The following is a 106,636-nucleotide window of genomic DNA, read 5'->3' on the forward strand; positions in this document are numbered from 1 at the left end:
GGCTTCTCGCGCAGTTCCCCGCGCCCCTGAAAAGCAGGGGCTGCGCCCCACGCTTTTCGCTTCCAGGGGCGCGGGGAACTGCGCGGCCAGCCCCCACTCACCCGCACCCGCCGACGAAACCCGTACCCCCGAACTCATGGGTGCCCGGCCAGCCGGCGGAGCCAAGTCGCTCGTATGCTCGAACAATGACGACTTCCGCGACCCCTGGATCCGGCGCCCACGGCCACACCGGCCCGACCGAGAACTCCATGCGGCGTGCGCTGAAACGTGCCAGGGACGGCGTGGCGCTCGATGTGACCGAGGCGGCGGTGCTGCTGCAGGCGCGCGGCGCGGCGCTGGAGGATCTGGCCGCGTCGGCCGCGCGGGTGCGGGACGTGGGCCTGCGGGAGGCCGGGCGGCCCGGTGTCATCACGTACTCGAAGAGCGTCTTCATCCCGCTGACCCGGCTGTGCCGGGACAAGTGCCACTACTGCACCTTCGTCACCGTGCCGGGCAAGCTGCGCCGGGCCGGGCACGGGATGTTCATGTCGCCGGACGAGGTGCTGGACGTGGCCCGCAAGGGCGCCGCGCTCGGCTGCAAGGAAGCGCTGATCACCCTCGGCGACAAGCCGGAGGACCGCTGGCCGGAGGCGCGCGAGTGGCTCGACGCGCACGGCTACGACGACACGATCGCGTACGTCCGGGCCATCTCCATCCGCATCCTGGAGGAGACGGGCCTGCTCCCGCACCTCAACCCGGGCGTGATGTCGTGGACGGACTTCCAGCGACTCAAGCCGGTGGCGCCCTCGATGGGCATGATGCTGGAGACGACCGCGACCCGGCTGTGGTCGGAGCCGGGCGGGCCCCACTACGGCTCCCCGGACAAGGAACCGGCCGTGCGCCTGCGCGTCCTGGAGGACGCGGGCCGCTCCTCCGTCCCCTTCACCTCCGGCGTCCTCATCGGGATCGGCGAGACGTACGAGGAGCGGGCCGACTCCCTCTTCGCCCTCCGCAAGGTCTCCCGCGCCTACCACGGCGTCCAGGAACTGATCATCCAGAACTTCCGCGCCAAGCCGGACACCGCGATGCGCGGCATGCCGGACGCGGAGCTGGACGAACTGGTCGCCACGGTGGCCGTCGCCCGGCTCCTCATGGGCCCGTCGGGCTGTATCCAGGCCCCGCCGAACCTCGTCGACAGCGAGTACGAGCGGCTGATCGGCGCCGGGATCGACGACTGGGGCGGGGTCTCCCCGCTCACCATCGACCATGTGAACCCCGAGCGCCCCTGGCCGCAGATCGAGGAGCTCACCGAGCGGTCCCGCGCCGCCGGTTTCGAGCTCCGCGAACGCCTCTGCGTCTACCCGGAGTTCGTCTCGCGCGGCGAGCCCTGGCTCGACCCCCGACTCCTGCCGCACGTACGGGCGCTGGCCGACCCGGAGACCGGGCTCGCGCGCCCGGACGCCGTCGTCGAGGGCCACCCGTGGCAGGAACCCGAGGAGGTGTTCGTGGCGACCGGCCGTACGGATCTCCACACCTCGATCGACTCCGAGGGGCGTACGTCCGACCGCCGCGACGACTTCGACTCCGTCTACGGCGACTGGGGCGCCCTGCGGGAGGCGGCGGCGCCCGGAATGGTCCCCGAGCGCATCGACACGGACGTACGCGCGGCGCTGGCGACGGCGGCCGACGACCCGACGAAGCTGTCGGACGCCGAGGCGCTGGCCCTGCTGCACGCGGACGGGCCGGCGCTGGACGCCCTCACCGGGATCGCGGACGACGTCCGGAAGTCGGCCGTCGGTGACGACGTCACGTACATCGTCACCCGGAACATCAACTTCACGAACGTCTGCTACACCGGCTGCCGCTTCTGCGCCTTCGCGCAGCGCCGCACGGACGCCGACGCGTACACGCTCTCCCTCGACCAGGTCGCCGACCGCGCCCAGCAGGCGTGGGACCTCGGCGCGGTCGAGGTCTGCATGCAGGGCGGCATCCACCCGGACCTGCCGGGGACGGCGTACTTCGACATCGCGAAGGCCGTGAAGACCCGCGTCCCCGGCATGCATGTCCACGCCTTCTCCCCGATGGAGGTGGTGAACGGCGCGACCCGGACCGGCATGTCCATCCGCGAGTGGCTGACGGCCGCGAAGGAGGCGGGCCTCGACTCCGTTCCCGGCACGGCGGCGGAGATCCTCGACGACGAGGTGAGGTGGGTCCTCACCAAGGGCAAACTCCCCACCGCCACCTGGATCGAGGTCATCTCCACCGCCCACGAACTGGGCATCCGCTCCTCCTCGACGATGATGTACGGCCACGTCGACCAGCCCCGCCACTGGCTGGGCCACCTCCGCACCCTGGCCGGCATCCAGCAACGCACCGGCGGCTTCACGGAGTTCGTGACGCTCCCCTTCATCCACACCAACGCGCCGGTGTACCTGGCCGGCATCTCCCGCCCCGGCCCCACCATGCGCGACAACCGCGCCGTCACCGCCATGGCCCGCCTCCTCCTCCACCCCTGGATCCCCAACATCCAGACCAGCTGGGTCAAACTCGGCACCGAGGGCGCCGCCGAAATGCTCCGCTCCGGCGCGAACGACCTGGGCGGCACCCTGATGGAGGAGACCATCTCCCGCATGGCGGGCTCCTCCTACGGCTCCTACAAGTCGGTCAAGGACCTCATCGCGGTCGCCGACGCGGCAGGCCGCCCCGCCAAGCCCCGCACCACCCTCTACGCCGACGTCCCGGAGGAACGGCAACGGGCGGCGGCGGTGTCGGACGGCCACCTGCCGGAGCTGCTGCCGGTGCTGGACTGACGTCGGCGGCGGACAGGCCGGAAAACCCTTTCAGCGGTGTCCGTGCCCCCTGTTAGCCTCCTCCGGCCCGTGCGACCCACGGGCACGAGGAAGCTCACAGGGGGAGGGACAGTTGGAGAGGTCGAAGAGATCCGGCGGCCGGGTACTGCTGGCGTTGGGGTGCTGCGTGGCAGCCATGGCGGCGACCACGTCCGCAGTGGCGCACGCGGCGGAGAACCTGCCGCCGAAACAGCCGCTCGTGCGGGATCTGAAGATCGGCGGCAAGGCCTGCGGAGCGGGCGACAACAAGGCGTTCCTCGCCGAGTCGCGGCCTGTCGTCAACGCCGTTCTGCACGACACCGACGGCGGGCGCGTCAGCGGTGAGTTCGAGGCCTGGTGGAAGGACACCGAGGGCGTCGAGCAGCGCAGGACCCTCACGACCACCGCGAAGGCGTCGGGCAGCCCGTTCACCTTCGCACTGCCATGGGACGACCTCCCCGCGAACACCGTCGTCTCCTGGCACGTCCGGGCCGACGACGGTACGGCGAAGTCGCCCTGGAGCTCCGAAAGCGCGGGCTCGGCCTGCGAGTTCGTGTACGACGACGTCAATCCGGAGAAGGCGGCGGTCACCTCCCCCGAGTACCCCGAGGACGTGCTGTGGGTGGATGGAGTGGGCGTCTACGGCCACTTCACCATGGACTCGCCCTCCGAGGACGTCGTGGCCTACCGCTACGGCTTCCTCCGCGGCCCGAACGGGACCGCCCGGCCGGACGAACCCGGTGGCTCCGTGAGCCTCCCCTTCCTGCCGCTCACCTCGGGCCCCGACACTCTGACGGTGCGCGCCGTCGACCGTGCCGGGCGCAGCAGCGGCGAGACCTCGTACCGCTTCTTCGTGAAGTCCGGCCGCGGACCCGTCGCGCACTGGAAGCTCGGCGATCCCGCCGGCTCCACGACAGCGGCGGCCGAGACCGGTGCCCCGGCCGACGCCGGCGACGGTGTGACCTTCGGCGGACCGGCCCCCACGGGCACGGGCCTCGCCTCCACGGCCACCCTGGACGGCAGCGGTGACGGCTACCTGACGCCGGACGCCCCGGTCGTCGCCGATCCCCGGAAGACGTTCGCGGTGAGTACCTGGGCACGGCCCGCGCGGACCGACCGGACCATGACCGTCCTGAGCCAGGACGCGGGCGGGTCCGCGGGCTTCGCTCTCGGGCTGACCGCCCGGGACGAGGCGCCCGTCTGGTCGTTCACCCTCGGCGGGGCCCGCGTGTCGGGCGGCGCACCCGAGACCGGGGAATGGGCCCACCTGCTGGGCGTGTACGACGCGGAGACGGGCGAGGCCCAGCTGTATGTCAACGGCGACCCGGTCGATACGACGGCCGAGGCCGCACCCGGCGAAGCCGTCGGCGCCTTCCAGATCGGCCGCGCCCGTGACGGCCACTCCTTCCGCGACCACTGGCACGGCGAAGTCGGCGGTATCAGGGTCCACGACCGGGTCGTCGTACCCGACGAGGCGGCCGACCTGGCGCACCGCAAGCCGCGGGCACTCGGCCACTGGTCGCTGGAGAACGCGTCGGACGGCGCCAGTGCCGAGCAGGGCGGCGGTACGCCGCTGAAGCTGGGCCCAGGCGCGACGATCCACCGCGGCCCGGACGGCTCCTGCCTCCCGGACCTCGACCCCGATTGCCCCGTGGTGCCGTACGCGCTGGTCGGTGACGGCCATCTCGCGCTCGACGGCGAGACGGGGCACGCGGCCACGGACGGGCCCGTCGTCGACACGTCCGACAGTTTCTCCATCGGCGTCGTCGTACGCCTCGCCGACGCCGAGCCCACCCGCCCGATGACCGTGCTGTCCCAGGGTGGTGAGCACACCGACGCGTTCAGGGTGCGCTACGAGCCCTCCACGTACGCCTGGCAGCTGCTCATGCCGAACGCGGACGAACCGGGTGCCCCGGAGACCGTCGTGGCCCAACTGGCGATGGCGGACGGCGGAGAGGGCGACGGGCACCGGATCGCGGTCGTCTACGACGACGCCACCGACAAGATCAAGCTCTTCCTGGACGGCGCCCTCGACACCGGCTCCACCGCCGACTTCGCGGGCGGCGTGCTCAGTTCCGGCCCGCTGCAGGTCGGCAGGGCCCAGGTCGGCGACGGCTGGGGCGAGCACCTCCACGGCGACGTCGACGAGGTGCACGCGTTCGCCGGCGCCCTGGCCGACAACGAGATCAACCAACTGGGCTGGGGCACCGAGCCCTGCCTCTGCTGAGAACCGTTCGACCGCTGTTTCCCATGGGCTGTGGCCCCCGCCGGTGTTCTGGACGGCGGGGGCCACAGCCCTTCGCCCGAGGTGACGGCGGCCCCCTCCCCGAAGTGCCGGCGGTCGCTTGTGGCCATGCCCAGCTGATCGACGAGCGCCTGTCCGGGTACCGTCAGGGAGACCGGGCACGGGGGTGAGACCGATGAGGGCGACGCGGCCTTCGATGCAGGAGTTGATCGGGCGCCGGAAGCGGGCCGGGTTCGTGGGGCGGCGTAGTGAACTGGAGCTGTTCCGGGGGAACTTCGATACGGCGCCGGAGGACGAGCGGCACACGTTCGTGTTCCATGTGCACGGCACGGCGGGGGTCGGCAAGTCCTCGCTCGTGCGGGAGCTGGAGGCCGTGGCGACGCAGCGGAAGGCGCTCACCGCCTGCACCGACGAGACGGTGAACAGCGTGCCGGAGGCCATGGCGGCGATCAGCGCGCGGTTCGCCCGGCAGGGCGCCGAGTTGAAGGCGCTGGACAAGCTGCTGGCCGCCTACCGCCAGCGCCGGCACGAGGCGGACACGGCGTCGGCCGCGCTGGAGGCGGGGCCGGACGCGGGCGCGCCCGCGCCGCCCTCGGCGGGCGGGCTGGCGGTGTCGCAGGCCGGGCTGATCGGGCTGGGCATGGTCCCGTTCGTGGGTGCCTTCGCGGGGGCGGTCGACCCCGCTCAAGTCGCCCAGGGGACGGACAGGTTGAGGGCCGCGCTGAGCGCGCGGTTCCGCAACCACGACGACGTGCAGCTGGTCCTGGAGCCGCTGAAGGTCCTGACCCCGGTGTTCGTCGCGGAACTGGACCGCGTGGCGGCCGACGTCCCCTGGATCACGCTCTTCTTCGACACCTACGAGCGGACCGCGCCCTTCCTCGACGCCTGGCTCCTCGACCTCGTCACCACGGACCGGCACGGCGCCCTCCCCGCCAACGTGATCCTCACCCTGGCCGGCCAGCACGGCCCCGACCCGGTCCGCTGGGGCGACTACGCCGGCATCGTCACCGAGCTGGCCCTGGAGCCGTTCACGGAGTCCGAGGCACGGCAACTGCTCGCCGCGAAGCGGGTGGTGGACGAGGACGTCGTACGCGAGGTGCTGCGGCTCTCCGGCGGGCTGCCGGTGCTCGTGTCGACGCTGGCCAAGGACGCGGGCGGCGCGCCGGGCACGGTGGACGACCCCGCCGCCACCGCCGTGGAGCGCTTCCTGAAGTGGGAACGGGATCCGGCCCGGCGGGCGACCGCGCTCGCCTGCGCGCTGCCGCGCTGGCTGGACGAGGACGTGCTCAGGGCGGCCGTGGACCACGAGGAGACCGCGGGGCTGTACGAGTGGCTGCGCGGACTGCCGTTCGTGAGCGAGCGGGAGGGCCCGGCCCGCTACCACGACGTGGTCCGCACGGCCATGCTCAGGCTCCAGCGCGTCCGGGGGCCACGGCAGTGGGCCGAACGGCACACCCGGCTCGCGGAGGCGTTCGGCGGCTGGCGGGCGGACGCGGAGGAGGGGCTGGAACCGGACGCGCTGTGGCTCGACGAGCCCTGGCGGGAGCTGCGGTTCGAGGAGTCGTACCACCAGCTCTGCGCGCGCCCCCAGGCCGCCCTGGGCCCGGTGCTCGCCGATGTCGTCCGGGCCTGCCTCGCGGGCCAGGTGGCGGTCCGCGGCTATGCCCAGGTGCTCTCCGACGCGGGAGAACAGGCGGACGCGGCGGTGCTGCGAACGTGGGGCCGCGACCTTCTCGAAGCGCTGTCGGCCGAGTCGGACGAGTCGGCGGGACCGCTGCCCGTTCTGGGGCTGCTGCTGGACCGGGCGGCCCTCGACGCGTCCGGGCAGGCCATGGCGCACTTCCTGCGGGGCCAGGAACTCCGGCGGGGCAGGGAGTACGAGCGGGCGCTCGCCGAGTACGACAGGGCCGTCGCGCTGGACCCGGCGTCGGCGGTCGCGTACCACGGCCGTGGTCTCACCCACCGCGGGCTGCGTGACGACGACGCGGCCCTGGCCGACCTGCGACGCGCGGACGAACTGTCCCCCGGTACCGCCCACATCCTCTTCGACCTCGGTGAGGTCCTACGGCTCACGGGCCGCCACCAGGACGCCGTCGACACCTTCGACCGCGTCCTCGCCCTCGACCCCTCGGACGAGGCGGCGCTGGCCAGCCGCGCCCACAGCAGGGTCGCCCTGGGCGACCCGGACGGCGCCCTCGCCGACTTCGACCGGGCGCTGCGGATCGACGAGGAGTACCTGTGGGCCCTGGTCCACCGGGCCCGGCTGTACCGCGACCTGGACCGCCCCGACGAGGCGTTCACGGACCTCGACCGGGCGGTGGAACTCGCCCCCGACAACGCGTGGATGGCCTCCGAACGGGGGGACGCCTACCGTCTGGAGGGCCGGTACGCGGAAGCCGTCGAGGAGCTCGGGCGGGCCTGCGCGCTCGACCCCGACTACGCGTCCGCCCACGCCTCACGGGGATACGCGCTCGCACGGCTGCACCGCGACGAGGAGGCACGCGCGGCCTTCGACCGGGCGATCGAGCTGAGCCCCGCCTACGTCTGGGCCCTGGTGCACCGTGGCCGGCTGCGGCGCGACACGGGGGACGGGGCGGGCGCGCTCGCCGACCTCGACCGGGCCGTCGCGGCCGACCCGTCCGGTGCCTGGCCGCTCGCCGAGCGGGCCGCGACGCACACGCACGCGGGCCGCCACGAGGAGGCGCTGGCCGACTACGACCTCGCGCTGGAGCGGGAGCCGGAGTTCGCCGCGGCCGTCGAGCTGAGGACCGGCGTCCTGCTCGCGCTCCGCCGGCACGAGGAGGCGATCATCGAACTCGACCGGGTGCTGCGCGCGGACCCGGACGACGCGTTCACCCTGGAGGTCAGGGGCTGGGTGCAGCTGGCACGGCGGCGGTACCTCGAAGCCGTAGGGGACATGGACCGGGTCCTCTCCCTCCGACCGGACAGAGCCGGCCCGTACGTGGCTCGCGCGAGGGCGTACATCGCCATCGGGCGGCTCGACCGGGCGCTCGCCGACCTCGATCAGTGCGTCCGACGGGACGAGGACGCCGAGTGGGCACGCGGCAGAACCATCGACGTCCTCCTCTGGCAGGGGCGGTACGACGAGGCGCTGGAGAGGCTGGACGACGCGCGCGCGGCGGCGGAGGAGCGGCGCGAGACCACGACCATGTACCGGTGCTGGTACGCCGACGTCATGACCGGGCGGTGGGAACGGGCTCGGCACACCGCCGAGTGGCTGCGCGCGAACGACGCCGACGAAGGCCCCGTCGCGGCGGCCCTGACGGTGGGCCTGCGGGAGGGCTCACGCACCGCCGAGCCCCTGTGGGGCGAGATCGCGGGGGACGCGGAGTCGACGGCCCACCACCAGGCCCTCGCCGACTGCGGGTTGGGGCACTGGGCGCAGGCCGACGCGAAGTTCGCCGAGGCGCTGGCCCTGGACCCCGACTGGGAGGACCTGGCCGACCTGGCCCACCTCCTCTCCCTGCTGTCCCGCACCCCCGACGCCGACCCGGCACTCTTCGGCCCCCGCATCGCCCGGCTCACCGCGGCCCGCGACGCGTTCCGGGACCGGTACGCGGTGGAGACGGCAGGGGCGGCGGAGGCGGCGGAGTAGCGGAGCCGGTGAGCCGACGAGTGCCGCCCGGGTCGGCGGTGCGGCTCAGTCGGTCACCGTCCGTCGTTCCGTCGTTCCGTCGTTCCGTCGTTCCGTCGTTCCGTCGTTCCGTCGGTCAGTCGGCCAGTCGGCCAGTCGGCCAGTCGGTCAGTCGGTCAGTCGTTCGCGGTCGCCCGGTCGCCCGTCGGCAGGTACGTCACCATCAGCACCACCCCGCTCAGCAGGAACACGCGCAGCGCGGCGTCGAGGCCGTTCCAGTCGCCGGACTGCCACATGACGAAGTACTCGCCGCCGATGGCGATGAAGCCGGCGCCGAAGAGGAGCAGCACCATCAGCAGACCGAGGGTGCTGTAGCGGCGGGCGGTGTGGAAGGCGCGGTGGCCGAGGGCCCGGGCCCAGAAGTAGGTGGCCGCGATGAGGAGCAGGGCCGAGACGGTCTCCCAGATGATGATGAGGACGTAGGCCGCGTCCTGGACGCCCTTGGACTCGATGGCCCGCCACATGAGGTCCTCGTCCTTGAACGTGGTGTCCATGGCGAAGACATGGCGGACGAACTGCTGGTTCGTGCCGAAGTCGGTGATGTTGCTGAACGCGACGAGCGCCATGTAGAGGGCGACCGTGCCGACGAGCAGCGTCGAGGCGAGGGGAAGGAGTGAGCCGCGGGGGGTCTGGGTTTCAGCCATGGTCCAACTATGTGCGGGGGGCGTGGACCAACCCCAGGGGTTTTTCGGCGCATTGGATCACCGTGGGACCCGCCGATGGCGAAAAACCGTGGAGTGACGCTGCCGGAGCAGGCCCCAGCCCTGGGCGAGGATCGACCGGTTCAGCCCGGACTTCTGCGCCACGTTCTGGCCGGGCCGCTCCACGGTTCCCTTCGCGGAGCGGGTCATCGTCTTGATGTTCAGCTTCTCGAACCGGACAAGGTCATAGCAGCGGGCGAGCATGGTGCTGGTCTTCTCGCACCAGTCCTTGCGCCGGTTCGCCTCCCGTGCCTTGAGCCTGGCGGCCTTCGCGTACTCGGCCGCCTTGGCCTTGCCGCCCTTGGGGGCGCGAGCAGCCCGCCGCTGGTGCTTGCGGATCTGCGGGCGCCCGCTCGCGGGTGGTGAGCTGGGGGCAGTTCAGCTTCCGGCCGTCGGAGAGGGTGGCGGTGACGGTGACACCCCGGTCGATGCCGATCACCGCACCCGTGCCGGGTACCGGGGTCGGCTCGGGGATGACCGCGAACGCGATGTGCCACTGCCCGTTGCGGAAGGTGACCCGGAACGTTTTCGCGTCGGGCAGCTGCGCACCCTTGCCCTTTGCGCTGAGGCGAAAGCGGACCCACCCGCAGCCGGGCACCTTCACCTGCGCCCCCCGCCGGTTCAGCTTCTGCACGACCACCGACCGGCCCACGGCTCCATGCCGGCCTCACCACCGTCTCCCCGGAGACGCCGAATCGCTCTGGCGGCGATTCGGCTTTCCCCTGCCCCGCTACGCGGGAACGGACATTCACCCCGGCCCCGAAGGACCGGGCACCCCGCCCGGCGAGCAAGGTGGGCGACCGGCTGATCCGGTGTGTCTCAAATGACGTTTGGCGCTCTCCAAGAGCCCTGAACGGACCGTTCTCATTCCATTACAGTGCTGGACTGTCGAACCGTACGGGCGTACGGATGTACAGACGTACTGACGTGCGGGTCGGGCAAGGGCCGTGAGGAGGCCGGGGTGGGTGCGACAGCCGGTGCCGTCTGGGGGCGGGTCGAGCAGCAGGACTTCCGCAGCCGGGTGCGCGGGACGCTGCTGGGCGCGGCCGTCGGCGACGCGCTGGGCGCGCCGGTCGACCAGCTCACCCTGGCGCAGATCGGTGAGGCGTACGGCCCGGAGTGGCTGACCGATCTGGCCTCCGCGTACGGCAGGCGCGGCGCGATCACCGACCTCACCCAGCTGACCCTGTTCACCGTCGACGGCCTGATACGCGCCCAGGTCCGCCGCGACACCGGTGTCTGGCATCCGCCGACCGATCTGCACCGGGCGTATCTGCGCTGGGCCGCGACCCAGCGGGACTGGGGTCCCGACGAACGCCGCAAGGACGACGGCTGGCTCGCCCGCGAGGAGTGGCTCTACGCCCGCCGTGACCCCTCCCTCATCTGCCTCCTGGGCTTCGCCGACGGGACCATGGGCACGCTCGACGCCCCCAAGAACCCCGGCGCGTGTGGCGCCGAGGCCGCCGCCCGCTCCGCCCCCTTCGGCCTCCTCGTCGGCTGGGAACCCCAACTCGTCTTCCAACTGGCCGTGGAGTGCGCGGCCCAGACCCACGGTGCTCCCACCGCCTATCTGGCCGCCGGCTCGTACGCCGTCATCGTCCACGCCCTCGCGCGCGGGGAGAGCCTCGACGCCGCCGTCCAGAAGACCCTGGTGCTGCTGGCCGCGCGCCCAGGCCACCAGCCCGTCTCCGACGCCCTGCAACAGGCCGTCGCCGCCGTACGCCAGACCCCGCCGACCCCCGCCGTCGTCGAGCAGCTGGCCGGGGACGGCGCGGCGGCGGGCCTGCTGGCCGTCGCCGTGTACTGCACCCTGGTCGGCGAGGACGTACGCCACGGCCTGTGCCTCGCCGTCAACCACGGGGGCCCTTCGGGAGCCGCCGGTGCCCTGACGGGCGGCCTCCTCGGGGCCCTCCACGGCGAGACCGCCCTGCCCCCCGCCTGGCTCGCGGAACTGGAGGGCCGCCCCACGATCCTCGTCCTCGCCGACGACTTCGCCCTCGAAATGACCCAGGGCCCGTCCCTGCACGCCCCGGGCGGGGCGGTACCGGGCTGGCTCACACGGTATCCGCGGGCCTGAGGCGGGAGCGTGGCGGAAGCCAAGGTCGCGTCCTGGCCCGCGTCCTGGGCCGGGGGCCAGGGCGGATAGCGTGCCGACCATGGCTGACTGGAACATACGCCCGGCGCTGGCGACGGACATCGAGCCCGTGGCCGAGCTGCGTGCCACGGTCATGCGCCCCGACCTCGAACGCCTCGGCCGCTACGACCCCCACCGCGTCCGCCAACGCCTCCGCGACGCCTTCGACCCGTTCCACACCTGGATCATCGAGGTCGACGGCACCTTCGCCGGCTGCGTGGCCCTCCGCCCGGCCCCCGACGCCCTCTGGCTGGAGCACTTCTATCTGGCCCCCAACCTCCAGGGCACCGGCATCGGCACCGCCGTACTCCACGACCTCCTCACCCGCCGCGCCCCCACCGGCCTCCCGGTCCGTCTGAACGTCCTGCGGGGCAGCCCGGCCAGGCGCCTCTACGAACGCCACGGCTTCCGTCTGGAGACCGAGGACGCGGTGGATGTGTTCATGGTGCGCGAATCGGTGCGGGGCGAATCGGCGTAACGCCGACCGGTGTCGGGCGCCCCGCCGTCCCGTCAGGCGTCGCCGCGAAGGGCGTCGAGGACGTGGGGCCAGGCGGTCGCGCCGAGGAGGGCGTCGGCCTCGGGGGTGCCGCCGTGGCGGAACCGGGGGGACGCCGGGGCGGGGCTCTCGCCGGGAAGGCGCGGGCGGTGACCGGCGTCGGGGTGGGCGATCAGGCGTACGGGCGCTCCGGCCGCGCGTCGGCGTTCGGCCAGCCGCTCGGCGGAGGGCAGGGACGGCCACATCGCGTCGTCACCGCCCGCCATCAGCAGAAGATCGGCCCGGGCCCTGTCCACGGGGATCTCGGCCGCCGGGAGCAACTCGGCGAACGTCCGCTCGCTGCACTCGTACCACCCACGCACGGCGACCGGCCCGCTGTCACCCGACTTCGCGGAAGTCGCGGAAGTCGCGGAACTCGCCGAATTCGTGGGAGTCGCGGGCGTCCAGGAATCGTCCAGCGGTACGAACGGCAGCGGACGGCCCCGCCAGGTCCACGAGGACCGGTAGGGACGGTGCTCTCCGTCCAGGCCCGGCCCGATGTTGCACCAGACCAGGGACGTGGGCGACAGCGCGACGACGACGTCCACCCGCGGATCGCGCACCGCCGTGAGCAGCGCCGCCTCGGCCCCCTTGGAGACGCCCAGGATCCCGACGCGTGCCGCCCCGTGCGCCCGGAGGAGGCCGACGGCGGCGGTGAAGGTCTCCAGGGGAACCTCACAGATCCCCGGCGGCTGCCCCGGCCCGCCGAACCAGCGGATCGCCAGCGCCGTCATGCCCTGCCGGGCGAGGAGACGCGCCCTCTCCCGCTCGACGCGCCCACTGGAACCCGCCAGGACCAGAACACCGACGTCACCGCCACGCGCGGGAGCGACCAGGACACCTTCCCAGGGCTCGGCCACCTCGCGCTCGACGACCTCGACATGCATGCGCCCCCCTGCCACCTGCTCTGCTCGCCAAAATGCGTTTCGTGCCGTGCACCGAGGCGCCCTACCGTAGCCCGGTGACCACTCAGATGATCATCCTCAACGGCGGTTCCAGCTCGGGGAAGTCCGGGATCGTACGGTGTCTGCAGGCCGAACTGCCGGACCAGTGGCTGGCGTTCGGCGCCGATTCCCTCATCGACGCGATGCCCGCGAGGATGCAGACGGCGGAGGGCGGTATCGAGTTCGCCGCGGACGGCGGGGTCAGCATCGGGGAGGACTTCCGCGCGCTGGAGCAGGCCTGGGCCCAGGGTGTCGTGACGATGGCCCGTGCGGGCGCCCGCATCCTCATCGACGACATCTTCCTCGGCGGAGCCGCGTCCCAGCGGCGCTGGGAGAAGCTCCTCGACGGCGTGGACGTGCTCTGGGTCGGGGTCCGCTGCGACAGCGCCGTGGCCGCCGGCCGCGAGATCGCCCGGGGGGACCGGATCCGGGGCATGGCCGAGGCCCAGGCGGACCTCGTCCACGAGGGCGTGCGCTACGACCTGGAGGTGGACACCACCCACACCGAGTCCCTGACCTGCGCCCGCACGATCGCGGCCCACATCGACTGAGCGACGGTCCGCGTGAGGGCCGCCCCGGGAAACCTCCCGGCACGACCCTCACAGCCTCACTCACGAACCCCCGTACTTCCGTGAGCCCCCTCAGACCCCACTCGGACTGGACGCGTCCTTGCCCTGGGCCGGTACCGCCGCTGCCCCCGCCCCGCCCCTGCCGTACCCGTCCCCGTCGCCGTCCGTGTTGATGACCTCGATGAGGGCGAGCCGCTCGGGTGTGTCCTCCGGCTTGATGAAGCCGATGACGATGTACAGGACCAGCGACACGGCCAGCGGGACGGACACCTGGTACTGCAGCGGCACCCCGCCCTCGACGTTCCAGTGGATCGGGTAGTTCACCAGCCAGAAGGCGAACAGACCGCACGCCCAGCTGGTGAGCGCCGCCGTCGGTCCGGACCGGCGGAACGGCCGCAGCAGACCCAGCATCATCGGGATGGCCATCGGGCCCATGAGCCCGGCGACCCACTTGATGACGACGGTGATGATGTCCTTGAAGGCGGGCGAGTTGACCTGCGTGGCCGCCGCCATCGACAGGCCGAGGAACACGACGGTCGCGATCCGGGCGACCCGCAGCCCCTGCCCCTCGCTCCACGTCCGTGCCCGGCGCCAGATCACCGGCGCGCAGTCCCGGGTGAAGACGGCGGCGATGGCGTTCGCGTCGGACGAGCACATGGCCATCGTGTGGGAGAAGAAGCCGACGATGACGAGGCCCAACAGCCCGTGCGGCAGCAGCTGTTCGGTCATCAGGGCGTACGAGTCCGAACCGTCGCCCTTCACCGACGTCACCAGCAGCGGCGACATCCACATCGGGAAGAACAGCACCAGCGGCCAGACCAGCCACAGGATCGCCGACAGCCGGGCGGAGCGCTCGGCCTCGTACGGGGTCGCCGTGGCCATGTAGCGCTGGGCCTGGTTGAGCATGCCGCCGTTGTACTCGAAGAGCTTGATGAACAGGAACGCGAGCAGGAAGACCGTGCCGTAGGGGCCCACCAGCGGTTCGGCGTGGCCCTTCAGCTCCGGGCGATCCCACACGCCGAAGAAGCCGCCGTAGTCGCCCAGTTTGCCCACCACGGCGACGAACATCGCGATGCCCGCCAGCAGTTGGATCACGAACTGGCCCAACTCCGTGAGCGCGTCCGCCCAGAGACCGCCGATGGTGCAGTAGACGGCCGTGATCGAACCGGTGATCAGGATGCCCTGGTTCAGGGAGATACCCGTGAAGACCGACAGCAGGGTCGCGATCGCGGCCCACTTCGCGCCGACGTCCACGATCTTCAGCAGCATGCCGGACCAGGCCAACGCCTGCTGGGTGCCCAGGTTGTAACGGTTCTTCAGATATTCGAGCGGGGAGGAGACATGCAGCCGTGAGCGCAGCCGGTTGATGCGCGGCGCGAACAGCTTGGAGCCGATGGCGATGCCGAGGGCGATGGGGAACGACCAGGTCACGAAGGATGTGACGCCATAGGTGTAGGCGATGCCGGCGTACCCGGTGAACATCACCGCGCTGTAGCCCGACATGTGGTGCGAGATACCGGAGAGCCACCAGGGCATTTTGCCGCCGGCGGTGAAGAAGTCACTGACGTTGTCCACGCGCTTGTGTGACCAGACGCCGATCGCGACCATCACACCGAAATAGCCGATGAGCACGGCCCAGTCGAGACTATTCATGGGCCCCCTTCCAGGGTCCGCCGCCAGGGTCAGCCATATGCCGGTCAGGCATGTGAACTCTGGGTTCGGTGGCATGCCCACGGCAAGCAAGCGGAAGGTCAAGAGGGGGTAAAATAGTTCCGAGCGATGACCTCGGTTCATGCATATGAATTGCGAGTGGCCGAAAAAGATCACCCTCGCCCTTGGGTGGGGTGTCGGTGAGGGCAGGTCAGCGCATCAGTTCCCCGGCGTTGACGAGCAGCGACTGGCCGGTGATCGCCCGTGCGCGGTCGGAGGCCAGGAAGACCGCCGCGTCCGCGACATCCCCGTCCGTGGCCAGCTCCGGCAGCGCCATCCGCTCGGTGAGCCGCGCCAGCACCTCCGCCTCGGGTACGCCCTCACCGTGCGCCGCGAACCGTACGTACGCCTCCACGGGCGGCCCCCACATCCAGCCCGGCAGCACGGTGTTGACCCGGATCCGGTGCGGCCCCAGCTCCCGGGCCAGCGAGTACATCGCGCTCGTCAGCGCGCCCTTGGACGCCGCGTACGCCGCCTGCCGCACCTGCGAGGGCGCGGCCACCGCCGACTGGGTGCCGATGATGACGACCGACCCGCCGCCCGCCGCCTTCAGCGCGGGCAGACAGGCCCGGGTCATCCGCAGGGTGCCCAGCAGATTCACGTCCAGGACCGCCTGCCAGGTGGTGAAGTCGGCGTCCTCAAGGCCCCCGAAGTAGCTGTCCCAGGCCGCCACATGCACCACCGCGTGCACACCCCCGAACCGCTCCCGCGCGAGCGCCGCGAGCGCCGTGCACTGCGCCTCGTCGGTGATGTCGGTCGCCCGGTACGCCGTGTGCGCGCCGTCCGGGTCCACGTCCGCCGCGGCCTTGGCGAGATTCGCCTCCGTGCGCGCCCCCAGCACGGCGTTCCCGCCGTCCCGTACGACCGCCGCGGCGACCCGCTGACCCAGCCCGGCCCCGACTCCCGAGACGACGACGGTCTTTCCCGCGAGCAGTGACATCGGAGACCTCCCGGGCTCTGGCCAATTATCTGACGGAGCGTCAGAGTATGGGCGACCGCAGGAGGACGGAAGGGGAAGCACATGAGCGAGGGCGAGCGCACGGGCGAGGGCCGGCGCGCGGGTGCGGGCGGGCTTCCACGCGACGGTGGCCTCCCGCGCGAGGACACCCGCAGCGCCACGTACGCCGAACTGGCCGCCGTCGGCCCGTACGGCGTCCACCCCGGCCACGCCCTGATCACGATGGTCGAGCCGCACCCGGGCCACGAGTACGCGTACAACCGCTGGTACGAGGACGACCACTACTACGCGGGCGCGATGGCCATGCCCTGGATGTTCGCGGGCCGCCGCTGGGTGGCCACCCGGGACCTCCAACTCCTGCGCACACCCGAGAAGTCGGCGGTCGCCCAGCCGGTCACCGCCGGCTGCTACCTCTCCACGTACTGGATCACCGACGGCCGCTACGACGACCACATGCGGTGGACCGTCGCCATCAACAAACGCCTGAACCGCGACGCACGCGTCCACCAGGACCGTACGCATGTCTTCACTGCCTTCCAGGACCACGAGGCGACCGTCTACCGGGACGGCGACACCGGCCCCCGTGACTTCCACGCGCTGGACCACCCCTATCAGGGGCTCGTGCTGGAGGTCGTGGACGCCGAGGACGAGACCCGGCGCGCCGAACTGCTGCGGTGGCTGGTTTCCGAGCATCTGCCCGGCCGGCTGACCGGTTCCCCCGCGGCGATGGTGACCGTCTTCCGGCCGACCCCGCTGCCCACCGACCGTATGACGTACGTGAAGCAGGTCGAGGGCGTCGACACCCGTCTCACCCTGCTGTGGTTCCTGGAGGCCGACCCGAGGGAGAACTGGGCGGAGCACTTCGCCGACTTGGGGGAGGCGGTCACCGAAGGCGGGCTGGGGAGGCTGGAGTTGCTGGCGCCGTTCGTGCCCACGGTGCCGGGGACGGACAGGTACGTGGACCGGCTGCGGTGATGCCGCCGTCACCCCGTGACGAGGATGCGGGCTGGGGGTGAGGGCAAGGCCGAGCCCCCTCGGCCAGGACGGCGGGCCGGTCGAGAGGGCTCTTTCGGTGGTGCCTTGTGAAGTTGTCGTGCCGGTGGATCTGTCGTGCGAGTGAAGCTGTCGTGCCGGTGAAGCTGTCGCTCAGGCGCTCGGACGAGGGCCGGAACGGTGTCTCAGGCCTTGACGGAGGAGACGAAGGTGTTCCACGCGTCGGCGGGGAACGCCAGGGTGGGGCCGTCGGTGACCTTGGAGTCCCGGACTGCCATGGCCGACAGGACGGGGGACTTGATCTCGACGCACGCGCCGTTTCCCTGGGAGTAAGAGGACTTGACCCACCCGTCCGTGGCGCCTTGCTGAATTGCCATTTCTGCTCCGGTGCTGGTTCGTCGCTGAATTGCTGTCGCCGCGCCGCGAGTTCCTTCCGGAGCCCGCGGTTCGGTTTACGCCAAGACTGCTGACCTCTTGGCGTGATCGACGCTACTCGTCAGCATCGGCAGACGAAGCGACTATTCACTCGTGCGGGTGGCATATTCCATTATGGTCTTCCATTGACGCGTGTGGAGGGTGTATCGTCCGGCGCTTCCTCGTTCAGGAGTGCGCAAGGGCGTCTGGAATCGCTCGGAGGGACGAGCGCCCGAAAGCCCGTTCCTCACCTGCTCACCCCCTTGCTCGCTCGCCCGCCCACGCTCTCAACGCGCGTACTCCTTCGCGACGTTCTCGATGAACTGCCGCGACTGTTCCACGTTCAGAGCCTGCGCCCGAAGGTGCTCGTACATGACGGTGTACTTCTGGACGTCGTGCGGCTTCTCCAGATAGAGATCACTCGTCACGCCCTCGATGTACACCACACTCGAATCGGCCGCGTCGACGAATTCCAGAATGGCGTACTGGCCGTTGATGCCCGGATGGGCTCCCACCTCGAACGGCAGTACCTGCACCGTGACATGGGGCACCTGGGACAACTCGGCGAGATGCTCCAGCTGTTCGCGCATCACCGACCGGGAGCCCACCACTCGGCGCAGGGCCGCCTCGTCCAACACCGTCCACAGCCGCAGGGGGTTGTTGTCGGTGGTGACGCGATCCTGGCGCCGTATGCGGACCTCGACGCGCTTGTCGATCTCCGTCGCGGAGGTCTCGGGCAGCGCCCCTCTGATGATGGCCTCGGCGTACGCCCGGCTCTGCAGCAGCCCCGGTACGACCTGGGGGTCGTAGACGCGCAGCGACTCCGCGTCCGTCTCCAGGCCGATGTAGACGCTGTACGGGACATCGCCGAACGCGTGCCACCAGCCCTGCTGGCGAGAGTCCTTGGCCATCTGCATCAGGGAGTCGACGAGGCGCTGGTCCTCGACCTCGTAGACCCCGCAGAGGTCGCGGACGTCGCGCTGGCTGATGCTGCGGCGGCCGTTCTCCAGGCGGCTGATCTTCGACTGGGAGACCAGCAGCCGCTCGGCGACCTCCTCGGCGGTCATACCCTTGAGCTCGCGGAGCCGACGCAGCTCCTGGCCCAACCGGCGTCGCCTGACAGTGGGATTGACATTGGACGCCACGGGACGTGCACCTCCGGCTGCGTGCCTCTACTTTGCGTATCTGCTGTTGAGCAGATTGCCACCAAGGTGCTGAGTACCGCTGGAAAACAGCGGATATGCGCTGCGCACGCGCCGTTTGCGCCGGTGTTTTTCCGCCGGAGAGGGATCTCCGCCGGACGGCCGCGCGACATCCGCGACCGCTTGTTCGCGTGCCATGGACGCGCCTGCCTCGGATGCGCCTGCCTTGGAAGTGTGTGCCTTGGATGCGCCTGCCATGGGCGCGACCATCGCGGACGCCGCGACACACACCACCGCGGCATCGCGAACATGCGGTCGCGCGGGGCGTGTACGGCCGCGTCTACGGCCGCACACGCCCCGCGCGAACCGGCGGCTCCCGAACCGGGTCCTGGGGGTCCCTACGGCGGTTCGGTGCCGGCGGTGCAGGCAGCGTGAGTGCTGCGGGGTGGTGCGAGTGGTACCGGTGCTGCGCGTGATGCATGTGGTGCGGTGGGCGGGACCCGCGGCTCTGGGGTCCGGCGCCCACGCGTACCTCGGTGCCTCGGCGCTAGCCTCGGCGGGTGCTTCTCAGTGCGCCACCACGCGGGCCATCGAGCCGCGTCGTGGCTGCATCGGAACGCCGCGCGCGGGTTCCGGTGCGGGTGGCCTGGCGCCGGGGGCGGCCTGACGGCCGGTCGGTGCCGGGCTGCGGCGTGGCTGTGCGGCCACGCCGTTCTGCACGTCCATGACGGCGTGGGCCACCAGGCCACCCATGGGGTCGTGCCGGATCAGGTCCCGTAGCCGGGAGCGGGACGAGCGTCCCTCGTTCCCCGGATACAGGTGCTTGCCGAGGCCGACCGCGTGCGCCAGGGCGGCGAGCGCCGCGGTCCGCGGGTCCGGCGGTACGCCGGTGCGGATCGCGGAGTCCAGCCGGGCACGTATCTCCCGGCTGATCTCGGTCTGACTCGACTGGTAGCGAGTCGTCGGCAGCACTCCACACATCTGGCCCGCCACGGCATGCACCATGCCGCACCGCTCCAGATGCGAGAGATAGGTCTGGCGGAGCCCGAGACGCGGCCCGCCAATCCAGTTGACCGCCCGTACGGGAGCGCCACGCCTTCGCAGCAACTCCAACGCGCAGTCCAGTGTCGGATCTCCAGTCGGCCGTGGGGACACCACGGCGATACGATCCCCGTCAGGGGCTATCCGCCCGGCCAGCGCCAGCTCCACTAGCTGTGCTCCGGCCAGACCAAGGTCGAGCGACTGCGGCTGTGCGGTGGTACCCGTGGTCGGGTCCAACGCCAGCAGAAGAAGCTCTTCCGGAATCGTTCTGCGGCTCCTGCCCATCCATGCCTCCCCGCGTGGATGAATGACAGGGTGACCCCTCTCACATTGGTCTGTCGAGAGTGCGTGACCGGAATGTAGTGGAACCGGTAGCTATGTCGTTCTCGTCTACCGGAGGGGTTAAGCCCGCACACAGGACACTGGTACATGCTTCGGACAGCGACGCGGCGCGGTGGCGCGGCGGTGACTAGTGTCCGGGCGGCGGGATTTCACGGATTCTGGATCCACGGTTCGGTTGGGCGCGCGCTCCGAGGACGGGCAGCGCGCGGGAGGAGGCATCGGTGGCGGGCACGTCCCCCGACAGGTCGAAGCGGTACGAGTCGTCGACGGAGTCGACACCGGGGAACGAGCCACCGATCCGGGACACCCCGGACCCGCGCCTCTCGCTGTCCCAGGACTCCACCCCGAAGCCCGACCAGGCAACGGCGGTCTTCTCCCGCCGAGCCCTCCTGGAGGCGGCGGAGGCGGCGGGCTTGAGCCTGGAGGAGACGGTGAGGAGTTCGGGCGGGGGCTCGGGCTCGGCTGCGGCCGTGGACCCGGACGCGGGCTCGGACGCGGCCAAGGGGCAGCGCTCGGGCGACAGCTCGGGTTCGGGTTCGGGTTCGGTCAGCGGCGTGGCCACGGGCTCGGACGCGGGCTCTGATACGGCTACGGGTACGGCGAAGCCTGCGGGGCGCGAGACCGCCGGGGCGGAGCCGGACACCGGCCGGGCTGACGCGGCGGACGCCGAGGACGCCGAGGACTCGGACGAGGCTGGGGCGGACGCGGGCTTGAACGGTGCCGGGGCGCAAGCGGGAGGCTCGGGAACCGGCGCCGGTGACGCTGAGGCCCTGGACGCCGTCTCGGGCGACGCTGGGGCGGATGCCGACTCCGGTGCCGCCGATGGCCCCGAGGGCGCCGCGAAGGGCCCTGGCGGCTCCGTGGAGGCACCGGCCGAGGCCGAGCCGGGCACGGACGACGACGCCGGCCCGGACGAACGGGGTGCCGCCGCGCCCACCCGTGCCGTCCCAGCGGCACGACTGCCCGCAGCTCGGGCGGGCGAGGCAACCCCCGAGACCGACGCCGAAGCCCAGGCCGACGCGACCTCCGAAGCCACCGCCGAGCCGAAGACCACCACAGCTCCGCCTTCCGCCGCCGACACGCGACCGGAGCCGGAAGCCGGGCAGCCCGCCGACCCCGCTGCTGACACGCGACCGGAGCCGGAGGACGAGAAGCCTCACGGGTCCGCGGCTGACGCCGGGTCGGTGGTGGACGGCGGGAAGGCCGCCGACTCCGCCGCTGACACTGAGCCGGAGCCGGAAGACGAGAACTCCCCCCGTGCCGCCGCCGCAGGCGTGGCGGATCCGCGGGCCGGTGTCGGTGCGCGGCCCGGTGTCGCGGGTGCGGCGGCGGACCGTTCCGCCAGGGGTGCGCGGGGTGGTTCGGGGGCGGAAGGTGACGAGCCGGATGCCGCCGACGGTGGGCGTGCCCCACAGGGGCCACCCGCGGGTGACGACGAAAGCCGCACGGGTGGTGCGGGTGGGAAGTCGGACGGCGATGGCGGAGCCGAGGCGTGGCCGGCGGTGGATCAGCCCACCGCGATCTTCCGGGCCCCCCGCCCACCCGCCGTGGACCAGCCCACCACCATGCTCAAGCTGGGCGACGCCGCCACCAGGCCCGCCAAGCCCACCGAGCCCGCCAAGCCCACCGAGTCCGCCAAGCCCACCGAGTCCGCCGAACCCGCCGAGGCCACCAAGCCCGCCCCGCCCGCCAAGCCCGCCGAGGCCACCAGCCCCTCCGCACCCGCGAACGTCGGCGCCGGCGCCGCCAAGGGGGACAGCGACGAACACGACCCCGCGCCCCCAGCCGAACGCACCAGCAAATTCGTCGCCCTGAAGCCGCTGGACGAGACCGCCCCGCCCAAGCCCCCGGCCACCGCGCCCGACGACCCCGCCGTCAGCCCGGCCGAGGCGACGCGGGCCATCCCGCAGGTCGGTCCGGAGCTGACGACGCAGCAGCCGTTGCCGCCCAGGCCCCCGCTGGACCTGCTCGCGGAGCTGACGAACACACCGCCACCGCGCCAGACCCCGGTACGGACACTCGTTCGCCGGGTCAAGATCTGGACGCCCCTGGTGATCCTCCTGGCGATCGTGTTCGCGGTCGCACAGGCCGTACGCCCGCTCCCGGCCCCCACCCTCACCCTGACCGCCGACGCGTCGTACGCCTTCGAGGGCGAGAAGGTCTCCCTGCCGTGGCCCGACGAGGGCCAGGGCTGGATGGACGTGAACGGCATCGGCACGATGGACAGCTTCGGCGACCAGAAGCCCGTGGCCATCGGCTCCGTCGCCAAGGCGATGACCGCGTACGTCATCCTCAAGGAACATCCGATGAAGCCCGGCGCGAAGGGCGCGACGATCCCGGTCGACGAGAAGGCCGAGATCGAGGGCGGCTACGACAAGGACGGCAAGGGCGAGTCCACGCTCAACACCGTCAAGGAGGGCGACCAGCTCTCCCAGTACGACGCGATCGCGGCCATCATGATTCCGTCCGCGAACAACATCGCGCGGCTGCTCGCCCGTTGGGACAGCAACGGTTCGGAGGCGGAGTTCGTCAAGAAGATGAACGCCGCCGCCAAGGACCTCGGCATGACCAACACCAAGTACACCGACCCCTCCGGGCTGAAGGAGACGACCGTCTCCACCGCCGAGGACCAGGTCAAGCTCGGCAACGCGCTGGTGAAGATCAAGGCCCTGACCGACATCACCAGGCTGCCCAGCTGGAAGGACCCCTCGGGCCAGCCCTGGCGCAACTACAACAATCTCGTCCCGTTCGACAACGCCATCGGCATCAAGACCGGCTCCACCTCGGCCGCCGGCGGCAACCTCCTCTTCGCGGCCACGAAGGAGGTCGGCGGTGAGACGGTGATCGTCGTCGGCGCGATCCTCGGCCAGCACACTCCGCCGATCATCGACACGGTCAACGCGGTCAGCAAGACCGCGATGCTCGCCGCCCAGGACGCGGTGATCTCCGACACGATCCTGAAGAAGGGCGATGTCGTCGGGTACGTCGACGACGGGCTCGGCGGCCAGACCCCGGTCGTCGTCACGAAGAACGTCTCGGCGGTCGGCTGGAGCGCCAAGACCGTCAAGCTCGAACTCGACGCGAGCAAGACCATCGCGCACGAGGCGAAGTCCGGCACCGAGGTCGGCTCACTGATCGTCGGCGACGGCTCCGGCGACGGCGTAGAGGTCCCGGTCGCCCTCCAGAAGGACCTCACCGAGCCCGGCTTCCTCACCAAGCTGACCCGAGTGAGCTGATCCGGTGAAGTGACCGTCCTCCGGCCATCGGACCGGACAACAACGACGAAGGCGCCCCTCCCGTCCACCCGGACGGAAGGGGCGCCTTCTCGCGTTACCGCTACTCGCTACTCGCTACTCGCCCTCCCCGCCGTCCCCCTGCTCCGCCTTCTCGTCCGCTTCCTTCTCGCACTCCAGAGCCGTCGTCCGCGACGGCCCCCCGTACTGGGAGCTGATCCGCACATCCCCCGGCTCGGTCACCGTGAGGCGGGTGAACTCGGTGAGGTCGCCGTCGGACTCGCGGTCGGCGGTGAGGCAGCCGTTGTCGGCCCAGAGCCAGGGGGAGTAGGCGACCCGGACGGTGATCTCGCCGGCCTCCGGCATATGGACGACGAGGTTGGCGCCGTCGGCGCTGACGACGGAGGCCGGCTTGTCGACCAGCGGGGTCGCGTTCTTCACCCGGTAGATCTTCCAGTTGGCGTCCTGCCAGACCGGCTGCAGATAGTCCGGCCCGCTGCTCACCAGCGCGTGTTCGAGCTCGGCGGGCCCGTCCGGCTCGCCGTTGACGAGGACGACGAAACCGACGGCCCACTGCGACAGCCACGCCTTGTACGCGGCCGGGGTGAAGGCGCCCTCGGGTACCTCGGTCCCGTTGTGGCCCTCGTAGAAGAGCCGGCCGCGCTCGACGTCGGCCTGCCGGTTCCAGCCGCGCGCCATGTTGATGTACGGGGCGAGGATGGCGGCCTCGCGGTGGTCGCGGGCCGGCACCACCTCGACGCGGGTCTTCCAGGCGCCGAGCCGCTTCAGCTCGTTCACCACACCGTCGGTCTTCACGGCCCACTCGGGCACCTTGGTGTTGGTGACGATGTCGGCGGTCGTCTTGCCGGTCAGCCAGGTCACGGACAGCACCAGGGCCACCGCTCCGGCCACCATCCGCCGCCGGGGCGTGAACCAGGCCAGGGGGAGACGGGGGCGCCGGGAGTCGTCCGTACGGGCCTCGCCCCGGTGGAGGCAGATCGCCAGGGCCGCCGCAGGGCCCGCGAGCTCCAGGAGGCGTTCGACGTTGGTGCCGATGGGGGTGGGGATCAGATAGCAGAGGACCACGCCGAGCGCGTAGATCGCGGCGCTCAGGCGGAGCACCCGCCAGGCGCTCGGCGCGACCAGCACGACCACCGCGCACAGCACGACCGGCGGCCATATCCGGCTGAACGCCATGGGCTGCTCGCCCTCGAAGGGGAACAGCAGCGTGGTCACGGCGACGACGGTCACCGGCGGCGCGATCAGTGCCGCCGCCCGGCCCCAGTCGCGGCACAGCAGATACGCGGCGCCGACCACGAGGAGGAACAGCCCGGAGACGGGGCTCCCCAACGTGGACAGCGTCGCGCACACCGCCGCCACCGCGAGCTGCCGCCCGCCGCGCCCGCTCAGCACCGCCAGCAGGGCCCCCATCGCGAAGGCCGTGCCCAGCATGAACGTGGAGCGCCCCGACACCACCTGGCACCACAGCGAGAACGTCGCCGCCAGCGCGACCGGCACCGGTGCGCGTACACCCGTACGAGTGACGACCGCACCGGCCAGCCAGGACGCCGAGAGCCCCGACGCCAGTGTCACGGGGACGACGCCGCACGCCGCCATCAGATACGGCGAGAGCACGCTGTAGTTCGCCGCGTGCAGCCCCCCGTACCAGAACAGGTTGACCGCGGAGTCCGGGTACGTCTTCGCGAACTCCGCCCACGCCACCTGGGCCGCCAGATCGCCGCCGCCGGTGGCGAAGACCGCCCACCACACGAAATACAGCGGCAGGGCGCACAGCGTGGCCGCGAGGGGCACCCGGTGGCGCTGCCGCCACGGCTCGCGCGACGGCGACGGTTTGTCCGCGCGCGAGACCGGTCGTCGTGGGGTCAGCTCGGCAAAGGCCACTGCGGCTAGTCCGTTCCGTTTCGACTCGTGCGGGCGGGTGTTCCTCGTTTGTTGGTGTAGACGCTAATCACCCGCTGACAGTTGGCCGACAGGAGCGGTGCGATCCGCCACGGCGGTAGGGAAACCCCTACGGCCGCCGTACGTGTACCGGCCGTACGTGTACCGGCTGTACGTGTACCAGCCGTACGCGTACCAGCCGTATCCCTGCTACACGGCTCGGGAACGTCACGGCAGGTACTGCACAGCTCAGGTACCACACGGTCAGGATGCGACCGGGAACGCCACGTCGCACACCGGGTCCTCGGGGCCCGCCGCGTCCCAGTCCGCGAAGTAGATCTCGCGGCACGGGCCGGTGACCTCCAGTCCGTGCCGGGCGATCCACCGCTCGACCGCCTCGAAGGCCGCGACGATCTGCGGATGCGCCACCTGAGCCTTGCTGATCCGGGTGTACACGAGCCGTCCCGCCGGCTCCACGCGCACCTTCGTCTCCCAGGCCCGCCCGTGCTCGGCCGCCCACACCCGCGCGGCACTCTCGTCCACCACCGGCACACACGACTCCGCGGGCCCGTCGCTCTCCATGGACACCTCGGAGTGGTACACCACGAACGGCGCCCCGGTGGTGCCGCCGCAGACCGCCGCGCCCTCCTCCAGCCGCCCCAGCGACGCCCCGATCCACGCCGGCAACTCGTCCGCGAGCGTGTGCCTCGACTGCGTCAACAGCACCTGTGGGGGCGTATCGACCGTTTCGACGACGAACTTCCCGTACGTCTGTTCTGTGTCTTCCATGCCTGGCTCCGTTCCCGACAACCGTCCACGGAGGTAGGCGACAAGGGTCCGCTGGGACGCGAACCGTTCCTCGGCCCCGGCCCAGTACGCGGTCAGCCGCTCGACGGCCCGCGGGTCGTCGAGCCCGACCATGTCCACGATCTCGGCGATCCGCGCGAGAGGCATGTCGAGCCGGCGCAGCAGGGCCACCAGGCGGGCACGTTCGGCCTGGCCGGCCCGGTAGTACCGGTAGCCGTTCACCCCGTCGACGTACGCCGGTGTGAGCAGCCCCAGCCGGTCGTACAGCCGCAGTGCCTTCGCCGACAGCCGTGTGCGGGCGGCGAAGGCACCGATGGTGAGCAGGTCGTCCATGGCCCCCGGGTCCCCTGGGTTCTCTGGGTTCTCTGGGTCCACTGGGTCCACTGGGTCATCCTCCGTCGCCGGGCGCCCTCCGCCCGGCGAGAGGGACGGTGCCCCTTGCCCCAGGGGCAAGGTCAACGGCGGCCCCCGTGGGCGTCAGCCGATGGCCTTCTCCACGGCGGCGACCAGCTCCGCCGACTCGGGCTCGGTCTGCGGCGAGAAGCGGGCGACGACCGAGCCGTCGCGGCCGATCAGGAACTTCTCGAAGTTCCAGCGGATGTCGCCGGTGTGGCCCTCGGAGTCCGCGTGGTCCACCAGGCGCTCGTACAGCGCGTGCCGGCCCTCTCCGTTGACCTCGACCTTCTCGGTCAGCGGGAACGTCACGCCGTACGTCGCCGAGCAGAACTCGGCGATCTCCTCGGCCGAGCCCGGCTCCTGGCCGAGGAACTGGTTGCACGGGACGCCGAGGACGGTGAAGCCCTGGGCGGCGTAGCGGGCCTGCAGTGCCTCCAGGCCCGTGTACTGGGGGGTGAGGCCGCACTTGGAGGCCACGTTCACGACGAGGACGGCCTGTCCGGCGTACTGCGCGAGGTCGGCGGGGCCGCCCTTCAGGGCGTCGATCTCCACGTCCAGGACAGAGGGGGTGACGTTGTCTGTAGTCATAAACGGATGCTATCTCCGGAAGGATTTTCGCCCCCGCCGCCCCTACCCGTCCCATCCCAGGGGCCGCGGCCCCTTCGCCCCCGCTCCTGGGGGCCGCGCCCCCAGACCCCCGCTTTCGGCCTGGACGGCCTCGTCCTCAAACGCCGGACGGGCTGAAGGGGTGGGCCGGAGCCGCGCGGGGTGAAGGCGCGCGGGCCGGAGCCGCACAGGGGGAAGGAGTGCTGGGCGAAGGCGTGCTGGGTGAAGGCGTGGTGGCGGCGCGTACCAGGACCTCTCCCTCCGGTGTTCGTGCGTACAGCACCGACCGGCCCGCCCGGCCGCGTCGGATCAGGCCGGCGTCCAGGAGCACTCTCAGGTGGCGGCCGACGGAGCCGAGGGTCTGACCGGTCACCGCGCAGAGCTGGGTCGTGCTCATGGGGGAGTCGAGGAGGACGAGGATCCGGGCGCGGGCGTCGCCGAGCAGCGGCCCGAGGGCGGCGGGCCCGGCCGTCGGGCGGTCGCCGTCGGCGAGGACGCCCGAGCACGGGTAGACGACGGCGTACCGCTCCCGTTCCTCCCAGGCCACCCACCCCGTGCGCTGCGGGGTGATGGGGACGAAGACGAGCCGTGCCCCGGAGATCTCGCGCGGCGGGTACTCGTGCGCGTTGACCTGGAGCCGGTTCTCGCCGAGCCACCGCATCCCCGGCCGCAGCGCGTCCAGCACCGCCGCCCAGCCGCTCTGGCCCAACAGCGCGGTACGGGCGAGCACATCGGCCTCCAGCACCCGCCGACGCCGCTCCCAGTACGGCCGTACGGTCTCCTCCCACACGTACGTCAGGAGGTCGGCCGCCCGGCCCGGCAGGTCGTCCCGGTGCAGGGCGGCGGGCAGCGGGCCGCGCAGGGAGAGGGTGAGGTGGGCGCGGGCGGCGGCGGGGTCGGCGCCCCGGACGCGGGCGATCTCGGCGGCGAAGGTCTCGCCCTCGCGTGGTGCGGGGGTCAGGAAGTCGGCGATCCACTCCTCGCCGAGCCCGGCGCGGACCAGCAGGGCGGTGACGGGATCCCGCGCCAACTCGGCCCGGTACGCGGGCAGATGGGCCGCCAGCCAGGACCGCTCGCCGGGGTGCGTGCCCGTCCCGCCGTGCAGCATCTTCAGACTCGCGAACGTCTCCGCGAGCGGCGAGACCACGAACCGGCTCCCGGCGAGGGTGTCGGCGTTGACCTGCCACCAGCCCATGTGAACACCTCCGGAAACGGAAACGGAAACGGAAACGGATACGGATACGGATACGGATACGGATACGGATACGGATACGGATACGGATACGGATACGGATACGGATACGGAATTCGGCGAGAGCGGGCCCGGCGGCCGTGTCCCAGCCCCCAGTCCTCAGCCCCCTGCCGACCTTTCGCCTGTGCGCGAAACATTACGGCGGGCGGACGGCGGACCCAAAGGTCATATCCCATGCCCACGCCCATGCCTACGCCTACGCCCACGCCCACGCCCATGCGCAGCTATCAATCCCTCTTCCGCACAAGGGAGTTCACCCCTCTCTTCCTCTCCTCCGCCCTCCAGGTCGCCGCCTCCACGATCGGCGGCCTCGCCCTCGCCACCTCCGTCTACGAGGAGACCGGCTCCCCGCTCCTGTCCGCCCTCAGCATGTTCGGCCCGTCCCTCGCCCAGGTGATCGGCGCGACGACCCTGCTCTCGGCGGCGGACCGGCTGCCGCCGAGGGCGACGACGACAGGCCTGGCGGTGGTCTTCGCGGCGAGCACGGCGTGCCTCGCCCTGCCCGGCCTGCCGCTGTGGACGGTCTTCGCGGTGATCGCGGCCCAGGGCCTGGTCGCGTCCCTCGGCGGCGGAGTCCGCTGGGGCCTGTTGAACGAGATCCTCCCGAAGGACGGCTATCTCCTGGGCCGCTCGGTGTTCAACATGCTGCACGGGGTCACACAGATCGCCGGTTACGCGACCGGCGGCGCCCTCGTGGCCCTGCTGTCCCCGGCGGTCACGCTGCTGGTGGCGGCTGCCCTGTACACGGCGGCGGCCCTCTGCACCGCCCTGGGCCTGACCCGCCGCGCCCCGCGCGCCTCCGGCCGCCCGTCCGTCGCCGAGACCTGGCGCACGAACGCCCGCCTGTGGTCGTCGCCGCCGCGCCGCCGCCTCTACCTCGGCCTGTGGATCCCCAACGGCCTCGTCGTCGGCTGCGAGTCCCTGTTCGTCGCGTACGCCCCCGACCGCGCGGGTCTCCTCTTCGCCTGCGCGGCGCTCGGCATGCTGATCGGCGACGTGACGGTGGGCCGCCTCCTCCCACCCCGCCTACGCGACCGCCTGGCCACCCCTCTCCTCCTGCTCCTCGCCGCCCCGTACCTCCTCTTCGCCCTCCACCCCCCGACCCCCGTCGCGACGGCCTGCGCGACCCTCGCCTCCATCGGCTTCGGCGCGAGCCTGATCCAACAACACCACCTCCTCACCCTGACCCCACCCGAACTCACGGGCCACGCCCTGGGGTTGCACTCGGCGGGCATGCTCACACTCCAGGGCGTGAGCGCGGCCCTGGCAGGCGCAGCGGCCCAACTGACCTCACCGGCCACGGCGATGACGCTGATGGCGGGGGCCTCGGTGGCGGTGACGCTGGGGTTGTGGGCGGCGGGGCGGCACGAGGGGGCGGGACTCACGTCACCGGCACCCACACCTTGACGACCTGTCCGCCCGCCCCGTCACGGCCAAGTGCGCTCGATACGGGCATGCCGCACCGCGTACGCCGCCGGGCCGCCCTTTTCGACGGCCCGGTGGATCGCGTCCCGGTGCAGGACGAGACGCCCGACCATCTCGGCACTGCGAAGCTGCTGGTTGTCCAGGTAGAAGAGCACCGCCTCACGCTCCAGCACAGGCCGGATCTCAAGATCCCGGGTCTTGATCCGCCCGTCCTTCGACAGCGGAACCCAGGACCGGTCGAGACCGTGAGTGATCCACTCCTCATCGGGAACGTCCTGCCCGTCGTCCGGGAACACGTCCCCGATCCGGTGAACCGTCCACCCGCTGGCTTTCAGCCCCTCGGCGACACGACGACCGAGATTCCGGTCGAGGAAGAACTCAGGCGACAAGGTGCACCACTGCCCGGCAGAGCGCGTCCACCTGCTCAGGCGTCATGTCGAAGTCGTACGCGATGTCCTCGACCGTCTCCCCGGCCTCCCACAGGTCGGTGATGGCCTGGACCGTGACGCGGTTGGCCGCCACCACGGGGAGGCCGTGCCCGAATCTCGGGTCGATCACGACGGGGACGGAGTCCGGGTACTGCCTCAGGCGCAGGCTGGAGGGGAAGTCGTCGCCCGGCTCCCAGGTGAGGTAGCGAAGATAGTCGGAGACCACCTCCTGGATGGGGGCCTGGCCGTCGCGGGCTCTGCGGAGGTCCCCCCAACCGTGCTCCACGAAGATGTCCACGCCGTCCGTGGCGATCCGCTTGGACACGAGGCCGTAAGGGGTGTCGAAGGCGTCCCGTACGGCGGCGGCCGCCTCCCTGATCTCGCTCATGCGGAGCCCAAGGGAACGCAGAGAACGAAGGGCGTGCGCCTCGGCCACCGCGATGAACGGCACCGAGGGCTGACCCTTCCGTACCGGCTCCACCTGGTGGACCAGGGGAGCTCCGGCGGCCTGGCCCTTCAGCCACGACGTGAGAGTCGACTGCGGAATCTCAAGGTGGGAGGCCGTTTCCGTGGGCGTCAGAAGCCCGTCCGTGAACCTGTCGACCATGCCCCACCTCCTCTTGGCACCAGATTTCGCATCGTGCCATATCAAGCCTCCCACCTGGGGGTGGACCGCATACCCGTCCACCGGCTCAGCCAGCAGCCCGAAGTTGGTCATCGGATCGGCAGTCACGGCAACGGGGCTGTCCCGTCGAGCGGAACCCCCGGTCGCAGCCGTCGCAGTTGCGCATACGCCCGACCACCGGAGGTACGGGGCTTTCGGACAGGTCTGTCAGGTCCGTCCGGGCTGTCGTCGCGGCCAGCGGAGTCTCGTTGAGCCGGTAGGCGAGGATGCCGGCCGGGCGGGTCAGGAAGCGGTCCGGAAGGCGCGCGGTGAGGTGGTCGGTGATCTGCGTGGGCAGCAGGCCTGCCGCGAGCCACCGGGCGACGGCCGGGGCGAGGCGGACGGCTTCCCGCTCGGACAGGACGAGGCGGGGGTCGACCCGGCGCAGGGAGGCGAGTACGGCGACGGCTCGGGAATCGGCGTCGTCGAGTGGGACCGGTGCCTCCGCTCCCGGCTCCCCATCCGGCTCCCCACCCGGCTCCCCACCTGGCTCCCCTCCCGGCTCCGCTGCCTCCTCCGCTTGTGCGGGCACCCGCACTGTTTCCCGCACGGCCACGGCCACGGCCCCGACCCTGGCCCCGTCCCCGGACGCGGACTCCGCGGCGGGATTGGGAACGTCGCCGGGAACGTCGCAGGGGACGCCGCCGGGGACGCCGTAGAAGTACGTCCGCGTACGGACCTGCCCGGTGGGCGTTCGCTCGCGGCGGCGTTCCAGGTAGCCGGCCTCTTCGAGCTGCCTGAGGGCCCGTGAGATGAGGATCTCGCCCTCGTCGAAGTGCGCGCACAGGGCGGCGATGCTCACCGGGGAGCCGTCGGGCAGGGAGGAGATGTACGCCGCGACGCCGACCGTGACCGCGCTGCCGCGCCGCTGGGCGAGGGCGTTGGAGATCACGGTGAAGTCGGCCGTCAGCCGGGTGCGTACATGGATCACACCGGAGGTCGGAGCTCCGGCGTCGGCGCGCAGGCGCGCGTTAGACTGCGGTTCAGCCATTGGGAAGCCGTTTACTTCCTGCTTGGTCAGGCCCTCGTTCGGGATTGCCGTCCCGGCCGGGGGCCGTATCTGTTTGCGGTTGTTGCGTGTCGCGGCGAACGTAACCGCCCGCATCCCGCGCCCGCAAGCCGGTCACTCGGACGGGTGACGGAGCCCTCCGCGACCAGGGAGGGTGGGTGGGCGGGTAGTTCTTTCCCCGGTTCTTTCAGGAGGTCAGTGGCCCACCGACCCCTCGCGGACAAGGCCCCGGTGAGCCCGTGAGACGGATGTCGGCCGAGCCCCGGTCGCCTCAGGGGCGGCGGTGGCGCCCGGCCCCCTTCGGCCCGCCTCGTCTGTGCGGACCGCCCACCGCTCCCGCCCGTCCTGACCGGACAGGGCGGGAGCGGCTTGCCCCTTCTCGATCGGCACGAGGGGCACGGCTTCCCGGACGGGAAGGTTCCGGCGCTGGGGGCGCCGGGTGCCCATGATGCGGCGTGCTGTCGGAGCGGGCGTCCGGAGAAGGGGGAACTTCGCCCCGAAAGCCTGTACTGGCTGCTGTTTCGCGGTTGATGTGCGCTAGGAGGCGGTACCTTGCGCGCTGTCGCGGGGCGGGGGCATTGTTCCGCGATTCCCGGATGCCATGGCGTGAGGGCGAGTGGGCCCACCATGCTGACGTCCGGCTCCTCGACGACGCGTCGGCACCGCCGAGGGGGGCCTCTCGGACGTACGTATGTGTCTCGGAAGGTACCGATGTCCAGAAGGCAAGTCTTATCCGTGATCGTGCTGTTGACGGTCCTCGGGTGGAGCGTCGTGCTCGTCGCCGTCGGGGAGACGGCCGCTGCCGCCGCCGCGGTCCCGGCGCTCGTCCTGAGCGCGGAACAGGTCGTGACGTCGATGACCATCGGCACGGCACAACTGCCCGTGGCCACCGGCACGGCACAGCTGCCCGTGGCGGAAGACGGCGAACGACTGCGCGTACCGGACGACGGCGAACGACTGCCCGTACCGGCTGACGCGGATGACGCGGATGACGAGGGGCGCGCGGGGTGACCCCGCCGTCCCTGTCGCGGCGGCCCGGAGGGGGCGCGCCGGCGGGCAAGCCGGGCCGGAAGCTGGGGCCGATCGCGGAGGGCGTGGGCCGGGCGCACCGGGCCTGGCTGGAGCCCCTGCGGATCCGGTTCCTGGCCAGCGGTCTGACGATCGGTGAGCTGAGCGACCGGTCGGGCTGGGCCAAGTCGAAGATCTCCGAACTGCTGCGCGGCACCGGCCGTTACCCGCGCTGGGAGATCACCTACGGCCTGCTGGATGTCCTCGACGTACCGACCTGGCCCATGCGGCGGCTGTGGATGGCCGCCGCGCTGGAGGCCCGGAAGAAGCCGGACTGGATAGACGGCTGCATCCAGAGCCGCCGGCACCAGCAGGGTCCGAACCAGCAGGGTCCGAACCAGCAGCCTCCTCACCACCGGCACCCCGGGGCGGCCCTGTCCGCCGGACCGGCCGTACCCCCGCTGGAGCACCAGGCGTTCACCGAACTCAACCGTGCCGCCTACCACGCCTACGCCCGGCTCTTCGTGAGCGAGGAGGAGGCGCGGGAGGTGGTCGCGGAGACGTTCGACGTGCTGTGGTTCCGCTGGGACGAGGCGCTGGCCAGCGCCGATGTGGTGCCGTTCGCGTGGTCGGTGCTGCGCGGGAGCGTGATGGCGCGGGCCTGCCACACGGACGGCTGCCCCGAGCTGGCCCGCACCGCGTTCGACACGGTCGCCCTGAGCCTGCTGTCGACCCCCGCGGCGCGGTTCGCGCAGATCGAGGAGTCGATGTCCCTGTTCAAGGCCATCAGCCGGCTGCCCGCCCACCAGCTCGACGTCATGGTCCTCACCTATCTGCGGGGCATGGACCACGCGGCCGTGGCCGACGTCCTGGGCGTCCCGATCGCCTCGGTCCACACGGCCGACCGCTACGCCCGCAAGACGCTGACCGCCGCTCTGACCCCGCCTCAGACCTCAGCACAGCCCCCACCTCAGGCCTCGACTCAGCCCTCACCTCAGGCCTCGACTCAGCCCTCACCTCAGGCCTCGACTCAGCCCCCACCTCAGCCCTCGGCTCCGACCCCGACTCTCCACCCCGAGAACGACCTGGGAGAGACCCCGGAATGATCCCGACCCCGACCCCGACCACACCGACCGGCCCGATAGACGCACTCCTCGCCCGCGCCCTGCTCCTCGACGCGCCGCACGTCCCGCACGACGTGGTCCCCGGCGCCCGCTGCCAGGACTCCCTGCTCCCGTTCGCCGGCCACCACGACCGTACGCGTACGAGCTTGATGGCGGCCCGCGATCTGCGCACCCTGTGCGAGACGGTCCTGGCCCACACCACCTCCGACTCCCTCCAGGGCTTCGTCACCGAGCACCTGCCGGAACCGCCGGGCGCCCGCGTCCTCGGCTGCATCCTCCAGCTCGCCGACGCAGAGGACAGCGCCCGCTCCTGGTGGCAGTACGCGGCCGGCGCAGGCGACGACCTCGCCTCGTACTGCCTGTACCTCCACCACCTGATCCTGGGCGACACGGAGGCGGCGGCCTGGTGGCGCGAACAGACGAACATCGCCACCCGGCCCGCCCCCGAACCCCTGACGGCCGTCCCGGACGCGGGCGTCCCCACCGCGTACGACGCCAGCTTCCCCACGGTCCTGCGCGCCCTCACCCATCTCGACCGCACCACCCCGCCCCGCCGGACCGAACTCGTCGACGCGGTCATGCACTACGTCCCCGGAGCCGTGGCCCTCGGCTACGTCGACAACCCCGACTTCGAACTCCCCCTCCCCGGCCCCGACTTCGCGGAACACATCAGCATCCTCCTGGCCGCCGCGTCGGCCGCGGCCTCCTGGATGACACCCCCGCCCCTCCACCCCACCTCCCCGCGTCTGCCCCGGCGCCCCCGGGAGCCCTCAGACGGCTGATGTTCAGCGGAGGTGTGCGTCGAAGAAGGCCAGGGTGTGACGCATCGAGGTGGGCCACTGCGGGCCGAAGGTGTGGCCCTCGCCGGGGTACTTGATCAGCCGGACGTCCTTGCCGGCGGCCTCGAACTCGGCGGTGGCGCGCTCCGACCAGGCGAGGGGGCAGGTGTCGTCGGCGGTGCCGTGATGGATGAGGAGGGGCTCGGTGACCCGGTCGACGTAGGTGAGGGGGGAGACCTCGCGCCAGAACTCCGGGTTCGAGGCGGGGGTGCCGTGCGCGGCCTCGATCTCCGCGACGATCGGGTCGCCCTCGGGGCGCTGGAAGTGGTCGATGTTCTCCGCGGGCCGGGAGCTCACCGGGGCGAAGGCCACGGCCGCGTCGAACAGGCCAGGCGCCACCACCAGCGTGTTGTAGACGACCCCGCCGCCCATCGACCGGCCGAGCAGACCGATCCGGTCGCCGTCGATCTCCGGGCGCCCGGAGGCACGCAGGGCCTTGGCCGCGCCGATGACGTCCTCGGTGTAGCCGAGGCGGAGGTTCACGTCGTTGTCGGGGTCGTCGTCGGAGCCCGCGTGGTCGCGGTAGTCGGTGTGCAGGACGACATAGCCCTCGCGGGCCAGCAGATCCTGCTCCCGGGCCAGCCCGCGCCCGGTGGTGTAGACGGCCGGGTCGATGTACCCGTGCGCCAGCACCAGCGCGGGGAAGGGGCCCTCGCCCTCGGGGATGTTCATGATCCCCGAGATGGTCAGCCCGTCGGCCTCGTACGTCACCGCGTACCGCGTGTACGCGGCGGTCCGGGCCAGTACGGCGCCCAGGCGGAGGTCGGAGCCGGTGTGGGGGCGGGCGATCAGGCCGGGGATGGAGACCGGGTTCACGGGGGTCGGGGTGGGGGACACCTCGGGACTCGTGGGGCCTGACTCCGTTGCCCGGCTCACGCTCGGCGGCTTCGTGGGGACCGCTTCCCCGTGCCCGTCACCGTCCCCGCCTCCGGCGCATCCGGCCACGGCCACCAGCACCGATACGAGCCCGGCGGCGACACAAGCACGGTTTCGCGACCGCATGGGCCCAGTATCCCCCGGCCGGCAGAAGAAGGGGGCCACCGGAGGGAGGGGAGATCCGGTGGCCCGCCCCGGGACCTGGGACCAGTGACCAGGGAGAAGGGGGAAGGGGGCTGGTGATCAGCCGACGTCCGACGCGTCCAGGCGGTACAGGCCGCTGTCGCCGTAGTCGCTCACCGCGCTGCCGTTCTCCTTGACCCACTCGGCGATCTCGGAGGAGGCGCTGTTGCCGCCGCCCCGGCCGCTGTCACTGTCGCTGACGACGATGTAGTGGAGCTTGCCCGCCTTCACCAGCTCCTTGAGCTTGGCGAGGGTCATGGCCTCGTCGCTGCCGGACCAGCCGCCCATGGAGATCACGGGCTGGCCGGACTCCAGGATGATCGAGGACGCCGTCTGGTCGGTGGCCACCGCCACCAGCCAGGTCGCGCCGTCCTGGTTCTTCTTCAGATACGTGATCATCTCGGCCGAGACCTGGGAACCGCCACCCATGCCGCCACCACCTGTACTGCCACCTGTGCTGCCACCCGTGCCATCACCCATGCCGCCTGCGGTGCTGCCGTCGGCCTGACGACTGCTGGAGCCGCTGGGCGCGTCCCCACTGGGCCGCTGCCCACCGCCCATGCCGCCGCCCGTACCGCCGCCACCGCCCATGCCGCCCCCGGTGCTGGGCCCGGCCGTGGGGTTGGTGCCGTTGGAGCTCGCGGTGGTCGCCGCCGACACCGCGTACGCGGCGGGCCCGGCCAGCAGCGCGACGACCGCCGCGAGGGAGGCCAGCGCGACCAGCTTCCGGCGCCGTGCGAACCGTCCGACGAGCAGCCCAATCACGGCGACCGCACCGGCGACACCGGCCACGACCTGGGCGACCGTGTAGACCGTCCCGGAACCGGAGACCCGCTGCAGCAGGACGACCGCCCAGACCGCGCTCACCGCGACCGCCGTCGGCAGCACCCAGCCCCACTTCACGACCGGGCCCTCCTTGAAGGCGCCGTAGAGCATGACCCCGCCCGCACCGGTCAGCGCCGCGATACCGGGGGCCATGGCGGTGACGTAGTACGGGTGGAAGGTGCCCTCGGCGAGGGCGAAGGTCAGATAGTGCAGGACGAACCAGCCGCCCCAGAGCAAGAGGGCCGCCCGCTTGCCGTCCGTGCGCGGCGCGCGCCCCCGCAGCACCAGACCGCCCACCAGCGCGACGATCGCGAACGGGATCAGCCAGGAGATCTGGCCGCCCATGAGCTCGTTGAACATCCGGTAGACGCTCGCGTCACCGCCGAAGCTCGCCCCGTTGCCCTGCGAGCCCGCCGACGAACCGGCGCCGAAGATCCGGCCGAAGCCGTTGTAGCCGATGACCAGGTCCCAGACCGTGTTGTCCGTCGAACCGCCGATGTACGGCCGGGAGGAGGCGGGGATCAGATCCACGACCACCATCCACCAGGCGCTCGACACGACCAGCGCGACCGTGCCGACGGCCAGGTCGCGGATCCGGCGGCCGAGCGAGACGTTCGCCGCCCAGAGGTAGACCAGGAAGAAGGCCGGCAGGACGACGTACGCCTGCATCATCTTCGTGTTGAAGGCGAACCCGATCGCGACGCCGGACCAGACCAGCGGCATGAGCCGACCCGTGCGCACGGACTTCATCAGCGCCGCCGCGCCGAGCAGCATCAGGAGGACGAGGACCGGGTCGGGGTTGGTGTCCCGGGTGATGGCGACCGTGATGGGCGTGAGGGTGAGCGCGAGCGCGGCGATCGTGCCCGCGACGGCCCCGAAGTCCCGCTTGACCATGCGATACAGCAGCGCCACGGATCCCACACCCACCGCGACCATCGGCAGCGTCATCTGCCAGGTGCCGTAGCCGAGGACCCGGGCCGAAAGCCCCATCACCCACAGCGCGAACGGCGGCTTGTCGACGGTGATGAAACTGCCCGAGTCCAGCGCGCCGAAGAAGAACGCCTTCCAGCTCTTCGTGCCGCTGTAGACGGCCGCGTTGTAGAAGCTGTTGCCGGTGATCAAGGACAGGTTCCAGGCGTACAGCGCCGTGGCCAGCACGAGGACCGCCCACAGGGCCGGGCGCGCCCAGCGCGGGTCCTCCGGGGCGCCGGTGAACATCCGCCGGACCCGGGCGGCGGGACCACCGGTCGCGGGAGGGGCTTCGGCGCGGCGGCGGCCGCTGTCCCGCCCGGTGGCGGGCGGCGGGGCGAGGGTGGTCATGAGTTCGGTGTCGAAGAACCGTGCGGTGCCCTCGATGCGCGGGGCGAGCACGCGGACGCCTTCCGCGTTCATTGGGTTCATGGCAGCGACTGTCGAGGCCGCGTCTGGGGCCACGCTGAGCGAGTACTGAGGGAAGAATGAGAATCAGCGAACTCACAGCTTCCCCACAGCGGACGGGCACAGCCCGTTCTCATGACCGGTGCGGCCGTCTCATGACAAGCACGGCCGTCTCATGACCGGTACGGCTGTTATGGCCGCCTCATGACTGGTACGGCTGCTGCTGCGGCTGTCCGGAGGGGCGGCCGTCGTGTGCGCCGGCGCTCTGCGCCTGCAGCCGCTCGGCCTGCTCGGCGCTCACCTTCTGCTCGGCGCCGCAGAACGTGCACTGCGTCTGGTACTTGGTCGAGACCGGGAACAGCGGCACGAAGAACAGCGTGAACTTCGTGACCCGCTTCCTGAGCGTATGCGCGGCGGGGTTCCCGCACTGCCCGCACACCAGCGTCAGTATGGCGAGCTGGTACAGGTATCCCTTGGTGCCGAAGATGATGAACATCTGATCCTTCCCGGGGGTGCCGTGCCCTACTGACACACTTCCATCAAGTGTGCCGTCCCTCGTCCGCTTCCTCGGAGTCGTAGTCGGGGGAGACCTCGACCTGGAGGAACGTTTCGTCCCTGGGCGGTTCGCAGGCCCACGGAACGGTGAGGGAGCGCCCCGCGAGGATACGGGTCTCGGGGAGCCCGTTCAGCCCGTTCAGCCCGTCGGCGCGGGCGAGGCCGTCCCGTCCCCGTCACCCGCCACCACGATGCCCGTGCCGATGACACTCGCGACGACGGCCACGCCACACCCGACGATGACCAGGTTCGTCCGACTCCCGCCCGGCGACTTGGGCGGCAGCGGCGGCTGCGACGGCTGCGGCGGCTGCGTATGCATCGAGGGCTGTGGAGGGGGCGTGGCTGGATTGCGGCGAGAACGCCCAGGTGACACGGCCTCGATGGAGCCGAGTGCAACCAGAGAGGCAGAAGGAGGTCCGCCTGCGGGGCGACGCGGTCGAGGCCCCCGGTCGGGAAGGCTGCCGCCAGGACCGGTGAGGAGAGGGAAGAGGGAAGGCAGCATGGAAGCGATCAAGGAGCCCGACTGGAACACGGTGGGCATCCTGGGGGCAGCCCGGGGCGCGCAGTCGGGCAGCGGGGACGCCATCGGCACCGAGCACCTGCTGGCCGGCTTCGCCACCTCCCGAGGGACCGCTCGCGAAGCCCTGGCGGCTGAAGGGGCCACCGGGACCGCGCTGTTGGCGGTGATACGGGACAGAACGAACAGGACGAACGGGGCGAACCGGGACACCCCGGCGTGGAGCGCGGACGACGACGCCGAGGGAACCGTCGCCGCGCCGGACGTACTGGGGGAGGACGGAGACCGGCGCGAGCGTTTCACGGGCGCCGCGGCCAGGGCGCTCACGGCGGCGATGGAGCGGGCGCGAGGAGAGGGCGCGGCGAAGTTCAACGCGGTTCATCTGCTGCGGGCGTTGCTGGAGGACGACAACCGCGCGGTGGAACTGCTGGGCGTCTGCGGCATCGCACCGCAGTCGGTACGCGCCCGCCTGGACGCAGCCGGTACCGATGGTGTCGGCAGTGCCCGTGAAGACGGCCTCCCCGCCCTCCTGCACCCCACCCGGGACGTCCTCCTGGGCCGCAGCCACTACCGTCATCTCCCCTTCTGGAAGCGGTGGTTGGTCAAGCACGCCGGGACCAACCTGGCGTCGAGGCCCACCTGGTGGATCGAACTGGAGACCTACGACCAGGCCCGCCGCCTCGGCGACAGAACGGTGGGCACCGAACACCTCCTCCTCGCGATCCTGGCCACCCACGAGGTCGCACTCCGTTACCCGCACCTGGCCGGCGAGAACGCTCCCACCCCCAACACCCGCTACACAGGCGGAGAACACCTGACCCACCTGGGCCTCGACTACACCTCGGTCCACACCGCCCTGACGAGCAACAGCGTCCCCATGACGGCCGACCCCCGCCCCGTCAAGCAGTACCTCACCGAGGCCACGGCCCCGATCACAGGTCCGACCACAGACCCGACCACGCCTGACGCGGGCACCAGCCCCTTGGTCGACACCCTCCTGAGCGAAAAGACCCGCGCCCGACAACTGATCAACGCGCTGACCACCACTCCCGACGCCTGACGCCTGACGCCTGACGCCCGACGCCCGACGCCTGACGCGGCCTCCGGTCTCAGCCCGGGAAGGCACGATCAACTGATCGGAGCGCGGTCGCGCGCCACAGCCGCAGTCCCGACAGCACCGCCGCTGCGACCAGCAGCAGGTTGCGGGCGTACAGGTTGGCGATGGCCAAAGGGGCGCCGTCGTCGCGGAGTTCGCGGTAGAGCAGGGGGAAGTCCAGGGTCGTGAGCACGCAGGCCGCGAGCAGGAGGTAGGCGACAGGGCGCTGGGTGGTGTCGGGGCGCAGCAGACAGACGGCGGCCAGTCCGATCAGCCACACCATGTACTGCGGGCTGATCACGCGGCTGGTGACGACGAAGAGGAGGGCGGCCGTCAGGGCGGCGTCGGGCAGGGCGTAGGGAACAGCCTGATCGAGGTCCGAGCGATGACGCCACCACAGGAGCCACCCGAAAGCCAGGACGGTCAGTGCCTGCATGAGGAGGCTGACCCCCTCGACGTACGGCCCGACGAACTCGTGCGAGCCGTCCTTGGCCGCCCAGGTTCCGCTCCAGCCGAGATGCCGGGCGAGATGAAAGGGCATGGCTCCGACGGACTCGATCTGGATGCCGCGGGACTTCTGGCCGGAGAGGAATGAGAAGGCGTTCGGCATGGTGAACACGAAGGAAGCGGTGACCGCCAGCGCGGTGAGCGCGGCGGCGACCCAGACTCTTCGCGTGCCGCGGCCCTTGCGGGTGCCGATCAGGAGCAGCACCGGCCAGACCTTGACCATCGAGCCGAGTGCGACGAGCACGCCGAACGCCCGGTCGGACCAGGCACGTTGGCCGGCCGCCACCACGAGCGCGGCCATGGCCAACCCGGTGACGAGCAGATCGAAACGATTCCAGGGCAGGGTGCTGAGCGCTGCCATCCCCACGGTCCAGAGCCAGGCACCGGCAAGACCACGCCCGGCCACCCGTGCCGCCCAGAGCAGCATGACAAAGATGAGGAGGTCACAGAGAGCGCTCAGCACGATGAACGCGTGTCCGTAATCGAGCCCCGGGACCAGCGCGGGGGCAAGAACGGGCAGAGCCGCACCGGGCGGATACTGCCAGGTGACGTCGTGCGCGGGGAACGACCCGGTGCTCAGAACCTCGTACCAGCCGCGGTACACCTTGTCGACGGACGGGTCGAGGCGACCGTAACCCGTGAACACGTTGAGCCCCAACGCGGTGGGGACAAGCCACAGCCGCGTCAGGCACCAGACCACGACGACGGCCGACAACCCACCCCGGACACGCTCGACATGCCCACGTGCGACCGACCGCCAGCTGAGAACAGGAGTGGAGGCCGAGGCCACAGAAGCAGGCCGATGATGCATCACGGTTCTTTCGATAGCTGCGCGGGGTCGACAGCGGGTAAGCGCAGATCCCTCGAACTACCCGACCATGTCTGACTGAGCCCGACGATACCGCCGCGGAACTGATGGTCAGTCAATCCCACTGGCCGAACCGTCCCGGGTCCGACAGACATCTCAGAAGCCGAAGCCGAAGCCGAAGCCGAAGCCGAAGCCGAAGCCGCAGTCGAAGCCGCAGTCGAAGTCGAAGTCGACTGTTCGGGCCCGCCAGGAAGAATGATCGTTCTGGCACGATGCCGACATGGGGAACACCCGAGCGTGGCCTGTGCTGCATACCGTGGATCTGGATGAGGCGTTGGGGCTCACGGAGCGGTTGCTGTCGGTCGCGTCCTGGTACAGATCGAGTGGCTGCTACCTCGACGCCTGGGCACGCGATGCGGATGTGTTGCGACGTCTGACCGAGGCTTCGCCTGGGGCGAGGGTCGAGTGGTACGGGGAGGGCCGTACCGGCTGGCCGGCGAGTGTGTCCCTGGCCGTGGAGAGCTTCGAGCAGGCGCGTGCGGCCATGAAAACTTGGGCTGCCATCACCAGGTGTTACGTCCTATGGCATGACCTGAAGTGGCCGGCCGTGCCTGAACTCGGGCTGGACGAGGAGTACAAGTACGCCGAGTTGCAGGTCGCGTGCAACAGCCACGACATCCACTGCGAGGAGTGGACGCCCGAGCACACCGTCTTCGTCCATGCACGTCCCGGCCCTGAGGATCGTGCCGCTTGGCTGGCGGCCCAGGTCAACGCCCGGGTCGTCGGGCCCTCTGAGTCCGGGTGGTAGCTCGCCAACTTTTGGCCGGTGCCCCCGGCAGGATTCGAACCTGCGACACCCGCTTTAGGAGAGGGGTCGAATCTCTGACGGGTGGTGCGTGGCTGTGCCGCGTGGTGCTCTTCTGCCTGATCAGCGCCGCACGGCATGACCGGCAATCCGGCCCAGGCGGCACCTGTTGCGCCGTCCGCTCACGCGCCGCACACGCATTCGGCAGCCGTGGGGCGTATGGCGGACCGTGTTGTGGCGACGAATGCTGATCTTCTCCCGTGGGTGTACCGGGGCAGGAATCCTTCCGAGCCCATCCTGTCACTAACATTAATGTTACTAACTCTGATGTTAGTATCTGGCCGTTGGGCGGTACTCTGAGAAGGCGGCGACATGGCAGGTTTCGTGGGCAGGCGGCGCGAGCTCGAGACGCTGGATCGCGAGCTGGGCAAGGTGACGGCCGGGGTCGGTGGGGAGCGGCCCGGGCGGTGCGTGATGCTTCGTGGGCGCCGCCGGGTGGGTAAGTCGCGATTGGTGGAGTGGTTCGCCGAGAGGTCCGGTGCGCCGTTCCTCTTCTATGCCGCCACAGGGGCGTCGCAGGGGGCGGACCTGGAGCGGCTCAGCCAGGATGCGCAGTCGTCCAGCCTTCCGCTGGCGAATCTGCTGTCCGCGGCCCGCCCGGCGAGTTGGGATGCCGCCTTGGACGTACTGGCGGCGGCACTGCCGCACGACCGGGCGAGCGTGGTGGTCATGGACGAGGTGCCCTATCTGATGGATGCGGAGGGCGCCTTCGAGGGCATGCTTCAGCGGGCCTGGGACCGAGTGCTGGAGAAGAAGCCGGTTCTGCTGGTTCTCATCGGTTCCGACCTGTCGATGATGGAGGCGCTGAACAGCTATGGACGCCCGTTCCACCAGCGTGGACGGGAGATGGTGCTGGGTCCGCTCAACCCGGCGGAGGTGGGCGAGATGCTCGGCCTCGATCCCGCCTCGGCCTTCGACGCGGCCTTGATCACCGGTGGACTGCCCCTGATCTGTGCGGAGTGGACGCACGGCGCCGGGATGTGGGAGTTCCTGCAGGAGGCACTCAGCGATCCGGTCTCGGCCTTGCTGGTGTCGGCGGAGCGCTCGCTTGCCGCGGAGTTCCCCCAGCAGGCCCAGGCCCGCACCGTCCTCTCGGCGATCGGCAGCGGTGAGCGGACGTTCTCCAATATTGCCCGCGCCGCCGGCGGGATCGGCGCGACCCCGCTCCAGCGGTCGCTGGGGATCCTCGCGGACAAGCGGGTGATCGCGGCGGAGCTGCCCGTGTCCACGCGGCCTTCGAAGGATCGTCGCTACCGGGTCGCGGATCCCTACCTCCGCTTCTGGCTGAAGCTCCTGGGTCCGGCGATGGATGAGATCGAGCGGGGCCGGGGTGACCTGACGCTGCGGCGCATCCGCGAAAACTGGACCAGCTGGCGTGGCAGGGCCGTTGAACCTCTGGTGCGCGAGGCGCTGGCACGGCTGCTGCCCGACGCGAACCTCCCCGCCGCCCCCGCCATCGGCGGCTACTGGACCCGTACCAACGATGTGGAGATCGACGTCGTGGGAGCGGACCGCGCGCCGATCGCCAAGAAGCTGCTGTTCGTCGGCTCGGTGAAGTGGCTGGAGAACTCCCCGTTCGACCGCCACGATCTCGCGTCGCTGCACAGCCACCGCGCCGCGCTCACGCCCGCTCCCGTACCCGTGATCGCTGTCTCGCGCAGCGGGACCGACTGCACGGGACTCGACGCCGCGTACGGCCCGGCGGAACTCCTCGCGGCGTGGTCCTCCTGAGCGCGCCGGGATACAAGTTGGGCCGGAGGCGTACGACTTGCCGGCCCAACTCGGGCCGGCCGAGTGAGCCTCAGGCCCCGATGCTCGATCCTGCCTTGCGAAGTCCGCCCGGACGCGACTGAGGAGCAGAGGTGCACCAGGATGTCGGTCGCCTGCGCGGGTCGCCCTGCCGTCGAGCGGCGCACGATGTTCGGCACGACACGGACCGCGGCGCACCCCCTCCGAGCCGCCCTCGACCAGGTCCACCGCGACCTCGGCACCGTGCCGACATCGACGGGGGCGTCCTTCCGCTCACGCAAACGGCCCCGGACAACGAGTCCGAGGCCGAATGGAACGCTTCCCTGGGGGATAAACCCCAGGTCAACGGCTAACGCGCTGTGCCCCCGGCAGGATTCGAACCTGCGACACCCGCTTTAGGAGAGAGGCTGGGGTGTCGTGCCGGTGACCTGGGGCTTCGATAGCTGGCGAGATGCCCAGCAACTCGACCTTCAGACACCCTCGTTGACCGTGGCTGACCGCTGCATCTGGCACGACAGTGGCACGAAGCTCAGCCGACGACAGTCAGCCACGACGGCGGGCGCGCCGGCCGACCAGGCGCGCGTGTGCCTCGCTGTGCCCCCACCGGCCTCCGCCACGTTGCCGCTGCCGTCGACCAGAGCAAGCGGCGACGGCCGTCCCGTAACCGACGGTGCCTGAGCCCTCTGCTTGGGAAGCTGCGATCATTCGAGGCTGAATCGGGTGCTGACCTGTGTTGATGGCTGACCTGAACTCTCGCAGGTGGTGTCGGCTTTCACCGTGGTTCCCCGCTGTTCCCCGCTCGATCTGGTGCGGTAGTGGTGCGGAGCTGCGGCGTCCAGGAGGTGATCAGCTGGCTCCACATTCCCTTCCCGGACCTCCTCCCTCGCCCGGGATGCCCGGCTGCTAGCGTCCGGCACCATGTGGGCTCACGAGATAGTGGCCGGTCGACCGGCGTGGCGGCACACTCCTTCCGGAGTGGTCTTCCGGGCTGTCCCTGGTGGGACGTTCCTGATGGGTCTGTCCGACGCGGAACTGGACGCGGTTCGTGCCATTGAGCGGTCCGACGGCGCCGATGACGACCTCGAAGCGTTCTTCGCCGGTGCTGTCCATGCCCGGCCGGTACGAGAAGTACGGGTGGAACCGTTCTTGATCGCCCGCCATCCGCTGACGGTGGCGCAAGCACGGCACTGGCTGCCCGAGTACGAGGACAGCTTCGCCGACTCGGATGCAAGCACGGCCCGCTTCGAGGACGACTTGGACGACCTGCTCGGGGCGTTGCCCTTCCGGCTGCCCAGCGAGGCGGAGTGGGAGTACGCGGCCCGGGCAGGGACGACCACTCTGACCTTCCGAGGGGACGGAAAGCCGGACGAGGACCAGGTGCTGGACGACTTTGGCGACGAGGAGCGCACAGCCGCGGCTGAGAACGCCTTCGGCTTGGCGGCGATGGGGTCGGCGAACGAGATCTGCGCCGATGTGTGGATCCCGCATTTCACGGACGCGCCGGCGGACGCACGCCCTCGTACCGGCGACGGACCGCGGGTGGTGCGAGGAGGTGGCGGCGACCTCTCTCCGTGGCAGGGCTGCGACGAGTGGTTGCTGTTGCTCTCCGCCGCCCGCGACGAGTCCCAGGACTTCACTGCGGTCCGCCCGGTCGCACCCCTGCCAACCAGTTAGGGACAAGATCTGGATGCCAGAAGGGGGCCACCTCCGGAATTTCGGAGGTGGCCCTCTTCTGCACTGGTGCCCCCGGCAGGATTCGAACCTGCGACACCCGCTTTAGGAGAGAGGCTGGTGCGTCGGGCCGGTGACCTGCGGCTTCGATGCCTGGTGCGATGTCCGGCAACTCGACTGTCAGACACTCTTGTTGACCGTGACTGACCGCCGCACCTGGCACGGCAGTGGCACGGACCTCAGCCGACGACAGCCAGCCACGACGGCGGGCGCGCCGGCCGACCAGGCGCGCGTGTGCCTCGCTGCACCCCCACCGGCCTCAGCCACGATGCCATGCCGTCGACCGGAGCAAGCCGCGCCGGCGGAAGCGTGGGGGTGAGACCTTGGGTGACGACCTCTTCGTCCCGAAGCAACTTGGGTGCCGACCCCACTGGGGCTCGTGTGCCTCTTACCTGCGTCGACGGTCCACAGGTGTGCACTGTTGTCTGCCGTTGTGCATGGGCGTTGTCACGCAGTTAGACACTCGCCCCCGCCCCCTCTCCGCGCCCAGAGGGAGCCGAAAGTAGTGGGCAGATAGCCTCAACGGGTGCCTCTTTGCAGCTCTTGGATGCTGGAGGCCAATGGCGTTGCTGCGAAGCAGGAAGTCTACTTAAGTTCGGAGTCGAAGCTGATCCCTCCGTGCTTCTGGAGCATCTGGATGAATTTCCACATTGAGGTAGAGGGATTCTTGTTCTGTGCTTGTTCGTCGGGGTCAAAATTTTTCTCTAGCTCTAGAGCTCGTTTCAGTGCGATTCCGATATGCGGTTCAAAGTCCTCGAATTTGAAGCTCTTCCTTGTGTAGGAGGGTAGCTCCTTCTCGGCGAGTTTGATTATTCCGCTCGTCGTCATGTGTCGGTTGTGAGAAGTGGCATGAAGGAGTAGCCATAGCTCGAAGCAGGGATTTGATACTGCGCAGTTGATGTCGTTCTTTGCGGCGAGGGAAAGGGCTGAGTCCAAGCTTCCATGTGGAGGCGTTTCGACGTCGAACAAACACCAAACGTCATCATAAGAATCTCCGGAACGAACTTCTTTTGCGCGCTTAATAGTGCTTCGTACCAAACTCAATGGCTCCCCGTTTGAGTTCCCCGGGTCAATGTGAATGGGGTGACCTCGCAGCATCCGCCTAAGGCCGTTGACGTAAAGGCGCTCGGTCACCTCTCCTTCGAAAAAGACGAGGACCTTTTTGTTTGCTGGCTTCGATTGAGTTCTTCGCTTTAGTGGCCTCCCTTGCCTGCTCATGATCCTACCGCCTCCACTTCGGAGATTACGATTTCTAGGATTTCTTCGTCGAAGAACGGAAGTCCACCATACCTGCCACCAAGATAGCGCTTTTCTACGTTCTCAATTGATCGAACCTTGTAATCAGTCAATGGATACAAAGATGTGGCACCGTCCACTTTCTCGGTGAGCCATACCTGGTCACGCCGCAGCGTTACCACGGCATCGGGGCCCAGCAAGGCGGCGTCATGCGTGTTGAACAACAGTTGAGCGCCATGTGGATTTGTTCGCGGATCCTGAAACAGCCTGATGAACTGCGCTGATAGATGGTGATGAAGTCGAGCATCCAATTCATCGATCACCAGCACGCAACCGTGCATGAGCGTTGAGATGATGGGGCCGACGATCCCTAGCCATGTTCGCGTTCCGCTCGATTCAAGTTCCAGCGGCAATTTGAACTCACGGCCTTCGATCACATGAGACAGTTCTACGTCCATGCCGACAGAAATCTCGTCCGGAGAGACGTCAACTGCATCTGAATCTAGCTGCTGGATTAGTTCAGCAATCCTAGCTGCTTGCTCCGGGGGAAGCTTTACGTCCGAGAATGAGACGTCGGAAACACCCAAGTCTGCATACTTAAGCAGGGCGAGGATTGCCTTGGACTCGTGCCTCTCCAGATAGTGACGCGTTTCCCTAAGGCGTGCCTCAAAGTTACTTTCCCAGGCGATGCGCAGATCGTCAGAGAACCAATCAAAGACAGGGAGTAGTTGCTTGTGGTTGTTGGCCGCTGCAGCCGACAAGAAGAGACTGTTAGGTCGGACCATTCGCTCAACCTGGGCCTTCTGGCCATGCAGAGTCGGGCCGAAGTCGATGGGAGACCCTGACCGCCGATCGTAGATTTTACGCGGACGCCCCTCCGGGTATGCGTAGAGCCACTCACTGAGAAACTCCTTGGAATTGCATGTAAAACCGAATTCGTAACGAACTCCTTCCGCTACGAACTCTACGGTGAACTCGCTCGGCTCGTTTGCCTTCTCGGGGTCCAGGAGGAACGGACGGCGAGGGATTTCTGCCCTAGGCCGCCAGCGCTGGTGAGAGTTGAGGACCGCGCCTCGCACGAATGCAAGGGCGTGGATGAAGTTACTTTTTCCTGCGGCGTTCGGCCCGAAGATCCCGGCCACGGGTAGGGCCCACTGCGGTGAGCGCGGAACTCGTTGGACTGCGAGGTCCTCGTGACGCCTTTCAGCAATGATTGTCAGTTCTGTCTCGTCGCGGAACGACGCGAAGTTGGCGACGGCGAAGCGCAACAGCATGGTGACTCCTAACGTAGGGCGACTCATCATCTTGGCGCTCCTCAGGTCAAGAGTTGCCCTGAGAGCCCCTCAGATGCAACACCTAGCGTCGATTGACACCCGATTGAGAGGCCTGAAGCTTGATGACGCGCCGAGCATGGACCTAGCCGATGAGACGTGAGTGACACGGCATGTGGTCTGGGCGTACTCGCATGCATGTTGTTGCAGCCCTGCGGGACCGCCCCAGCCACAGAGGGTTTCTCCTCTCGCCCGCATGCACGCAGCGCGCCGCCGGGCGCGGCCAGCCGGGGCGCAGACAGGAGGCAGGCCGCGCCGCAGAGGCGGCGCGCCCGCGCCGTGCGCGGGCCTTGAACCAGTAGAGAAAGTTGTAACGCAGTCGCTCGCTCGGGGTCTGTCCGGGCCCGGGAGATGCCTGACGTCCCCTCCGGGCTTTGGCACGCTGGCCGCTGTTCTAGGACCGCGTAGCGGCGGCCGCGATGCCAGCCGCCCGCAGCTTCTGGGCGAGTAGTTCCAGCTCAGGAAGCGTTCCTGAGTGGCCACCGCTCAGAACACGGCGCAGCACAGCCTTGGCGTCGACCAGATCGATGCCCAGCTCGGCTCGGAGCACCCTCATGATCACGACACTGTTTGCCGACTCATCGAGCACTTGAAGGGTCGCTGGCCCATGCTCCGCGAGCAGCTGCTGGCGCTGTTCACTCGGCAGATCCCCGCCACACACGGCCACCGCGAACCCGCACGCAGGACACGTTGACTCGACGTCCCACCGCAAGCGGCCGTCAACGAGCGCTTGGACACCGCAGCACTCCAGCTCCGCACCACAGTCCTGGCACATCGCGGAGTACCTGACCGACTCGAAAACGGCCTGCTCCATCTCCCACCCCCAGGGGGACGAGGTTAAGCGACAACTCGGGGCGTGAGCGTTTTGAAGGCGTATGCGCATAGGGGGAGTTCGCGACCTTGACGGTGTGGAAGACAGGAAGAGCACCTGTCGCACCGTCCATGTGACCCGAGTCGTCGGGCCCTCTGAGTTCGGGTGGTAGCTCGCCAGACAATCTCGGCGATCGTCTGGAAGGAGATCGTTTAGAGCAGGCGTTTCAACCGCACCTCGGCGGCTGGTTCGAGCGGCCCGTGTGAGGCTTGAAGTCGTATGCGCAGGCTGGAAGTTCCGTGCCCTGTCGGTGTGCGAGGGGCAGGAAGATCACTGGCCGGATCGTCCAGGTGATGCGGGTCGAGTCGAAGGTGACCGACACGGTGCAGGGTTCGGAGCGTAGGAGGGCTCGTCGTGTGTCTATGCGGCCGTCGTACAGCCACTCCCACGCCTGGGCGGATGCGTCCGGGTCGAATGCCGGTGAGATGGTGCGGAGCGCGACGGCAACCCATCTGTCGGCCTGGGGTGCCGTGTAGGCGTCGAACGAGGCCCGCAGTTCCAACCCGCCCTTGTCGATGAGGTCTTCGGTCCAGCACTCGCACCAGTAGCCCCGGCGGGCTTCGTCCTTCAGCACAGGTGGTCTCCCGGTCGGGTGCCGGTGAACAGTTCCGCGGTGACCGTGTATCCGCTGTTGCTGCCGTGGACGACGACTCGGTGGGCGAGTGCGGTGACCATGCCCAGGCCTCGGCCGTGTTCGGCCTCGGCGTCCTGGTGCTCGGCCTTGGGGGCCGTGCCGGTTCCTCCGCCGTCCGTCACCGACAGGGCGATCACCTGCCGGGTCACCGCGAGGGCCAGGTGGAAGCTGCCGGATTCCATGCCGCTGGCCGTGTGGAGGATCGCGTTCGCGCTCAGCTCGCTCACGATCAGCTCGGCGTCGTAGGCCAGGGGCGATCCGTGCAGGATGTCGCGGGTCCAGCGGCGGGCCCGGCTCACCTCTTCCGGAAATCCTGGGCAAGTGAGTCCCCAGACCCGGGCGGTGCTCGTATACTCGTGCATACAAGTTCCTTCGTGCTGGTAGGCCGCCATGTGCAGCGGGTTCGGGCTAGACGAGTTTCACGCCGTCGTGGGCGCGGATGGCCGGCGGGGATGCCGCGTCCAATGCGTCCAGGACGCGGATCGCGTATGCCTCGTCGGCAAGCTCGGTGACTTCTTCACGGGTGGCCCAGCGCAGTGCGCGGGTCTCGTCGCCGGTGGTCGGTGTGCCGTCGGCCGCCTCGCAGCGGAAGACCAGCGAGACGATCAGGCCCGTCATGTTCTTGTAGACGCCGGTCAGGGTCGCGGGAAGTGCGATCTTGATGCCGGTCTCTTCGAGGACTTCGCGCTGGAGGGCTTCGGGAAGGGTTTCCTCGCGTTCGAGGACTCTGCCCGGGGGTTCCCACTTGCCGTTGTCACGGCGTTTGATCAAGAGGGCGCGGCCCTGGTCGTCGACTATGACTCCGGCGACGCTCACGGAGTGCGGACGGTCAGTGCTCACGTTCCTCGGCCCTCTCGGCTGGCTAGGCTCTCCACCGTAGCAACAACAATCGCCCACTCGTCTAGATATCTAAAGGAGTACACGTGCCCTCTCTCCCTTCCGGCTTCCTCGGTGATCTCGATCCCACGAGTGATCGTGCGGTCTTTCGGCAGATCGCCGACCAGTTGCGCGAGGCCATCGACCGGGGGCGGTTCAAGGAGGGTGAAAAACTGCCCTCGGAGGCTGAGCTTGTTGACCACTACGGGGTATCCCGGATGACGGTCCGCAACTCCTTCTCCGTCCTCCAGGGCGAAGGGCTCGTGCATGCCGAGCACGGCAAGGGCGTCTTCGTCCGGCCCCGGCCGCCCGTGCGGCGACTCGCCTCCGACCGGTTCGCCCGGCGCCACCGCGAGCAGGGCAAGGCGGCCTTCATCGTCGAAGCCAACGCCGCCGGCAGTCACCCCCAGGTCGACAGCCTTGAGGTCAAGGAAGAAAAGGCCAGTCAGGACGTCTCGACCCGGCTCGGGTCCGTGCGGCGGGTGCTGGCCCGGCGGCGCCGGTATCTGCTCGACGGGCGGCCGGTCGAGTTCGCCACCTCGTATCTGCCGCTCGACATCGCGCGTGGTACTCCCATCGCCGAGCCCAACCCCGGCCCCGGCGGGATCTACGCCCGCCTCGAAGAGCTGGGCCACCGCCTCGACCACTTCGAGGAGGAGGTCCGCGCCCGGATGCCCTCGCCGGCCGAGGTGAAGACGCTCCGGCTGGCCTCCGGCGTGCCGGTGATCCACCTGATCCGTACCGCCTTCGACGCCGAAGGGCGGGCCGTGGAGGTCTGCGACACGGTTATGGCTGCGGATGCGTACGTCCTGGCGTACCAGCTCCCGGCGACGTGATCGCATGACCGGTGTCGGTGGGGTGCTAGGCCTCCGGCGTGAACATGTCGCCGATGTTGTTCCACATGAAGCCATCGCGCCAGTCCGGCTTGCCGGTTACCCAGCCGATGAGCGCCACTCGCACTTTCTCTTGCGAGACGGTGCGCGTCTGGTAGTGCTCGGCAGGGACACCGTCCCGGTATTCCAGCTGGTAGGTGTTGTTGTCGCGGAACAGGACCTGGATGTACCAGTCCCCTTCGAGGTCCTCCGCCTGGCGCTCAAGCACCATGTGCTCGTTGCCGCGTCGCAGGTTGGCGAGCATCGTCCCGATGGCTGGCTTCGAGGGACGCTTCACCACGTGGCCGTTGGCGCTTGTTGCTATCAGCATGGCCGGATTCTGGCGGATGGGTCTGACAGTGGGGGGCGCGCTTCTCGAACTCGTACACCCCAACAGGCATACTCGTATAGACGAGTGGGCAAGTGGTGTGGCAGGGTGGTCCGCGTGAGCCCCGTAGATCGGGTTCGCAGATCGCATCATGTATAGACGAGTAGATGGGTGAATTGCCTTGCGCACCATTCGTGTTGAGACCTCGGCCGCGACGATTCTGCTGACCGAGGCTCCTGAGCCCAAGGTCCGGGACCGGCAGACGGGCGAGATCGCCAAGGACGCCGTGAGCGGGGAAGCGCTGATGACGCTCGGCGTCGTCTACATCGAGGACGGGGAGTCGTCGCTGGTCAAGGTCACCATTCCTGAGGGTGGTGTGGCCGAAGGGCTGACGCTGGGGGCGCCGGTCTCGTTGCCGGGGCTGGTTGCCCGGCCGTGGGAGAGCGTGTTCAACGGGCAGCAGCGTCACGGCATCGCCTTCCGCGCCGCCGCCGTGACTCCGGCCGCCTTCCCGGCCGCCATGGGGGCCACCGCCTGATGTCCGATCTGGTGACTCTTCTGGAGGTGGGTGGTCCTGTCGCCGCGCTCGGCGGCGGGGCTGCCTACACCCGGGCCAAGCACCCCCGCGTGTACTGGCCCACGGTCGGCCTGCCGATATCCACCGCCCGGCTTCTCGGCTCGTACGGCTCGGTCATGGAGGCATGCGGCCTGACCGTGGCGCCATCCCGGCTGCGGGTCCTCGCCGTCAAGGCCACCACCCGACGGGAGGTCCGGCCCGTGCCGCCGCGTCGGGGCATCATCCGGCCCACCTCGACCGGGCTGCGGCTTCGCCTCCGGCTCGCTCCCGGGCAGGAACCCGCCGACGTCGCCGCTTCGGCTGAGCGGCTGCGGCATGCCTGGGGCGTTCACGCCGTGTACGTCTCGACCGTCAAGCCGGGCGTGGTCGAACTTCGGCTCGTCGGCTTCGATGTCCTGCGGAACGTGCGGATGCCGCGCAAGGCCACCGCCGAACTCCTCAAGGTGCCAGTTGCGCTGCGGGAAGACGCCACCCCGTTCGTACGCGACTACCGCACCATCCCGCACCAACTCACCCTCGGCGCCACGCTGTCGGGCAAGTCCATGTACCTGCGGCACCTGATCACCGGACTCGCCCGGCAGCCCGTTGCCCTGGTTGGCATCGACTGCAAGCGGGGTGTGGAGCTGGCGCCGTTCGCCTCGCGGCTCTCCGCCCTCGCCACCGACTCCGACGAAGCTGCCGAGCTGCTGCCCGTGCTCGTCAAGGAAATGGAGGACCGCTACGACCTGATCAAGGCCCGGCAGGGCATCGCCCCCGGCACACCCGACGAGGAGATCACCTCCGACATCTGGGGCCTGCCCGACAGTGAACGCCCGGTGCCGATCGTGCTGTTCGTCGACGAGGTTGCCGAACTCTTCCTCGTCGCCACGAAGAAGGACGAGGAACGCCGGGACGAGATGGTCACCCAGCTCATCCGCCTTGCCCAGCTCGGCCGCGCCGCCGGGATCTACCTGGAGGTCTGCGGACAGCGCTTCGGCGCCGAACTGGGCAAAGGCGCCACCATGCTCCGCGCCCAGCTCACCGGCCGCGTCTGCCACCGCGTCAACGACGAAGCCTCCGCGAAGATGGCCCTCGGCGACATCGCCCCCGAAGCGGTCCTCGCCGCCTGCGCCATCGCTCCCGAACTGCCGGGCCTGGCCGTGGCCGGTGACACCTCCGGCGGCGGCCGGGGTGCGTACCGTCTCCTTCCCGGCCGAGCTGCTCGACGACGTCACGCGTCACCTGGAGCAGTTCGCCGCTCCTGGCCGTGACGGTCACGTCTTCGTCGGGCCGCAGGGCGGGCAGTTGCGACGGAGCAACTTCCGCGATGACTGGGTCAAGGCTCGGAAGGCGGCAGGTGTCACGTCCGAACTGCACTTCCACGATCTTCGGCACACCGGCAACACCCTGGCCTCGACCGCTGGGGCCAGTACCCGTGAGCTGATGACCCGCATGGGCCACAGCAGCTCACGCGCCGCGCTGATCTACCAGCACATGACCAGCGACCGTGACCGGGCCATCGCCGACCGGCTCGGGGCCATGATCCGCGAGGGCGGGGGAGAGGCTCCGAGTTAGGCGATGTGGATTCCGCGTGGACTCTAGTGGCACGCGTGTGGCACGGCCCCGAACACGACGAAGGGCCAGCCTGGGAGGAAAACCTCCTGAGCTGGCCCTTTTCCTGTGCCCCCGGCAGGATTCGAACCTGCGACACCCGCTTTAGGAGAGCGGTGCTCTATCCCCTGAGCTACGAAGGCAGTCCAGTGGTGGGGCGGCCCGGGAGGGCTGCGCCACCGTCGACAGCAGTGTAGCGGGTGGTGTGGTGGTGCTCTTCCGAGTATGGATCGGTGCTGCTCGATGGGGAGGCGTAGGCCCGGTGGCGGCCCCCGGTCGCGGGGGTGAGCGGCCTTCGGCGGTTTGTGATGAGGCCGGCGCCGCGCCCAGGGAGACCAGGCCCAGGGAGACGGCGATACCGGCGTATGTAGCCACGTTCTTCTCCGTGCCGTCGAGGACCGTGCCGGAGGCGGTGCTCGCGACGAGGCCGCCGACGAAGAACGACCAGAGCAGCAGGTTGGCGGCGACCGACTTCACGGTGGTGAGCAGCGGCTTCACGGGACTTTCCTTCGGGCTGGGGGACGGGCGGATCTCTCGCGATCTCTCCCGACTGCGATTCCGTCGCCCGCCCGCCGCCACGAGGGACCGCCCTCCCGAACCCATGGTGTAGCCCGCTACACCATGGGAAGGGTGGGATGGGCGGGAAGGGTTGGAAGGTTGGTTCTTGAGGCTCCCGCTGTCCCCCCGCCGCCGGCAGCCTCCAGGTCTCTACCTCCCGTCTCGCAGTCCCGCTGTTCCCCTGCCCCCTGCCCCCTGTCCCCTGCCCCTGTCCCGCTGTCCCCCTGTCCCGCTGTCCCGCTGTCTCGATGTCGGTGACGGCCAACAATTCGTTTCTCTCCGTCGGCGTGCGGGCCTAGCATTCCGCCGTCGTTGTTCCAGACGGTGTTCGGTATGTCGAACGGTCGCCGAGTAGTCGGTGGTGTGAGGGGATGTGATGCCGTTGTCTGCGGTGATCGAGGCGCGCGGGCTGTCCAAGGTGTTCCAGACGACCGTACGGCGGCCCGGCCTCGCGGGGGCGCTCAAGTCGCTCGTTAGCCCGCTGCGCGTGGACAAGGTCGCGGTGCAGGACGTCGACTTCAGTGTCGGTAAAGGGGAGTTGCTGGCACTGCTCGGTCCGAACGGGGCCGGGAAGTCCACCACCATCAAGATGCTCACCGGGATCCTGACGCCCACCTCCGGTGAGGCGCTCGTCGCCGGGGTCGTCCCGCACCGGGACCGGGAGCGCAACGCCCACAACATCGGGGCCGTGTTCGGGCAGCGGACGCAGTTGTGGTGGGATCTGCCCGCCCGGGAGTCGTTCGAGATTCTGCGGGATATTTATGGGGTTCCTGAGGCCCAGTTCCGCGCGAGGATCGAGGAGTTCGACGGGCTGCTCGAACTCTCCGAGTTCTGGGACACTCGGGTCCGGCATCTGTCGCTGGGGCAGCGCGTGCGGTGCGATCTCGCCGCCTCGCTGCTGCACGACCCGCCCGTCGTCTTCCTCGACGAGCCCACCATCGGCATGGACGTGGTGGTGAAGGAGCAGGTACGACGGTTCCTGCGGCACCAGGTCGAGGAGCGCGACCGTACCGTCCTGCTCACCACGCACGACATGACCGAGGTGGAGCGGCTCGCCGAGCGCGTCGTGCTGATCAACCACGGCCGGATCGTCCTCGACGGCTCGCTCCAGGAGATCCGGCGTCGCTTCGGCGGCACCTGGCAGGTCCGCGCCACCCTCGCCGACCCGGCCGACGTGGAGCAGATCGGGGACACGGGCCCCGTGCCCCTGCCCGGCTTCGCCGGCATCGGTGTGCTGCGGCGGGAAGGGCCTCGGGTCGTGTTCGGGCCCGTCGGGGAGGACGCGCCCACCGTTCATGAGGCGCTCAAGGTGATCATTGGGCGGTTCCGCGTCGCGGATCTCGCGCTGGAGGAGAACGACCTGGAGGACGTCATGCGCGCCGCCTACCTCAGCGACGTCGTCCCGTCCCAGGAACCGGCCACCGCCACCTCGGCCACCTCTGCCACCTCCGCCACGTCGGCCGCCCCCGTCACCTCCACCCCCTCCACCCCTCAGGGCGGCTGAGCCATGGCCGCCACAGCCACCCCGCCCACCCCACCCACGCCATCCACCCCCTCCCCCCTGTCCGCCCTCTCCCGTGCCCGCCGCGTCTCCTGGATCACCCCCCGGGGCGAGCTGCTCACCCCGCCCCGGATGACCGCGACCGCCGTACGGCTCCTCGTCCAGGTCTGTCTGGTCGTCTACCTCTGGCGGGGGCTGTACGCGAACACCGACTCCAGCGCCGGGCTGAACGAGACCCAGGCCGTCGGCTACGCCGTACTCGCCGTCCTGGCGAACCGCATCCGCGGCCTCGACCGGAGCGCGGGCCGCGACATGGTGATCCAGCATCTGCGCTTCGGGACGATCGTCTACTGGTACCTGCGGCCGATGAAGCCCCAGCGCTACTACGCGCTGCGCGCCCTCGGCGACCAGCTGTACGGCTTCGGCTGGGTGCTCGCCGGATACGTGCTGTGTCTCGCCGTCGGGGTCGTCGCCCCGCCCGCCTCCCCCTCGGTGGCCGGGGTCTTCGCGGTCAGCATGCTGCTCGGCCAACTCGTCCTGTACTACGTGATGATGCTGGTCGACCTGATGTGCTTCTGGACCCTGCGCAACGAGGCGGCTCTGCTGATCCTCGTCTTCGCGCAGAACCTGCTCTCCGGTGTGTACGCCCCGCTCTGGTACTTCCCGGACTGGTTCATCACGCTCAGCTCGTTCCTGCCGTTCCAGGCGACGCTCGGCGTACCGCTCTCCATCTACGTCGGACGGATCGGCCTCGACGACGCCTTCGGGCAGATGGTGATCCAGGCCGTCTGGATCGTGCTGCTCGCGCTGCTCACCCGCCGGCTCTGGGCGCTCGCCGGCCGCCGCGTCGTGTCCCAGGGAGGCTGACCATGACGACCACCACACCCAGCCGCGCTCCCCACGGGCCCGCGCACGCCTGGCGCGTCGTCTGGCGGATCACCAAGCTCAACTTCAAGGCCCGGCTGGAGTACCGGGGCGAGTTCCTGATGAACGTCTCCGTCGGGGCGATCTGGCAGGTCTCGATCGTCGTCTTCGCGTCCGTGCTGCTCACCCGGTTCCCCGGACTCGGCGGCTGGTCCAGCTCCGACGTGCTGCTCATCGCCAGCATGCGCATGCTCGCCCACGGGCTGTACGTGCTGTTCCTCGGCCGGGTCCAGTACATGAACGTCCTCGTCCAGGAAGGAGTCGTCGACCCCTGTCTGATCCGCCCGATGCCGGTCTACCGTCAGGTCCAGCTGGCCTTCTTCCCGGTCAACGCCCTCGGCGATCTGGTCGTCGCGGCCGGGCTGTTCGTCGCCGCCCTGCAGCGCAGTTCGCTCGACTGGACGGCGGGCCGGATCGCGTACGTGGTGGCGGGCGTCCTCGGCGGCATGCTGGTCGAGGCCGCGCTCTTCACGGCCCTGGCCGCCGCCGCGTTCCACTTCCCGGCCACCTCGTACTGGAGCCAGTGGCTGGAGGAGCTGATGGGCACCTTCGGCAGCTACCCCCTCAGCATCCTCCCGAAGGCCGCGTCCGCCGCGTTCACCTTCGTCGTACCGCTCGCCTTCATCGCGTACTTCCCGGCCGGGGTACTGACCGGCCACGGGGCCACGATGGGCGTACCGGAGGCGCTGGCGGTGGCCTCACCCTTTATCGGGCTCACCGCCTTCGTCCTCTCCCGGCTGCTGTGGAACTGGAGTCTGAGCAAGTACACCGGCGTCAACGGCTAGGCGCCTGAAGGGAGTTGGAGGCCCGGCCTGGTCGGTGGCCCGGTTGGTGGCCCGGTCGGTGACCCGGTCGACGTCACCTCATTTCAGCCGTGTCTCCAACCCGTCCAGCACCCGGTCGAGCCCGTACCGGAACCCCTCCTCGCGGGCCGCCCGGGGATCCGCCCCGCGCTGTTCGGCGTAGCCCTCGCGCAGCAGCGGGAAGTCCTGGGCGGCCTCCTCGGCGGCCGGCCACAGGCGCTCGACCATGGTCTGCTCGTCCTGGCCGCTGCGGGCGAGGACGTTGAGCCAGGCGGCTTCGCTGGTGGCCATGCCGGTGACGTACGCGACGATCGTGGAGAGCGCCCGGTCGGACTCGTCGGCCGGGAATCCGGCGGTGGTCAGCAGGTTCAGCAGGGCCTCGGAGATCCGCATCCAGTTCGGGCCGAGGTAGGACATGCCCATCTCGCCGAGTACGGAGGCCAGCCAGGGGTGGCGCAGGATCGTGGCGCGCAGACTGTGGGCGCAACCCGCCGTGTCGGCACGCCAGTTCGCCGCGTGGGGGGCGGCCGGGACCTCGATCTCGCCGTAGACCTCGTCGACGGCCAGCTCCAGCAGTTCGTCCTTGTTGGCGACATGCCGGTAGAGCGAGGTCGCGCCGGCGCCCAGCCGGCCGCCGAGCTTGCGCATGCTGAGCGCGTCGATGCCCTCCTCGTCGAGCAGTCGCAGCGCCTCCGCCACGATGTGCTCCCGGCTCAGCGCGGGCTGCTCCCGCCCGGTCCTGGGCCGCGTCCACACGGACTGGAACCCCTCCTGCTTCCTGACCGGCTTCTCGGGTGCCATGGCGCGCGCCTCTCCTCTGTTTCGCTCTGTTCCGCTGTCTGTGTACGGCCGATCCTCTGCCTGCGTACGGCCGACCCTGTTCCTTCTCCTGCGTACTCCTGCGTACTCCTGCGTACGGCCGACGCGACAAGCGTACGGTGTTCGCAGACGCCCGGATGAGGTCAGACGCCCGGATGAGGCCCGGCACCCGGGCGAGGTCAGACCTCCGGGACGCGGCGGAACATGCCCGCCACCCCCAGCTCCCCCTCGATCCGCCCCACCGCGTCCCGTAGTTCCGGCAGCACCTCCGCCACGCACTCCTCGACCGACCGCCGGCTGCTGTGCATCGCGACGTTCACTGCGGCGACGACCCGCCCGCCCCGCTCCCGCACGGGTACGGCGATGGATCGCAGGCCCTCCTCCAACTCCCCGTCGACGAGGGCGTATCCGGCGTCCCGTACGCGCTCCAGGACGGCCAGCAGGTCCCGCCGGTCGGTGACCGTGTGCGGGGTGAGCCGGGCGGGACGCTCCGGGAGCGGGGCATCGGGGAGGAGGTCGGCGAGCATCACCCGTCCCAGGGACGTCGCGTACGCAGGCAGCCGTGTGCCGAGGGTGATGTTGACGCTCATGATGCGGCTGGTGGCGACCCGTGCCGTGTACTGCACCTCGTCCCCGCCGCCGGTGAGGATCGCGAGGGACGCCGAGTCGTGGACCCGCGCGGAGAGTTCGGCCAGGTGCGGCGCGGCGATCCGGGGGAGGGGCAGCATCGACAGGGGTGGGAAGCCGAGGCCCAGTACCCGGGGTGTGAGGCGGAAGACACGGTCGTACGACTCGACGTATCCGAGGTGTTCGAGGGTGATCAGCGCGCGCCGGGCGGTCGCCCGGGCGAGCCCGGTGGCCTGGGCGACCTCGGTGAGGGTCAGCTCGGCCCGGCCCTCGCCGAACGAGGTGATCACGGTGAGCCCCCGGGCGAGCGACTCGATGAACTCCCGGCCCAGCTCCTGCTTGGAGGCGCCGGTCCAGGCGGCGAGACCTGCGGGGGCGGGGGTGCCGTCCCACACCTTCGCGCCGGTCACCGAGGGTTTCCGCAGCTCCCGCTCCATCTCCGCCACGGCCGCCCGCAGCCGGGGCAGCAGCGTCGCGCGCAGTGACTCCGCCGTGTGCCGGCTCGTATGGCTGACGACGCTCGCCACGCACGCGACCCGCCCGGTACGCGGGTCCCGTACGGGTACGGAGACCGCCACCAGCCCCGGTTCGATCAACTGGTCGTCCAGCGCCCACCCTTGGGCGCCCGCCCGGGCCGTACGGTCCTCGAAGTCGTCGTACGCGCCGCCGCGCGGAGGCACGGCCGGGAAGCCGTGGCCCTCCGGGTCGGCCGCGCGGCGGGCCCGCCACCGGGCCCAGTCCGCCGGCTCCCACTCGGTGGCGAACAGCGGGCCGGGCGCGGTGCGTTCGGCGGGGAGTAGGTCGCCGATGCGGAAGCTGAGGGACATCGCGCGGCGCCGGGTGGCCTGGTGGATGAAGCGGACGCCGTCCCGGTCGCCGACCGCGAGCGACACGGACTCGTCCAGTTCGTCGGCGAGGGCGTCCGCGTGGGCGTCGAGGAGGCGGGGGAGGCGGAGGGCGGCGAGGTAGGCGTTGCCGAGCTCCATCAGGCGGGGGGCGAGGACGGCGTCGCGGCCGTCCAGCCGTACGTAGCCCATGCGGGCCAGGGTCGCGGTGATCCGGTCGACCGTGGAGCGGGCGAGGCCGGTGGCCCTCTCCAGTGCGCTCGGACTCAGCGTCCCGTCCGCCTCGGTGAGCCGGCGCAGTACGGTGATGCCCCGCATCAGGGGTGCGACGGCTTCGGCGGGCGCGGGGGTCGGGTGCGGGGCGTTCGGGACCATGGGGTCACGGTAATGCGGTTGGGCTGCGCCGCTGTGCCGGGCGCCTATTGGCTCGGGGGTGCGGGTTCGTGGGCGGGTGCGGGTGCGTGGGGCTTCTCGCGCAGTTCCCCGCGCCCCTGAAAAGCAGGGGCTGCGCCCCGCGCTTTTCAGACCCGCAGATCCGTCGCCTTCCAGCCGCCACCGCCTCGTCGCCTTCCAGCCGCCACCGCCTCGTCGCCTTCCAGCCGCCACCGGCCCGTCGCCTTCCAGGCCCACCGGCCCGTCGCCTTCAGCCCCACAGCCCTGTCGCCTTCCAAGGCCCGCAGCGGCCAAGTCTTCCAGGCCCCCGCAGGGGCCTGGTCTTTTAGGGGCGCGGGGAACTGCGCGAGAAGCCCCACCGGGCCCGCACCCGACCGACGCACCCCAGACACCCCACCCTCGTCCTCCACCCACCCCAGGCACCCGACCCCACCCCACCCGTCCTCCCCCCACCGTCACCGTCGGCTCACCACCACCCGATGGCTTCCCCCGTCATCCACCTCCGCCACGGCGATCTCCACGCCCGTCCGCGTGTCCTCGAAGGTCTCGCCGGGGACGAACGGCGCGTCGGAGAGTTCCGCGTGGACGTTGGGGCTACGGGTGCACCCCCCGCTGTCACGGCGCGAGTCGTGGACCTTGATGGGCCCGTTCCCGGTGTCGACGGTCGCGTCGACCCGGTAGACGAGCACCCCCGGCCGACACACCGCCGCGTCGTTCCCCGCCCGCGTACGCACCTCGGCCACATACGCCGTACGGGAACTGAGCGGCACGACCACCAGCTTCGCGCCCCCGGCCGTGGCGAGCGGAGTCAGCGTGTACTCGGCGGTAGCGCCCCCCGCCACACACCCGACCTGCGTCTCGTCCAGCCACCCGAGCTTCCACTTGTGCCAGCCCAGCAGATCGTTGTCGACGCCCCAGTCCTCGCTCATGATGTCCCAGTGCCCGACCGCGCCCCCGCCCTCATGGGTGTAGAGGTCGGGCAGCCCGAAGACATGGCCGTTCTCATGGGGCAGCACCCGGTACCCGGTCTCCGCGTACGACCCGGAGCCGTCGTCCTGCCGGCTGTAGACGAACGACGCGTTGGCGACCGGCACCCCGTCCGCGACCGGCGCCTCACGGTTCCCGGCGAAGGTCACCGACAGGACGGTGTCGAGGGCGGAGGGGCCCGCGTTCGGGGTGACGAGGACGTTGATGAGGTCGTACGCCCGGAAGTCCACGAGCGGATCGGCGGCCCGCACCATGTCCTGGACCAGCCGGCGGTAGCCGGGTTCGAAGGGGGCGCCGCGCTCTATGCCGTACGAGCGGAAGGACCTCGGCATCCGCAGCCACTCGGTGAGCGGGGCCTCGGGGCGGTAGTCGATACGCCCGTAACTGCTGGTCCTGAACCACTTCTGGGTCTGCGGGGCGAACTCCGCGAAGCGGTCCATCGCGCTGCCCGCGCCGGGAGCGTCGGAGAAGTCGATCATCAGGTTGAGGGCGCGGACCGTGCCGGTGGAGCGGGCGTAACCGGGCGGGGTCGGGATGCCCTCGGACATCTGGGTGCCGAGCGGGCCACGGATCATGCAGGGGCCTAGCGCCGAACCGCGGACCAGGGCCGTGGCCCCCGCGGCTGTCGTCGACTCCTTCGCCATCAGCTGCCCGGTGCCCGCGGAGGTGCTGACCGCGAGCGTGAGAGCGGTGACGGAGGCGAGCGCGACGACACGGCGCGGACGTATCCGGCGCGCGGATATCCCGCTTCTGCGGAACGGCTGCTGCATGCACGCGCCCTTCGTTCCACGGCAGCCGTCCGGTGACGAGGCTGCGCCCTCCCGATCACCCTGGGTCGAGGGGTGCGCGGGCGCGCGCTGGAAGGGCCGAACGTGGGCACCCATCACTCTGTGACCCAGGTCACAGAAAGAAGTCTTCGGTGCGGGAAATAACCGGGGATCGTTTCCCCGTTTAGCCATGTGTCCGAGCGAAACGGGGACTCCATCCCCGGATCGTCACCGGGCGCCCCCCACACCACTGGATCAGGGAAGAAGGAGTACGCCGTGGAGACCGCCACCGCCGAACGTCGTAAGGTGACCCGCCCTCGGGCCGACGCCCTGCGCAACCGGCAGCGGATCGTCTCCGCCGCCCGGGAGATGTTCGTGGAGTTCGGCCCCGAGGTGCCGCTCGACGAGGTCGCCCGCCGGGCCGGCGTGGGCAACGCCACGCTGTACCGCAACTTCCCGGACCGCGACGCCCTCGTCCGCGAGGTCGTCTGCTCGGTCATGGACCGTACGGCCCTCGCGGCCGAGGCCGCGCTCACCGAGACCGGTGACGCGTTCGAGGCGCTCTCGCGCTTCGTGCACACCTCGGCCGACGAACGGGTCAGCGCCCTCTGCCCGATGATCCAGAGCACGTTCGACAAGCATCACCCCGACCTGGAGGCGGCGCGCGAGCGCCTGGAGGGGCAGGTCGAGGGAATCATGAAGCGCGCCCGGGACGCCGGGCAGCTCCGTGCCGATGTGGGCGTGGGCGACCTGATGATCGCCGTCAGCCAGCTCAGCAGGCCTCCGGCCGGCACCCAGTGCGCGGGCGCCGACCGGTTCCTCCACCGCCACCTGCAACTGTTCCTGGACGGGCTGCGCGCCCCGGCCCCCTCCGAACTGCCCGGTGCCCCTGTGACCGTGGAGGACCTACGGAGGCCCTGCCCGTCCTGACCGCCCCGTCCTGACCGACTCGACCTGACCGACTCGACTCGATCTGATCTGACCTGACTCGGCCTGGTCCGACCAGGCCCACCGGCCTTCCGGCTGTCGACGACGACAAGCCGCTGTCTCACGACGCCCTTTTCCGTTCGCCACCCGATACCGATCTTTCCGTCACGAAGTCCCGAAGTGGGTATCCCCATGTCTGAAACAGTCCGCAGCGTCCCGGAATCGGTGGACGACTCGCACTCCAACCGCTGGAAAGCGCTCGTCTTCATCGCCCTCGCCCAGCTGATGGTCGTGCTCGACGCGACCATCGTGAACATCGCCCTCCCGTCCGCCCAGCAGGACCTGGGGATATCGGACGGCAACCGCCAGTGGGTCATCACCGCGTACGCGCTGGCCTTCGGCGGTCTGCTCCTCTTCGGCGGCCGTATCTCCGACCTGTGGGGCCGCAAGCGCACCTTCGTCACCGGTCTGATCGGCTTCGCCGGCGCCTCCGCACTGGGCGGCGCGGCCACCGGTGAGGCGATGATGCTGGGCGCCCGCGCGCTCCAGGGCGCCTTCGGCGCGCTGCTCGCGCCCGCCGCGCTCTCCCTGCTCGCCGTGATGTTCACGGACGCCAAGGAGCGCGCCAAGGCCTTCGGTATCTACGGTGCGATCGCCGGTGGCGGCGGCGCCGTGGGCCTGATCCTCGGCGGCTTCCTCACCGAGTACCTGGACTGGCGCTGGACGTTCTTCGTCAACATCCCGTTCGCGGTGATCGCCGCGGCCGGCGCGTACTTCGTCATCCGTGAGCCGGCGGGCGGCCGCAACCGCTCCCCGCTCGACATCCCCGGCGTGGTCCTGTCCACCCTGGGCCTGGTCTCCCTGGTCTACGGCTTCACGCGGGCCGAGTCCGACGGCTGGGGCGACTCGATGACGATCACCTTGTTCGTCGCCTCGGCGTTGCTGCTCGCGGCCTTCGTGTTCGTCGAGTCCAAGGTCAAGGCCCCGCTGCTGCCGCTGCGCGTGATCACCGAGCGCAACCGCGGCGGTGTCTACCTCTCCCTGGGCCTCGCGATCATCGCGATGTTCGGCCTGTTCCTCTTCCTGACCTACTACCTGCAGATCGTGAAGGGGTACTCGCCGGTCAAGACCGGTTTCGCCTTCCTGCCCATGATCACGGGCATGATCATCGGCTCGACCCAGATCGGCACCCGTCTGATGACCCGGGTCGCGCCGCGCCTGCTGATGGCCCCCGGCTTCCTGGTCGCCGGCCTCGGCATGCTGCTGCTGACCCAGATGGAGATCGACTCCTCGTTCGCCGGTCTGCTCCTGCCGGCGCAGCTGCTGCTCGGCCTCGGTATGGGTACGGCGTTCATGCCGGCGATGTCCCTCGCGACGCACGGTGTCGAACCGCGTGACGCGGGCGTGGCCTCCGCCATGGTCAACACCTCCCAGCAGGTCGGCGGTGCCATCGGTACGGCCCTCCTGAACACGATCGCCGCCTCCGCGACCACGTCCTACATCAAGGACAACATCGGCTCGGCCACCTCGAAGCCGGCCGCCCAGCTGGTCGAACTCCAGGGCATGGTCAACGGCTACACCAACGCCATCTGGTTCGCCGTCGCCATCCTCGTGGCCTCCGCCGCCATCGCCTTCACCCTCGTCACGACGGGCAAGCCCGACATGACGGCGACCACGGGCGAGGGCGAGGACGCGACGAACGAGGTCAAGGTCCCGGTGATCGCCCACTGAGAATGGTGAAGGAGGGGTGGGGCAGGGGCGAAGCTCCTGCCCCACCCCTGCTTTTCAGGGGCGCGTGGAACTGCGCGACAAGCTCCCACGCACCCGCACCCGCACCCGCACCCGCATCCCCACCCGCACCCGCACGTCGCCACGCCGGAACGCTGGAACGCCGAAACGCCGGAGAGCCCCCTACCGAAGCCACGGCAGGTCGGCCCCCGCCTCCGAAGGCTGCAGCCCCTCCGCGACAACCCCCATGATCTCGCCGAGGGCAACCCGCTGTTCCGCCGACAACCGGTCGAACAACGCCTGCCGCACCGCCGCCACATGCCCCGGCGCGCTCTTCGAGAGCATCTCGAACCCCGCGTCCGTCAGCACGGTGAACTGCCCCCGCTTGTCCGACGGACAGTCCTCGCGCCGCACCCACCCGTTCTTCTCCAGCCGGGCCACGGCGTGCGACAGCCGCGAGCGCGTGATCTTCGTCCGCATCGCCAGCTCGGTCATCCGCAGCCGCCGCTGCGGCGCCGAGGACAGCACCACGAGCAGGTGGTAGTAGAGGTGCGGCATGCCCGCGTCGCGCTGCAACTGGCGGTCGAGATGGTCCTCGAGCAGGGTCGTGGCGTGCACATAGGCGAGCCAGGTGCGCTGCTCCTCGTCGGTGAGCCAGCGGGGTTCTTCCTCAGCGGATGCGGTCTTCATGAGTCCACTGTACGAGGCTCCTTCTTGAAGTTTGAACTATAGAGATGTAAGGTGAAACAACAAATATTGAGACTTCAACTACTGGGGAGTTAGAGGGAGTCTCAAGCGCCTGAAGCCCACTACCGCTCCAGGCGCGGCCAAGGAGACGAAAGCGACCGCCGGGCCCGCCGAGGCGCGTGGGTCGTGTGGGTCGCGTGTGTTGAGGGAGTCACCCCTATGTCCGCCGCCACCACCGAACGCATGCCCGCCCTGTATCTGAGCCACGGGGCCCCGCCGCTCGCCGACGACCCGATCTGGCCCGGCGAGCTCGCCGCCTGGTCCGCGACCCTGCCCCGCCCCAAGGCGGTCCTCATGGTCTCCGCCCACTGGGAGGAGGCCCCCCTCGCCCTCGGCGCCGTCGCCCCCGTACCCCTGGTCTACGACTTCTGGGGCTTCCCCGAGCACTACTACCGGGTCCAGTACGGGGCCCCGGGCGCCCCCGAGCTGGCGGCCTCGGTCCGCAAGCTGCTCCAGGCCCCCGGCATCCCCGTCCAGGACATCCCGGACCGGGGCCTCGACCACGGCGCGTACGTGCCCCTCGTCGAGATGTTCCCGGAGGCCGACATCCCGGTCCTGCAGATCTCCATGCCGACGCTCGACCCGCTGAAGCTGATGGAGATCGGCCGCAAGCTCGCCCCCCTCCGCGACGAGGGCGTGCTGATCATCGGCTCCGGCTTCTTCACCCACAACCTCGCCGCCCTCCGCCAGCCCGGCGTCCCCACCTGGTCCACCGAGTTCGACGACTGGGGCCACCGCGCCCTCGAATCCCGCGACTGGGACGCCCTGCTCGACTTCCTCCACAAGTCCCCGGCCGGGCAGCTGGCCCACCCCCGCACCGAGCACTTCGCCCCCCTCTTCGTCACGATGGGCGCGGCCGAGGCCGCCGGCGAACTGGACGCACAGAAGTCGGTGATCGACGGCTTCTGGATGGGCCTGGCGAAGCGGTCCGTGCAGTTCGGCTGACCCTCCGGTGCCGCCGCCGGTGCCTGTGCGGATACGAGTGTCTGTGCGGATACGAGTGTCTGTGCGGGCCCGGGGCGTTTACCTGAGAGGTCATCGACCCGGGCCCGCGTTGCTGACAGGCTCGTCGGCGTAGGGACAGCCCGACTCTCGGTCGGCCCACCGGAAGGACGCCCCATGACCGCCTACGCCATAGCCCACCTGAAGGACGCCGCCCCGCACCCCGAGATCGCCGAGTACATCGAGCGCATCCCCGCCACCTTCGAGCCGTACGGCGGCCGCTTCCTCGTCCATGTCACCCCGCACGAGGTGAAGGAGGGCAGCTGGCCCGGAGCCGTCGTGGTGATCGGCTTCCCCGGGATCGCCGAGGCGCGCAGCTGGTGGGACTCACCCGCCTACCAGGAGATCGCCCCGCTGCGGACACGCCACATCGAGGGCGACATCATCCTCGTCGAAGGGGTACCCGAGGGGTACGACCCCCGGGCCACCGCCGAGGCCATGCGGGAGACCCTGGCGGACTGACCGGGCGAGGCGACCGGTGGGCGGAGGTCGGCCAGACCCTCACAATTCCTTCTCGTACCAGGCCACATCCCAGTACCGCCCGAACTTCCGCCCGACCTCCCGATACGTACCGACGTGACGGAACCCGAACCGCTCATGCAGCCGCGTCGACGCCTCGTTCGGCTGGGCGATCCCGGCGTAGGCGCGATGGACGTCCTCGTCGGCGAGGGCCTCGAACAAGGCCTCGTACAGCAGCGTGCCCACGCCCCGGCCGCCCGCGTCCGGGGCGAGGTACACCGACACCTCCACCGAGGTGTCGTACGCCGGTTTTCCGCGAAACGCGCTGCTCGTGGCGTATCCAAGAATCCGCTGTGAGCCGGTGCCGACGGCAACCATCAAGCGGTGCGGGCCGTCTTCAGGGTGGGAGAGGAGCCACGGACGGCGCTCTTCCGGAGTGAGGACAGCGGTATCGAATGTGAGGGGCGTCTCACGGACGTAGTGGTTGTAGAGGTCGGTGAGGGCGCCGAGGTCGGTCTCGACTCCCGGTCTGACCTGCACCTCTGCGGACTCCGCCGACATCCCGCCACCCCCTGTGGCGGCACAGGGTACTGCAAGATCAGAAAAATAGTGGGACGGGTTGGGAATTCTGTCCTGATTCCAGTCGTTGTTTCCATCGGAAGCAGGGCACTCGGGAGAGTGTCCGAGCGGCCACCTCAAGACCCACGCAAGACCCACGTAGGACCCGATACGACCCTGCCAGCCCACCATCGCAAGGGAGCACGCATGGCAACCCGTGCCGTCGCCGCTCGTCGTTCGTCCGCCGGCCGGACCGACGCGGCTCGCAGCGTTCGCGCCTCTGGCGGCGAGATCGCCGACCGCGACCTGGTCGGCATGTACCTCGACGAGATCGCGCGTACGCCGCTGCTCGACGCCGCCAAGGAAGTCGAGCTGTCCCAGATCATCGAGGCGGGTGTGTTCGCGCAGCAGATCCTCGACGGCGAGGAGGAGGCCAAGGCGGACGCCACCCGTGAAGAGCTCGAAGCCCTCGTCGCCGACAGCGAGCGGGCCAAGGACATCTTCATACGGTCGAACCTGCGGCTCGTCGTGGCCGTCGCCCGGCGCTACCCCCGCAGTGGTCTGCCCCTGCTGGACCTCATCCAGGAGGGCAACGCCGGCCTGGTCCGCGCGGTCGAGAAGTTCGACTACCGCAAGGGCTTCAAGTTCTCGACGTACGCCACCTGGTGGATCCGTCAGGCCATCACCCGTTCGATAGCGGACCAGTCGCGCACCATCCGGCTACCCGTCCACCTCGTCGAGGAGCTCGGCCGGATCCGCCGCGTCCAGCGCGAGTTCAACCGTGAGCACGGGCGCGACCCCGAGCCCCAGGAGATCGCCGCCGAGCTCGGTTCCAACGCGGACCGCGTCGTCGACGTCCTCGACTGGGCCCGCGACCCGGTCTCGCTGAACATGTCGGTGGACGACGACGGCGACACCCAGTTCGGCGACCTGCTGGAGGACACCTCCGCCGTCTCGCCCGAGCAGTCCGTGCTCACGCTGCTGCGCAGCGAGGAGCTGGACGACCTCATCGGGCGCCTCGACCAGCGCACCGCGTCCATCATCAAGATGCGGTACGGCATCGAGGACGGCCGCGAGCGCACCCTCACCGAGGTCGGCAAGGAACACGGGCTCACCCGCGAGCGGATCCGCCAGATCGAGAAGCACGCCCTGCTCGAACTGAAGAAGCTCGCCCGCGACACGGGCTTCGACGCGGTCGCCTGACCCGGCCTCAGCACCGTCGAGGACGACGAGGGCGAAGTAGGACGACCAAGACGTCCGCGATGACGGGACGTTCGCGATGACGGGGACGTTCACGGTGACGGGACGTTCACGATGACGGGGACGTTCACGATGACCACGGCCCGGTATGGACCAGGGCCCCTACCGGCCGCCCCTGGGGCCGGCGCGGGGCCCGGCCCGGCCGTACCGTCATCCGTCGGCCACACCTTGGCCGTACTGCGCCGCTTCAACTCCCCGTTCCCGGGGCACAAGACTTCCGGGCCCACGACTTCACCGGCCCGGAGCCGCCAGGCCCGGGACCCCGAGTCCGAGGGAGTCGAAGGAACCACCAAAGCCATCCGAAGCCGAGTCCCGACGCTCTCCCCCCAGCGCCGGGACTCTCCCCGAGCCGGGCTTCGGCGCCACCCCCCCCGGCGCCGGAGCCCGGCTCCATGTGCGCGAAGGGCCGCCCCGGACCTGAACCCCGGGGCGACCCGAACGGCAGATTGTGTCACAGAGGCCCACCCCGCCGGAGGCGTTCCGACTCCCATACCCGCACGTCAGAGGCGGGGTTGCCCGCTCCTCACCCGCTCCTCACCCGCTCCTCATTCCTCCGCGCCGCCCGCCGCCCGGGCCAGCCGCGAGCCCAACTCCCGTACATACCCGACCAATTCCGGCGGCTCGTGCACCGTGAAGTCGCAGTCGACCGTGGCGAGCCGTACGGCCAGCCACTCCACGGAGTCCCCGACGGAGGCCCGTAGCCGGCAACGGTGCTCGTCGATCGGCTCGGGCGTACCGAACCAGCGGGGGAGCCGGGCCGCGATGAACTCGGCGGGCGCGGCGAAGGTGACATCGAACGCGTACGTCTCCTGCCGCCCGTACATCGACTGCCTCAGATACTCCTCCGCGCTCCCCGTCGGCAGCTCGCGCGGCGTGAACCGGGCGCCCGTGGCGAAGGGTTCCTCGACCCGGTCGACCCGGAAGGTGCGCCAGTCGGCACGGTCGAGGTCGTACGCCACGAGATACCAGCGGCGGCCGGTCGAGACGAGCCGGTACGGCTCGCAGTGGCGCCGCGACTCCGTGCCGTCGCCGGAACGGTAGGCGAAGCGCAGCCGCTCCTGCCCCGCCACCGCCGACGCCATCACGGTCAGCGTCTCGGGCGCGACGGTCGCCCCGTCGCCGCTGGTCAGGGGAGTGGTGGCGGCCTGCAGCGTGGAGACTCGGTGGCGCAGCCGCGACGGCAACACCTGTTCGAGCTTGGCGAGTGCCCGTACGGACGCCTCGTCCACCCCCTCCACCGCGTGCCCGGCCCCGGCCCGCAGCCCCACCGCGATCGCCACGGCCTCCTCGTCGTCCAGCACGAGCGGCGGCATCGCCTTCCCCGCCACGAGCCGGTACCCGCCCTCCGCGCCCTTCGTCGCCTGCACCGGATACCCCAACTCCCGCAGCCGGTCGATGTCCCGCCGGACCGTACGACGCGACACCCCCAGCCGGTCGGAGAGTTCACCGCCGGGCCACTCACGGGGTGTCTGGAGGAGGGAGAGGAGTTGGAGGAGTCGGCCGGGGGTGTCGGTGGTCATGAGAGCCCCTCTCCGGCCGACGGTTTCCCTGTTGTCGTCATGACCCGAGCATGCCGGAGAAGTAGGACACGATCTGACCTACTTGCCCTCTACTTTCCTCTCATGACCTCGACAACGAGCGCCCTGAAGGGGCGCGGGGAACTGCGCGACCAGCCACACACCACCGGCAGCGACCCGACCACAGTCACCGAAACGGCGCTCACAACACCCCCTGAGGGCGACCGACGACGATGGATCGCCCTCGCCATCGTCATGACGGCCGCCTTCATGGACCTGGTCGACGTCACCATCGTCAACATCGCCATCCCCTCCATCCAGCGAAGCGAAGGCGCCACGTTCAGCCAGATCCAGTGGATCACCGCCGGCTACGCCCTCGCCTTCGCCGCGGGCCTCGTCACCGGCGGACGGCTCGGTGACATCCACGGCCGCAGGCGGATCTTCCTCGTCGGCATCGGCGGTTTCACACTCGCCTCCGCGCTGTGCGGCCTCGCCGCGAACCCGGAGATGCTGGTGGCGGCCCGGATCCTGCAGGGCGCGACCGCCGCGCTGATGGTGCCTCAGGTCCTGTCGATCGTGCACGCGACCTTCCCCGCGCACGAACGCGGCAAGGTCTTCGGGCTGTTCGGCGCGATCGTGGGCCTCGGCGCGGTCTCCGGTCCGCTGCTCGGCGCCCTGCTCATCGAGTGGAATCCGCTCGGCCTCGAATGGCGGGCGATCTTCCTGATCAACCTCCCGGTCGGTATCGCGGGCCTGATCCTGGGCCGCCGTTTCATCACCGAGTCCAAGGCCCCGCAGGCCCTGAAACTGGACCTCGTCGGCGTCGCCCTGGTCACCGCCGGACTGCTGATGCTGCTCTATCCGCTCACCCGGGGCCATGAGACGGGCTGGCCGCTGTGGGGGTACGTCTCGATGGCCGGCTCGCTGGGGGTGTTCGCGGCGCTGGTGGCGTACGAGCGGCGCAAGACCGCGCGCGACGGGTCCCCGCTGATCGAACTGTCGCTGTTCAAGGTGAAGAGCTTCGCCGCCGGCATCGCCGTACAGACCGTCTTCGGCATCGCCCTCGGCGTCTTCTTCCTCGTCTGGACCCTCTACCTCCAGACCGGCCTCGGCTGGAGCGTCTTGAAGGCCGGCCTCACCGGCGTCCCCTTCTCCCTCGCCGTGTCGGTCGCGGCCGGGGTCTCGGTCCAGAAGCTCGTCCCGCGCTTCGGCCGCAAGGTCCTCCAGGCGGGCGCGCTGCTGATGGCGGCCGGGGTGCTGCTGTACCTGGCGGAGTCCGAGCACTACGGCCTCGCCATCACCCCCTGGCAGATGGCGTTCCCGCTCGTGGTGATGGGCGCGGGCATGGGCCTCATCGTCGCCCCGCTGACCGACGCGATCCTCTCCGGAGTGCCCCGTGAGCACGCCGGATCCGCGTCCGGGCTGATCAGCACGGTCCAGCAGATGGGCAACGCGCTGGGCCTCGGCCTGGTCGCCGTCGTCTTCTTCGGCGTCATGGACGACCACCTCGCCCCGGCCGACATCGGCCCCGCCTTCGTCGACTCCTTCGAGTACGCCCTCGGCTGGGTGGCCGCCGTCCTGGTCGCGATCTTCCTGCTGATGTTCGCCCTGCCGGCGCGGGCCGCCACGGAGACGGACGAGCCGGTGCGCTGACGGGCGGAGAGCCGGTGTGACAGCGGGAGCCGTCGCGACGACGGCGGCGCGAGCGGGGCCCGGCACCTCCGAGGTGCGGGGCCCCGCTCGCGCCGCGCGTCACCCGTAGGGCCATAGGGCCATAGGCCCGATCATGTCCGAGTCGGTCCGAATGTCGCCCGAACCTGTTTACTTTCTGGAAATCCGGGCGTAGCCTCCGAGCGAAACCACAGAATCGGGCATCAGTCGGAGGCGAACGGACATGTACGCACCGGAGCGGCAGCAGGAGATCCTCCGGCTCGCCCGTGACGGCGGCCGGGTGGACGTGGTGTCGCTGGCGGAGGAGTTCCAGGTCACGGCGGAGACGATCCGCCGGGATCTGAAGGCCCTCGACCGCGCCGGCCTCGTCCAGCGGGTGCACGGCGGAGCCATCCCCGCCGGCCGCCTGGACTTCGAGCCCGACCTCGCCGAGCGCGAGGGCACCGCGGCCGACGAGAAGGACCGTATCGCCCAGGCCGCCCTCGCCGAACTGCCGACCGACGGCACGGTCGTCCTCGACGCCGGTACGACGATCGCCCGCCTCGCCGCCGCCATCCCGCTGGAGGCCGCGCTCACCGCCGTCACCCACAGCCTGCCGATCGCGGCCCGCCTCGCCGACCACCCGGGCATCCAGCTCCACCTGGTCGGCGGCCGGGTCCGCCACCGCACCCGTGCCGCCGTCGACGCCTGGGCGCTGCGGGCCTACGGCGAGATCCGCGCCGACGTCCTCTTCGTGGCGGCCAACGGCTTCTCCGTCGACCACGGCCTGACCACCCCCGACCTCGCCGAGGCCGCCGTGAAGCGGGCCGCGGTGACCGCCGCCCGGCGTGTGGTGCTGCTCGCCGACTCCTCCAAGCACGGTCAGGAGCACTTCGCCCGCTTCGGCGACCTGAGCGATGTGGACCTGCTGATCACCGACAGCGGGCTGAGCCCCGAAGACGCCCTCGCCATCGAACGCAAGGGCACCGAAGTGCTGCGCGTCCCCGGCAGGGAGTCCCTCGGCACCTCCGCCGGGGGCCGGACCAACGGCGTGACCAACGACAGGACCGACGACCGGACCAACGGCCGGAAAGACCGCTCATGATCCTCACCGTCACCCCGAACCCCTCCCTCGACCGCACCTACGAGGTCCCCTCCCTCGACCGCGGCGAGGTCATCCGGGCCACCGGCGAACGCATGGACCCGGGCGGCAAGGGCGTCAACGTCTCCCGCGCGGTCGCCGCCGCCGGCCGCCGCACCGTGGCCGTACTGCCGCTCGGCGGAGCACCGGGCGCGCTTGTCGCGGACCTGCTCGACGCCCAGGGCATCGAGGTCGCACGGGTGACGGTGGCCGGGGCGACCCGCTCCAACATCGCCCTCGCCGAGGCCGACGGCGTCCTGACGAAGATCAACGCACCGGGCCCGGAGCTGTCGGCCGCCGAGGAGGAAGCCCTCCTGGAGACCGTCCGCGCCCAGTCCGCCGACGCCTCCTGGATCGCCTGCTGCGGCAGCCTCCCGCGCGGCCTCGCCCCCTCCTGGTACGCCGAACTCGTCGCCCGCGCCCACGCGGCCGGCACCCGCATCGCCCTGGACACCTCGGGCCCGGCCCTGCTGGCGGCCCTCCGCGAACGCCCCGACGTGGTCAAGCCCAACGCCGAGGAACTCGCCGAAGCCGTGGGCCGCCCCCTCGCCACCGTCGGCGACGCCGTCAAGGCCGCCGAAGAACTCCGCGAGATGGGCGCCGCCGCGGTGCTGGCCAGCCTCGGCGCCGACGGGCAACTCCTCGTCGACGCCTCGGGCGCCTGGTTCGGCACCGCCCGCGTCGACGCCGTCCGCAGCAACGTCGGCGCCGGCGACTCCTCCCTCGCCGGCTTCCTCATCGCCGGCGGCCACGGCCCCGAAGCCCTCGCCTCCGCGGTGGCCCACGGCGCCGCCGCCGTCCAACTCCCGGGCAGCGTCATGCCGACCCCGAGCGACCTGGACCCGGCGGCGGTGACGGTGACATCAGCGGTACCGGCGGACCGGGCGCTGAGGGAGCCGGTGTCATGAGCGGGGGATCGCGGGGGGCGCGGGGGCCGCGAACGAACCTTCGTTTTGGCGGGCGGCCTGGGGCTCGGCTCGCGGACTCGGGGGCTGCCGGAACGAACCTTCGTTTTGGTCGGCCCCGACCTCGACCTGGGCTCCGGCTCCCCGGCGCTGGCGCCGACGCTCCGCGAACGAACCTTCGTTTTGCGATCCGTACCCAGCCCAGGCCCGCCGCCCCCGGCCGCCGTCCGCGAACGAACCTTCGTTCTTCCTTACCCGCCACCCCATCCTTCCCCCTCCCCTGGTCGGCCCCCGTGGCCCCCGCCCCCCACACTTCCGTCCCCACCCCCGCCCACCACACCCCCCGGGCGATACGCGTGCGAAGGAGCCCGCGATGAGCGAGATGATCACCGCGGACCTGGTCGACCTCGACCTGTCCGCCGATACGAAGGAAGCGGCGGCGCGTGCCCTCGCCGAGCGCATGGTGGCGAAGGGCCGGGTCACCGACCTCGACGGCTTCCTCGCCGACGTGGCCGCCCGTGAGGCGCAGATGCCGACCGGCCTCGACGGCGGCATCGGCATCCCGCACTGCCGCAGCGAGCACGTCACCGAGCCGACCCTCGCCTTCGGCCGCAGCGCGGCCGGCGTCGACTTCGGCGCGCCCGACGGTCCCGCCGACCTGATCTTCCTGATCGCCGCCCCCGCGGGCGCGGACGACGCCCACCTCACGATCCTGTCCTCCCTCGCCCGCCAGCTGATGAACACCGAGTTCACGGACGCGCTGCGCGCCGTGGACGACGCGGCCCGCGCCGCCGCGCTCATCCGGGGCGACGAGGCGGCACAGCCCACCGGGACCACCTCGGGCACCCAAGACTCCGCGGCGGCGTCGGGCGGAACGGCCTCCCCCGACGCCGCCGCGGGCAGCACGCCCCCGGCACCGACCCCGGCACCGACCCCGGCACCGACCCCGACGCCGACCTCGGCCCCGGCCCCGGCCGCCCCCGAAGAGGCTTCACCAGCGGCCCCCGCCGAGGCCCGCCCCTTCCGTATCGTCGCCGTCACCTCCTGCCCCACCGGCATCGCGCACACCTACATGGCCGCCGAGTCGCTGGAGAACGCGGGCCGGGACGCCGGTGACGTCGAGATCGTCGTCGAGACGCAGGGCTCGGCCGGCTTCACCCGTCTCGACCCGGCGGTCATCGCCGCAGCCGACGGCGTGATCTTCGCCCACGACGTGCCCGTACGGGAGAAGGACCGGTTCGCCGGGAAGCCCACCGTCGACGTCGGCGTGAAGGCGGGCATCAACCGCCCCGCCGCACTGATCACCGAGGTCCGCGGCAAGGCCGAGCGCGGCGAGGTCACGGCCGCCGCCCGTCCCGGCACCCCCGTCGACCGGGCCGGCGAGCCCGGCGAGGGCTATGGCACCAAGCTGCGCAAGTGGCTGATGTCCGGCGTGAGTTACATGGTCCCGTTCGTCGCGGCGGGCGGTCTCCTCATCGCCCTCGGCTTCGCGATCGGCGGCTGGGAGATCAACCAGGCCAAGCCGGTCACCGAGCACTTCGACTGGCTCCAGATCGACAGCTGGGCGGCCCTGCTGTTCCAGATCGGCGGCGTCGCCTTCGGCTTCCTGATCCCCGTCCTCGCCGGTTACATCGCCTACGGCATGGCGGACCGGCCCGGTCTCGTCCCCGGCTTCGTCGGCGGCATGATCGCGGCCAACATCAACGCCGGTTTCCTCGGTGGTCTGGCCGCCGGTCTGATCGCCGGCGCGGTCGTCCTCGGGATCCAGCGGATCAAGATCCCGCCGGTGCTGCGCGGCATCATGCCGGTGGTCGTGATCCCACTGATCTCGTCGATGATCGTCGGCTTCCTGATGCTGGTGGTGATCGGCAAGCCGATCGCCGAGGCGCAGAAGGGCATGACGGACTGGCTGAGCGGCCTCTCCGGCTCCAACGCGATCCTGCTCGGCGTCCTCCTCGGCCTGATGATGTGCTTCGACCTGGGCGGCCCCGTCAACAAGGTCGCGTACGCCTTCGCCACCGCCGGTATCGCCGTGCAGGACCCCAGCGACTCCGCGATGAAGATCATGGCGGCGGTCATGGCGGCCGGTATGGTCCCGCCGCTGGGCATGGCCCTCGCCACCACGATCCGCAAGAAGCTGTTCACCGCCGCCGAGCGCGAGAACGGCAAGGCGGCCTGGGTGCTCGGCGCCTCGTTCATCTCCGAGGGCGCGATCCCGTTCGCCGCGGCGGACCCGCTGCGCGTGATCCCGGCCTCTATGGCGGGCGGCGCGGTCACCGGTGCGCTGGCCATGGCCTTCGGCTCGACCCTGCGCGCCCCGCACGGCGGCATCTGGGTCACCCCGCTGATCGGTCAGCCGTTCCTCTACCTGCTGGCCATCGCGATCGGTACGGCGGTCACGGCCGGACTGGTCATCGTCCTGAAGGGCATGCGCAAGACCCAGCCCGGCGCGGCGCCCGAGTCCGCTCCCGCCGCCGCCGAGTCGGAGACGAAGGAGCCGGTCGCGGCCTGAGCGACTGAGCACCACCCGTAGGACGCCGGTCACGGCCTGAACCCGTGACCGTACGACGGCCGTGGCCCCCTCCCGCCGGAGGGGGCCACGGCCGCCTCTGTTTCCGCTCCTGTTTCCGCCCCGCGCGCCCCTTTGGGCGCCTTTACAACCCGTGTGACGTGTAAGCCGTACCTGCGAGATACGTCACGATCCGGGCTCAAAGTCCCATCCGGTGGTGTCTACTGGACGGCATGCCTGAGCACGTGTCGATCCTCCAGCTGTTGGGTGTGGTCGCCCTCGCCCTCGCGGCGGTCATCTGGGTCGCCGTCCTCATCCGCGTACTGCGCCGCGACCGCGAGGTCCACCGCGGCCGCTTCGCCGAGCTGGCCCGCAGGCGCGGGCAGCGGCTGCGGGGCCTGCCCCAACAGCGTCGCAAGGGGCCGCATGTGGAGCATGTGGAGCTGACCCCGGCGGAGCAGGACGCCTTCGCGTTCCTGGCCCGCCAGTTCAGCGACGACCGCCAGCTCTGAACCGTTCCTCCGCCGCCCCGCCGAGGGGGCCGGCACTTTCGCAACAGGCCTAGCCGAGCGTCCCCGCGCGTCGTTCCATCGCGTCCCGGGCCGCGTCCTCCGACACGTACACCTCGCACATGTGGCGGCCGTCCGGTGTGGCCGTGTGCTCGACCTCCCACAGGGAGATCTCCTGCCCGTCCGTGAGCAGGAACGCGTGCTCGTAGAGCGAGAAGTTCAGTCCGGGCCGCCCGCGCCGCGCGGGACGGTGCGGGCGGCCGAAGGCCTGGGTGATCTCGTGCGCGAACGCCGTCCGCAGCAATAACGTGGCCAGTTCGTCCCCGGGAGGGTCCGGGTTCTCCGCGCGCCGCAACAGCCGGCGGGCGTGGTCCGCCGAGTCGTCCGGTACGTACGCGTGGCGCGGCTCGGGGAACGCCGTCAGCTCCACCATGGTGGGCAGCTCGAAGTCGGGGGCGTCCGGCGGCAGCGGCAGGCGCGCGGTGGCGGCACGCAGCTCCTCGTCGTCCGTGTACACCTCGTGCTGGGTGTCGCTGCCGGGCACCGTGTTGTGCACCAGCTCCCACAGGGTGACGGCGGAGCCGTCGGCGAGCAGCCAGGTGTGCCGGTACGTCGCCCGGTGCAGCCCCGAACTGTAGTGCGCGGAGTGCAGCGAGCTGTCGTGCGCGAGGGCGCAGTCGAGCTGTCGTATGGTCTCGTCGGGCAGCTCGAAGGAGTTCAGGGCGCGGCCGAGGAGTCGCGCGAGGTGCTCCTCAGGAGACTCGGGCGACTCGGGTGGCTCGTACGCTGCCGTCTCGTACGGAACGCTCAAGGTTTCTCCCGGCGTTGCTGCATGTCACCTTGTGGGTGCATACCGTAGCCCCTCGGTCGGACATCATGTCCGGGAACCGAGAAAACGTACGTCCATAAAACGACGGAGCCGCGCGGTTGGTTCCCGCGCGGCCCGACGAACTCCCAGAACTACGTGGTCAGATGGCGTCTCCCGCCGTCCACTCGCTCCACGGCATGTTCCAGCCGTTGAGGCCGTTGTCCGGCGCTACCGACTTGTCGGGGGAGTTCTCGACGATCACCACGTCACCGATCAGCGAGTTGTCGAAGAACCACTTGGCGTTCGTGTCGCCGTTCGCGCCCTGCACGTCCGCGAGGCCGACACAGCCGTGGCTGGTGCCCTGGCTTCCGAAGGGCGGGTTGGACTTGTTGTACCAGTAGTTGCCGTGGATGAAGGTGCCCGATGTCGTCAGCCGCATCGCGTTCGGCACGTCCGCGATGTCGTACTCACCGCCGAAGCCCACCGTCGACCCGTTCATCCGCGTCTGCCGGAACTTCTCCGAGATCACCATCTGCCCGTTGTATGTCGGGTTCGCGGCGGCGCCCGCCGAGATCGGCAGGGTCTTGATCGTCTTCCCGTCCCGGACGACCGTCATGGTCTGTGTGTTCACGTCGACCGTGGAGACCTGCGAACGCCCGACCGTGAAGGTGACGGTCTTGTCCTGCACGCCGTAGACGCCGTTCGCGCCCTCCACACCGTCCAGGTCGATCTTCATCGTGACCTTGGACCCGGCCTTCCAGTACTCCTCGGGCCGGAAGTCGAGCCGCTGCTCCCCGAACCAGTGCCCCACCACCTCCTGCCCGCTGCTCGACGTCACCTTGATGTGCGACCGCACGGCCTCGCGGTCCGTGATCGCCTTGTCGAAGGTGAACGACACCGGCATCCCGGCCCCGACCGTCGTGCCGTTGTCCGGGGTGTACGTCCCGATGAAGCTGTTGGCCGTCGACACGGTCGTGAAGATGGAGTTGGCCGCCGACGTCTTCCCGCCGGAGTTCTTCGCCGTCGCGGAGATCTGGTACTTCGTGCCGCGCTCCAACTGCTCCTTCGGCTTCCAGGACCGCCCGTCCGCCGCTATCTCGCCCTCGACGACCGCGCCGCCCTCGGCCGCGGTCATCTTCACCTCGGTCAGCTTGCCGCCGCTGACCTTCACACCGGTCGCGTTGATGGACGCTCCCGTCGAACCGTCCTTCGCCGAGATCGTGATCCGCGCCGCCGCGTCCTCGGCCGAAGTCTCCTTGCCACCACTCTTGTTGTCGGCCTGGGCGTCCCCGCCACAGCCGGTGAGGGTCAGCGCACCGACCACCAGCACGGCACAGGTCCCCAGTGCCCGCCGTACAGCAATCTTCGGCCTCGTCACGATCTGCTCCAGCTTCTTCGCGTCTACCTGATCCACGTCATCCGCTCCGGTACGTGGACATAGAGCGACCGGCAGCCGACCAGGTTCCCCCCACCCCCCACCTGACGACATCACGTGACAGAACCAAGACAATCGCCCCCCGAAACCCCCGGCCCCTACTGGACCTACCGGCCTCTCAATGCCCCGCGTCTCCGAGGGCCTCTCGCCCCGTCACCCCTCCCCGTACAACTCCCCGTACGACGGCCACACTCCCCCCGGTCCGTCCACCGAGTCGGCTGCCCGTACCGCTCGTACGATCGCGCGTGTCACCAAGTCCGCTCCTGCCGCGAGGAGTTCGTTCAGGGCGAGGGGGCCGGACTGGGGCGGGAGTGGTTGGGTGCCTGTTGCCAGGGTGAAGACGGTGTCGCCGTCGTTGAGCAGGTGCACGGGGCGTACGGCGCGGGCGATGCCGTCGTGGGCCGTGCCGGCGAGCTTCTGGGCCTGGGCGCGGGTCAGGTCGGCGTCGGTGGCGACCACGGCCAGTGTGGTGTTCAGCGGGGGAGGGGGACTCTTCGCGGCGGCCTCGGCGATGCGCCGGCGCGCGGCCTCGTGGACCTGCGACGCCGGGTACGCCTTACGCCCCTGGAACGACTCCCCGTACAGCGCCCCCGTCTCCGGATCCATCACCGAGCCCGCCGCGTTGGCCACCACCAGTGCCGCCACCGTGATCCCCGAGTCCAGCAGGGTGCTCGCGGTGCCGATGCCGCCCTTGAGCAGTCCGACCGTCGCCCCCGTCCCGGCGCCCACGCATCCCTCCGCCACCGGGGCACCGAGCCCGCCCGCGGCGGCCGCCTCGACCGCGGCCCGGCCGATGGCCGCGTCCGGTCTGGCCCTGAAGTCCCCGCCCCGGCCCAGATCGAAGACACAGGCGGCCGGTACGACCGGCACCACGTGCGCCGGGTCGGGGCCGACCCGTACACCGCGTCCGCGTTCCTCCAGCCAGGCCATCACTCCCGACGCGGAGTCCAGCCCGTACGCGCTGCCGCCGGTCAGGACCACCGCCTCGATCCTCTGCACCAGGTTGCGCGGGTCGAGCGCGTCCGTCTCCTTGGTGCCGGGCCCGCCCCCGCGCACGTCCACGGCCGCGACCGCGCCGCCCTCCGGAGCCAGCACGACCGTGGTACCGGTGAGCCAGCCCCCGCCGGCCCGGGTGGCGTGACCGACCCGCAGGCCGGGGACATCGGTCAGCGCGTCAACTGCCATGGGCGTCTCGGGTGTTGTGAGCCCCGTCGGTGGTCTGTGCCCCGTGGGTGGTGTGCGTGCCGTCTGAGTTGTGGGTCCCGTGGGCGTGGTGGGTGCCGTGGTGGCCGCGCGTGGTGAGGATCTCCCCGACCGCGACCGTCAGGGTCGCCACCACGCCCGCCGCCAGGACCGCCCAGTGACCCAGGAACGTGCACATGACCACGGCCAGCGCGGCGAGCGGCAGGACGGTCTGCTGGGCCGTGCTCACCTTGTAGTGGCGGGCGTGCAGCGCCCACACAGAGAGGAGATACAGCGCCGTCGGCAGGGTCACCGCCGCGGACGCGGCCAGCGTGGAGATGTGCGCCTTGTGCACCGTCTCCTCCACCGCGACCTCCAGCCCGGCGCCGATCGCGGCAGCCGAGGCGAAGATCAGATAGTGGCCGTAACCCCACAGGAAGCTCTCCTTGTTGGAGCGCAGATGACCGTGGATGGGAACGGTGAAGTAGACCCACCATGCCGAGAACACGATCAGCAGTCCGCCCACCGCGATCGGCAGCAGCTCGCCCAGCGCGTCGTCGTCGTCCACCGCCGACTTCACGGCGACCGTCGCCGCCAGGATCGTCTCGCCGAGCACGATGATGGTGAACAGGCCGTACCGCTCGGCGATGTGATGCGGATGCCAGGACGTCTGGAAGCCTCTCTCCGCGTACAACGGGACGCACAGTTCGGCGATCGCCATCACCAGGAACAACCACGGTCTGGCCGACTCCGGCAGGACCAGCAGCCCCAGCCAGCCGATCTGGCACAGCGCCACGCCGCCCGCGTACCGCAGGGCCGTGACCCGCTCGGCGCCCGTCGCGGTCCGCGCGGCCCGCAGCCACTGCGCGGTCATCGCCAGCCGCATGATCACGTAGCCGAGCACGACCAGCAGCCAGTCGTGGTCCTCGAAGGCCCGGGTGACCCCGGCGGCGAGCACCAGCACGCCCGCTATCTGGACGAGGGTCACCAGCCGGTAGGGCACGTCGTCGTTGTCGTACGCCGAGGCGAACCAGGTGAAGTTCATCCAGGCCCACCAGATCGCGAAGAAGATCATCGCGTAGTTCAGGATGCCCTCGGCCGCGTGTGCCTCCGCCACGGCGTGCACCAACTGGACGCCCGCCTGGGCGACGGCCACGACGAAGCACAGGTCGAAGAAGAGCTCCAGCGGTGAGGCGACCCGATGTACCTCCTCACGCCCCCGCGCGACCAGCCTGCGCACCGGCGACCGGTGGGCGCCGGCCGGGGCGGCGGAAGCCGGGTGCGAGGACGCGGCGGGGCCCGGGGCCGGCTCCGGAGCCGAGGGGGTCGAGGGCGTGGAACTGGGCGTCATGGGCCCAAGCACACCAGAAAAGCCGGTGGAATTCTCGCTCAGGTGTTCACAAGTGCCGGGGTGGACCGAGGGAGTGCGCGGGCGGGCCCGGTGCCTGTGTGGGCGTGCCGGGGGAGGGGGCGCGGTCGGAGGGCGTCGGTGCTCGGGGCCGTACTCTGGAGGCATGAGTACCGCTCCCGCTCCCGAACCGCGTGACCCCAAGGCCGCGCTGGTCTTCGACGACCCGTTCAGCCGGCCGTCTTCCGACGACACGGACCACGGGTGGGGCGAGCGGCCCGGCGACGGCGGCGACAGCGTGGCCGACCTGAAGCGCTTCCTCGACGAGAAGCCGCCCCACCACATCTGACACCGCCGGCCGGTGGCTTCGAGTGCCGCTACTCGCGGTCGTGGCCCGAGCCGCGCTGGGCCACCAGGGCGTCGCGGATCTCCTTGAGCACCTCCAGCTCGGTCAGCTCGATGACCTCCTGCGTGCCTTCCTTCGACTTCCGGCGGGCTTCCTGGCGGGCCAGGTACTTGGCCATGGGGAGCACCATCAGGAAGTAGACGACGGCCGCCGTGATGACGAAGCTGAGCGTGGCGCTCAGGACCGTGCCCCACATGATCGGGATGCCGCTGGTGACCGTGCCGTCCGCGGCCGTTTCGCAGGGATCCTTCAGACACGAGCTGTACTTGTCGAGATCCTTGGTGCCGAAGGCCCCCACCAGTGGGTTGATGACCCCCTTCACCACCGAGTTGACGATGTTGGTGAAGGCCGCGCCGATGACCACGGCGACGGCCAGGTCGACGACGTTCCCCCGCATCAGGAAGGCCTTGAAGCCCTCCCAGATGCCCGGCTCCTTCTTCTCGCTCACCACGAGGCCTCTCTGCGCTGGTTGTGGAACAAACGACTCCGCAACCTACGTCAGGATCGGGTCCGGGTGTCCAACTGGGTCCCGCCATCGTGCGACTTGACGGGTACGGGTCGGAGCCGGCGCCAGGGTTCGTGGTCACCACAGGGTCACCGCCAAGCGGGACGTGGCGCCCGCGCCTGCCAGCCGGGCCGCCGTGCGGCGCGGCACGGTCAAGACGACCAGGGCTCCGCTCTCGGTGGCGCTCGCGGTCGGCACCTTGGACACACGGGCACCGCGGGCGACGACCCGCACGGCGCCGGCGCCCGTCGCGGACTCCTCGGCCGCGATCACGTCGACGCGGTCGCCGGGGCGCAGCAGCCGTACCGTCGCGGCGTCGGCGATGCGGACCGGTGCGGTGACTGTCTCGACCGGGGTGGGGCGCTCGGGGACCGGGTCGGCCACGGGATGCCCCCTGACCCGTTCCGCTTCCCTCGGACCCGCCCCCGTCACCAGCAGGGCGGCGGCCGTCACCGCCAGGCCCGCCGCCATGGCTCGCCTTCGGCAGCGGGCGAGGCGGCGGAGCCGTTGCGCTCCGCCCTTCACCCGTAGCGGGGCGAAGTGCGGGACCTCGCAGGTGGGAGGCGTGTCGGTGCCGGGTGGGCCGGCGGCCCAGGAGGGGAGGCGGGAGGACGTGGACACGACCGGGTGCGGGGATGCGAACGAGGACGTGGACGTCGACGAGAACGAGTGAGTGGACGAGGGCGAGAGCGTGGACGAGGACGAACGCGTGGACGCGGACGAGGACGAGGGACGGGACATGAGGCCACCACCTGCTGTGTGAGATCGGCTTGCGGTCCCACGATGAGGCTTCGCGGCGGAGCCCGCCGGGGCCTGTGGACCACTCACCGACTGTGGAAAACCCCGCCACCCGAACGAGGAGTTCCGCCCTCTGCCTCCGCCGGCCCTCCACCCCCGCCCCGGCCGAGCAGCGAGGTCACCGGCCGCTGCACCCCGTCACGGCAGGTCGAACCCCGGATCCATCCCGCCCAGCGCCTTCGTGCACAGGCAGCCACGCGTGTCGTTCGACGGCAGTGCGGCCACGGCCTCGAAGAGGACGCCCCGGAGGCGGTCGATGTTGGCGGCGAAGACCTCCAGGACCTCCTCGTGGGAGACGCCCTCGCCGGTCTCGGCGCCGGCGTCGAGGTCGGTGACGAGGGTCAGGGAGGTGTAGCAGAGCTCCAGTTCGCGGGCGAGGATGGCCTCGGGGTGGCCGGTCATGCCGACCACGGACCAGCCCTGGGCCTGGTGCCACAGGGACTCGGCGCGGGTGGAGAAGCGAGGGCCCTCGATCACGACGAGGGTGCCGCCGTCCACCGGTTCCCAGCCGCGCCCGCGCGCCGCTTCGAGGGCGGCCGCGCGGCCGACGGGGCAGTAGGGGTCGGCGAGCGAGACATGGACGACGTTGGGGACGGCGCCGCCGGGCAGCGGGAGGCCGTCGAAGTAGGTCTGCGTGCGGGACTTGGTGCGGTCCACCAGCTGGTCCGGGACGAGGAGCGTGCCCGGTCCGTACTCCGGCCGCAGACCGCCCACCGCGCACGGGCCGAGCACCTGGCGCGCCCCGACGGAGCGCAGGGCCCACAGGTTGGCGCGGTAGTTGATGCGGTGCGGCGGGAGATGGTGGCCACGGCCGTGGCGGGGCAGGAAGGCCACCCGGCGGCCCGCGATGTCACCGAGGAAGAGGGAGTCGCTGGGCGGACCGTAGGGGGTGTCGACCTGTATCTCGGTCACGTCGTCGAGGAAGGAGTAGAACCCCGACCCTCCGATGACGCCGATCTCGGCCAGACCGGCCGCTTCCGCCGCACCAGCTCCGCCCGCCCCGCCCACCGGGACGGCCCCATGCTCCACGTGCTCCGCATTCGCCATGCCCGCACCCTAACCGGGTCGGGAAACACCGAAGACCCCGCCGTCGTCGTACGACGGCAGGGTCCCGGACGGAAGAGCTACGCGGCCGAGGTGCTGCTGGCGGAGGAAGAGCCCGAGGACGACGACTTCGAGTCGGACGACGACGAAGAGGACGAAGTCGAGGACGAGGACTTCGCGTCCGACGACGACTTCGACTCGGACGAGGACTTCGACGTCGCCGGGCTGCTGCTCGACGAGGAGCCGCGGCTGTCGTTCCGGTAGAAACCGGAGCCCTTGAAGACGATGCCGACCGCGGAGAACACCTTCTTGAGGCGGCCATTGCAGCTGGGGCACTCGGTCAGGGCGTCGTCGGTGAACTTCTGCACCGCTTCGAGGCCCTCACCGCATTCGGTGCACTGGTACTGATACGTCGGCACTGGTCTTCCTCCTGGCACTCTCACTCGATGAGTGCTAACGACAGTCCATACTGACCTATTCCACGGGGATCAGTCCACTGTCACCGGCACTCGGTGACCGACGACACGCGCGACGGTACGGCTCCGCGAGCTGCCGATCAGCCGCGTACGCAGCGCCAACAGGGTCGCCAGGGCCAGTGCCGTACCGGCCGCGGGCACCAGGAAACCGGCGCCGGTCCACAGCCTGTCCTCCAGCTGTCCGGCGGTCGTGACGGCGGCCGCCTGGCCGAGCGCGACCGCGCCGGTGAGCCAGGTGAAGGCCTCCGTGCGGGCACCGGACGGGACCAGGGAGTCGACCAGGGTGTAGCCGGTGATCAGGGCCGGGGCGATGCACATGCCGACCAGCAGGCCCAGCGCGGCGAGGACGAGCACCGAGTCGGCGGTCCACAGGGCGGACGCCACCAGCGCGAGGGCCGTGTAGCCGACGATCAGGCGCCGCTGCGGGGCCACCTTCCAGGCGATCGCGCCGCAGACGATGCCGGAGAGCATGTTGCCGGCGGCGAAGACGCCGTACAGGACGCCGTTCAGGCCGGGCTCGCCGATCGACTCGGAGAAGGCGGCGAGCGAGACCTGCATACCGCCGAAGACGGATCCGATGCCGAGGAAGGTGACGATCAGGACGCGCACCCCGGGGACGGACAGGGCGGAAACGCGCTCCACGCGCGCGTGCGCCACGGAGACGACCCTGGGCTGGGTGCCGCGCTGCGCGGCGAACAGCAGGCCGCCGACCAGGGTGAGCCCGGCCTCGGTGAGCAGACCGGCGGCCGGGTGCACGGCGGTGCAGAGCGCGGTCGCGACCAGCGGGCCGAGCACGAAGGTCAGCTCGTCGGTGACGGACTCGAAGGCGGCGGCGGTGCTCGTCAAGGGCGAGTCCTGGAGCTTGACGCCCCAGCGGGCCCGCACCATGGGGCCGATCTGCGGCACCGAGGCTCCCGTGGGCACGGCGGCGACGAAGAGCGCCCACAGGGGGGCGTCCATCAGGGCCAGGGCCGTCAGGGAGAGACCCGCCGCGCCGTGGACGAGGATGCCGGGGATCAGGACGGCCCGCTGGCCGTGCCGGTCGGCGAGCCGGCCGCTCCAGGGGGCGAACAGCGCCATGGAGACACCGGTCGCGGCGGCCACGGCGCCGGCCGCCCCGTACGAGCCGGTGGTGTGCTGGACCAGCAGCACGATGGAGATGGTCAGCATCGCGAACGGCTGGCGGGCCGCGAAGCCGGGGAGAAGGAACGTCCACGCGCGCGGGGTGCGCAGCAGCTGCCCGTAGCCCGGGCGGGACGCCTTCGAGGTGTTCGAGGTGACCGTGGACGCCACGGCCGTGCCTTTCCGCCGCCTGGTAGCGCGCCCGTGCGGGGGGCGCCGAGAGCTGTCCTCTTGCGCTACTGCGGTAGATGCCGGGCCCACACGAAGGGGGTGTCTCGGCCGCCATACGGTCGCGCCAGCTCTGCGTCAGACAGAGTTGGTCCGATCAAGTGCGCCTTCATCGTACAGGGGGATCGGCCGGATCACCTGTGAAAACGAGCACCATGGGCGGTCGCACCCCCGATTCCAGAGGGGTGTGAACAGTGTGAAATCTGCACTTAACGACGGGGGCCGCCGGTTCCGTTTCCGTTCCCGGACCCGTTCCCCGTCCCCAGCCAGTCGGCCAGCTTGCCGCCCTGGCCGACGGCCCTGAGGCGGCGTTCGGCCTGGTCCCGGACGGGGTCCGTGGCGACGACGAGCAGTTCGTCGCCGCGGCGCAGCACCGTGGTCGGCAGCGGTACGAAGGACTTGCCGTCGCGGACGACGAGGGTGACGGCGGCGCCCGCGGGGAGCCGCAGCTCGTTGACCTCGACGCCGTGCATCCGGGACTTCTCGGGGATGGCGACGGACAGCAGATGACCGCGCAGCCGCTCCAGGGGCGCCGACTCGATGCCGAGGTCGGCGGCCTCGTCGCCGGAGCCGCCCAGGCGCAGTTTGCGGGCCAGCCAGGGCAGTGTCGGCCCCTGGACGAGGGTGTAGACCACGACCAGCACAAAGACGATGTTGAAGATCTTGCGGCTGGCCTCGACCCCGCTGACCATGGGGATCGTCGCCAGGATGATGGGCACCGCGCCGCGCAGTCCGGCCCAGGAGAGCAGGGCCTGCTCGCGCCACGGCACCCGGAACGGCACCAGCGCGACGGCGACGCTCAGCGGTCGCGCCACCATGGTCAGCACCAGGCCGATGACGAGCGCGGGCCAGATGTCGTCGCCCATCTCGTGCGGGGTGACCAGCAGGCCGAGCAGGACGAACATGCCGATCTGGGCGATCCAGCCGACTCCCTCGGCGAAACCGCGCGTGGCCGGCCAGTGGGGCAGCTTGGCGTTGCCGAGGACCATGGAGGCCAGGTAGACGGCGAGGAAGCCGCTGCCGTGGGCCATGGCGCCGGCCGCGTAGGCGGTGACGGCGATGGCCATGACGGCGATCGGGTAGAGGCCGGAGGCCGGCAGGGCGATGTGCCTGAGGCCCCAGGAGCCGAGCCAGCCGACCGCGAGGCCGATGGCGGCGCCGATCGCCAGTTCCAGCGTTATCTCGCCGATCAGGACGTACCAGTGTTCGACCGGTCCGGCCATGGAGAGCGAGGCGACGAGGATGACCACCGGGGCGTCGTTGAAGCCGGACTCGGCCTCCAGGATGCCCGTCACGCGCGCGGGGAGGGGGATCTTGCGCAGCACGGAGAAGACGGCCGCCGCGTCCGTGGAGGACACGACCGCGCCGATGATGAGCGACTGCTGCCACTCCAGCCCGATCAGATAGTGCGCGCCCGCGGCCGTGACGCCGACGCTCACCGCGACTCCGACCAGCGCCAGTGAGCTGGCGGCCGGCAGAGCCGGTTTGATCTCCTTCCACTTCGTGCCGAGGCCGCCCTCCGCCAGGATCACGACGAGGGCCGCGTAGCCGATGACCTGGGTCAGTTCGGCGTTGTTGAAGTGGATGTCGCCGATGCCGTCCTGGCCCATGGCGATGCCTATGCCCAGGTACACGAGCAGGCTGGGGAGCCCGCTGCGCGACGAGATCCGGACCGCGGCGACCGCGACGAGAAGGACGAGCGAGCAGACGAGCAGGAGCTGGTTGAGGTCGTGGACAGTCAGCGGGCCGTACCTTTCTTGCCGAACCGCACGTGGTTCCGAGTGTGGGGATGCCGAGCACTGGATGCGGGCACGCGCGCGTGTTGGGCATGCGAAGCCGATCACGGAAACCGTGCGGTTGCGGTTACGTCAGTGCAAGTACTTCGTTACCTTACCTAACTCTTGACGATTTCTTGACGCTTCCGAAGGCAAGATCGAACAGCCGTCCGCGCCAGTTCCCGACTCCGCGTCAAGTCGTGTCGGACCCTGCGCCTATGGTTGCTCCAGCGTTCAGTACAAAGCACAGCCCGACCTGCCGCTCGTGTTAGGACAGCAAGGACAGCGATGCCCACCGACACCACCCCCTCCGGCCAGCAGTCCGGCAAGTCCGGCAGGAAGAAGGGACGCAAAGTCCGTCTTCTCCTGATCGTCCTGGTCCTGGCCATCATCGGTGGCGTCGGCTACGGGGCGTTCTGGTCCGTCTCCACCGTGCGCGCCTCCTTCCCCCAGACCAAGGGTTCGATAACCCTGGACGGTCTGTCGGGACCGGTCGACGTCAAGCGCGACGGCCACGGGATCCCGCAGATCTACGCCTCCTCCGAGGAGGACCTGTTCATGGCGCAGGGCTTCGTCCAGGCGCAGGACCGGTTCTACGAGATGGACGTACGCCGCCACATGACGGCCGGCCGCCTCTCGGAGATGTTCGGCGAGGGCCAGGTCGACAACGACGAGTTCCTGCGCACCCTCGGCTGGCACCGGATCGCCGAGCAGGAGTACGACAAGAAGCTCTCGGCCGAGACGAAGAAGTACCTCGACGCCTACGCCAAGGGGGTCAACGCCTACCTCGCCGGCAAGGACGGCGAGGAGATCTCCGTGGAGTACGCGGCCCTCGGCTTCTCCAACGACTACAAGCCCGAGGAGTGGACCCCGGTCGACTCGGTCGCCTGGCTGAAGGCGATGGCGTGGGACCTGCGCGGCAACATGCAGGACGAGATCGACCGCGCCCTGATGACCAGCCGCCTCGGCCCCAAGCAGATCGCCGACCTGTACCCGCGGTACCCGTACGGCCGCAACGGGACGATCGTGCAGGAGGGCGAGTACGACGAGCTGACCAAGGCCTGGTCGGACGGGTCCGGCTCGACGCAGAACGCCGACGGCTCCACCCAGGGCACGGGCGGCACGGGAACGGGCGTGGGCACCGCCGGGACGTCCACGGACTCCTCGGCCCTCCAGACCCAGCTGGACGGCCTCTACAACGTCCTGGAGGACCTCCCCGAGGCCGTCGGTGTGAACGGCAACGGCATCGGCTCCAACTCCTGGGTCGTCTCCGGTGACCACACCATCACCGGCAAGCCGCTGCTCGCCAACGACCCGCACCTGTCGGCCACGCTCCCGTCGGTCTGGTACCAGATGGGCCTGCACTGCAAGTCCGTCTCCGCGAAGTGCCGGTACGACGTCTCCGGCTACACCTTCTCGGGCATGCCCGGCGTGATAATCGGCCACAACGCCGACATCGCCTGGGGCATGACCAACTCCGGCGTCGACGTCACCGACCTCTACCTGGAGAAGCTCACCGGCGACGGCTACCAGTACGGCTCAAAGGTCCTGCCGTTCGACACCCGCGAGGAGACCATCGAGGTCGCCGGCGGCACGTCCAAGAAGATCGTCGTCCGCACCACCAACAACGGCCCCCTGCTCTCCGACCGCAACGACGAACTCGTCCAGGTCGGCAAGAAGGCCACCGTCGACCAGGACGCCCCCGACCGCGGGGACGGCTACGGCATCGCCCTGCGCTGGACCGCGCTCGACCCCGGCACCTCCATGGACGCCGTCTTCGCCATGAACCGGGCCAAGGGCTGGGACGACTTCCGCGAGGCCGCCGCCCTGTTCGACGTCCCCTCGCAGAACCTGACCTACGCCGACACCGACGGCAACATCGGCTACCAGCTGCCCGGCAGGATCCCCACCCGCGGTGAGGGCGACGGCTCGCTGCCCGCGCCGGGCTGGGACACCAAGTACGCCTGGACCGGCTACATCGACCAGGACGAACTGCCGTACGAGTACAACCCGGAGCGCGGCTACATCGTCACCGCGAACCAGGCCGTCGTCGACGACGACTACCCGTACACGCTCACCAAGGACTGGGGCTACGGCACGCGCGCGCAGCGGATCACCAGCCTCATCGAGTCGAAGATCAAGGGTGGCGGCAAGATCTCCACCGACGACATGCGGCAGATGCAGATGGACAACAGCAGTGAGATCGCCAAGCTGCTGGTGCCGCTGCTGCTCAAGATCGACGTCAACGACAAGGAAGTCCGCCAGGCGCAGAAGCTCCTGGAGGGCTGGGACTACACCCAGGACGCCGACTCGGCGGCCGCCGCGTACTTCAACTCGGTCTGGCGCAACATCCTCAAGCTCGCCTTCGGCAACAAGCTGCCCAAGGAACTGCGGGTCGAGGGCCAGTGCCTGTCGGTCGAGCCGGTCGACTCCACCGGGCCCGCCGACGAGGACCGGCGGGTGCGCGAGTGCGGCAAGCGCGACGCGGACCAGGCGCAGCCGGACGGCGGCGACCGCTGGTTCGAGGTGGTCCGCCGGATCATCGACGACCAGGACAACGCCTGGTGGGCCACGCCGAAGACGCGCACGGAGGACCCCGGCGACACCCGTGACGAGCTGTTCAAGCGGGCCATGCGTGACGCCCGCTGGGAGCTCACCGCCAAGCTCGGCAAGGACATCGACACGTGGAGCTGGGGCCGGCTGCACCGCCTGTTCCTGAAGAACCAGACCCTCGGCACCGAGGGCCCCGGTTTCCTGCAGTACATGCTCAACCGCGGCCCCTGGAAGCTCGGCGGCGGCGAGGCCACGGTCAACGCCACCGGCTGGAACGCGGCGGGCGGCTACGAGGTCGTCTGGGTGCCCTCGATGCGCATGGTGGTGAACCTCGGGGACCTCGACAAGTCCAAGTGGATCAACCTCACCGGCGCCTCCGGGCACGCGTACAACGCCCACTACACCGACCAGACCGACAAGTGGGTCAAGGGCGAGCTGCTGACGTGGTCGTTCTCCGACAAGGCGGTCGAGGAGAACACGAGCGACACGCTCCTGCTGAAGCCGTAGGGCTCCGAGCGCCACAGGCCCGCCGCGGGCCCGTCGTGGCCGGTCGCACAGTTCCCCGCGCACCTACTGGGCGCGGGGAACTGTCATGTGAAGCGTCGTACCCCCGAAGGCGTCACCACCGCGTGCACCGGGCGGTCGTGCGGCTCCTCCGGTACCCGGTCCACGATCTCCGTGTCGTACAGGAGCACCACCAGCGCCGGATCGGCGCCCACGCGTGCCAGCCGGGCCAGGACCCGGTCGTACGAACCGCCGCCGCGCCCCAGGCGCATCCCGCGCGCGTCGACCGCCAGGCCCGGCAGCAGGACGGCGTCGGCGCCGGTCACGGCGTCCGGGCCGAGCCGCTCGCCGGCGGGTTCGAGGAGTTCCATACGGCCGCCGCCGTGCCGCACGCGCGCGAGGGAGGCCTCTCCCTCGTAGGCGCCCCAGTCGAGGTCGTTGTCGGGCAGCAGGACCGGGAGCAGGACGCGCACGCCCCGCTCGCGCAGCGCGTCCAGGAGCGCTAGGGTGCCGGGCTCGCTCCCCACGGAGACGTACGCCGCCACCGTGCGCGCGTGCGCCAGCTCGGGCAGACCGAGGGCCCGGTCCGCAAGGGCGCCCGTCGTTTTCCGGACGTCATCCGGCGTCAACCCGTTCCTCACCCGGAGGAGCTCTCGACGCAACATTCGCTTGGCAGAGTCCGGTTCGGATCCCAACCTGCTCACAGGTAGCTCCAGTATTGTTCGTAATCGGCTCATATGAGAGCGAATTAATCGGATCCACAGATTCCCCACAAAGGCACCCGATAGGGTTCGGGCCATGAGTGAGGCGAACCCCAGGATCAGCAAGGCTGTCATTCCCGCCGCGGGTCTGGGAACCCGGTTCCTGCCGGCCACCAAGGCGACTCCCAAGGAGATGCTGCCGGTCGTGGACAAGCCGGCGATCCAGTACGTGGTCGAGGAGGCCGCGTCGGCCGGGCTCGACGACGTCCTGATGATCACCGGCCGGAACAAGCGCCCCCTTGAGGACCACTTCGACCGCAACTACGAGCTGGAGTCCGCCCTCCAGAAGAAGGGCGACGCCCACCGGCTCGCCAAGGTCCAGGAGTCCAGCGACCTCGCGACCATGCACTACGTCCGCCAGGGCGACCCCAAGGGCCTCGGTCACGCCGTGCTGTGCGCCGCCCCGCACGTGGGCGACGAGCCCTTCGCGGTCCTCCTCGGCGACGACCTGATCGACCCCCGCGACCCGCTCCTGCAGCGCATGGTCGAGGTCCAGGAGCAGAACGGCGGCAGTGTCATCGCGCTCATGGAGGTCGCGCCGGAGCAGATCCACCTCTACGGGTGCGCGGCCGTCGAGGCCACCGAGGACGGTGACGTCGTCAAGGTGACGGGCATGGTCGAGAAGCCGGACCCGGCCGACGCCCCGTCGAACTACGCGATCATCGGCCGCTATGTCCTCGCCCCGCAGATCTTCGACGTCCTGCGCGAGACCGAGCCGGGCCGCGGCGGCGAGATCCAGCTCACCGACGCCCTCCAGCAGCTCGCCGCGGACGAGAAGGTCGGCGGCCCCGTGCACGGCGTCGTCTTCAAGGGCCGCCGCTATGACACCGGGGACCGTGGCGACTACTTGCGTGCCATTGTCAGACTCGCATGCGAACGTGAAGACCTGGGCCCGGACTTCCGGACCTGGCTTCGCAGTTACGTAGCCGAGGAGATGTAGCCACGTTGAGCACCGCCGCGACCCGCACCACCGGCTCGGGACACCTCTGGTCGGTGACCGAGCACCTGGAGGACATCCTCGCCACCGTCCGCCCCCTGGAACCCATCGAGCTGCAGCTCCTCGACGCCCAGGGCTGTGTCCTGGTCGAGGACGTCACGGTGCCGATCTCACTGCCGCCGTTCGACAACAGCTCGATGGACGGGTACGCGGTGCGGGTCGCGGACGTCGCGGGCGCCAGCGAGGAGTTCCCGGCCGTGCTCACGGTGATCGGGGACGTCGCGGCGGGCCAGGCCGAGCAGCCCCGGGTGGGCCCCGGGGAGGCCGCCCGCATCATGACCGGCGCCCCCCTGCCGCCCGGCGCGGAGGCCGTCGTCCCGGTGGAGTGGACCGACGGCGGCCTCGGCGAGGGACCCGCCTCGGGGATGCGCGCCCGCAGCGCGAGCCCCGAGGGCGCCACCGGCCAGGTCGCCGTGCACCGCGCCGCCGAGGCACGCGCGCACGTACGCGCGATGGGCAGCGACGTGAAGGCCGGTGAACGCGCCCTGGCCGCCGGGACCATCCTCGGCCCGCCGCAGATCGGCCTGCTCGCCGCCATCGGCCGCGCCTCGGTACGCGTACGCCCGCGCCCGCGCGTGGTCGTGCTCTCCACCGGCAGCGAACTGATCCCGCCGGGCGAGACCCCGGCCACCGGCCAGATCTACGACTCCAACAGCTTCGCCCTCACCGCCGCCGCCCGGGACGCGGGCGCGATCGCCTACCGCGTCGGCGCCGTCGCCGACGACGCCGAGACCCTCCGCTCCACCATCGAGGACCAACTCGTCCGCGCCGACCTGGTGGTCACCACCGGCGGGGTCAGCGTGGGCGCGTACGACGTCGTCAAGGAAGCCCTGGAGTCCGTCGGCGACGAGGACGAGGAAGGCGCCGGCATCGACTTCCGCAAGCTCGCCATGCAGCCCGGCAAACCCCAGGGCTTCGGCACCATCGGCCCCGACCACACCCCGCTGCTCGCCCTCCCCGGCAACCCGGTGTCGTCCTACGTCTCCTTCGAGGTCTTCGTCCGGCCCGCGATCCGCACCCTGATGGGCCTGCCCGACGTCCACCGGCCGACGGCCACGGCGACCCTCCAGGCACCCAAGGCCCTGACCTCGCCCGCGGGACGCCGGCAGTACCTGCGCGGGACGTACGCCGACGGCGAGGTCACCCCCGTCGGGGGCGCCGGATCGCACCTCGTGGCGGCCCTCGCGCACGCCGACGCGCTGATCGTGATCCCCGAGGACACCGAGTCGGTCGAGCCCGGTACGGAGGTCGAGGTCGTCCTGCTCGGCTGAACCCTTGAGGGTGGCGTACCGTGTCGCGCACAACACGCCGCGCGCCGCACCGCGACGGGCCCCGACCGGGAGCGTCACACCACCATGAGTACGCCGCAGGACCGACTGACCCACATCGACGAGGCGGGCGCCGCCCGCATGGTCGACGTCTCCGGGAAGGACGTGACCGCGCGCACCGCCCGCGCCAGCGGCCGGGTCCTGGTCTCATCCGAGGTGGTCGCACTGCTGCGCGGCGAGGGAGTGCCCAAGGGCGACGCCCTCGCCACCGCGCGCATCGCCGGGATCATGGGCGCCAAACGCACCCCCGACCTCATCCCCCTCTGCCATCCGCTCGCGGTGTCGGGCGTCAAGGTCGATCTGTCGGTCGCGGACGACGCCGTCGAGATCCTCGCCACCGTCAAGACCACCGACCGTACGGGCGTCGAGATGGAGGCCCTCACCGCCGTCTCCGTCGCCGCCCTCACCGTGATCGACATGGTGAAGGCGGTCGACAAGGGCGCGGTCATCACGGACGTACGGGTCGAGGAGAAGACGGGCGGCAAGTCGGGCGACTGGAGCCGGGCATGACCGCGCCCACCGGTGACACCCGCAGCGCGCCGTACCGCGCGCTGGTCGTAACCGCCTCCAACCGGGCCGCCGCCGGGGTCTACGAGGACCGAGGCGGGCCCCTGATCGCCGAGGGACTCCGGGCCTTCGGCTTCGCCGTCGACGGCCCCCAGGTCGTGCCCGACGGCGACCCGGTGGAGGCCGCGCTGCGGGCGGGCGTCGACGCCGGATACGACGTGATCGTGACGACCGGTGGCACCGGCATCTCGCCCACCGACCGCACCCCCGAGGCGACCCGCGCGGTCCTCGACCACGAGGTGCCCGGCATCCCCGAGGCGATCAGGGCGTACGGCCGGGACAAGGTGCCGACCGCGGCGCTCTCCCGGGGTCTCGCCGGAGTCGCGGGCCGGACGCTGATCGTGAACCTGCCGGGCTCGACGGGCGGTGTGAGGGACGGCTTGGCCGTACTGGAACCCCTGTTGACCCATGCCGTGGACCAGATCCGCGGCGGGGACCACCAGAGGCCGGCCCCCGGCGGCTCCCCGGCCGAGGAGGACCCCTCCAGACCCCGTGGGGGTGCGAGCTGAACAGCCCATCCTGGCCCGTGGCGCTGGTGGACGGCGAGGTCGTCCTCCGGCCCATAAAGATGCGTGACCAGCGGGCCTGGCGCGAGGTCAACCGGCGCAACCGGGACTGGCTGCGGCCCTGGGAGGCGACCATCCCGCCGCCCACGCCCAGCGGACCGATCGCGCACCGGCCGACGTACCGTCAGATGGTCCGCCATCTGCGGGCGGAGGCGAACGCGGGCCGGATGCTGCCGTTCGTGATCGAGTACCAGGGGCGGCTGGTCGGGCAGTTGACGGTCGCCGGGATCACCTGGGGCTCCATGTGCTCCGGCCATGTCGGCTACTGGGTCGACGAGTCGGTCGCCGGGCGGGGTGTGATGCCCACGGCCGTCGCGCTCGTCGTGGACCACTGCTTCCGGACCGTCGGGCTGCACCGCATCGAGGTCTGTATTCGCCCCGAGAATCGGCCCAGCCGACGGGTCGTGGAGAAACTCGGATTCCGCGAGGAAGGCCTTCGTCCACGATATCTTCACATCGACGGCGCCTGGCGTGACCATCTCGTCTTCGCGCTCACCGCGGAAGAGGTCCCCGAGGGCCTCCTCGGCCGCTGGCGGCGGGAACGGGCGCGGAACGCGGGCTCTGACGTGGGCAAGCCCGGACAACCCCAATAAATGAAATGCGTGTTCGAATAGCGTGTCGGAACGGCGATCGGGTTGAGCGAGTTGCGACGTTCTCGGCACGTTAATTTCGCGCTCTCGATGGCCTGCTGATCGGATCGGTCACAAAAAAAGCTCGAAATATCAGCCAGATCGTGCGACACACCGGCTCAATTGGCGGATGGCCTCACGCAAACCCCTCTACCGTGTGAGGCGTGAGCAGCAGCGGCCTCATCTACGCAGTCATCGTCGGGGCCTGGGCCGCCTACTTGGTGCCGATGTGGCTCCGTAGGCAGGACGAGCTGAACGAAGCCCGTCCGACGGAACGCTTCAGCACCGCCATCCGGCTGCTTTCCGGCCGGGCGGGGATGGAGCGCCGATACGCCAAGGACCTGCGGGCGCGCTCCACCGAAGAGGGGGAGCCCAGCGCCGAACCGGACGGCGTCACCGACTCGGTGGACGTCCGGGCCTTCGCCATGCCCCCGCTCCGGGAACACACCAGGGCACAACTGCCGGTGGAACGGAGCGAGTCACCGCAACAGGCCCAGCAGCAGCCCCCGCAGCCGGGGAAACCGGCCGCGCAGGCGAAGCCGGTGCCCCAGCAGGGTGGTGCGCCGGCGGGCAAGCAGACGGGTGCCCCCTCGGCCAAGCAGGCGGCGGCCCATGTGCCCGCTCCCGCTCGCGGGCGGCGTCCGGGCAAGCAGACGACGGGCGCACGCCGGGGCAGCTCGGCGGAGGCCACGGCGCGGGCCCAGCGCTCGAAGGTGCTCGCGCGCCGACGGCGTACGACGGTGATGCTCTTCCTCGCCTTCACGCTCGGCGCGGTCGTCGCGGCGGTCGGCGGACTCGCCTTCCTGTGGGCGCCGGCCGTACCGGCGGTGCTGCTGAGCACCTACATCGCGCATCTGCGCCGCCAGGAGCTGAAGCGGTTCGCGTACACGATGGACCGCCGGCAGGCCGAGGTGGCGGCGCAGCGACTGCGGGAGCGGCAGCCCCAGCGGCGGCGCCCCGCGCCGGACCCGGTGGACACCGACGAGCCGGAGGACGGACCCGAGAACGAGGAGTCCCGGGCCGAACTGACCGCGCTCGCCGCCGACCGCCGTGCCCTCGTCGAGCAGACCGACCACGCCGAGTGGGTCGACCAGCAGCGCGAGCGTCAGCGGCGGCCCGGCCAGGGCGACAGCTGGGACCCGGTCCCGGTGCCGCTCCCGACGTACGTCACCGCGCCCGTCGCGCCCCGGGCCACGTCCGGGGTCGACCTCGGCGCCCCGGACGCGTGGAGCTCCGCGCGCTCCAGCGCGGCCGACCCCCACGGCTCGTCGGGTGCCTCCTCGAACTCCGCGCCCGCCTCCGGGCGCGAGCCGGAGGACGACCGCGACGGCGAGGCCTGCGCGGACGACGCCGGCGCCGGTGACGCGGACGACGGCGGCCGTTCCGACGCCCGCCGGGCCGCGTCCGCGCGCCGCTCCCGCGAGCGGGGGCGCACACCGCTCTTCGACCAGTACGAGGACGGCGACCGCCCGCGCGCGGCCAACGAGTGACCCACGCACCCCGGATCCGCCCCTCCGCTGACCAGCCACGAGCCGGCCGCGGACCGCTCGGCGGCCCCTCGGATACGGATTTCCGAGCACCGCGATCGGGATGCTAGAGTTTCACTCGTTGCAAGGGCCTGTGGCGCAGTCTGGTAGCGCACCTCGTTCGCATCGAGGGGGTCTGGGGTTCAAATCCCCACAGGTCCACGCAGCTCAGAGCCCCCAGTGGTGATCACCACTGGGGGCTCTGACGTGTTGTCAGGACGATGTCCTGTCAGGACGGGATCCCGGCGCTCGGCGCCGGTTCCGTGATCGCGTCGAAGTACGGCCAGCCGTCCACCTCGACCGTCTGGGCGGACGGGTGGAGGTCGAGGGTGGGGGCGGCGGCGTCCAGGAGGCGGCGGACCGTGCCGGGCTCGTGGAGGTTGAGGTAGGCGTGGTCGGACCGGCGGACCAGGGCGCCGGAGTCGAAGTAGCAGTTCGAGACGACGCGGTCCTCGGACGGGCCGAAGAGCAGGACCAGGCGGCGGCGCCGGGGGCCCTTCGGGTAGAGGGACAGCTTGAGATGGCAGCGGTCGCGGGCCACGCGCTGGGGGTCCCTCTCGCCCGCGCGAAGTCGCGAGTGGGGGAGTTGGCGGACGGTCCAGTGCCAGGTGGTGTCGCCCACGACGAGGCGGCGCAGACGGTTGTTCTTCGTCACCGGGCCACCGTAGGCGGCCAACGCCGTTAAGAGCACGGGGATTTACGCCCGGCACCGGGGCGCGGTCAGAGCGCCTTCGCGAAGCACAGGCTCAGGTCGTGGAAGCGGTAGTAGCCGAACTTGGCGCAGGGCTCATAGCCGCTGGAGGTGTAGAGGGCCACGGCCTCGGGCTGCTTGGCGCCGGTTTCGAGGACCATACGGGTACGGCCGACCGCGCGGGCGTCGGACTCCAGTTCGGCGAGTATGCGGCGGGCCAGGCCCAGGCCGCGGGCCTCGGGGGTGACGTACATCCGCTTGATCTCGGCGTCCCCGTCCTGGTACTCCTCGTCGTTGGCGTCCTGTGTGCGCCAGCCGCCCGTGGCGAGGGCCCTGCCGTACTCGTCGTAGGCGATCAGATACAGCCCCGCCGGCGGTACGAAGTGCGCCGGGTCCATGTGCGTGGCGTCGCCGCCGTCGCCGTAGCGGACGTCGTACTCGGCCTGGACCTCGCCGTCCAGCTTGACGGCGTCGGGGTGGTCGAAGGGCACACGGCGGATAATCATGTCGTGCATCGTACATCTATGCACAAGATGTCCTCCATGGTGATCCGGGTATCGTGCCCGGGTGCTGACTGTGACCTCTGTGAATGTGAACGGGCTGCGGGCCGCCGCGAAGAAGGGCTTCGTGGAGTGGCTCGCCGGGACCTCGGCGGACGTGGTGTGCCTCCAGGAGGTGCGGGCCGAGCCGGAGCAGCTCCCCGAGGGGGTGCGGCAGCCCGAGGGCTGGCACGTCGTGCACGCCCCGGCCGCCGCCAAGGGGCGCGCGGGAGTGTCGCTCTACACCCGCCGCGAGCCCGACCGGGTCCGGATCGGGTTCGGGTCGGCCGAGTTCGACGGGAGCGGGCGGTACGTCGAGGCCGACCTGCCCGGCATCACCGTGGCCAGCCTCTACCTCCCCTCCGGTGAGGTCGGGACCGAACGGCAGGACGAGAAGCTCCGGTTCATGGGCGAGTTCCTCACCTATCTGAAGGGGCTCCGCGAGCGGGCCGCCGCAGACGGGCGCGAGGTCGTGGTCTGCGGCGACTGGAACATCGCCCATCAGCAGGCCGACCTCAAGAACTGGCGGGCGAACCAGAAGAACTCCGGGTTCCTGCCGGAGGAGCGGGAGTGGCTGGGGCGGGTCTTCGACGAGGCCGACGGGGGCTATGTCGACGTCGTGCGGGCGCTGCATCCCGATGTCGAGGGGCCGTACTCGTGGTGGTCGTACCGGGGGCGGGCCTTCGAGCGGGATACGGGTTGGAGGATCGACCTTGCCGTTGCGACCCCGGGGCTTGCGAGCAAGGCAGTGAAGGCGTTCGTGGAGCGGGCCGCGAGCCATGACGAGCGGTGGTCGGACCATGCTCCAGTGACGGTCGTCTTCGGCATGTGACACGGAGCGTGGGGGCGAGCCGGCATGGGCACGCCCCCACACGCGTCGCAGGGTGGATCAGGGACGCGTCCTGACCGTGAAGGTCAAGCGGGAGGTGTCAGGTCCGGCCAGCCGCTCGGGCCCGCCGCCCGACCGTCCCTTGGCGACGGTGACGCGAACTGCGTCGCTCAGGAGTCGCTCGCGTGTCACCTCGCCGTCCACGGCGAACGCCTCGTGATAGCGGCTGACGGTGTACTCATCGAGCCAGCTGGCACGCATGGCTGCGGGCGCGGGACACGTCGTGCCGCGAGCACTGGCGCGGCAGACGTAGTCGCCGTAGTCGTAGGCCTTCCGTGTGGCGAAGTACATGCGGCCACCACACCCGGCACAGTGTGCGACCCCGATGAGCAGCGACGTCTCCCGACGTTTGGCGCGAGTACCGTTCGAGCGGGCGTTGAGGACATCCTGGAGGGCCAGGAACTCCTCTTCGGTGAGCACCGGAGGGCCGATCAGCACGGGTGCGCCGTTGGTGTCACGGACCGTCTGGCCCTGGTGCACCCGGTGGCCCATCAGTGCCGGGGTGCGGAGGATTTTGCACAGACTGCCGACTGTCCAGCGGAATCGGTCGAAGTCGCGTCCGTGACGTCGCCCACCCGTAGGGCGTCCCTGAAGTTGGGCGTGACGGTCGCGTGGCACCAGAACGCCCGCAGTTTCGAGTTTGTGGGCGATAGCCACCAGGGACAGTCCTGAGTGGACGTCGTCCACGATCGCGCGCACGACGGGGATGGTCTCCGGGTCGGGAGCCAGACACCACCCGACGCCCGACGGATGGGGCGCCTTCCGGTACCCGAACGGCACAAGGCCGCCGCCGTATCGGCCCTTTGCGCGCAGCGCTTCGTGAGCGCCGGTGAGTCGGGCGGAAAGAGCGCGAGCCTCCTGCTCTGCGGCGTAGGCCAGGTTCATGCAGTGGCGAATGGCGTCGCCGTCTGCCTGTGGCGTCACCGCGAGGGGCTGACGCTCTTCAGGCATTCCGAAGACGAGAGTGGTCGCATGTCGCTGACCCCATTCGATCAACTCTGACATGTGGGCGACGGAGCGCACCGCGCGGTCCACGTGCGACCACACGATGACTTCGTATTCGTCCGGGCGTCGCAGCCAAGACGACAGCGCAGGCCGCTCGAACGGGGACATCTTGCGCGCGGAGACGCCGAGGTCAGTGGCTTCGGCGATCAAGGTGCAGCCCAGTTGCTCGGCGCGTAGTTGGATGCAGGCGCGCTGCCTGTCCGGCGAGGTGGTCACTCTAGTCAGGTTGCTGAGACGCACGGCTCCAAGAGCTCGTGGGTGTTCGGTGGGGCTAGGCTTGGGCATGTCGGCGCTCCGTGAAGTGTCGGCCACACCCCGGGACTGGTCGCACAGTCGCCGGGGCCTTTTCGATCTCACTCTCGGATGCCGAACTCGTATCCTTGTGCGGTTAGGGAAAAATACCCCCGATGAGGTGAATATGCCTACAAGCTGATGTCTTGGAAGGTGGGCGGACTCATGGCCCGCAGCCTCCTACGGCTGCTTCCGCAGCCGCCGGTCCAGCGCCAGGGAGAGTTCCGCCTCCGCCACGCTCTTCGCCAGGGGCCGTAGGCGGGCGAGGTCTTCGGGGGTGCGGCCGGGCTGGGTGAGGATGAGGTCGGTGAAGAGGGTGGCGAGGGCTTCCGCGTGTTCGCGGACGCGGCGGCCGGCGGTGAGGACGTCGTTGAGGGGGACGCCCTCGCGGACCAGCGCGGCCGAGACCTCCAGCAGACGGCGGCTGATGTGGACGATCTCGCCGCCGTCGGTGGCGAGATAGCCGAGTTCGAGGGCGGCCGCGAGGTTCTCCGAGGTCGCCTGGTCGCCGAAGTGGTCGGCCAGTTCCTCGGGGGAGAGGCGGACCGGGACCTCCTCGGTGGGGGCGCCCAGGCCGAGCAGTTCGCCCACGTCGCGGCCCTCGTCGAAGGCCTCGGCCAGCTCGGCTATGCCGCTGAGCGTGTGGCCGCGCTCCAGCAGTGCCGAGATCGTGCGCAGCCGGGCCAGATGGGTGTCGTCGTACCAGGCGATACGGCCCTCGCGGCGGGGCGGCGGGATCAGTTTGCGCTCCCGGTAGAAGCGCAGGGTGCGTACGGTGATGCCGGCCTTCCCGGCCAGCTCCTCCATGCGGTACTCGTGTCGCTCGCCGTCTTCTGCCACCCGCGCAGCCTATGTCGTACCGCTGGTAACTCCAGAGTGCCCGACCCCTACCCATCGGTACGGTCCTGCCCTACGCTCCCACTGCGCCAGTGATTACTGGCGTGGACATGGGGTGCGAACGCGGTGTGCGCACGCGATGAGGCGTGGAGGTACCGGATGGGCGAGCACAAGGGCGGGAACGGGCCGCATGTGCGGGTGGCGGTGGTCGGATCCGGGTTCGGCGGGCTGGGCGCGGCCGTGCGGCTGCGGCGTGAGGGGATCACCGACTTCGTCGTCCTGGAGCGGGCGGGGTCGGTCGGCGGCACCTGGCGGGACAACGACTATCCCGGGTGCGCCTGTGACGTGCCGTCCCATCTGTACTCGTTCTCGTTCGCGCCGAACCACGCGTGGCCGCGCGCCTTCTCCGGGCAGGAGCACATCCGGGCCTATCTGGAGCATGTGGCGGACGTGTTCGGGCTGCGGCCCCATATCCGCTTCGACTCCGAGGTGACGAGGATGGCCTGGGACGCGGAGCGCCTGTGCTGGGACATCGAGACCAGCAGCGGTCCGCTCTCCGCCGACCTCGTCGTCTCCGCCACCGGCCCGCTCTCCGACCCGAAGGTCCCGACCCCGGCCGAGCTGCCGGGGCTCGACTCCTTCCCGGGCAAGGTCTTCCACTCCGCCCGCTGGGACCACGGCTACGACCTGCGCGGCAAGCGGGTCGCGATGATCGGTACGGGGGCCTCGGCGGCCCAGATCGTGCCGGCGATCCAGCCCGAGGTCGGGCGGCTCACCCTCTTCCAGCGGACGCCGCCCTGGGTGCTGCCGCGCGTCGACCGGGGCATCAGCGGGGCCGAGCGGTGGCTGCACAAGCAGCTGCCGTTCACCGCGCAGGCCCGGCGCGGACTGCTGTGGGGCGTGCGGGAGTTGCAGGTCCAGGCCTTCACCAAGCGGCCCGACCAGCTCGGTCTGGTGGAGCGGTTGGCGAAGCGGCACATGGCCCGGGCCGTCAAGGACCCGGAGCTGCGCGCCCGGCTCACCCCCGACTACCGCATCGGCTGCAAGCGCATCCTGCTGTCCAACACCTACTATCCGGCGCTCACCCGGCCGAACGTCGACGTGATCGCCTCCGGGCTGGCCAAGGTCGACGGCTCCATGCTCGTCGCCGCAGACGGGTCCACCGCCGAGGTCGACGCGATCGTCTTCGGCACCGGGTTCCATGTCACCGACATGCCCATCGCCGACCGGGTCGTGGGTGCCGAGGGGCGGACGCTCGCGGAGGCCTGGGCGGACGGAGGGATGCGGTCGCTGCGCGGGGCCTCGGCCGCCGGGTTCCCGAACTGGATGACGATCATCGGGCCCAACACGGGCCTCGGGAACTCCAGCATGATCCTGATGATCGAGTCCCAGCTGAACTACATGGTGGACTTCGTACGGCAGTTGGACGTCCTGGGCGGCCGGGTCGCCCTCGACGCCCGGCCCGCCGCCGTGGCGGCGTGGAACGAGCGGGTTCAGCGGCGGATGGAGCGCACGGTCTGGAGCACCGGCGGCTGCACCAGCTGGTACCTCGACGCCAACGGGCGCAACACGACCGTCTGGCCGGGGACGACGAGCGAGTTCCGGAGCGCGACCCGGCGGGTCGAGCTCAGTGAGTACGTGGTGGTGAGAGCCGCCGCGCCGGGTACGAAGACCATCGGCGGGGCGACGGACACGGAGAAGGTGGAGGCCGGAGCGTGACCCGACTGACCCATGTGAAGCACGGGCCCTACGCGCCGCCCGTCGCCGTACGGGAGTTGGCGGCCGTGTCCGCCGACGGGGCGCGGTTGCACGTCGAGGTGCACGGGCCCGAGGGGGCCCCGGTGGTGGTGCTCGTGCACGGCTGGACCTGCTCGACCGCGTACTGGGCGGCACAGGTCCGGGATCTCGCCGTCGACCACCGGGTCGTCGTCTACGACCAGCGCGGCCACGGTCGCAGCCCCGCCTCCGCCGTGTGCACCGCGGACGCCCTCGCCGACGATCTGGAGGCGGTGCTCGCGGCGACGCTCGCGCCGGGCGAGAAGGCGGTGCTGGCCGGGCACTCCATGGGCGGGATGACGCTGCTGGCGGCCGCCGGACGGCCCGGGTTCCGGGAGCACACGGCGGCGGTCCTGCTGTGCAGCACGGGCAGTTCTCGGCTGGTCGCCGAGTCGCTGGTCGTGCCGATGCGGCCGGGGCGCCTGCGGACCTGGCTCACCCGGAAGGTCCTCGGCTCACGGGCGCCGCTCGGGCCCGTCACACCGGTCGCCCGGCGGATCCTCAAGTACGCGACCATGGGCCCCGGTTCGTCGCCGGCGATGGTCGAGGCGTGCGCGCGGATCGTGCACGCCTGCCCGGCCAGGGTGCGTCACGCCTGGTCGCACGTCCTCGACTCGCTCGATCTCGACCACGGCGTACGGGAGTTGACGGTGCCCGCGTATGTCGTCGTGGGGACGGCCGACCGGATGACCCCGCCCGTGCACGCGCGGGCGCTGGCCGCCGCGCTGCCCGACTGCGTGGGCGTGAGCGAGCTGACCGGGGTCGGACACATGGCGCCGGTCGAGGCGCCGGAAGCGGTCACCGCCCGGATACGCGGGCTCGTGACGGCACATGTACGAGTGGAGCGGGACGAGTTGGAGGAGGCGGGCGCATGAGCAGCACCCTGGAGGGGCGGGTCGCGGTCGTGACCGGGGCAGCGCGGGGCGTCGGGGAACTCCTCGCGCGCAAGCTCTCGGTGCGGGGGGTGAAGGTCGCGCTCGTGGGTCTCGAACCGGACGAGCTGAAGCGGGTGTCGGACCGGCTGTACGGGGACTGTGCGTACTGGCACGCCGATGTCACCGACCAGGAGGCCATGACGCGGGTCGCCGGGGAGGTCAAGGAGCGGTTCGGGCGGGTCGACATCGTCGTCGCCAACGCGGGCGTCGCGAACAGCGGGCCGTTCGTGGACTCCGACCCGGAGTCCTGGCGGCGGGTCATCGAGGTCAACCTCGTCGGATCGGCCGTCACCGGGCGGGCGTTCCTGCCCGCGCTGATCGAGAGCCGGGGGTATCTGCTCCAGATCGCCTCCCTCGCCGCGATCACCCCGGCGCCGATGATGACGGCGTACTGCGCGTCCAAGTCGGGCGTCGAGGCGTACGCGCACTGTCTGCGGGCCGAGGTCGCGCATCAGGGGGTGGGGGTCGGGGTCGGGTATCTGTCCTGGACCGACACGGACATGGTGCGTGGCGCCGACAAGGACGAGGCGCTGCGGGAGTTGCGGGAGCGGCTGCCGTGGCCGGCCGGGAAGACGTATCCGCTGGGGCCGGCCGTGGACCGGCTCGTCGCCGGGATCGAGCGGCGGTCGAGTCATGTGTACGGGCAGTGGTGGCTGCGGGGGATGCAGGGGGTGCGCGGGTATCTCCCCGGGCTCATAGGCACGTTCGCGCCGCGCGAGGTGCGGCGGATGGAGCCTCGGTTGCGTGGGGTGGCCAAGGGGCTGGTGGGGGCCGGTGGGGCGGCGGACGAGCGGACGCGGGGGGTGGGGGCGTCGGGGGGCTGATCGGTCGGCGTTGACCGAGCGTTACTGATCGAAATGCGTGGGATGTTCGCCCGTGTTTGTCTGGTCGAGGCCCGATCCCCTCACCCACAACGGGAGTGAATCCACATGGGCATGAAGGACCAGTTCCAGGACAAGGCGGGGGCGCCGCAGCGGGCTCAGCGGGAGCGTGAGCCTCAGCGGGAGCGTGAGCCTCAGCGGTCCCAGCCGGGGCAGCCGCAGCGGCCTGAGCATGGGCAGCGGCCTGAGCGTGGGCAGCGGCCTGAGCATGGGCAGCGGTCTGAGCATGGGCAGCCGGAGCGGGGGGTTCGGCGGCGGGACGAGGAGTCCGAGCGGTTGATGCGGGACGAGGATGATCGGTTCCGGCAGGAGTACGAGGCGTAGCTTTCGGGCTTGGCTTCGGTCGATTGGTGCGTGGGGTGCCCTCCTTTGTGGAGGGTGCCCTGCGTTTGTGTTTGGGGTTCGGTGGGTGGGGTGTGTTGTCGGGTGCGGGTTCGGTGGGGGCTGGTCGCGCAGTTCCCCGCGCCCCTCAAAAAGCAGGGGCTGCGCCCCGTGCTTTTTGCCGTCCGGCGTCCGGCGTCCGGCGTCCGGCGTCGTCGCTCGTCGCCTGCTGCCCGTCGCCAGCCGTCCGCCGTTTGCTGCCTGCTGCCTGCTGCCTGCTGCCTGCTGCCTGCTGCCTGCTGCCTGCTGCCCGCCGCCCGCCGTCTGCCGACGGCCCACGCCCGTCGCCCGTCGCCCGGCGGTCCACGCCTGTCGCCCGGCGGCCCACGGCCCGCGCCCGACGGTCCACGCCCGTCGCCCGGCGGCCCACGCCCGTCGCTCGACGGTCCACGCCCGTCGCCCGGCGGCCCACGCCCGTCGCTCGACGGTCCAC

General features: G+C 70.5%; 93 protein-coding genes, 3 tRNA genes and 2 pseudogenes. 46 read left to right on the top strand and 52 right to left on the bottom strand.

All coding sequences use genetic code 11. The features are described 5' to 3' along the window. Positions 1-185: 185 nt before the first annotated feature. The 3 genes from ABT147_RS29795 to ABT147_RS29805 all read left to right on the top strand — a co-directional run bounded on the left by ABT147_RS29795 (position 186) and on the right by ABT147_RS29805 (position 8,668). Complete coding sequence (locus ABT147_RS29795) at positions 186-2,789, top strand: bifunctional FO biosynthesis protein CofGH (RefSeq protein WP_351411748.1); 2,604 nt, start codon at positions 186-188, stop codon at positions 2,787-2,789. Positions 2,790-2,964: 175 nt separating this feature from the next. Further along, positions 2,965-5,034, top strand: coding sequence for a LamG domain-containing protein (locus ABT147_RS29800; RefSeq protein WP_351411938.1), 2,070 nt, complete (start codon positions 2,965-2,967; stop codon positions 5,032-5,034). Positions 5,035-5,248: 214 nt separating this feature from the next. Continuing rightward, positions 5,249-8,668 carry a tetratricopeptide repeat protein gene (locus tag ABT147_RS29805; RefSeq protein ID WP_351411750.1) on the top strand — a complete coding sequence of 1,140 codons (3,420 nt, stop codon included), beginning with the start codon at positions 5,249-5,251 and terminating at the stop codon, positions 8,666-8,668. A 155-nt stretch (positions 8,669-8,823) separates the two neighbouring features. Here the strand turns inward: ABT147_RS29805 and ABT147_RS29810 are convergent, their stop codons facing one another. The 3 genes and pseudogenes from ABT147_RS29810 to ABT147_RS29820 all read right to left on the bottom strand — a co-directional run. Continuing rightward, entirely contained in the window at positions 8,824-9,351 is a 528-nt protein-coding gene (locus ABT147_RS29810) for a DUF2165 domain-containing protein (RefSeq protein WP_351411753.1), read from the bottom strand. Positions 9,352-9,408: 57 nt separating this feature from the next. Continuing rightward, the gene (locus ABT147_RS29815; protein WP_351411755.1) at positions 9,409-9,558 is read right to left on the bottom strand and encodes a hypothetical protein; all 150 of its coding nucleotides are present in this window, start codon (positions 9,556-9,558) and stop codon (positions 9,409-9,411) included. 48 nt (positions 9,559-9,606) lie between these two features. Continuing rightward, a pseudogene (locus ABT147_RS29820) lies at positions 9,607-9,747 on the bottom strand (RNA-guided endonuclease TnpB family protein); the annotation flags it as partial. A gap of 622 nt (positions 9,748-10,369) precedes the next feature. Between ABT147_RS29820 and ABT147_RS29825 the strand changes: the two are divergent. Beyond that, complete coding sequence (locus tag ABT147_RS29825; RefSeq protein ID WP_351411757.1) at positions 10,370-11,485, top strand: ADP-ribosylglycohydrolase family protein; 1,116 nt, start codon at positions 10,370-10,372, stop codon at positions 11,483-11,485. A 79-nt stretch (positions 11,486-11,564) separates the two neighbouring features. Then, positions 11,565-12,020: a GNAT family N-acetyltransferase gene (locus ABT147_RS29830; RefSeq protein ID WP_351411759.1), complete on the top strand. Its 456-nt coding sequence runs from the start codon at positions 11,565-11,567 to the stop codon at positions 12,018-12,020. A gap of 32 nt (positions 12,021-12,052) precedes the next feature. On the opposite strand, the gene ABT147_RS29835 is transcribed toward ABT147_RS29830, so the two are convergent. After that, positions 12,053-12,964, bottom strand: a complete 912-nt coding sequence (locus tag ABT147_RS29835; protein WP_351411762.1) for an acyl-CoA thioester hydrolase/BAAT C-terminal domain-containing protein — start codon at positions 12,962-12,964, stop codon at positions 12,053-12,055. Between the two features lie 74 nt (positions 12,965-13,038). Between ABT147_RS29835 and cpt the strand changes: the two genes are divergently transcribed. After that, positions 13,039-13,572: a chloramphenicol phosphotransferase CPT gene (gene cpt, locus ABT147_RS29840; protein WP_351411764.1), complete on the top strand. Its 534-nt coding sequence runs from the start codon at positions 13,039-13,041 to the stop codon at positions 13,570-13,572. A 90-nt stretch (positions 13,573-13,662) separates the two neighbouring features. On the opposite strand, the gene ABT147_RS29845 is transcribed toward cpt, so the two are convergent. Next, positions 13,663-15,243 (bottom strand): sodium:solute symporter family protein, encoded by a 1,581-nt coding sequence (locus tag ABT147_RS29845; protein ID WP_351411766.1) that lies wholly within the window; start codon positions 15,241-15,243, stop codon positions 13,663-13,665. Between the two features lie 208 nt (positions 15,244-15,451). Next, positions 15,452-16,240 (bottom strand): SDR family oxidoreductase, encoded by a 789-nt coding sequence (locus tag ABT147_RS29850; protein ID WP_086746708.1) that lies wholly within the window; start codon positions 16,238-16,240, stop codon positions 15,452-15,454. Between the two features lie 81 nt (positions 16,241-16,321). Here ABT147_RS29850 and ABT147_RS29855 point away from each other — a divergent pair, with 81 nt between their 5' ends. Beyond that, positions 16,322-17,233 carry a hypothetical protein gene (locus tag ABT147_RS29855; protein ID WP_351411769.1) on the top strand — a complete coding sequence of 304 codons (912 nt, stop codon included), beginning with the start codon at positions 16,322-16,324 and terminating at the stop codon, positions 17,231-17,233. Positions 17,234-17,436: 203 nt separating this feature from the next. Here the strand turns inward: ABT147_RS29855 and ABT147_RS29860 are convergent, their stop codons facing one another. The 3 genes from ABT147_RS29860 to ABT147_RS29870 all read right to left on the bottom strand — a co-directional run bounded on the left by ABT147_RS29860 (position 17,437) and on the right by ABT147_RS29870 (position 20,133). Beyond that, on the bottom strand, positions 17,437-17,628 hold the full coding sequence (locus ABT147_RS29860; protein ID WP_351411771.1) for a DUF397 domain-containing protein: 192 nt from the start codon (positions 17,626-17,628) through the stop codon (positions 17,437-17,439). A gap of 324 nt (positions 17,629-17,952) precedes the next feature. Beyond that, entirely contained in the window at positions 17,953-18,810 is an 858-nt protein-coding gene (locus ABT147_RS29865; RefSeq protein ID WP_351411773.1) for a helix-turn-helix domain-containing protein, read from the bottom strand. A 564-nt stretch (positions 18,811-19,374) separates the two neighbouring features. Next, on the bottom strand, positions 19,375-20,133 hold the full coding sequence (locus tag ABT147_RS29870) for a GOLPH3/VPS74 family protein (protein WP_351411775.1): 759 nt from the start codon (positions 20,131-20,133) through the stop codon (positions 19,375-19,377). 278 nt (positions 20,134-20,411) lie between these two features. Between ABT147_RS29870 and ABT147_RS29875 the strand changes: the two genes are divergently transcribed. Further along, positions 20,412-23,426 (top strand): D-alanyl-D-alanine carboxypeptidase, encoded by a 3,015-nt coding sequence (locus ABT147_RS29875; protein ID WP_351411778.1) that lies wholly within the window; start codon positions 20,412-20,414, stop codon positions 23,424-23,426. Between the two features lie 114 nt (positions 23,427-23,540). Here ABT147_RS29875 and ABT147_RS29880 read toward each other — a convergent pair whose 3' ends face one another. From ABT147_RS29880 to ABT147_RS29895, 4 genes are all read right to left on the bottom strand, one after another. Beyond that, positions 23,541-25,235 carry a DUF8823 domain-containing protein gene (locus ABT147_RS29880; protein ID WP_351411940.1) on the bottom strand — a complete coding sequence of 565 codons (1,695 nt, stop codon included), beginning with the start codon at positions 25,233-25,235 and terminating at the stop codon, positions 23,541-23,543. 351 nt (positions 25,236-25,586) lie between these two features. Continuing rightward, positions 25,587-26,462: a MerR family transcriptional regulator gene (locus tag ABT147_RS29885; protein WP_351411780.1), complete on the bottom strand. Its 876-nt coding sequence runs from the start codon at positions 26,460-26,462 to the stop codon at positions 25,587-25,589. Positions 26,463-26,606: 144 nt separating this feature from the next. Continuing rightward, positions 26,607-27,113 (bottom strand): glutathione peroxidase, encoded by a 507-nt coding sequence (locus ABT147_RS29890; RefSeq protein ID WP_351411782.1) that lies wholly within the window; start codon positions 27,111-27,113, stop codon positions 26,607-26,609. 136 nt (positions 27,114-27,249) lie between these two features. Further along, on the bottom strand, positions 27,250-28,326 hold the full coding sequence (locus ABT147_RS29895; RefSeq protein ID WP_351411785.1) for an ArsR/SmtB family transcription factor: 1,077 nt from the start codon (positions 28,324-28,326) through the stop codon (positions 27,250-27,252). Between the two features lie 273 nt (positions 28,327-28,599). Between ABT147_RS29895 and ABT147_RS29900 the strand changes: the two genes are divergently transcribed. Continuing rightward, entirely contained in the window at positions 28,600-29,790 is a 1,191-nt protein-coding gene (locus ABT147_RS29900; protein WP_351411787.1) for an MFS transporter, read from the top strand. A gap of 20 nt (positions 29,791-29,810) precedes the next feature. On the opposite strand, the gene ABT147_RS29905 is transcribed toward ABT147_RS29900, so the two are convergent. From ABT147_RS29905 to ABT147_RS29915, 3 genes are all read right to left on the bottom strand, one after another. Then, positions 29,811-30,197: a PIN-like domain-containing protein gene (locus tag ABT147_RS29905; protein WP_351411789.1), complete on the bottom strand. Its 387-nt coding sequence runs from the start codon at positions 30,195-30,197 to the stop codon at positions 29,811-29,813. Continuing rightward, positions 30,187-30,843 (bottom strand): DUF433 domain-containing protein, encoded by a 657-nt coding sequence (locus ABT147_RS29910; protein WP_351411792.1) that lies wholly within the window; start codon positions 30,841-30,843, stop codon positions 30,187-30,189. Before ABT147_RS29910 ends, ABT147_RS29905 begins: the two co-directional genes overlap by 11 nt. 85 nt (positions 30,844-30,928) lie before the next feature. Continuing rightward, on the bottom strand, positions 30,929-31,891 hold the full coding sequence (locus ABT147_RS29915; RefSeq protein ID WP_351411794.1) for a winged helix DNA-binding protein: 963 nt from the start codon (positions 31,889-31,891) through the stop codon (positions 30,929-30,931). A 729-nt stretch (positions 31,892-32,620) separates the two neighbouring features. Here ABT147_RS29915 and ABT147_RS29920 point away from each other — a divergent pair. Genes ABT147_RS29920 through ABT147_RS29930 form a run of 3 tightly spaced genes read left to right on the top strand, consistent with a single transcriptional unit; the run spans position 32,621 to position 34,823 of the window. Continuing rightward, entirely contained in the window at positions 32,621-32,920 is a 300-nt protein-coding gene (locus ABT147_RS29920; RefSeq protein ID WP_351411796.1) for a hypothetical protein, read from the top strand. Continuing rightward, positions 32,917-34,023, top strand: a complete 1,107-nt coding sequence (locus ABT147_RS29925; RefSeq protein WP_351411798.1) for a sigma factor-like helix-turn-helix DNA-binding protein — start codon at positions 32,917-32,919, stop codon at positions 34,021-34,023. The genes ABT147_RS29920 and ABT147_RS29925 overlap by 4 nt, the downstream gene beginning before the upstream one ends. After that, positions 34,020-34,823 (top strand): hypothetical protein, encoded by an 804-nt coding sequence (locus tag ABT147_RS29930; RefSeq protein ID WP_351411801.1) that lies wholly within the window; start codon positions 34,020-34,022, stop codon positions 34,821-34,823. Before ABT147_RS29925 ends, ABT147_RS29930 begins: the two co-directional genes overlap by 4 nt. A 3-nt stretch (positions 34,824-34,826) precedes the next feature. Here the strand turns inward: ABT147_RS29930 and ABT147_RS29935 are convergent, their stop codons facing one another. From ABT147_RS29935 to ABT147_RS29950, 4 genes are all read right to left on the bottom strand, one after another. Further along, entirely contained in the window at positions 34,827-35,717 is an 891-nt protein-coding gene (locus ABT147_RS29935; protein WP_351411803.1) for an alpha/beta hydrolase family protein, read from the bottom strand. A 282-nt stretch (positions 35,718-35,999) separates the two neighbouring features. Further along, positions 36,000-38,084, bottom strand: a complete 2,085-nt coding sequence (locus ABT147_RS29940; RefSeq protein ID WP_351411943.1) for an ArnT family glycosyltransferase — start codon at positions 38,082-38,084, stop codon at positions 36,000-36,002. 259 nt (positions 38,085-38,343) lie between these two features. After that, positions 38,344-38,637, bottom strand: a complete 294-nt coding sequence (locus tag ABT147_RS29945; protein WP_351411805.1) for a zinc-ribbon domain-containing protein — start codon at positions 38,635-38,637, stop codon at positions 38,344-38,346. Between the two features lie 198 nt (positions 38,638-38,835). Further along, positions 38,836-39,015 (bottom strand): hypothetical protein, encoded by a 180-nt coding sequence (locus ABT147_RS29950; protein ID WP_351411808.1) that lies wholly within the window; start codon positions 39,013-39,015, stop codon positions 38,836-38,838. A gap of 181 nt (positions 39,016-39,196) precedes the next feature. Between ABT147_RS29950 and ABT147_RS29955 the strand changes: the two genes are divergently transcribed. Then, positions 39,197-40,273, top strand: a complete 1,077-nt coding sequence (locus ABT147_RS29955) for a Clp protease N-terminal domain-containing protein (RefSeq protein ID WP_351411811.1) — start codon at positions 39,197-39,199, stop codon at positions 40,271-40,273. 49 nt (positions 40,274-40,322) lie between these two features. On the opposite strand, the gene ABT147_RS29960 is transcribed toward ABT147_RS29955, so the two are convergent. Both ABT147_RS29960 and ABT147_RS29965 read right to left on the bottom strand, forming a co-directional pair. Further along, a complete protein-coding gene (locus ABT147_RS29960) occupies positions 40,323-41,531 on the bottom strand; it encodes a glycosyltransferase family 87 protein (protein WP_351411813.1) in 1,209 nt (402 codons plus the stop codon). A gap of 249 nt (positions 41,532-41,780) precedes the next feature. Beyond that, on the bottom strand, positions 41,781-41,906 hold the full coding sequence (locus ABT147_RS29965) for a hypothetical protein (RefSeq protein WP_351411815.1): 126 nt from the start codon (positions 41,904-41,906) through the stop codon (positions 41,781-41,783). Here ABT147_RS29965 and ABT147_RS29970 point away from each other — a divergent pair. After that, positions 41,905-42,432 carry a hypothetical protein gene (locus tag ABT147_RS29970; protein WP_351411818.1) on the top strand — a complete coding sequence of 176 codons (528 nt, stop codon included), beginning with the start codon at positions 41,905-41,907 and terminating at the stop codon, positions 42,430-42,432. The two genes, ABT147_RS29965 and ABT147_RS29970, sit on opposite strands and share 2 nt — an antisense overlap. A gap of 369 nt (positions 42,433-42,801) precedes the next feature. Further along, positions 42,802-44,220: an ATP-binding protein gene (locus tag ABT147_RS29975; protein WP_351411820.1), complete on the top strand. Its 1,419-nt coding sequence runs from the start codon at positions 42,802-42,804 to the stop codon at positions 44,218-44,220. Positions 44,221-44,598: 378 nt separating this feature from the next. Here the strand turns inward: ABT147_RS29975 and ABT147_RS29980 are convergent. Continuing rightward, positions 44,599-44,673: transfer RNA gene (locus tag ABT147_RS29980), tRNA-Arg, on the bottom strand. 576 nt (positions 44,674-45,249) lie between these two features. Here ABT147_RS29980 and ABT147_RS29985 point away from each other — a divergent pair. After that, positions 45,250-45,912, top strand: coding sequence for a formylglycine-generating enzyme family protein (locus ABT147_RS29985; RefSeq protein ID WP_351411822.1), 663 nt, complete (start codon positions 45,250-45,252; stop codon positions 45,910-45,912). 642 nt (positions 45,913-46,554) lie between these two features. Here the strand turns inward: ABT147_RS29985 and ABT147_RS29990 are convergent. The 6 genes from ABT147_RS29990 to ABT147_RS30015 form a co-directional block, all read right to left on the bottom strand. After that, the gene (locus tag ABT147_RS29990; protein ID WP_351411824.1) at positions 46,555-47,187 is read right to left on the bottom strand and encodes an RloB family protein; all 633 of its coding nucleotides are present in this window, start codon (positions 47,185-47,187) and stop codon (positions 46,555-46,557) included. After that, entirely contained in the window at positions 47,184-48,479 is a 1,296-nt protein-coding gene (locus tag ABT147_RS29995; protein ID WP_351411826.1) for an AAA family ATPase, read from the bottom strand. Before ABT147_RS29995 ends, ABT147_RS29990 begins: the two co-directional genes overlap by 4 nt. 451 nt (positions 48,480-48,930) lie before the next feature. Beyond that, entirely contained in the window at positions 48,931-49,350 is a 420-nt protein-coding gene (locus ABT147_RS30000; protein ID WP_328544680.1) for a hypothetical protein, read from the bottom strand. Between the two features lie 223 nt (positions 49,351-49,573). Next, entirely contained in the window at positions 49,574-49,981 is a 408-nt protein-coding gene (locus tag ABT147_RS30005; RefSeq protein ID WP_328544681.1) for a hypothetical protein, read from the bottom strand. Next, positions 49,975-50,403 carry an ATP-binding protein gene (locus ABT147_RS30010; RefSeq protein WP_328544682.1) on the bottom strand — a complete coding sequence of 143 codons (429 nt, stop codon included), beginning with the start codon at positions 50,401-50,403 and terminating at the stop codon, positions 49,975-49,977. Before ABT147_RS30010 ends, ABT147_RS30005 begins: the two co-directional genes overlap by 7 nt. Positions 50,404-50,449: 46 nt before the next feature. Next, positions 50,450-50,857 carry an NUDIX hydrolase gene (locus tag ABT147_RS30015; RefSeq protein ID WP_351411945.1) on the bottom strand — a complete coding sequence of 136 codons (408 nt, stop codon included), beginning with the start codon at positions 50,855-50,857 and terminating at the stop codon, positions 50,450-50,452. A 107-nt stretch (positions 50,858-50,964) separates the two neighbouring features. Between ABT147_RS30015 and ABT147_RS30020 the strand changes: the two genes are divergently transcribed. After that, complete coding sequence (locus ABT147_RS30020) at positions 50,965-51,753, top strand: GntR family transcriptional regulator (protein ID WP_351411830.1); 789 nt, start codon at positions 50,965-50,967, stop codon at positions 51,751-51,753. 25 nt (positions 51,754-51,778) lie between these two features. Here ABT147_RS30020 and ABT147_RS30025 read toward each other — a convergent pair whose 3' ends face one another. Then, the gene (locus ABT147_RS30025) at positions 51,779-52,120 is read right to left on the bottom strand and encodes a hypothetical protein (protein WP_328544683.1); all 342 of its coding nucleotides are present in this window, start codon (positions 52,118-52,120) and stop codon (positions 51,779-51,781) included. 178 nt (positions 52,121-52,298) lie between these two features. Here ABT147_RS30025 and ABT147_RS30030 point away from each other — a divergent pair, with 178 nt between their 5' ends. From ABT147_RS30030 to ABT147_RS30040, 3 genes and pseudogenes are all read left to right on the top strand, one after another. Beyond that, entirely contained in the window at positions 52,299-52,655 is a 357-nt protein-coding gene (locus ABT147_RS30030) for an SCO3933 family regulatory protein (protein ID WP_351411832.1), read from the top strand. Beyond that, a complete protein-coding gene (locus tag ABT147_RS30035) occupies positions 52,655-53,944 on the top strand; it encodes an FtsK/SpoIIIE domain-containing protein (protein ID WP_351411834.1) in 1,290 nt (429 codons plus the stop codon). The genes ABT147_RS30030 and ABT147_RS30035 overlap by 1 nt, the downstream gene beginning before the upstream one ends. Then, positions 53,847-54,248 (top strand): annotated as a pseudogene (locus ABT147_RS30040) (tyrosine-type recombinase/integrase); the annotation flags it as partial. The gene ABT147_RS30035 and the pseudogene ABT147_RS30040, both read left to right, overlap by 98 nt. A gap of 106 nt (positions 54,249-54,354) precedes the next feature. Here the strand turns inward: ABT147_RS30040 and ABT147_RS30045 are convergent. After that, a tRNA-Arg gene (locus tag ABT147_RS30045) sits at positions 54,355-54,427 on the bottom strand. Between the two features lie 791 nt (positions 54,428-55,218). On the opposite strand from ABT147_RS30045, the gene ABT147_RS30050 reads away from it, so the two are divergent. The 3 genes from ABT147_RS30050 (at position 55,219) to ABT147_RS30060 (ending at position 58,052) form a co-directional block, all read left to right on the top strand. Beyond that, positions 55,219-56,346, top strand: coding sequence for an ABC transporter ATP-binding protein (locus ABT147_RS30050; protein ID WP_351411836.1), 1,128 nt, complete (start codon positions 55,219-55,221; stop codon positions 56,344-56,346). 129 nt (positions 56,347-56,475) lie between these two features. Continuing rightward, a complete protein-coding gene (locus ABT147_RS30055) occupies positions 56,476-57,210 on the top strand; it encodes an ABC transporter permease (protein WP_502983184.1) in 735 nt (244 codons plus the stop codon). 2 nt (positions 57,211-57,212) lie between these two features. Continuing rightward, a complete protein-coding gene (locus ABT147_RS30060; RefSeq protein ID WP_351411840.1) occupies positions 57,213-58,052 on the top strand; it encodes an ABC transporter permease in 840 nt (279 codons plus the stop codon). A 78-nt stretch (positions 58,053-58,130) separates the two neighbouring features. On the opposite strand, the gene ABT147_RS30065 is transcribed toward ABT147_RS30060, so the two are convergent. From ABT147_RS30065 to ABT147_RS30075, 3 genes are all read right to left on the bottom strand, one after another. Beyond that, on the bottom strand, positions 58,131-58,871 hold the full coding sequence (locus tag ABT147_RS30065; RefSeq protein ID WP_351411843.1) for a TetR/AcrR family transcriptional regulator: 741 nt from the start codon (positions 58,869-58,871) through the stop codon (positions 58,131-58,133). Between the two features lie 197 nt (positions 58,872-59,068). Then, positions 59,069-60,736, bottom strand: coding sequence for an IclR family transcriptional regulator domain-containing protein (locus tag ABT147_RS30070; protein WP_351411845.1), 1,668 nt, complete (start codon positions 60,734-60,736; stop codon positions 59,069-59,071). A gap of 473 nt (positions 60,737-61,209) precedes the next feature. Then, the gene (locus ABT147_RS30075) at positions 61,210-62,511 is read right to left on the bottom strand and encodes a M6 family metalloprotease domain-containing protein (RefSeq protein WP_351411848.1); all 1,302 of its coding nucleotides are present in this window, start codon (positions 62,509-62,511) and stop codon (positions 61,210-61,212) included. Between the two features lie 273 nt (positions 62,512-62,784). On the opposite strand from ABT147_RS30075, the gene ABT147_RS30080 reads away from it, so the two are divergent. Together ABT147_RS30080 and ABT147_RS30085 are read left to right on the top strand one after the other, a co-directional pair. After that, the gene (locus ABT147_RS30080) at positions 62,785-63,438 is read left to right on the top strand and encodes a TetR/AcrR family transcriptional regulator (protein ID WP_351411850.1); all 654 of its coding nucleotides are present in this window, start codon (positions 62,785-62,787) and stop codon (positions 63,436-63,438) included. A gap of 189 nt (positions 63,439-63,627) precedes the next feature. Continuing rightward, complete coding sequence (locus ABT147_RS30085; RefSeq protein ID WP_351411853.1) at positions 63,628-65,166, top strand: MFS transporter; 1,539 nt, start codon at positions 63,628-63,630, stop codon at positions 65,164-65,166. A gap of 180 nt (positions 65,167-65,346) precedes the next feature. Here ABT147_RS30085 and ABT147_RS30090 read toward each other — a convergent pair whose 3' ends face one another. After that, on the bottom strand, positions 65,347-65,853 hold the full coding sequence (locus tag ABT147_RS30090) for a MarR family winged helix-turn-helix transcriptional regulator (protein WP_351411855.1): 507 nt from the start codon (positions 65,851-65,853) through the stop codon (positions 65,347-65,349). Between the two features lie 216 nt (positions 65,854-66,069). Here ABT147_RS30090 and ABT147_RS30095 point away from each other — a divergent pair, with 216 nt between their 5' ends. Further along, a complete protein-coding gene (locus ABT147_RS30095; protein WP_351411857.1) occupies positions 66,070-66,855 on the top strand; it encodes a dioxygenase family protein in 786 nt (261 codons plus the stop codon). 174 nt (positions 66,856-67,029) lie between these two features. Continuing rightward, entirely contained in the window at positions 67,030-67,374 is a 345-nt protein-coding gene (locus ABT147_RS30100; RefSeq protein WP_351411859.1) for a DUF1330 domain-containing protein, read from the top strand. A gap of 39 nt (positions 67,375-67,413) precedes the next feature. On the opposite strand, the gene ABT147_RS30105 is transcribed toward ABT147_RS30100, so the two are convergent. Beyond that, positions 67,414-67,932 (bottom strand): GNAT family N-acetyltransferase, encoded by a 519-nt coding sequence (locus ABT147_RS30105; RefSeq protein WP_351411862.1) that lies wholly within the window; start codon positions 67,930-67,932, stop codon positions 67,414-67,416. A gap of 204 nt (positions 67,933-68,136) precedes the next feature. On the opposite strand from ABT147_RS30105, the gene ABT147_RS30110 reads away from it, so the two are divergent. After that, a complete protein-coding gene (locus ABT147_RS30110) occupies positions 68,137-69,132 on the top strand; it encodes a sigma-70 family RNA polymerase sigma factor (RefSeq protein WP_351411864.1) in 996 nt (331 codons plus the stop codon). A 602-nt stretch (positions 69,133-69,734) separates the two neighbouring features. Here ABT147_RS30110 and ABT147_RS30115 read toward each other — a convergent pair. Continuing rightward, the gene (locus tag ABT147_RS30115; protein ID WP_351411866.1) at positions 69,735-70,709 is read right to left on the bottom strand and encodes a helix-turn-helix transcriptional regulator; all 975 of its coding nucleotides are present in this window, start codon (positions 70,707-70,709) and stop codon (positions 69,735-69,737) included. A gap of 102 nt (positions 70,710-70,811) precedes the next feature. On the opposite strand from ABT147_RS30115, the gene ABT147_RS30120 reads away from it, so the two are divergent. From ABT147_RS30120 to ABT147_RS30140, 5 genes are all read left to right on the top strand, one after another. Further along, the gene (locus tag ABT147_RS30120; protein WP_351411868.1) at positions 70,812-72,359 is read left to right on the top strand and encodes an MFS transporter; all 1,548 of its coding nucleotides are present in this window, start codon (positions 70,812-70,814) and stop codon (positions 72,357-72,359) included. A 241-nt stretch (positions 72,360-72,600) separates the two neighbouring features. Next, positions 72,601-73,461: a DeoR/GlpR family DNA-binding transcription regulator gene (locus ABT147_RS30125; RefSeq protein ID WP_351411870.1), complete on the top strand. Its 861-nt coding sequence runs from the start codon at positions 72,601-72,603 to the stop codon at positions 73,459-73,461. Then, entirely contained in the window at positions 73,458-74,405 is a 948-nt protein-coding gene (gene pfkB / locus ABT147_RS30130; RefSeq protein ID WP_351411873.1) for a 1-phosphofructokinase, read from the top strand. Before ABT147_RS30125 ends, pfkB begins: the two co-directional genes overlap by 4 nt. Before the next feature lie 370 nt (positions 74,406-74,775). After that, positions 74,776-76,914, top strand: coding sequence for a PTS fructose transporter subunit IIABC (locus ABT147_RS30135; protein ID WP_351411876.1), 2,139 nt, complete (start codon positions 74,776-74,778; stop codon positions 76,912-76,914). Positions 76,915-77,144: 230 nt separating this feature from the next. Continuing rightward, positions 77,145-77,423, top strand: coding sequence for a hypothetical protein (locus ABT147_RS30140; RefSeq protein WP_351411878.1), 279 nt, complete (start codon positions 77,145-77,147; stop codon positions 77,421-77,423). A 49-nt stretch (positions 77,424-77,472) separates the two neighbouring features. Here the strand turns inward: ABT147_RS30140 and ABT147_RS30145 are convergent, their stop codons facing one another. The 4 genes from ABT147_RS30145 to ABT147_RS30160 form a co-directional block, all read right to left on the bottom strand. Then, complete coding sequence (locus ABT147_RS30145; protein ID WP_351411881.1) at positions 77,473-78,231, bottom strand: DUF6227 family protein; 759 nt, start codon at positions 78,229-78,231, stop codon at positions 77,473-77,475. 157 nt (positions 78,232-78,388) lie between these two features. Beyond that, positions 78,389-79,606 (bottom strand): L,D-transpeptidase, encoded by a 1,218-nt coding sequence (locus tag ABT147_RS30150; RefSeq protein WP_351411948.1) that lies wholly within the window; start codon positions 79,604-79,606, stop codon positions 78,389-78,391. Positions 79,607-79,816: 210 nt separating this feature from the next. Beyond that, on the bottom strand, positions 79,817-80,848 hold the full coding sequence (locus ABT147_RS30155; RefSeq protein WP_351411883.1) for a P1 family peptidase: 1,032 nt from the start codon (positions 80,846-80,848) through the stop codon (positions 79,817-79,819). Further along, the gene (locus ABT147_RS30160) at positions 80,838-82,196 is read right to left on the bottom strand and encodes a low temperature requirement protein A (protein ID WP_351411886.1); all 1,359 of its coding nucleotides are present in this window, start codon (positions 82,194-82,196) and stop codon (positions 80,838-80,840) included. The genes ABT147_RS30155 and ABT147_RS30160 overlap by 11 nt, the downstream gene beginning before the upstream one ends. 163 nt (positions 82,197-82,359) lie before the next feature. Between ABT147_RS30160 and ABT147_RS30165 the strand changes: the two genes are divergently transcribed. After that, entirely contained in the window at positions 82,360-82,542 is a 183-nt protein-coding gene (locus ABT147_RS30165; protein ID WP_351411888.1) for a hypothetical protein, read from the top strand. 28 nt (positions 82,543-82,570) lie between these two features. Here the strand turns inward: ABT147_RS30165 and mscL are convergent, their stop codons facing one another. The 6 genes from mscL to ABT147_RS30195 all read right to left on the bottom strand — a co-directional run bounded on the left by mscL (position 82,571) and on the right by ABT147_RS30195 (position 88,514). Then, on the bottom strand, positions 82,571-83,047 hold the full coding sequence (gene mscL / locus ABT147_RS30170; RefSeq protein ID WP_351411891.1) for a large conductance mechanosensitive channel protein MscL: 477 nt from the start codon (positions 83,045-83,047) through the stop codon (positions 82,571-82,573). Positions 83,048-83,182: 135 nt separating this feature from the next. Then, positions 83,183-83,845, bottom strand: a complete 663-nt coding sequence (locus ABT147_RS30175) for a CpaB family protein (protein WP_351411893.1) — start codon at positions 83,843-83,845, stop codon at positions 83,183-83,185. Between the two features lie 195 nt (positions 83,846-84,040). Beyond that, positions 84,041-84,949, bottom strand: coding sequence for an S-methyl-5'-thioadenosine phosphorylase (locus tag ABT147_RS30180; RefSeq protein ID WP_351411896.1), 909 nt, complete (start codon positions 84,947-84,949; stop codon positions 84,041-84,043). A 77-nt stretch (positions 84,950-85,026) separates the two neighbouring features. Then, positions 85,027-85,365, bottom strand: a complete 339-nt coding sequence (locus ABT147_RS30185) for an FmdB family zinc ribbon protein (protein ID WP_351411898.1) — start codon at positions 85,363-85,365, stop codon at positions 85,027-85,029. A gap of 69 nt (positions 85,366-85,434) precedes the next feature. After that, positions 85,435-86,715, bottom strand: a complete 1,281-nt coding sequence (locus ABT147_RS30190) for an MFS transporter (protein ID WP_351411900.1) — start codon at positions 86,713-86,715, stop codon at positions 85,435-85,437. Between the two features lie 266 nt (positions 86,716-86,981). Further along, positions 86,982-88,514 (bottom strand): potassium/proton antiporter, encoded by a 1,533-nt coding sequence (locus tag ABT147_RS30195; RefSeq protein ID WP_502983185.1) that lies wholly within the window; start codon positions 88,512-88,514, stop codon positions 86,982-86,984. Between the two features lie 321 nt (positions 88,515-88,835). Between ABT147_RS30195 and ABT147_RS30200 the strand changes: the two genes are divergently transcribed. Beyond that, positions 88,836-91,607: a penicillin acylase family protein gene (locus tag ABT147_RS30200; RefSeq protein ID WP_351411903.1), complete on the top strand. Its 2,772-nt coding sequence runs from the start codon at positions 88,836-88,838 to the stop codon at positions 91,605-91,607. An 83-nt stretch (positions 91,608-91,690) separates the two neighbouring features. Here the strand turns inward: ABT147_RS30200 and ABT147_RS30205 are convergent, their stop codons facing one another. Further along, on the bottom strand, positions 91,691-92,269 hold the full coding sequence (locus ABT147_RS30205) for a 5-formyltetrahydrofolate cyclo-ligase (protein ID WP_351411906.1): 579 nt from the start codon (positions 92,267-92,269) through the stop codon (positions 91,691-91,693). Between the two features lie 133 nt (positions 92,270-92,402). Between ABT147_RS30205 and galU the strand changes: the two genes are divergently transcribed. The 7 genes from galU (at position 92,403) to ABT147_RS30240 (ending at position 98,140) form a co-directional block, all read left to right on the top strand. Beyond that, positions 92,403-93,305, top strand: a complete 903-nt coding sequence (gene galU / locus ABT147_RS30210) for a UTP--glucose-1-phosphate uridylyltransferase GalU (protein WP_351411908.1) — start codon at positions 92,403-92,405, stop codon at positions 93,303-93,305. A gap of 5 nt (positions 93,306-93,310) precedes the next feature. Then, a complete protein-coding gene (glp, locus tag ABT147_RS30215) occupies positions 93,311-94,633 on the top strand; it encodes a molybdotransferase-like divisome protein Glp (protein ID WP_351411911.1) in 1,323 nt (440 codons plus the stop codon). Between the two features lie 84 nt (positions 94,634-94,717). After that, positions 94,718-95,200: a cyclic pyranopterin monophosphate synthase MoaC gene (moaC, locus tag ABT147_RS30220; RefSeq protein WP_351411913.1), complete on the top strand. Its 483-nt coding sequence runs from the start codon at positions 94,718-94,720 to the stop codon at positions 95,198-95,200. Then, a complete protein-coding gene (locus ABT147_RS30225) occupies positions 95,197-95,766 on the top strand; it encodes a MogA/MoaB family molybdenum cofactor biosynthesis protein (RefSeq protein WP_351411915.1) in 570 nt (189 codons plus the stop codon). Before moaC ends, ABT147_RS30225 begins: the two co-directional genes overlap by 4 nt. A gap of 26 nt (positions 95,767-95,792) precedes the next feature. Continuing rightward, positions 95,793-96,416: a GNAT family N-acetyltransferase gene (locus ABT147_RS30230; RefSeq protein WP_351411953.1), complete on the top strand. Its 624-nt coding sequence runs from the start codon at positions 95,793-95,795 to the stop codon at positions 96,414-96,416. Positions 96,417-96,616: 200 nt separating this feature from the next. Beyond that, the gene (gene sepX, locus ABT147_RS30235) at positions 96,617-97,942 is read left to right on the top strand and encodes a divisome protein SepX/GlpR (protein ID WP_351411918.1); all 1,326 of its coding nucleotides are present in this window, start codon (positions 96,617-96,619) and stop codon (positions 97,940-97,942) included. Between the two features lie 124 nt (positions 97,943-98,066). After that, a tRNA-Ala gene (locus ABT147_RS30240) sits at positions 98,067-98,140 on the top strand. 67 nt (positions 98,141-98,207) lie between these two features. On the opposite strand, the gene ABT147_RS30245 is transcribed toward ABT147_RS30240, so the two are convergent. Continuing rightward, positions 98,208-98,633, bottom strand: coding sequence for a hypothetical protein (locus ABT147_RS30245; RefSeq protein ID WP_351411920.1), 426 nt, complete (start codon positions 98,631-98,633; stop codon positions 98,208-98,210). Between the two features lie 65 nt (positions 98,634-98,698). Then, a complete protein-coding gene (locus tag ABT147_RS30250) occupies positions 98,699-99,175 on the bottom strand; it encodes a GNAT family N-acetyltransferase (RefSeq protein ID WP_351411922.1) in 477 nt (158 codons plus the stop codon). A gap of 61 nt (positions 99,176-99,236) precedes the next feature. On the opposite strand from ABT147_RS30250, the gene ABT147_RS30255 reads away from it, so the two are divergent. Further along, entirely contained in the window at positions 99,237-100,040 is an 804-nt protein-coding gene (locus ABT147_RS30255; RefSeq protein WP_351411925.1) for an exodeoxyribonuclease III, read from the top strand. Between the two features lie 57 nt (positions 100,041-100,097). On the opposite strand, the gene ABT147_RS30260 is transcribed toward ABT147_RS30255, so the two are convergent. Both ABT147_RS30260 and ABT147_RS30265 read right to left on the bottom strand, forming a co-directional pair. Beyond that, on the bottom strand, positions 100,098-101,318 hold the full coding sequence (locus tag ABT147_RS30260) for a recombinase family protein (protein WP_351411927.1): 1,221 nt from the start codon (positions 101,316-101,318) through the stop codon (positions 100,098-100,100). Positions 101,319-101,573: 255 nt separating this feature from the next. Then, positions 101,574-102,200 carry a MerR family transcriptional regulator gene (locus tag ABT147_RS30265; protein WP_502983186.1) on the bottom strand — a complete coding sequence of 209 codons (627 nt, stop codon included), beginning with the start codon at positions 102,198-102,200 and terminating at the stop codon, positions 101,574-101,576. A 189-nt stretch (positions 102,201-102,389) separates the two neighbouring features. On the opposite strand from ABT147_RS30265, the gene ABT147_RS30270 reads away from it, so the two are divergent. The 3 genes from ABT147_RS30270 to ABT147_RS30280 are packed head-to-tail and all read left to right on the top strand — an operon-like array spanning position 102,390 to position 105,765. After that, complete coding sequence (locus ABT147_RS30270) at positions 102,390-103,949, top strand: flavin-containing monooxygenase (protein WP_351411931.1); 1,560 nt, start codon at positions 102,390-102,392, stop codon at positions 103,947-103,949. After that, complete coding sequence (locus tag ABT147_RS30275; protein WP_351411933.1) at positions 103,946-104,881, top strand: alpha/beta fold hydrolase; 936 nt, start codon at positions 103,946-103,948, stop codon at positions 104,879-104,881. Before ABT147_RS30270 ends, ABT147_RS30275 begins: the two co-directional genes overlap by 4 nt. Then, on the top strand, positions 104,878-105,765 hold the full coding sequence (locus ABT147_RS30280) for an SDR family oxidoreductase (RefSeq protein WP_351411935.1): 888 nt from the start codon (positions 104,878-104,880) through the stop codon (positions 105,763-105,765). Before ABT147_RS30275 ends, ABT147_RS30280 begins: the two co-directional genes overlap by 4 nt. Positions 105,766-106,636: the final 871 nt, after the last annotated feature.

The sequence above is a fragment of the Streptomyces sp. NPDC001868 genome, from assembly GCF_040297125.1.
Lineage (GTDB): Bacteria > Actinomycetota > Actinomycetes > Streptomycetales > Streptomycetaceae > Streptomyces.

What these genes read in the sequence shown, in the direction of transcription:
- ABT147_RS29795 (WP_351411748.1), top strand. Translation starts at nt 186, where the DNA reads ATGACGACTTCCGCGACCCCTGGATCCGGCGCCCACGGCCACACCGGC.
- ABT147_RS29800 (WP_351411938.1), top strand. Translation starts at nt 2,965, where the DNA reads ATGGCGGCGACCACGTCCGCAGTGGCGCACGCGGCGGAGAACCTGCCG.
- ABT147_RS29805 (WP_351411750.1), top strand. Translation starts at nt 5,249, where the DNA reads ATGCAGGAGTTGATCGGGCGCCGGAAGCGGGCCGGGTTCGTGGGGCGG.
- ABT147_RS29810 (WP_351411753.1), bottom strand. Translation starts at nt 9,351, where the DNA reads ATGGCTGAAACCCAGACCCCCCGCGGCTCACTCCTTCCCCTCGCCTCG.
- ABT147_RS29815 (WP_351411755.1), bottom strand. Translation starts at nt 9,558, where the DNA reads ATGACCCGCTCCGCGAAGGGAACCGTGGAGCGGCCCGGCCAGAACGTG.
- ABT147_RS29830 (WP_351411759.1), top strand. Translation starts at nt 11,565, where the DNA reads ATGGCTGACTGGAACATACGCCCGGCGCTGGCGACGGACATCGAGCCC.
- ABT147_RS29835 (WP_351411762.1), bottom strand. Translation starts at nt 12,964, where the DNA reads ATGCATGTCGAGGTCGTCGAGCGCGAGGTGGCCGAGCCCTGGGAAGGT.
- ABT147_RS29845 (WP_351411766.1), bottom strand. Translation starts at nt 15,243, where the DNA reads ATGAATAGTCTCGACTGGGCCGTGCTCATCGGCTATTTCGGTGTGATG.
- ABT147_RS29850 (WP_086746708.1), bottom strand. Translation starts at nt 16,240, where the DNA reads ATGTCACTGCTCGCGGGAAAGACCGTCGTCGTCTCGGGAGTCGGGGCC.
- ABT147_RS29855 (WP_351411769.1), top strand. Translation starts at nt 16,322, where the DNA reads ATGAGCGAGGGCGAGCGCACGGGCGAGGGCCGGCGCGCGGGTGCGGGC.
- ABT147_RS29860 (WP_351411771.1), bottom strand. Translation starts at nt 17,628, where the DNA reads ATGGCAATTCAGCAAGGCGCCACGGACGGGTGGGTCAAGTCCTCTTAC.
- ABT147_RS29870 (WP_351411775.1), bottom strand. Translation starts at nt 20,133, where the DNA reads ATGGGCAGGAGCCGCAGAACGATTCCGGAAGAGCTTCTTCTGCTGGCG.
- ABT147_RS29885 (WP_351411780.1), bottom strand. Translation starts at nt 26,462, where the DNA reads ATGGACGACCTGCTCACCATCGGTGCCTTCGCCGCCCGCACACGGCTG.
- ABT147_RS29890 (WP_351411782.1), bottom strand. Translation starts at nt 27,113, where the DNA reads ATGACTACAGACAACGTCACCCCCTCTGTCCTGGACGTGGAGATCGAC.
- ABT147_RS29895 (WP_351411785.1), bottom strand. Translation starts at nt 28,326, where the DNA reads ATGGGCTGGTGGCAGGTCAACGCCGACACCCTCGCCGGGAGCCGGTTC.
- ABT147_RS29900 (WP_351411787.1), top strand. Translation starts at nt 28,600, where the DNA reads ATGCGCAGCTATCAATCCCTCTTCCGCACAAGGGAGTTCACCCCTCTC.
- ABT147_RS29910 (WP_351411792.1), bottom strand. Translation starts at nt 30,843, where the DNA reads ATGGTCGACAGGTTCACGGACGGGCTTCTGACGCCCACGGAAACGGCC.
- ABT147_RS29915 (WP_351411794.1), bottom strand. Translation starts at nt 31,891, where the DNA reads ATGGCTGAACCGCAGTCTAACGCGCGCCTGCGCGCCGACGCCGGAGCT.
- ABT147_RS29920 (WP_351411796.1), top strand. Translation starts at nt 32,621, where the DNA reads ATGTCCAGAAGGCAAGTCTTATCCGTGATCGTGCTGTTGACGGTCCTC.
- ABT147_RS29930 (WP_351411801.1), top strand. Translation starts at nt 34,020, where the DNA reads ATGATCCCGACCCCGACCCCGACCACACCGACCGGCCCGATAGACGCA.
- ABT147_RS29940 (WP_351411943.1), bottom strand. Translation starts at nt 38,084, where the DNA reads ATGACCACCCTCGCCCCGCCGCCCGCCACCGGGCGGGACAGCGGCCGC.
- ABT147_RS29945 (WP_351411805.1), bottom strand. Translation starts at nt 38,637, where the DNA reads ATGTTCATCATCTTCGGCACCAAGGGATACCTGTACCAGCTCGCCATA.
- ABT147_RS29950 (WP_351411808.1), bottom strand. Translation starts at nt 39,015, where the DNA reads ATGCATACGCAGCCGCCGCAGCCGTCGCAGCCGCCGCTGCCGCCCAAG.
- ABT147_RS29955 (WP_351411811.1), top strand. Translation starts at nt 39,197, where the DNA reads ATGGAAGCGATCAAGGAGCCCGACTGGAACACGGTGGGCATCCTGGGG.
- ABT147_RS29970 (WP_351411818.1), top strand. Translation starts at nt 41,905, where the DNA reads ATGGGGAACACCCGAGCGTGGCCTGTGCTGCATACCGTGGATCTGGAT.
- ABT147_RS29965 (WP_351411815.1), bottom strand. Translation starts at nt 41,906, where the DNA reads ATGTCGGCATCGTGCCAGAACGATCATTCTTCCTGGCGGGCCCGAACA.
- ABT147_RS29975 (WP_351411820.1), top strand. Translation starts at nt 42,802, where the DNA reads ATGGCAGGTTTCGTGGGCAGGCGGCGCGAGCTCGAGACGCTGGATCGC.
- ABT147_RS29985 (WP_351411822.1), top strand. Translation starts at nt 45,250, where the DNA reads ATGGGTCTGTCCGACGCGGAACTGGACGCGGTTCGTGCCATTGAGCGG.
- ABT147_RS29990 (WP_351411824.1), bottom strand. Translation starts at nt 47,187, where the DNA reads ATGAGCAGGCAAGGGAGGCCACTAAAGCGAAGAACTCAATCGAAGCCA.
- ABT147_RS29995 (WP_351411826.1), bottom strand. Translation starts at nt 48,479, where the DNA reads ATGCTGTTGCGCTTCGCCGTCGCCAACTTCGCGTCGTTCCGCGACGAG.
- ABT147_RS30000 (WP_328544680.1), bottom strand. Translation starts at nt 49,350, where the DNA reads ATGGAGCAGGCCGTTTTCGAGTCGGTCAGGTACTCCGCGATGTGCCAG.
- ABT147_RS30010 (WP_328544682.1), bottom strand. Translation starts at nt 50,403, where the DNA reads ATGCACGAGTATACGAGCACCGCCCGGGTCTGGGGACTCACTTGCCCA.
- ABT147_RS30025 (WP_328544683.1), bottom strand. Translation starts at nt 52,120, where the DNA reads ATGCTGATAGCAACAAGCGCCAACGGCCACGTGGTGAAGCGTCCCTCG.
- ABT147_RS30035 (WP_351411834.1), top strand. Translation starts at nt 52,655, where the DNA reads ATGTCCGATCTGGTGACTCTTCTGGAGGTGGGTGGTCCTGTCGCCGCG.
- ABT147_RS30050 (WP_351411836.1), top strand. Translation starts at nt 55,219, where the DNA reads ATGCCGTTGTCTGCGGTGATCGAGGCGCGCGGGCTGTCCAAGGTGTTC.
- ABT147_RS30055 (WP_502983184.1), top strand. Translation starts at nt 56,476, where the DNA reads ATGACCGCGACCGCCGTACGGCTCCTCGTCCAGGTCTGTCTGGTCGTC.
- ABT147_RS30060 (WP_351411840.1), top strand. Translation starts at nt 57,213, where the DNA reads ATGACGACCACCACACCCAGCCGCGCTCCCCACGGGCCCGCGCACGCC.
- ABT147_RS30065 (WP_351411843.1), bottom strand. Translation starts at nt 58,871, where the DNA reads ATGGCACCCGAGAAGCCGGTCAGGAAGCAGGAGGGGTTCCAGTCCGTG.
- ABT147_RS30070 (WP_351411845.1), bottom strand. Translation starts at nt 60,736, where the DNA reads ATGGTCCCGAACGCCCCGCACCCGACCCCCGCGCCCGCCGAAGCCGTC.
- ABT147_RS30075 (WP_351411848.1), bottom strand. Translation starts at nt 62,511, where the DNA reads ATGCAGCAGCCGTTCCGCAGAAGCGGGATATCCGCGCGCCGGATACGT.
- ABT147_RS30085 (WP_351411853.1), top strand. Translation starts at nt 63,628, where the DNA reads ATGTCTGAAACAGTCCGCAGCGTCCCGGAATCGGTGGACGACTCGCAC.
- ABT147_RS30090 (WP_351411855.1), bottom strand. Translation starts at nt 65,853, where the DNA reads ATGAAGACCGCATCCGCTGAGGAAGAACCCCGCTGGCTCACCGACGAG.
- ABT147_RS30095 (WP_351411857.1), top strand. Translation starts at nt 66,070, where the DNA reads ATGTCCGCCGCCACCACCGAACGCATGCCCGCCCTGTATCTGAGCCAC.
- ABT147_RS30100 (WP_351411859.1), top strand. Translation starts at nt 67,030, where the DNA reads ATGACCGCCTACGCCATAGCCCACCTGAAGGACGCCGCCCCGCACCCC.
- ABT147_RS30105 (WP_351411862.1), bottom strand. Translation starts at nt 67,932, where the DNA reads ATGTCGGCGGAGTCCGCAGAGGTGCAGGTCAGACCGGGAGTCGAGACC.
- ABT147_RS30110 (WP_351411864.1), top strand. Translation starts at nt 68,137, where the DNA reads ATGGCAACCCGTGCCGTCGCCGCTCGTCGTTCGTCCGCCGGCCGGACC.
- ABT147_RS30115 (WP_351411866.1), bottom strand. Translation starts at nt 70,709, where the DNA reads ATGACCACCGACACCCCCGGCCGACTCCTCCAACTCCTCTCCCTCCTC.
- ABT147_RS30120 (WP_351411868.1), top strand. Translation starts at nt 70,812, where the DNA reads ATGACCTCGACAACGAGCGCCCTGAAGGGGCGCGGGGAACTGCGCGAC.
- ABT147_RS30125 (WP_351411870.1), top strand. Translation starts at nt 72,601, where the DNA reads ATGTACGCACCGGAGCGGCAGCAGGAGATCCTCCGGCTCGCCCGTGAC.
- pfkB (WP_351411873.1), top strand. Translation starts at nt 73,458, where the DNA reads ATGATCCTCACCGTCACCCCGAACCCCTCCCTCGACCGCACCTACGAG.
- ABT147_RS30135 (WP_351411876.1), top strand. Translation starts at nt 74,776, where the DNA reads ATGAGCGAGATGATCACCGCGGACCTGGTCGACCTCGACCTGTCCGCC.
- ABT147_RS30140 (WP_351411878.1), top strand. Translation starts at nt 77,145, where the DNA reads ATGCCTGAGCACGTGTCGATCCTCCAGCTGTTGGGTGTGGTCGCCCTC.
- ABT147_RS30155 (WP_351411883.1), bottom strand. Translation starts at nt 80,848, where the DNA reads ATGGCAGTTGACGCGCTGACCGATGTCCCCGGCCTGCGGGTCGGTCAC.
- ABT147_RS30160 (WP_351411886.1), bottom strand. Translation starts at nt 82,196, where the DNA reads ATGACGCCCAGTTCCACGCCCTCGACCCCCTCGGCTCCGGAGCCGGCC.
- ABT147_RS30165 (WP_351411888.1), top strand. Translation starts at nt 82,360, where the DNA reads ATGAGTACCGCTCCCGCTCCCGAACCGCGTGACCCCAAGGCCGCGCTG.
- ABT147_RS30175 (WP_351411893.1), bottom strand. Translation starts at nt 83,845, where the DNA reads ATGTCCCGTCCCTCGTCCTCGTCCGCGTCCACGCGTTCGTCCTCGTCC.
- ABT147_RS30180 (WP_351411896.1), bottom strand. Translation starts at nt 84,949, where the DNA reads ATGGCGAATGCGGAGCACGTGGAGCATGGGGCCGTCCCGGTGGGCGGG.
- ABT147_RS30200 (WP_351411903.1), top strand. Translation starts at nt 88,836, where the DNA reads ATGCCCACCGACACCACCCCCTCCGGCCAGCAGTCCGGCAAGTCCGGC.
- ABT147_RS30205 (WP_351411906.1), bottom strand. Translation starts at nt 92,269, where the DNA reads ATGTTGCGTCGAGAGCTCCTCCGGGTGAGGAACGGGTTGACGCCGGAT.
- galU (WP_351411908.1), top strand. Translation starts at nt 92,403, where the DNA reads ATGAGTGAGGCGAACCCCAGGATCAGCAAGGCTGTCATTCCCGCCGCG.
- moaC (WP_351411913.1), top strand. Translation starts at nt 94,718, where the DNA reads ATGAGTACGCCGCAGGACCGACTGACCCACATCGACGAGGCGGGCGCC.
- ABT147_RS30225 (WP_351411915.1), top strand. Translation starts at nt 95,197, where the DNA reads ATGACCGCGCCCACCGGTGACACCCGCAGCGCGCCGTACCGCGCGCTG.
- ABT147_RS30250 (WP_351411922.1), bottom strand. Translation starts at nt 99,175, where the DNA reads ATGATTATCCGCCGTGTGCCCTTCGACCACCCCGACGCCGTCAAGCTG.
- ABT147_RS30265 (WP_502983186.1), bottom strand. Translation starts at nt 102,200, where the DNA reads ATGGAGGAGCTGGCCGGGAAGGCCGGCATCACCGTACGCACCCTGCGC.
- ABT147_RS30270 (WP_351411931.1), top strand. Translation starts at nt 102,390, where the DNA reads ATGGGCGAGCACAAGGGCGGGAACGGGCCGCATGTGCGGGTGGCGGTG.
- ABT147_RS30280 (WP_351411935.1), top strand. Translation starts at nt 104,878, where the DNA reads ATGAGCAGCACCCTGGAGGGGCGGGTCGCGGTCGTGACCGGGGCAGCG.